The sequence below is a fragment of the Flagellimonas crocea genome (genome assembly GCF_033441595.1).
Lineage (GTDB): Bacteria > Bacteroidota > Bacteroidia > Flavobacteriales > Flavobacteriaceae > Flagellimonas > Flagellimonas crocea.
Genome location: NZ_JAUZVX010000006.1, coordinates 57672 through 173014 on the forward strand (window position 1 = coordinate 57672; position 115343 = coordinate 173014).

104 protein-coding genes, 2 tRNA genes, 1 other RNA gene and 2 pseudogenes (2 of these 109 cut by a window edge) are annotated in these 115343 nt (G+C 41.6%); 66 read left to right on the forward strand and 43 right to left on the reverse strand.

Features of this window, described 5'->3' with window-relative positions; genetic code table 11:
• Window positions 1-163 carry the 3' end of a type II 3-dehydroquinate dehydratase gene (aroQ, locus tag SD449_RS17655; RefSeq protein ID WP_318312471.1) on the forward strand. Its footprint begins 254 nt before the window's first position, so only the last 163 of its 417 coding nucleotides appear in the window; the start codon falls outside the window, past its left edge; the stop codon is at window positions 161-163.
• Here the strand turns inward: aroQ and SD449_RS17660 are convergent.
• From SD449_RS17660 to SD449_RS17685, 6 genes are all read right to left on the reverse strand, one after another.
• Window positions 155-436, reverse strand: coding sequence for a DUF3817 domain-containing protein (locus SD449_RS17660; RefSeq protein WP_318312473.1), 282 nt, complete (start codon window positions 434-436; stop codon window positions 155-157). The genes aroQ and SD449_RS17660 overlap by 9 nt on opposite strands.
• A gap of 3 nt (window positions 437-439) precedes the next feature.
• A complete protein-coding gene (gene lpdA, locus SD449_RS17665) occupies window positions 440-1831 on the reverse strand; it encodes a dihydrolipoyl dehydrogenase (RefSeq protein WP_318312475.1) in 1392 nt (463 codons plus the stop codon).
• Window positions 1832-1951: 120 nt separating this feature from the next.
• On the reverse strand, window positions 1952-2488 hold the full coding sequence (locus SD449_RS17670; protein WP_318312477.1) for a DUF1572 family protein: 537 nt from the start codon (window positions 2486-2488) through the stop codon (window positions 1952-1954).
• The gene (gene msrB / locus SD449_RS17675) at window positions 2489-2893 is read right to left on the reverse strand and encodes a peptide-methionine (R)-S-oxide reductase MsrB (RefSeq protein WP_220114533.1); all 405 of its coding nucleotides are present in this window, start codon (window positions 2891-2893) and stop codon (window positions 2489-2491) included. It abuts the gene before it with no gap.
• A gap of 16 nt (window positions 2894-2909) precedes the next feature.
• Window positions 2910-3401, reverse strand: coding sequence for a peptide-methionine (R)-S-oxide reductase MsrB (msrB, locus tag SD449_RS17680; RefSeq protein WP_318312674.1), 492 nt, complete (start codon window positions 3399-3401; stop codon window positions 2910-2912).
• A 110-nt stretch (window positions 3402-3511) separates the two neighbouring features.
• On the reverse strand, window positions 3512-4090 hold the full coding sequence (locus SD449_RS17685; RefSeq protein WP_318312479.1) for a collagen-like triple helix repeat-containing protein: 579 nt from the start codon (window positions 4088-4090) through the stop codon (window positions 3512-3514).
• Between the two features lie 161 nt (window positions 4091-4251).
• Here SD449_RS17685 and glgB point away from each other — a divergent pair, with 161 nt between their 5' ends.
• The 5 genes from glgB (at window position 4252) to SD449_RS17710 (ending at window position 11852) form a co-directional block, all read left to right on the forward strand.
• Complete coding sequence (gene glgB / locus SD449_RS17690) at window positions 4252-6147, forward strand: 1,4-alpha-glucan branching protein GlgB (protein WP_318312481.1); 1896 nt, start codon at window positions 4252-4254, stop codon at window positions 6145-6147.
• 96 nt (window positions 6148-6243) lie between these two features.
• Entirely contained in the window at window positions 6244-8643 is a 2400-nt protein-coding gene (locus tag SD449_RS17695; protein ID WP_318312483.1) for a glycoside hydrolase family 31 protein, read from the forward strand.
• A gap of 40 nt (window positions 8644-8683) precedes the next feature.
• Window positions 8684-9493 (forward strand): M48 family metallopeptidase, encoded by an 810-nt coding sequence (locus tag SD449_RS17700; RefSeq protein WP_318312484.1) that lies wholly within the window; start codon window positions 8684-8686, stop codon window positions 9491-9493.
• A gap of 111 nt (window positions 9494-9604) precedes the next feature.
• A complete protein-coding gene (locus SD449_RS17705) occupies window positions 9605-10927 on the forward strand; it encodes an MFS transporter (protein ID WP_318312485.1) in 1323 nt (440 codons plus the stop codon).
• 4 nt (window positions 10928-10931) lie between these two features.
• On the forward strand, window positions 10932-11852 hold the full coding sequence (locus tag SD449_RS17710) for a polysaccharide deacetylase family protein (RefSeq protein WP_318312487.1): 921 nt from the start codon (window positions 10932-10934) through the stop codon (window positions 11850-11852).
• A 57-nt stretch (window positions 11853-11909) separates the two neighbouring features.
• Here SD449_RS17710 and SD449_RS17715 read toward each other — a convergent pair whose 3' ends face one another.
• The 4 genes from SD449_RS17715 to SD449_RS17730 are packed head-to-tail and all read right to left on the reverse strand — an operon-like array spanning window position 11910 to window position 14866.
• Window positions 11910-12635, reverse strand: coding sequence for a head GIN domain-containing protein (locus tag SD449_RS17715; RefSeq protein WP_318312488.1), 726 nt, complete (start codon window positions 12633-12635; stop codon window positions 11910-11912).
• 32 nt (window positions 12636-12667) lie between these two features.
• Complete coding sequence (locus SD449_RS17720; RefSeq protein ID WP_318312675.1) at window positions 12668-13765, reverse strand: DUF4097 family beta strand repeat-containing protein; 1098 nt, start codon at window positions 13763-13765, stop codon at window positions 12668-12670.
• Window positions 13746-14306 carry a hypothetical protein gene (locus SD449_RS17725; RefSeq protein WP_318312490.1) on the reverse strand — a complete coding sequence of 187 codons (561 nt, stop codon included), beginning with the start codon at window positions 14304-14306 and terminating at the stop codon, window positions 13746-13748. Before SD449_RS17725 ends, SD449_RS17720 begins: the two co-directional genes overlap by 20 nt.
• A 2-nt stretch (window positions 14307-14308) precedes the next feature.
• Window positions 14309-14866: an RNA polymerase sigma factor gene (locus SD449_RS17730; protein ID WP_318312491.1), complete on the reverse strand. Its 558-nt coding sequence runs from the start codon at window positions 14864-14866 to the stop codon at window positions 14309-14311.
• Window positions 14867-15083: 217 nt separating this feature from the next.
• Here SD449_RS17730 and lon point away from each other — a divergent pair, with 217 nt between their 5' ends.
• Together lon and cmk are read left to right on the forward strand one after the other, a co-directional pair.
• Entirely contained in the window at window positions 15084-17534 is a 2451-nt protein-coding gene (gene lon / locus SD449_RS17735) for an endopeptidase La (RefSeq protein WP_318312493.1), read from the forward strand.
• A gap of 49 nt (window positions 17535-17583) precedes the next feature.
• Window positions 17584-18282: a (d)CMP kinase gene (cmk, locus tag SD449_RS17740; protein ID WP_318312494.1), complete on the forward strand. Its 699-nt coding sequence runs from the start codon at window positions 17584-17586 to the stop codon at window positions 18280-18282.
• Window positions 18283-18443: 161 nt separating this feature from the next.
• Here the strand turns inward: cmk and SD449_RS17745 are convergent, their stop codons facing one another.
• Window positions 18444-19799 (reverse strand): amidohydrolase family protein, encoded by a 1356-nt coding sequence (locus tag SD449_RS17745; protein ID WP_318312496.1) that lies wholly within the window; start codon window positions 19797-19799, stop codon window positions 18444-18446.
• A gap of 156 nt (window positions 19800-19955) precedes the next feature.
• Window positions 19956-20336, reverse strand: a complete 381-nt coding sequence (locus SD449_RS17750; RefSeq protein WP_318312498.1) for a LysM peptidoglycan-binding domain-containing protein — start codon at window positions 20334-20336, stop codon at window positions 19956-19958.
• 260 nt (window positions 20337-20596) lie between these two features.
• Here SD449_RS17750 and rpsA point away from each other — a divergent pair, with 260 nt between their 5' ends.
• The 8 genes from rpsA to ppk1 all read left to right on the forward strand — a co-directional run bounded on the left by rpsA (window position 20597) and on the right by ppk1 (window position 28550).
• Window positions 20597-22435: a 30S ribosomal protein S1 gene (gene rpsA, locus SD449_RS17755; protein ID WP_318312500.1), complete on the forward strand. Its 1839-nt coding sequence runs from the start codon at window positions 20597-20599 to the stop codon at window positions 22433-22435.
• Window positions 22436-22550: 115 nt separating this feature from the next.
• Window positions 22551-23087, forward strand: coding sequence for a bifunctional pyr operon transcriptional regulator/uracil phosphoribosyltransferase PyrR (gene pyrR / locus SD449_RS17760; protein ID WP_318312501.1), 537 nt, complete (start codon window positions 22551-22553; stop codon window positions 23085-23087).
• 6 nt (window positions 23088-23093) lie between these two features.
• Window positions 23094-24020, forward strand: a complete 927-nt coding sequence (locus SD449_RS17765; protein ID WP_127136996.1) for an aspartate carbamoyltransferase catalytic subunit — start codon at window positions 23094-23096, stop codon at window positions 24018-24020.
• Window position 24021: 1 nt separating this feature from the next.
• On the forward strand, window positions 24022-24354 hold the full coding sequence (locus SD449_RS17770; protein WP_318312505.1) for a ribonuclease Z: 333 nt from the start codon (window positions 24022-24024) through the stop codon (window positions 24352-24354).
• The gene (locus tag SD449_RS17775) at window positions 24351-25262 is read left to right on the forward strand and encodes a ribonuclease Z (RefSeq protein ID WP_318312506.1); all 912 of its coding nucleotides are present in this window, start codon (window positions 24351-24353) and stop codon (window positions 25260-25262) included. The genes SD449_RS17770 and SD449_RS17775 overlap by 4 nt, the downstream gene beginning before the upstream one ends.
• A gap of 65 nt (window positions 25263-25327) precedes the next feature.
• Entirely contained in the window at window positions 25328-25975 is a 648-nt protein-coding gene (pdxH, locus tag SD449_RS17780) for a pyridoxamine 5'-phosphate oxidase (protein WP_318312507.1), read from the forward strand.
• Between the two features lie 10 nt (window positions 25976-25985).
• Window positions 25986-26474 (forward strand): SixA phosphatase family protein, encoded by a 489-nt coding sequence (locus SD449_RS17785; protein WP_318312508.1) that lies wholly within the window; start codon window positions 25986-25988, stop codon window positions 26472-26474.
• Window positions 26475-28550: a polyphosphate kinase 1 gene (gene ppk1, locus SD449_RS17790; protein WP_318312510.1), complete on the forward strand. Its 2076-nt coding sequence runs from the start codon at window positions 26475-26477 to the stop codon at window positions 28548-28550.
• Between the two features lie 9 nt (window positions 28551-28559).
• Here ppk1 and miaE read toward each other — a convergent pair whose 3' ends face one another.
• Window positions 28560-29141 (reverse strand): tRNA-(ms[2]io[6]A)-hydroxylase, encoded by a 582-nt coding sequence (miaE, locus tag SD449_RS17795; RefSeq protein ID WP_318312512.1) that lies wholly within the window; start codon window positions 29139-29141, stop codon window positions 28560-28562.
• A 97-nt stretch (window positions 29142-29238) separates the two neighbouring features.
• Here miaE and SD449_RS17800 point away from each other — a divergent pair, with 97 nt between their 5' ends.
• From SD449_RS17800 to SD449_RS17830, 7 genes are read left to right on the forward strand one after another with little or no spacing between them, the layout of a single operon-like run.
• Window positions 29239-30084 (forward strand): EboA domain-containing protein, encoded by an 846-nt coding sequence (locus SD449_RS17800; RefSeq protein WP_318312514.1) that lies wholly within the window; start codon window positions 29239-29241, stop codon window positions 30082-30084.
• Window positions 30085-30088: 4 nt separating this feature from the next.
• Window positions 30089-30997 (forward strand): TatD family hydrolase, encoded by a 909-nt coding sequence (locus SD449_RS17805; protein ID WP_318312516.1) that lies wholly within the window; start codon window positions 30089-30091, stop codon window positions 30995-30997.
• Window positions 30997-31896 carry a UbiA-like protein EboC gene (gene eboC, locus SD449_RS17810; protein WP_318312517.1) on the forward strand — a complete coding sequence of 300 codons (900 nt, stop codon included), beginning with the start codon at window positions 30997-30999 and terminating at the stop codon, window positions 31894-31896. The genes SD449_RS17805 and eboC overlap by 1 nt, the downstream gene beginning before the upstream one ends.
• A 3-nt stretch (window positions 31897-31899) precedes the next feature.
• The gene (locus SD449_RS17815) at window positions 31900-33069 is read left to right on the forward strand and encodes a 3-dehydroquinate synthase (protein WP_318312518.1); all 1170 of its coding nucleotides are present in this window, start codon (window positions 31900-31902) and stop codon (window positions 33067-33069) included.
• Window positions 33066-34256 carry a metabolite traffic protein EboE gene (gene eboE / locus SD449_RS17820; RefSeq protein WP_318312520.1) on the forward strand — a complete coding sequence of 397 codons (1191 nt, stop codon included), beginning with the start codon at window positions 33066-33068 and terminating at the stop codon, window positions 34254-34256. The genes SD449_RS17815 and eboE overlap by 4 nt, the downstream gene beginning before the upstream one ends.
• Entirely contained in the window at window positions 34253-35626 is a 1374-nt protein-coding gene (locus SD449_RS17825; protein WP_318312521.1) for an alkaline phosphatase family protein, read from the forward strand. The genes eboE and SD449_RS17825 overlap by 4 nt, the downstream gene beginning before the upstream one ends.
• Before the next feature lie 2 nt (window positions 35627-35628).
• The gene (locus tag SD449_RS17830; protein ID WP_318312522.1) at window positions 35629-35991 is read left to right on the forward strand and encodes a transmembrane 220 family protein; all 363 of its coding nucleotides are present in this window, start codon (window positions 35629-35631) and stop codon (window positions 35989-35991) included.
• On the opposite strand, the gene SD449_RS17835 is transcribed toward SD449_RS17830, so the two are convergent.
• Complete coding sequence (locus tag SD449_RS17835) at window positions 35980-37749, reverse strand: DNA polymerase III subunit gamma/tau (RefSeq protein ID WP_318312523.1); 1770 nt, start codon at window positions 37747-37749, stop codon at window positions 35980-35982. The genes SD449_RS17830 and SD449_RS17835 overlap by 12 nt on opposite strands.
• Before the next feature lie 106 nt (window positions 37750-37855).
• Here SD449_RS17835 and rnpB point away from each other — a divergent pair.
• Window positions 37856-38191, forward strand: an RNA gene (gene rnpB, locus SD449_RS17840) — RNase P RNA component class A.
• On the opposite strand, the gene SD449_RS17845 is transcribed toward rnpB, so the two are convergent.
• The 3 genes from SD449_RS17845 to SD449_RS17855 are packed head-to-tail and all read right to left on the reverse strand — an operon-like array spanning window position 38187 to window position 40279.
• Window positions 38187-38726, reverse strand: coding sequence for an RsmD family RNA methyltransferase (locus SD449_RS17845; protein WP_318312525.1), 540 nt, complete (start codon window positions 38724-38726; stop codon window positions 38187-38189). The two genes, rnpB and SD449_RS17845, sit on opposite strands and share 5 nt — an antisense overlap.
• Window positions 38727-39539, reverse strand: coding sequence for a DUF3822 family protein (locus SD449_RS17850; protein ID WP_318312677.1), 813 nt, complete (start codon window positions 39537-39539; stop codon window positions 38727-38729).
• 2 nt (window positions 39540-39541) lie between these two features.
• Window positions 39542-40279 carry a hypothetical protein gene (locus SD449_RS17855; RefSeq protein WP_318312527.1) on the reverse strand — a complete coding sequence of 246 codons (738 nt, stop codon included), beginning with the start codon at window positions 40277-40279 and terminating at the stop codon, window positions 39542-39544.
• A gap of 108 nt (window positions 40280-40387) precedes the next feature.
• On the opposite strand from SD449_RS17855, the gene SD449_RS17860 reads away from it, so the two are divergent.
• The 7 genes from SD449_RS17860 to SD449_RS17890 all read left to right on the forward strand — a co-directional run bounded on the left by SD449_RS17860 (window position 40388) and on the right by SD449_RS17890 (window position 46719).
• Window positions 40388-41821: an ATP-dependent DNA helicase gene (locus SD449_RS17860; RefSeq protein WP_318312528.1), complete on the forward strand. Its 1434-nt coding sequence runs from the start codon at window positions 40388-40390 to the stop codon at window positions 41819-41821.
• Between the two features lie 24 nt (window positions 41822-41845).
• Window positions 41846-42418 carry a DUF4126 domain-containing protein gene (locus SD449_RS17865; RefSeq protein ID WP_404828078.1) on the forward strand — a complete coding sequence of 191 codons (573 nt, stop codon included), beginning with the start codon at window positions 41846-41848 and terminating at the stop codon, window positions 42416-42418.
• Between the two features lie 40 nt (window positions 42419-42458).
• Window positions 42459-43172 (forward strand): 3-deoxy-manno-octulosonate cytidylyltransferase, encoded by a 714-nt coding sequence (gene kdsB, locus SD449_RS17870; RefSeq protein ID WP_318312681.1) that lies wholly within the window; start codon window positions 42459-42461, stop codon window positions 43170-43172.
• On the forward strand, window positions 43163-43882 hold the full coding sequence (locus SD449_RS17875; RefSeq protein ID WP_318312529.1) for an HAD family hydrolase: 720 nt from the start codon (window positions 43163-43165) through the stop codon (window positions 43880-43882). The genes kdsB and SD449_RS17875 overlap by 10 nt, the downstream gene beginning before the upstream one ends.
• Window positions 43866-44993 (forward strand): iron-containing alcohol dehydrogenase family protein, encoded by a 1128-nt coding sequence (locus tag SD449_RS17880; protein WP_318312530.1) that lies wholly within the window; start codon window positions 43866-43868, stop codon window positions 44991-44993. Before SD449_RS17875 ends, SD449_RS17880 begins: the two co-directional genes overlap by 17 nt.
• Before the next feature lie 31 nt (window positions 44994-45024).
• Complete coding sequence (locus SD449_RS17885) at window positions 45025-45564, forward strand: 1-acyl-sn-glycerol-3-phosphate acyltransferase (RefSeq protein ID WP_318312532.1); 540 nt, start codon at window positions 45025-45027, stop codon at window positions 45562-45564.
• 150 nt (window positions 45565-45714) lie between these two features.
• On the forward strand, window positions 45715-46719 hold the full coding sequence (locus tag SD449_RS17890; RefSeq protein ID WP_318312534.1) for an amidohydrolase family protein: 1005 nt from the start codon (window positions 45715-45717) through the stop codon (window positions 46717-46719).
• 175 nt (window positions 46720-46894) lie between these two features.
• Here SD449_RS17890 and SD449_RS17895 read toward each other — a convergent pair whose 3' ends face one another.
• The 4 genes from SD449_RS17895 to gcvT form a co-directional block, all read right to left on the reverse strand.
• A complete protein-coding gene (locus SD449_RS17895) occupies window positions 46895-47605 on the reverse strand; it encodes a YebC/PmpR family DNA-binding transcriptional regulator (RefSeq protein WP_318312535.1) in 711 nt (236 codons plus the stop codon).
• Between the two features lie 65 nt (window positions 47606-47670).
• Complete coding sequence (locus tag SD449_RS17900; RefSeq protein ID WP_318312537.1) at window positions 47671-47958, reverse strand: 4a-hydroxytetrahydrobiopterin dehydratase; 288 nt, start codon at window positions 47956-47958, stop codon at window positions 47671-47673.
• A 48-nt stretch (window positions 47959-48006) separates the two neighbouring features.
• Window positions 48007-48825 (reverse strand): sugar nucleotide-binding protein, encoded by an 819-nt coding sequence (locus SD449_RS17905; RefSeq protein WP_318312538.1) that lies wholly within the window; start codon window positions 48823-48825, stop codon window positions 48007-48009.
• A 7-nt stretch (window positions 48826-48832) separates the two neighbouring features.
• On the reverse strand, window positions 48833-49921 hold the full coding sequence (gcvT, locus tag SD449_RS17910) for a glycine cleavage system aminomethyltransferase GcvT (protein ID WP_318312540.1): 1089 nt from the start codon (window positions 49919-49921) through the stop codon (window positions 48833-48835).
• A 141-nt stretch (window positions 49922-50062) separates the two neighbouring features.
• On the opposite strand from gcvT, the gene SD449_RS17915 reads away from it, so the two are divergent.
• Window positions 50063-51679: an aminopeptidase P family protein gene (locus tag SD449_RS17915; RefSeq protein ID WP_318312541.1), complete on the forward strand. Its 1617-nt coding sequence runs from the start codon at window positions 50063-50065 to the stop codon at window positions 51677-51679.
• Here SD449_RS17915 and thrC read toward each other — a convergent pair.
• From thrC to thrA, 3 genes are read right to left on the reverse strand one after another with little or no spacing between them, the layout of a single operon-like run.
• Complete coding sequence (gene thrC, locus SD449_RS17920; protein ID WP_318312543.1) at window positions 51676-52971, reverse strand: threonine synthase; 1296 nt, start codon at window positions 52969-52971, stop codon at window positions 51676-51678. The genes SD449_RS17915 and thrC overlap by 4 nt on opposite strands.
• 4 nt (window positions 52972-52975) lie before the next feature.
• Window positions 52976-53899: a homoserine kinase gene (locus tag SD449_RS17925; RefSeq protein ID WP_318312545.1), complete on the reverse strand. Its 924-nt coding sequence runs from the start codon at window positions 53897-53899 to the stop codon at window positions 52976-52978.
• Window positions 53900-53902: 3 nt separating this feature from the next.
• Window positions 53903-56347, reverse strand: a complete 2445-nt coding sequence (gene thrA / locus SD449_RS17930; RefSeq protein WP_318312547.1) for a bifunctional aspartate kinase/homoserine dehydrogenase I — start codon at window positions 56345-56347, stop codon at window positions 53903-53905.
• A 259-nt stretch (window positions 56348-56606) separates the two neighbouring features.
• Between thrA and SD449_RS17935 the strand changes: the two genes are divergently transcribed.
• The gene (locus SD449_RS17935; protein ID WP_318312548.1) at window positions 56607-58142 is read left to right on the forward strand and encodes an NAD(P)H-hydrate dehydratase; all 1536 of its coding nucleotides are present in this window, start codon (window positions 56607-56609) and stop codon (window positions 58140-58142) included.
• Here SD449_RS17935 and SD449_RS17940 read toward each other — a convergent pair.
• The 3 genes from SD449_RS17940 to SD449_RS17950 form a co-directional block, all read right to left on the reverse strand.
• The gene (locus SD449_RS17940) at window positions 58139-58558 is read right to left on the reverse strand and encodes an STAS/SEC14 domain-containing protein (protein WP_318312549.1); all 420 of its coding nucleotides are present in this window, start codon (window positions 58556-58558) and stop codon (window positions 58139-58141) included. The genes SD449_RS17935 and SD449_RS17940 overlap by 4 nt on opposite strands.
• Window positions 58559-58751: 193 nt before the next feature.
• Window positions 58752-59192, reverse strand: a complete 441-nt coding sequence (locus SD449_RS17945) for a BLUF domain-containing protein (RefSeq protein ID WP_318312550.1) — start codon at window positions 59190-59192, stop codon at window positions 58752-58754.
• A gap of 197 nt (window positions 59193-59389) precedes the next feature.
• Window positions 59390-61945: an ATP-dependent Clp protease ATP-binding subunit gene (locus SD449_RS17950; RefSeq protein ID WP_318312552.1), complete on the reverse strand. Its 2556-nt coding sequence runs from the start codon at window positions 61943-61945 to the stop codon at window positions 59390-59392.
• A gap of 261 nt (window positions 61946-62206) precedes the next feature.
• Between SD449_RS17950 and gyrA the strand changes: the two genes are divergently transcribed.
• Entirely contained in the window at window positions 62207-64735 is a 2529-nt protein-coding gene (gene gyrA, locus SD449_RS17955) for a DNA gyrase subunit A (RefSeq protein WP_318312553.1), read from the forward strand.
• A 50-nt stretch (window positions 64736-64785) separates the two neighbouring features.
• Entirely contained in the window at window positions 64786-66048 is a 1263-nt protein-coding gene (locus SD449_RS17960; RefSeq protein ID WP_318312554.1) for a tetratricopeptide repeat protein, read from the forward strand.
• 50 nt (window positions 66049-66098) lie between these two features.
• Here SD449_RS17960 and SD449_RS17965 read toward each other — a convergent pair whose 3' ends face one another.
• Both SD449_RS17965 and SD449_RS17970 read right to left on the reverse strand, forming a co-directional pair.
• The gene (locus SD449_RS17965; protein ID WP_318312556.1) at window positions 66099-66851 is read right to left on the reverse strand and encodes a C40 family peptidase; all 753 of its coding nucleotides are present in this window, start codon (window positions 66849-66851) and stop codon (window positions 66099-66101) included.
• A gap of 20 nt (window positions 66852-66871) precedes the next feature.
• Window positions 66872-68047: an acetyl-CoA C-acyltransferase gene (locus SD449_RS17970; protein ID WP_318312557.1), complete on the reverse strand. Its 1176-nt coding sequence runs from the start codon at window positions 68045-68047 to the stop codon at window positions 66872-66874.
• A 115-nt stretch (window positions 68048-68162) separates the two neighbouring features.
• Between SD449_RS17970 and SD449_RS17975 the strand changes: the two genes are divergently transcribed.
• The 6 genes from SD449_RS17975 to mobB all read left to right on the forward strand — a co-directional run bounded on the left by SD449_RS17975 (window position 68163) and on the right by mobB (window position 73841).
• Window positions 68163-70199 carry an HD family phosphohydrolase gene (locus tag SD449_RS17975; protein ID WP_318312558.1) on the forward strand — a complete coding sequence of 679 codons (2037 nt, stop codon included), beginning with the start codon at window positions 68163-68165 and terminating at the stop codon, window positions 70197-70199.
• Window positions 70200-70310: 111 nt separating this feature from the next.
• Window positions 70311-70394 (forward strand) — tRNA-Ser (locus SD449_RS17980).
• Window positions 70395-70425: 31 nt separating this feature from the next.
• A tRNA-Pro gene (locus SD449_RS17985) sits at window positions 70426-70500 on the forward strand.
• A gap of 226 nt (window positions 70501-70726) precedes the next feature.
• Entirely contained in the window at window positions 70727-71965 is a 1239-nt protein-coding gene (locus SD449_RS17990; protein WP_318312560.1) for a site-specific integrase, read from the forward strand.
• Between the two features lie 263 nt (window positions 71966-72228).
• Window positions 72229-72813, forward strand: coding sequence for a BfmA/BtgA family mobilization protein (locus SD449_RS17995; RefSeq protein ID WP_318312562.1), 585 nt, complete (start codon window positions 72229-72231; stop codon window positions 72811-72813).
• Window positions 72814-72818: 5 nt separating this feature from the next.
• Window positions 72819-73841, forward strand: a complete 1023-nt coding sequence (mobB, locus tag SD449_RS18000; RefSeq protein WP_318312564.1) for a MobB family relaxase — start codon at window positions 72819-72821, stop codon at window positions 73839-73841.
• A gap of 189 nt (window positions 73842-74030) precedes the next feature.
• Here mobB and SD449_RS18005 read toward each other — a convergent pair whose 3' ends face one another.
• The gene (locus SD449_RS18005; RefSeq protein ID WP_318312566.1) at window positions 74031-74429 is read right to left on the reverse strand and encodes a helix-turn-helix domain-containing protein; all 399 of its coding nucleotides are present in this window, start codon (window positions 74427-74429) and stop codon (window positions 74031-74033) included.
• Window positions 74430-74624: 195 nt separating this feature from the next.
• On the opposite strand from SD449_RS18005, the gene SD449_RS18010 reads away from it, so the two are divergent.
• A complete protein-coding gene (locus SD449_RS18010) occupies window positions 74625-75419 on the forward strand; it encodes an RNA polymerase sigma factor (RefSeq protein ID WP_318312567.1) in 795 nt (264 codons plus the stop codon).
• A 1-nt stretch (window position 75420) separates the two neighbouring features.
• Window positions 75421-76518, forward strand: coding sequence for a hypothetical protein (locus SD449_RS18015; protein ID WP_318312568.1), 1098 nt, complete (start codon window positions 75421-75423; stop codon window positions 76516-76518).
• A gap of 102 nt (window positions 76519-76620) precedes the next feature.
• On the opposite strand, the gene SD449_RS18020 is transcribed toward SD449_RS18015, so the two are convergent.
• From SD449_RS18020 to SD449_RS18035, 4 genes are all read right to left on the reverse strand, one after another.
• Window positions 76621-77637, reverse strand: coding sequence for a restriction endonuclease PLD domain-containing protein (locus tag SD449_RS18020; RefSeq protein WP_318312570.1), 1017 nt, complete (start codon window positions 77635-77637; stop codon window positions 76621-76623).
• Complete coding sequence (locus tag SD449_RS18025; protein WP_318312571.1) at window positions 77627-78694, reverse strand: DNA cytosine methyltransferase; 1068 nt, start codon at window positions 78692-78694, stop codon at window positions 77627-77629. The genes SD449_RS18020 and SD449_RS18025 overlap by 11 nt, the downstream gene beginning before the upstream one ends.
• A gap of 1 nt (window position 78695) precedes the next feature.
• Window positions 78696-79019 carry a helix-turn-helix domain-containing protein gene (locus tag SD449_RS18030; RefSeq protein WP_318312572.1) on the reverse strand — a complete coding sequence of 108 codons (324 nt, stop codon included), beginning with the start codon at window positions 79017-79019 and terminating at the stop codon, window positions 78696-78698.
• A 252-nt stretch (window positions 79020-79271) separates the two neighbouring features.
• Window positions 79272-79823: a hypothetical protein gene (locus SD449_RS18035; protein WP_318312573.1), complete on the reverse strand. Its 552-nt coding sequence runs from the start codon at window positions 79821-79823 to the stop codon at window positions 79272-79274.
• Between the two features lie 156 nt (window positions 79824-79979).
• On the opposite strand from SD449_RS18035, the gene SD449_RS18040 reads away from it, so the two are divergent.
• The 4 genes and pseudogenes from SD449_RS18040 to SD449_RS19210 form a co-directional block, all read left to right on the forward strand.
• Complete coding sequence (locus SD449_RS18040; RefSeq protein ID WP_318312574.1) at window positions 79980-80213, forward strand: hypothetical protein; 234 nt, start codon at window positions 79980-79982, stop codon at window positions 80211-80213.
• Entirely contained in the window at window positions 80206-80949 is a 744-nt protein-coding gene (locus SD449_RS18045) for a hypothetical protein (RefSeq protein WP_318312575.1), read from the forward strand. The genes SD449_RS18040 and SD449_RS18045 overlap by 8 nt, the downstream gene beginning before the upstream one ends.
• A gap of 537 nt (window positions 80950-81486) precedes the next feature.
• Window positions 81487-81849 carry an Arm DNA-binding domain-containing protein gene (locus SD449_RS18050; protein WP_318312577.1) on the forward strand — a complete coding sequence of 121 codons (363 nt, stop codon included), beginning with the start codon at window positions 81487-81489 and terminating at the stop codon, window positions 81847-81849.
• Window positions 81827-81985 (forward strand): annotated as a pseudogene (locus SD449_RS19210) (site-specific integrase); the annotation flags it as partial. The gene SD449_RS18050 and the pseudogene SD449_RS19210, both read left to right, overlap by 23 nt.
• Window positions 81986-82423: 438 nt before the next feature.
• On the opposite strand, the gene SD449_RS18055 reads toward SD449_RS19210, so the two are convergent.
• Window positions 82424-83170 (reverse strand): SDR family oxidoreductase, encoded by a 747-nt coding sequence (locus SD449_RS18055; RefSeq protein ID WP_318312578.1) that lies wholly within the window; start codon window positions 83168-83170, stop codon window positions 82424-82426.
• Between the two features lie 105 nt (window positions 83171-83275).
• On the opposite strand from SD449_RS18055, the gene SD449_RS18060 reads away from it, so the two are divergent.
• The 13 genes and pseudogenes from SD449_RS18060 to SD449_RS18120 form a co-directional block, all read left to right on the forward strand.
• Window positions 83276-83629 (forward strand): winged helix-turn-helix transcriptional regulator, encoded by a 354-nt coding sequence (locus SD449_RS18060; protein WP_318312580.1) that lies wholly within the window; start codon window positions 83276-83278, stop codon window positions 83627-83629.
• 374 nt (window positions 83630-84003) lie between these two features.
• The gene (locus SD449_RS18065) at window positions 84004-86190 is read left to right on the forward strand and encodes a GH92 family glycosyl hydrolase (RefSeq protein ID WP_318312581.1); all 2187 of its coding nucleotides are present in this window, start codon (window positions 84004-84006) and stop codon (window positions 86188-86190) included.
• A gap of 125 nt (window positions 86191-86315) precedes the next feature.
• Window positions 86316-88721 carry a PA14 domain-containing protein gene (locus SD449_RS18070; RefSeq protein WP_318312582.1) on the forward strand — a complete coding sequence of 802 codons (2406 nt, stop codon included), beginning with the start codon at window positions 86316-86318 and terminating at the stop codon, window positions 88719-88721.
• Between the two features lie 115 nt (window positions 88722-88836).
• Complete coding sequence (locus SD449_RS18075; protein ID WP_207032202.1) at window positions 88837-89565, forward strand: GntR family transcriptional regulator; 729 nt, start codon at window positions 88837-88839, stop codon at window positions 89563-89565.
• 144 nt (window positions 89566-89709) lie between these two features.
• A complete protein-coding gene (locus SD449_RS18080; protein WP_318312585.1) occupies window positions 89710-91512 on the forward strand; it encodes a class I mannose-6-phosphate isomerase in 1803 nt (600 codons plus the stop codon).
• 83 nt (window positions 91513-91595) lie between these two features.
• Window positions 91596-94703 carry a SusC/RagA family TonB-linked outer membrane protein gene (locus SD449_RS18085; RefSeq protein ID WP_318312586.1) on the forward strand — a complete coding sequence of 1036 codons (3108 nt, stop codon included), beginning with the start codon at window positions 91596-91598 and terminating at the stop codon, window positions 94701-94703.
• A gap of 10 nt (window positions 94704-94713) precedes the next feature.
• Window positions 94714-96285, forward strand: a complete 1572-nt coding sequence (locus tag SD449_RS18090) for a RagB/SusD family nutrient uptake outer membrane protein (RefSeq protein WP_318312588.1) — start codon at window positions 94714-94716, stop codon at window positions 96283-96285.
• Entirely contained in the window at window positions 96285-97520 is a 1236-nt protein-coding gene (locus SD449_RS18095) for a SusE domain-containing protein (protein WP_318312589.1), read from the forward strand. Before SD449_RS18090 ends, SD449_RS18095 begins: the two co-directional genes overlap by 1 nt.
• Before the next feature lie 9 nt (window positions 97521-97529).
• On the forward strand, window positions 97530-98741 hold the full coding sequence (locus SD449_RS18100; RefSeq protein ID WP_318312590.1) for a glycoside hydrolase family 76 protein: 1212 nt from the start codon (window positions 97530-97532) through the stop codon (window positions 98739-98741).
• Window positions 98742-98792: 51 nt separating this feature from the next.
• The gene (locus SD449_RS18105; protein ID WP_318312591.1) at window positions 98793-99704 is read left to right on the forward strand and encodes an ROK family protein; all 912 of its coding nucleotides are present in this window, start codon (window positions 98793-98795) and stop codon (window positions 99702-99704) included.
• Window positions 99704-100855, forward strand: coding sequence for an MFS transporter (locus SD449_RS18110; RefSeq protein WP_318312592.1), 1152 nt, complete (start codon window positions 99704-99706; stop codon window positions 100853-100855). Before SD449_RS18105 ends, SD449_RS18110 begins: the two co-directional genes overlap by 1 nt.
• Entirely contained in the window at window positions 100856-103213 is a 2358-nt protein-coding gene (locus tag SD449_RS18115) for a GH92 family glycosyl hydrolase (protein WP_318312593.1), read from the forward strand.
• Window positions 103214-103332: 119 nt separating this feature from the next.
• Window positions 103333-103512, forward strand: a pseudogene (locus SD449_RS18120) (helix-turn-helix domain-containing protein); the annotation flags it as partial.
• 503 nt (window positions 103513-104015) lie between these two features.
• On the opposite strand, the gene SD449_RS18125 reads toward SD449_RS18120, so the two are convergent.
• Both SD449_RS18125 and SD449_RS18130 read right to left on the reverse strand, forming a co-directional pair.
• A complete protein-coding gene (locus tag SD449_RS18125) occupies window positions 104016-104255 on the reverse strand; it encodes a DUF7218 family protein (RefSeq protein WP_318312595.1) in 240 nt (79 codons plus the stop codon).
• 195 nt (window positions 104256-104450) lie between these two features.
• Window positions 104451-104642 (reverse strand): hypothetical protein, encoded by a 192-nt coding sequence (locus tag SD449_RS18130; RefSeq protein ID WP_318312597.1) that lies wholly within the window; start codon window positions 104640-104642, stop codon window positions 104451-104453.
• Between the two features lie 315 nt (window positions 104643-104957).
• Between SD449_RS18130 and SD449_RS18135 the strand changes: the two genes are divergently transcribed.
• Both SD449_RS18135 and SD449_RS18140 read left to right on the forward strand, forming a co-directional pair.
• Window positions 104958-105776, forward strand: coding sequence for an SDR family oxidoreductase (locus tag SD449_RS18135; RefSeq protein WP_318312599.1), 819 nt, complete (start codon window positions 104958-104960; stop codon window positions 105774-105776).
• Between the two features lie 245 nt (window positions 105777-106021).
• Window positions 106022-106801, forward strand: coding sequence for a DUF1206 domain-containing protein (locus SD449_RS18140; RefSeq protein WP_318312601.1), 780 nt, complete (start codon window positions 106022-106024; stop codon window positions 106799-106801).
• Between the two features lie 213 nt (window positions 106802-107014).
• On the opposite strand, the gene SD449_RS18145 is transcribed toward SD449_RS18140, so the two are convergent.
• Both SD449_RS18145 and SD449_RS18150 read right to left on the reverse strand, forming a co-directional pair.
• Window positions 107015-107590 carry a hypothetical protein gene (locus SD449_RS18145; RefSeq protein ID WP_318312603.1) on the reverse strand — a complete coding sequence of 192 codons (576 nt, stop codon included), beginning with the start codon at window positions 107588-107590 and terminating at the stop codon, window positions 107015-107017.
• A 20-nt stretch (window positions 107591-107610) separates the two neighbouring features.
• On the reverse strand, window positions 107611-107763 hold the full coding sequence (locus tag SD449_RS18150) for a YqaE/Pmp3 family membrane protein (protein WP_318312604.1): 153 nt from the start codon (window positions 107761-107763) through the stop codon (window positions 107611-107613).
• 280 nt (window positions 107764-108043) lie between these two features.
• Here SD449_RS18150 and sbnA point away from each other — a divergent pair, with 280 nt between their 5' ends.
• From sbnA to SD449_RS18165, 3 genes are read left to right on the forward strand one after another with little or no spacing between them, the layout of a single operon-like run.
• Window positions 108044-109072, forward strand: coding sequence for a 2,3-diaminopropionate biosynthesis protein SbnA (gene sbnA, locus SD449_RS18155; RefSeq protein ID WP_318312606.1), 1029 nt, complete (start codon window positions 108044-108046; stop codon window positions 109070-109072).
• Complete coding sequence (locus tag SD449_RS18160) at window positions 109059-110867, forward strand: FAD/NAD(P)-binding protein (protein WP_318312607.1); 1809 nt, start codon at window positions 109059-109061, stop codon at window positions 110865-110867. The genes sbnA and SD449_RS18160 overlap by 14 nt, the downstream gene beginning before the upstream one ends.
• Before the next feature lie 17 nt (window positions 110868-110884).
• The gene (locus tag SD449_RS18165; protein WP_318312609.1) at window positions 110885-112354 is read left to right on the forward strand and encodes a type III PLP-dependent enzyme domain-containing protein; all 1470 of its coding nucleotides are present in this window, start codon (window positions 110885-110887) and stop codon (window positions 112352-112354) included.
• Between the two features lie 159 nt (window positions 112355-112513).
• Here the strand turns inward: SD449_RS18165 and SD449_RS18170 are convergent, their stop codons facing one another.
• Both SD449_RS18170 and SD449_RS18175 read right to left on the reverse strand, forming a co-directional pair.
• Window positions 112514-113077, reverse strand: coding sequence for a hypothetical protein (locus tag SD449_RS18170; protein WP_318312611.1), 564 nt, complete (start codon window positions 113075-113077; stop codon window positions 112514-112516).
• A gap of 80 nt (window positions 113078-113157) precedes the next feature.
• Entirely contained in the window at window positions 113158-113790 is a 633-nt protein-coding gene (locus tag SD449_RS18175; protein WP_318312612.1) for a hypothetical protein, read from the reverse strand.
• A 236-nt stretch (window positions 113791-114026) separates the two neighbouring features.
• On the opposite strand from SD449_RS18175, the gene SD449_RS18180 reads away from it, so the two are divergent.
• Window positions 114027-114476 carry a ferritin-like domain-containing protein gene (locus SD449_RS18180; protein ID WP_318312614.1) on the forward strand — a complete coding sequence of 150 codons (450 nt, stop codon included), beginning with the start codon at window positions 114027-114029 and terminating at the stop codon, window positions 114474-114476.
• A 123-nt stretch (window positions 114477-114599) separates the two neighbouring features.
• On the opposite strand, the gene SD449_RS18185 is transcribed toward SD449_RS18180, so the two are convergent.
• Together SD449_RS18185 and SD449_RS18190 are read right to left on the reverse strand one after the other, a co-directional pair.
• Window positions 114600-115031 (reverse strand): response regulator, encoded by a 432-nt coding sequence (locus tag SD449_RS18185; RefSeq protein ID WP_318312616.1) that lies wholly within the window; start codon window positions 115029-115031, stop codon window positions 114600-114602.
• Window positions 115032-115091: 60 nt separating this feature from the next.
• Window positions 115092-115343, reverse strand: partial view of a hypothetical protein gene (locus tag SD449_RS18190; RefSeq protein WP_318312617.1) — the 3' portion only. It continues 189 nt past the right edge of the window; only the last 252 of its 441 coding nucleotides appear in the window; its start codon lies off the right edge, out of view; its stop codon occupies window positions 115092-115094.

The window sequence follows — 115343 nt, forward strand, 5'->3', positions numbered from 1 at the left end:
GGTAAAAGCCGTAGAGACTCCAGTAATTGAAGTGCACATCTCCAATACGCACCAGCGAGAGGAATACCGTCATGTTTCCTTTATTTCACCAGGGGCCAAAGGAGTTATTCTTGGATTTGGACTCCAAAGCTACGATTTGGCCATCCAGAGCTTTTTAGGCTAAATCTTTCAAGTATTTTTTATCGGCATAAAAGGTCCCGAAGGGCAGGAGGGATGCGATAAAAAGAATAATGAACCTTTTCAGTTTCCACTTTCTTTCCCAACAAAAAACAACGGCCACCACTACATATAGAATGAACAATATGCCATGAGCCATTCCCACAACTTGGTTTGGTTCAGGAATATCCGCCCAATGCTTTAACGGCATGGTCATTCCAAACAATAGTAGATAGGAAATACCTTCTAAAATAGCAGTGGCCCTAAAGAGTTTCAGCATACCTTATAGGTGGATTACTTCATCATAAGCATCGGCAACGGCTTCCATTACCGCTTCGCTCATCGTTGGGTGAGGATGCACAGCTTTCAGCACTTCGTGACCTGTGGTCTCCAATTTTCTGGCAACCACGGCCTCCGCGATCATATCGGTAACACCGACACCGATCATATGGCAGCCCAACCATTCACCGTATTTGGCATCAAAAATAACTTTTACAAAACCATCAGGTGTTCCGGCAGCCTTGGCCTTACCACTGGCAGAGAATGGGAATTTACCTATTTTAAGGTCATACCCTTTTTCTTTAGCTGCCTTTTCGGTCAATCCAACGGAAGCGATTTCAGGGATGCAATAGGTACATCCAGGAATGTTACCGTAATCCAAGGGCTCAACGTGCATTCCAGCCAATTTCTCAACACAGATTATTCCTTCCGCAGAAGCTACGTGCGCTAATGCTTGCCCTGGAGTTACATCGCCAATGGCAAAATATCCTGGGATATTGGTCTGATAATAATCGTTTACCAATATTTTGTCTCGGTCAGTTGCGATTCCAACATCTTCCAAACCTATATTTTCGATGTTCGTTTTGATTCCCACAGCGGAAAGTACGATATCGGCCTCTAGTACCTCTTCGCCTTTTTGGGTCTTTACGGTAGCTTTTACGCCATCACCCGAAGTGTCAACTTTAGTGACCTCGGCAGAGGTTTTGATCTTGACGCCTGACTTTTTGAAACTACGCTCCAATTGTTTGGAGATATCTTCGTCCTCGACAGGTACAATGTTCGGCATGTATTCAACCACGGTCACTTCGGTACCCATGGAGTGGTAGAAATAGGCGAACTCCATTCCAATGGCGCCACTACCTACCACGATCATTTTCTTGGGTTGCTTTTTCAGCGACATGGCCTCACGGTATCCGATCACCTTTTTTCCATCTTGCGGAAGGCTTGGTAATTCACGGCTGCGAGCTCCGGTTGCAATGATGATATTGTCTGCGGAATACTCGGTAGTTTCACCGTTTTCCGCTTTTACTTCAACTTTTTTGCCCGGTTTTACCTTTCCAAATCCATTGATGACCTCGATTTTGTTCTTTTTCATCAAGAATTGGACACCTTTGCTCATTCCTTCGGCAACACCACGACTTCTTTTAACAACGGCACCAAAATCATGATCTACATCCTTGGCGCTCAAACCGTAATCTTCGGCATGCTTTAAATATTCAAAAACCTGAGCAGATTTAAGAAGGGCCTTGGTAGGGATACAACCCCAGTTAAGACATACACCTCCCAAACTTTCTTTTTCTATAATGGCTGTTTTGAAACCTAATTGTGATGCCCTTATGGCGGTAACATATCCACCTGGACCACTTCCCAAAACAATTATATCGAACTTGCTCATTAGATTTTGATTTTTGTTGTTAGATTGAAAAATATGCCAGCATTCGGCAGGTGCAAAAGTACGGAAATCCATCCCCATTTCCCAAGATGAAAAAACTCAAATGTGGGTTTGTTTGTGAAATTAGGGATTGGTACTGCCGAACATCTTTTTATTGAAGGCTTTGGACCCATCTTTGGGTATGGACAGGGACGTCCAGTCCGAACCTTTGATCATTTTACCGATGAACACAATTTGTCCCACATGGCTGGCGTAGTGTGCCAGTTGGCGATTTATGGCTTCGGGGATAGAGTGCTGTTCTCCACGAATATTGATTTTACTATCGAAATTGGAATAATTTATACTTTTTAAAGCATCAAAAAGACATTGCCATCCTTGTTCCCATTCCGTGATCATTTCTGATTTTGAGGAATAGGGCCTTTCAAATTCCGAATCGCGTTCCCGCCATGTCTTTTCGCCATCTTCGGTCAAAAAATTTGTCCATCGGCTCTTCATGTTTCCGACCATGTGCTTTACAATAATGGCGATGGAATTGTTGGATTCCTCATACTTCCAATGGATGTCCGTATCTGAAATTTGATCAAAGGTTTTGTCGCCCATGGTTTTGTAGCGATGGAATTCAAAGTTTGCGCTGGCAAGATAATTTTCTTGGAAATCCATTTATGCTTCTGGATCAAAATCAATGCTCACCGAGTTGATGCAATACCGTTGCCCTGTGGTTTCTTTGGGCCCGTCGTTAAAAACATGACCCAAATGGCTGCCGCAATTGGCGCAGACCGTCTCGGTACGTATCATACCGTGACTGGTGTCGCGAATATATTCAATGGCACCTTCAACGGCCTGATCAAACGATGGCCACCCGCAACCACTTTCAAATTTATGCTCGCTCTCGAACAACTTGGCGTTGCAGGCCTTGCAATGATAATCACCATTTTCAAAATGAAGATCGAACTTTCCGGTGTAGGGGCGTTCGGTCCCCTTTTGACGTAATACATAGTATTCCTCGGCGGAAAGTTCTTGTTTCCACTCTTCCTCGGATTTGTTCACACTGTATTTTTTGTCCATAAACTTTAGTGTCGATTTATTTGTTGTCGGGAATAAAATCAAGGGCCACACCATTGATGCAGTGTCTTTTTCCTGTAGTGTTGCTCGGCCCGTCGTTAAAAACATGTCCAAGATGCCCTCCACAAACAGCGCAATGCTCCTCGGTACGGGCCACTCCGATTTTATAATCGGTATCAAAGGCTACATTGCCTTCGATTTCCCTATCGAAACTTGGCCATCCCGTTCCAGAATCAAACTTATGCTCGCTTTTGAACAATGGGGTGCCACATCCGGCACAAACATAGGTGCCCTTTTGTTTATTGTCCAATAAATCACTTGAAAAGGCATTCTCGGTAGCTGCTTTGCGGAGCACGTAATACTCCATATCGGTAAGTTCTGCCTTCCATTCGGCATCGGTTTTGTTTACTTTAAAAGTGGTTTCCTTACCGGATTCTTTCTTTTCTTCCTGAGATGTTCCCTTGCATCCGATGAATACAACAAGAACAAGCAATAGCAATTTTTTTCCCATCATCTGTTTTTTTTTAGTTGGACGCATTTGTCCTAATATCCTTTCAAAAATATCAATAAAAAAAGTCCCATTGGTGATCATGGGACTTTAGCTCGCTATTTTTGGGTATATCAGTTGATATCCAATTTTGTGATCTGTTCTTCATCAATATTAAGAGCGGACAGCACATTTTCGATATTGGAAGTATCAAGTTTGGAAGTTTCTGCAAATTCACTTGGAATAAATACAATTCTAAAAATTTGATCGTCCGTGAAATCGGTGCTTAGCGTGGAAAGGTCGAAATTACCATCAATAAACAGTTCTAGATCCACAAACGTGTGTGCAAAGACATATTGTATGGTGCCCTCGTCCAAAAAATAATTTTGGGGAATTTGGCTCCAGGCGTCCGCGGTGGAACCGTCGCTGAGGTCAATAATGCCATCGTGTCGATACACCAATACGGCATCCGATTCAAAAACCTCAAAGTCGGTGACATCGGAAAAAGTGATCAGGGTACTGAAAAGATTGGCTCCTGCATCGTAACCAAAGTTTACGCCTTCGACTTCCACAACTTGTCCTTGGATACCGGGAGCTCCTTGTGGTCCTGGGGCTCCATCAAGTCCGTCAAAGCCAGGAGGGCCTTGGGGACCTTCACATGCTGCGAAGATTAAAATGATAAACGTGCCTAAGATTGTACTAAATTTATTCATGATTTTTGGATTTTGGATTTGTGTTCATTTAATCGTTCCATGCAAGAAAATCAAAAAGCGTTCCATTTTTTAAAAAATGTTGTTTCGCGACTCAAACATGTTGTCAATATCGGATTCTTGCTCAAAGATGTGTATTATTGTATAAGACTAAAACCGATAATATGTCCAAGGTAGTTCCACATAGTTTTTTTACGGAGTTCGATATCAACCTTTTTAAGGGAGGAAAGCATTTTCGGCTTTATCAGAAACTGGGATCGCACCTAACCGAAGTGGATGGCATAAAAGGTACCTACTTTGCCGTTTGGGCACCTTCTGCAAAATCCGTTAGCGTAGTGGGCGACTTTAACTATTGGAACGCAAACGAACATCCATTGAATGTTCGCTGGGACAGCAGCGGTATCTGGGAGGGTTTTATTCCCGGAGTGGACAAGGGGACGAAGTACAAGTACAAGATACATTCCAACAACAACGATATCTGGACCGAAAAAGCAGACCCTTTTGCACGATATTGCGAGCAACCGCCCCACACGGCTTCTTTGGTTTGGGACGATGACCATAATTGGAAGGATCATAGCTGGATGGATACCCGAGAGGACAAGAACGGGTTGGACAAGCCATATTCCGTTTATGAGGTGCATTTGGGCTCTTGGAAGAAAAAGAACGGTTGGGAATCGCTCAGTTATTTGGAGATGGCACAGCAGTTGGCCGATTATGTGGAGGAAATGGGCTTTACGCATGTAGAGTTTATGCCGGTTATGGAATATCCGTACGATCCATCTTGGGGATATCAGATAACCGGCTATTTTGCCCCGACCTCCCGTTTTGGCAAACCAGAGGACTTTAAGGTGCTCGTTGATGCACTGCACCAGCGAGGTATCGGGGTTATATTGGACTGGGTACCCTCGCACTTTCCAGAAGATGCCCATGGGCTTGGTTTTTTTGATGGATCTAATCTGTACGAACATCCTGACCGACGAAGGGGGTACCATCCCGACTGGAAGAGCCTTATATTCAATTACGGCAGGAACGAGGTACGGGCCTTTTTGATCAGCAATGCCATTTTTTGGTTGGATAAATATCACATCGACGGGTTAAGGGTAGATGCCGTGGCCTCCATGCTCTACTTGGATTATTCACGGGAAGAAGGGGAATGGGAACCCAATATTTATGGTAACAACGAAAACTTGGAGGCCATATCCTTTTTGCAGGAAATGAACCAAGAGGTATATGCCAGCTTTAAAGGGGTACAGACCATTGCGGAAGAGTCCACGGCCTTTACCGGAGTCACAAAACCCGTTCACTACGGTGGATTGGGATTTGGTATGAAATGGATGATGGGATGGATGCACGATACCTTGGAGTTCTTCAAAAAAGACCCTATACACCGGTCATACGATCTAAATGCGATAAGCTTTAGCTTGACCTATGCCTTCACGGAAAACTTTGTATTGCCTTTTTCGCATGATGAGGTGGTGTATGGCAAGCAATCCCTACTGTATAGGATGCCGGGGGATGAATGGCAGAAATTTGCAAACCTGAGATTGCTCTTCGGCTATATGTTCACCCATCCGGGCGCCAATCTCGTGTTCATGGGAGGGGAGTTCGGTCAATCTTCGGAATGGAATTTCCAAGAAAGCCTGAACTGGCATTTAACACAGTATGATTTTCATTCCGGGATACAGGAAGCCGTTAAGGACCTGAACAAATTGTACCGCAACAGTCCTGCGCTGTACCAAAATCAATTTAAACCGGAAGGTTTTCAATGGATAGAGTACAACGATCATGAAAACACGGTAATATCCTACGTTAGAAAGGGAAATGACCCAAAAGACGATTTGATCGTTGTTTGTAACTTTACCCCGGTACCGCGGGAAAATTATAGGGTGGGCGTGGCCAAAGCATCAACCTTAAAACTGGTCTTTAACAGTGATGATAAAAAGTACGCGGGAAGCGGTATGGGCAAAAAAACGGTAAAGCCTACCAAAACATCATGGAACGGTCAAGAAAATTCTGTTCTATTGAACCTTCCGCCTTTGGGGGTGGTCGTTTATAGGTAAAAGAACAGCTACAACGATGTAGTTGATTGCTTTTGAAAACATATGTTTTATTATTCAGGCTTTTGTATTTCTTTTGCGAGCCTCAACTGATTAGAGATGATAACCAACACGGAAATAGCAACAAGAGGGAACCAGTTCCCCAACCATATAGTCGATTTTAAAAAAGAAAACGACAAAATATATTTCACCACTCAGAACGGTGTCATACTACAAGTGACCATTTTACGGGACAGTGTTGTCCGCTTCAGATATGCCACGGAGTATGTTTTTGAGCCTGATTTTTCCTATGCCATCAGTGAAGATGTGAACTTGGGTTACAACGAACTCAAGGTAGAGGATGAAATTCCGGAATATGTCATAACCACCGCCAAGCTTAAAATTTATATCAATAAGACCAACCTAAAGGTGCAGATCGTGGATCTGGACGGTTTGATCCTAGCAGAGGACGAACTGGGGTTCCATTGGGAAGAGAACTTTGATTATGGTGGTAATGTGGTTAAAATGAGCAAGGTGAGCCATTCTGGAGAAAGCTACTACGGCATGGGAGACAAGGCATCCCACACCAACCTTAAGGGAAAACGAGTGAACAATTGGGTAACGGATTCCTATGCCTATGGCAAGGATCAAGAACCCTTGTACAAATCCATTCCTTTCTACATTGGGCTAAAAGAAAGCAAAGCTTACGGCATATTCTTCGATAATTCCTTCAGTACCTATTTTGATTTTGCCGCAGAAAAAAGAAACGTCACCAGTTTTTGGGCAGATGGCGGGGAAATGAACTATTACTTTTTTTATGGCCCCAAAATGTACGATGTTGTGGAATCCTACACGGATTTGACGGGCGTTCCTGAACTCCCTCCACTTTGGGCACTTGGTTTTCATCAATCCAAGTGGAGCTATTATCCGGAACAAAAAGTTAGGGACATAGCCTCTACTTTTAGAAAATTGAACATTCCGTGCGATGCTATTTATCTGGATATCGACTACATGGAAGGGTTCCGCTGTTTTACCTGGAACAACCAATACTTTCCAAACCCCAAAAAAATGATCCAGGAGATGGAGGATGATGGTTTTAAGGTCATAACCATGATTGACCCGGGAATTAAGATAGATCGGGATTATTGGGTGTACCAGCAGGCCATGGACAATGGATTTTTCTGTAGAAGGGCGGACGGACCTCATTTTAAAGGGAAAGTTTGGCCCGGAGAATGTAAGTTTCCAGATTTCACCAATCCAGAAGTTCGGGAATGGTGGGCGGACCTTTACAAGGAAATGATTGCGGATATGGGTGTGAGCGGCGTCTGGAACGATATGAACGAACCCGCCATTATGGAAGTGCCCACAAAAACGGCAAACCTGGATGTACGCCATGATTATGATGGGCATCCGTGCAGTCATAGAAAAGCGCACAATGTTTACGGGATGCAAATGGTAAGGGCTACCTATGAAGGTGTCAAAAAATTTATGTTTCCCCGCAGGCCGTTCGTTCTTACCAGAGCGGCATACTCCGGGACACAGCGCTATTGCGCCACATGGACCGGGGACAATGTTGCCACATGGGAACATTTATGGGTGGCCAATGTGCAGATGCAACGTATGTGCATGAGCGGCTATTCCTTTGTGGGTTCCGATATTGGAGGTTTTGCAGAGCAGCCCAACGGAGAACTTTTTGCCCGATGGATGCAACTTGCTGTTTTCCATCCGTTCTGCAGGGTACACTCCAGTGGCGACCATGGCGATCAAGAGCCTTGGTCTTTTGGAGATGAGATCACGAACATTGTCAGGGAGTTTATAGAGTTGCGATACCAATTGCTACCCTATCTCTACACCATGTTCTATAACTACATCAAGGAAGGGTTTCCAATGCTTCAATCCTTGGTGTTCTATGATCAAGAAGATCATCAGACCCACTTTAGGACCGATGAATTCATATTCGGCAAGCAAATGCTGGTATGCCCCGTACAGGAACCCAACGCCCAAGGAAGAAGAATGTATTTCCCAAAGGGAAGTTGGTATAACTATTGGACGGACGAATTGACTGCAGGAGGAGTGGAACGATGGGTCTCTGCCGGAATCCATCGGGTACCTTTGTTCGTCAAGGCAGGAGCCATGATACCAAAATATCCCGTTCAGCAGTACGTGGGCGAAAAAGAGATTGAAAAACTTTCCATAGATGTTTATTTTAAGGCAGGAACCGAAAATTCCGAAGTGTACGAGGACCAACAAGAGGGGTATGACTACAAAAAGGGAAGGTATAGTCTAAGACGGTTCAAATTGACCGGAAAAGAGAATGAATTGATCATTCAACAGTTCAAGGATGGCAACTACATAACCCCGTATGATAATTTTAAAATGACCTTTCATGGGCTCCCTTTCACCATAGAGACCGTGGAGGTGGATAACGAGGAAGTGAACTTGGCGGACATTAAACTTAATGGCAACAATTCCATAGAAGTTGGCAAGGATTTCACGGAGCTACACATTTTCGGAAAATAAAAATTCGTAAATTTCATTAGACAAAAACATGATTTACCATATGAAAAAGCTTATTCTAACTTTTTTGGTATTCTTGGCAGTGGCGGCATGTAAGACCAATCCGTTTACTGGGAAGAGTACCTTGAACGCATTTCCAAACAGCCAAATATTTCCGTCAGCTTTTGCTCAATACAATCAATTCTTGGAAGAAAACAAAGTCATTACCGGTACTGATGATGCACGAATGATTACAAAAGTTGGACAGAGGATTGCATCGGCGGCAGAACGTTGGTTGGATGCCAATGGTTACCCTGGTTACTTAAAGGATTATCAATGGGAGTATAATCTGGTAAAAGATGAAACCGTAAACGCATGGTGTATGCCCGGAGGTAAAATTGTATTCTACACAGGCATCTTACCTATTACAAAAGACGAGACAGGCGTCGCAGTGGTAATGGGGCATGAAGTTGCACATGCACTTGCTGACCATGGGGCTCAACGGATGACTGCAGCATATGGACAGCAGATAGGTGCTCTATTGGGAAATGTTGCTATAAAGGATGAGGAAAAACGAAATATGTTCAACCAAGTGTATGGAATTGGTTCTACTGTTGGAGTAATGTTACCCTTTAGCCGAAATCACGAAACCGAAGCGGACAGGATTGGACTACAGATCATGGCCATTGCGGGATATGATCCCGATGAGGCAGCGGAACTTTGGAAGCGAATGAAAGCGGAGTCTGGCGGACAGGCACCTCCGGAGTTTTTGAGCACGCACCCATCCAACGATACTAGGATCAATAATTTGACCGCATGGGCCCCGGCCGCAAAACAAGAGGCGCGCAAGTTTGGGGTAACATCGTTTGAATAGTTAAAAAAACAAAACGAGAAATGTCACATCGAGCCATAATGATAAATCCCGATAGATACCAAAGGATTTATCCAAAAGCTTTGATGTGACATTTTTTTGTAACACAATCTTATGGCACAGCAACTGGCACTGAAGGGAAGTAAAAAACTATTGAACGCCTGGGCGTTTTATGATTGGGCCAACTCGGTGTACAGTTTGGTCATTTCCTCCGCCATTTTCCCACTTTTTTACGGTCTGTTGTTCCGAACGGCCGGAATAGAACAGGTCACCATTTTTGGGGGTGAAATTGCAAGGGCTCCGTTGATCAGCTACGTTACCTCGCTGGCCTTTGTGTTTATTGCCATCGTGACCCCTCTGGTTTCGGGTGTGGCGGATTATCTGGGGAATAAAAAAGTGTTCCTCAAGTTTTTTTGCTACTTGGGTTCGGCATCCTGTATTGGCTTGTATTGGTTTTCTTTGGAGAACATCTATTTTGGTCTTATCTGTTATTTTTTTGGATTGGTCGGTTTTTGGGTCAGTTTTGCCATCAACAATTCCTATTTGCCGGATATTGCCTATCCCGAACAGCAGGACAGGATCAGCGCCAAGGGTTTTTCCTTGGGGTATGTGGGCAGTGTTATTTTGTTGGTCTTTAATTTGGCCATGGTGATGAACCCTGAATTTTTTGGTATTACCGATGGTGGTGGGGAGATTGCCGAAATCAAGGCCATGAAGTATTCTTTCATATCAGTGGGCATTTGGTGGGCCCTGTTCAGTCAATATACCTTCAAGCATTTGCCCAAGGGCTACAAACGGCAAGGAGAACGGCATCATATTATTCTAAATGGTTTCAAGGAATTGAAATTGGTTTGGCATCAATTGGGCGAAAACAGAACACTAAAACGATACCTGGGTGCATTTTTCACCTACAGTATGGCCGTACAGACCATCATGTTGATCGCCACATATTTTGGAGAGGAAGAAATTGCTTGGGGCTCGGACAATGAACGGACCACAGGATTGATCATAAGTATTTTGTTGATACAGATCGTGGCCATAGCAGGTGCAACAGTTACGGCGCGAGCTTCGAAGTCTTTTGGAAATATCAGGACACTGATCGTAATCAATGTGATTTGGGCGCTACTCTGTATCTATGCCTTTTTTTTACAAACCCCGATGGACTTTTTTATAGCCGCCGGTTTGGTCGGTATTGTTATGGGTGGCATTCAAGCACTGTCCCGCTCCACCTATTCCAAATTTTTACCGGAGACCACCGATACCACCTCCTTCTTTAGTTTTTACGATGTGGCCGAAAAAATAGGCATCATCATAGGAACATTTTTATACGGTGCCGTGACACAACTTACGGGAAGTATGCGCAATAGCACCATCTTCTTGGCAATATTCTTTTTAATAGGTATCTTTTTGCTGACAAGAGTCGATAAAAAGAACTGAACAAATGAAACATTTTTTATGGATTGCCCTCTCTTTATTTTTGATGGGGCAGGGGCTTAGTGCCCAACAGAATCTCCAGGAACGATTGGGATACGCCAAGGATGCCAAACTTTTGATAGTCCATGCAGATGATTTGGGTGTCATCCACGGAGTAAACCAAGCCTCTTTTAAGGCCATGCAGAATGGGTCTGTAAGCAGCGCAAGTATTATGGTGCCCACACCATGGTTGCCAGAGGTGGCCAAATATGCCAAGGCCAATCCCGATCACGACATGGGAATTCACCTAACGCTGACCAGCGAATGGCAATTGTTGCGGTGGGGTCCCGTAGCTCCTCGTTCCCAAGTATCCAGTTTGGTAGATTCAAACGGGTATTTTTATCCGGATTGCAATACATTGTGGGAAAATGCAAAGATTGAAGAGGTGGAAATAGAATTGCGCGCACAAATAGAAAAAGCTATCGCAATGGGCATTAAGCCTACGCATTTGGACAGCCATATGGGTTGTTTGTTTTCCACGGACCCTCGCTACTATCAACTGTATGTACAATTGGCGGACGAATACGGTATTCCAGCTATGGTCAATCATCAAATTGAACAATTGGGCGGAACTGAAACGGCAGAACCACCAGTGGTAATTGATCAAATTTTTGGGGCAGGTACCGAGGATTTTGATAAAGATGCGATGGGAAAATACTACGCTGATGCATTGAGGGCATTGGAGCCTGGCGTGCATGTGATGATCATTCATTGTGGGTACGACAATATGGAAAGTCAGGGTATGTCTTTTGAACATCCCTACTGGGGTGCCAAATGGCGGCAAGATGATTATGATTTTTTTTCCAGTGAGGAATGTGCCAGGATTCTCGAAGAGGAGAACATACATGTGATTACATGGAAGGAAATCGGAAGGCTGTTGAAAAAATAAAAAAAAGCCGCGATCGGTCTGCGGCTTTTTTTGCTTTTTGATTGATGATAAACTCTGTTATCCTCTAGTGATATCTCCAGAGCCTGATGATTTTGAATTGATTTTTTTAGGGTTGCCGCGATAGTGGATGTCACCGGAACCTGATACCCTTGCATCAATGGCTTGGTTTGCGGTCACTTTAATATCGGCGGAACCGGAAACCGTGGCCTTCACAAAGTCAGCTTCGAGTTCATACGCTTTGATATCGCCCGAACCGGAAACCGAGACGGTAAAGTCCGTTACCCTTCCCGAAAGATTGATGTCACCGGAACCGGATAACGCAGCATCCAATTCGTCGGCCTCTACCGTAAGCGTAATATCTCCGGAGCCGGACATAGCGGTACTGAACCTATCGGTTCTAATGGTTGTTTTCCCTACAAGGTCGCCAGAACCTGAAAGGCTGGCCCCATTGATGGATTCCACTGGAACGGTCACATAAATACCACTGTTCCAGTTGGACGGTCTTAGGTTGACTCCCTTTTCAACCTTTATTTCCAATTTACCGTTCTTCACCTCAGTCGTAATGTATTCCAATAAATTGGATTCTCCTTTCAAGGTAATCTCCCCTTCGTTGCCGGATACCAGTTCTACATCAAACCATCCGGACATGGCAACCTGGTCGTAGTCGCCCACGGAACGTTCAATAGTGACTACATCTCCGTTACCCTTGATTTTTTTCCCCCACTGGGCATGGGTTATGGCAACCATTCCCAATGCCAAGGTCAGTGTCATAAGTTTTTTCATGTTCTTGTGTTTAAATTGTTTTTGATTAGATGTTAATTTTGATAAAAGGATATGCCCCCATAGTCACTGGTTATGTTCACCCTGTTTCCTGAGTTGGCCTTTCCATAGTAGCCACTGTAATACTTTTCAGTTGATTTTTCCTTGCTGATATTGATCTCGAAATCGTCCTTGCCACTTACTCCTGCGTATTCGGTGGAGATTTCAAAATCAAAGTAATAACTAGGGTCATATCCTATTTTGATGCCCGTATAATCGGTTCTGATGTCCAAATTTCCGGCATCCGACGCCATGCGGTCTATTTTAATGGAGCCGTAATCGCTGGTGATGGACACATTGCCGTGCACGTCTCCCAATTTTACTCCGATATAGTCCCCATTGCCATCCACGTTCTTTACGTTTTTCACGTCAATGGAACCGTAATCACTGGAATATTGAAGGTTTTCCATTTCTTCCACCACAGCGTTGGTATAATCCGCTTTAATGTTCAGATTACCCGCTTTTTCAATGGTAAAACCAGAGTAATCGGCAAAAATCTCGGCACTGTTCACATAATCAAAAGTAGATCGGGAAGTATAATCGAACCTGAGCTCGTTGTTGCGTCCGCGAAGTTCTCCTATTTCCAGTTTTCCATAGTCACAGCTTATTTTGGCATGGCCATCTATGCGGTCCAACATGATGCTTCCGTAGTCGTTGCTAAGGTTCACGCTGTTCTTTACCGGTAATTTGATGGTATAATTCACCTGTACGCTCACCTTTTTGCGGTTTCCCCAGCTCCATCCCCAGCTATTGTTCTTATTGCCAAATTGGGTGATTGCGGAAACCATACTGGCACTGTTTTCAAAATCCACGTCGATTTCTTTCAATCGTTCCTGCACACGTTCCTCGTCGTTTCCATTGGTTTTGATGTGCACCTCGATCATCACCCGGTTTTCGTTCCAAGAAGTGATGTTAAGGTTGCCATAGCTGTTGTTTACCTTTAAAAGGGCATCGGCATTTACACTGAACTCTTTTTTTATGGTTTTCTCCTTGGTGTACTTTCCGTTCAGTTTGTCGCTGTCCACATGGGCCGTAGCAACAAGGGGAATAAGGGCCAAGGCGAAAAGAATATATTTAAATTGTAAAGCTTTCATCATGTTGTGATTTTAAATTTTTAATACTTTCTATTTGGCTCAAAACTTCTTTTAATAAATCAATGCGTGTTTGGAAATTGGTAATCATGGCACTCAATATAATTTTGCTGTCACCACCGTTCACCAGATCCTGTTGTAGGGCTTCATAGTCTTTGTCCAAACGTTGTAGCTGAGCTAGGGTGTCATCCACCAGTTGTGCATTCTCCGGGGTCTTTTCTTCCTTGAGTTCCTCTACTTGCTCCTCTATAAGGTTGGCAAAATAGAACTCGGTGTTCGAGACTTCCGGGGCAATTTTCACCACCTGTTGTTTTAGCGTGGGCTGGGGTCTTAGCGTTTGATACCCCAAGAGCGCTACAATGGCTATCGATGCTGCAATGGACAGTGGTTTCCACCAAGAGGTCTTCTTTCCGGGCAGGGCAATCGTGCCCTGGTTCAGGTTCAATTTATCCAAAAACCTTTCTTGGTGCCCGTTCTGCGGTTCCTCAACATCAAACTCACCCTGCAGCCTTTCAAACAATCTATCTAAATTATCCTTGCTCATAACTAAACATTTACGGTCAATTTTTTCCTCAGGCTTTCTTTGGCCCTCGAAACCATGGTTCTACAATTAGCATAGCTAATGTTCATTATTTCACTTATTTCTTCGTAGTCGTATCCTTCGATCAAATGTAAGGTCAAAGAAACTCTGTAATTGTCTTTCAAACTTTTCATGGTTTCCATCACTTTTTGAGCCTTCAGTTCTGTGTAACCATTCTGATCTGAAGCAACTCCATCATTATCTTCGACCTTGTACATGACATCATCCAAATCTTCAGCACGTTTTTTCTGCTGTTTTTTGTAATGATAGATACTGTTATTGATCACGATCCGCTTTAACCATGCCCCAAAAGCGACGTCTCCTTTAAAGGTATGCAGTTTGGTAAATGCGCTCAGGAACGATTCCTGCATCACATCCTCGGCCTCGGCAGTGTGCTTTACAATCCTTAAAGCAGTGTTGTACATAGCTTTGTAATAGCGATTGTAAACCTCTAGCTGAGCGCTCTGTTTTCCCTGCATGCACAATTTGAGCAGTGTGTCAATATGTTCATTTTGTTGGCTCAAAAAATGATTGGTTTGTCTTATAGATTACACAATTTACCATTTGTTACACTTTTTTCTTAAAATTTGATTTTTAATGGCACAGGAATTGCCAATTAATGGGTGATAATAAGCCTTTGAATCACTATAAACATTGATTTTGAAGGGTTTGCGAAGGCTTGAGTGTAGAATTATAATGTTGGTCGATTGTCCATTATGACAAAATGACCGAAAAGATGATATGGGAGAGATGAAAATTACCAATTTTGACAATATGGACCTGCAAGGGATTGACGAGGATGCGGAGTTGATACCGTTGCTGACCCCTGAGGACGAAGAATTGATGAACAAGGAGAGCTTGCCGGAAACGCTTCCGGTATTGCCCTTGCGAAATACAGTGTTGTTTCCCGGTGTGGTGATACCTATTACGGCAGGAAGGGACAAGTCCATCAACCTGATCAAGGATGCCAATAACGGCAGCAAGACCATTGGGGTAGTGTCCCAAAAGGACGAGGCGGTCGAAAATCCCGGTCCAGAGGACATCAATACCGTTGGAACCGTGGCACGTATCCTAAGAGTGCTTCAAATGCCCGACGGAAATACCACCGTGATCATTCAGGGAAAAAAAAGGTTCAAGATAGACAGTATCTTGACGGAGAAACCCTATATCACCGCGAAGGTAAGCGAGGCCAACGAAGAACGCCCCGATGAAAAAAGCAGTGAATTTGAGGCTATCATAGACTCCATCAAGGAATTGGCCTTTAAGATTATCAAGGACAACCCGAACATTCCTAGCGAGGCTACATTTGCCATCAAGAACATCCAGAGCAATTCGTTCTTGATCAATTTTGTGTCATCCAACCTTAATTTGGCGGTCAGCGAAAAGCAACAACTTTTGGAAATGCCCAATTTGCAGGAGCGGGCCCTGGCCACTTTGAAGTACATGAACATGGAACTTCAAAAATTGGAACTTCGAAACGACATCCAAAGCAAGGTGCGTAGTGATATGGACCAACAGCAGCGGGAATATTTCCTTCACCAACAAATGAAGACCATTCAGGAAGAGCTGGGCGGGCTGTCATACGAGGAAGAGGTGGACGAAATGGCCGAAAAGGCCAAAAAGAAAAAGTGGGGCAAAAAAGTGCAGGAGCATTTTGAGAAGGAACTTTCCAAAATGCAGCGCATGAACCCACAGGTGGCCGAGTATTCCATCCAAAGAAATTATCTGGACCTGTTGCTGGACCTGCCATGGAACGAATACTCCAAGGACAAGTTTGATTTGAAAAGGGCCGAAAAAATCTTGGACAGGGACCACTATGGCCTGGAAGATGTGAAGCGGCGAATTATTGAATATTTGGCGGTGTTGAAGCTGCGAAACGACATGAAATCGCCCATCCTTTGTCTGTATGGACCTCCGGGAGTGGGTAAAACTTCTCTGGGTAAATCCGTGGCAGAGGCCTTGGGTAGGGAGTATGTACGCATGTCCCTTGGAGGACTTCGAGATGAGGCCGAAATCCGGGGACACCGAAAAACATACATTGGCGCCATGCCGGGCAGAATCATACAAAGTTTGAAGAAAGCGGGAACATCCAACCCTGTATTCATTTTGGACGAAATAGATAAGTTGGCCAGCAGTCATCAAGGTGACCCCTCTTCAGCCATGTTGGAGGTGTTGGACCCCGAACAGAACAGCGAGTTCCATGACAACTTTTTGGAAATGGGCTACGATCTGTCCAAAGTGATGTTCATCGCCACAGCGAACAACTTGTCCACCATTCAACCGGCACTCCGCGATCGTATGGAAATCATCAACGTGACGGGATATACCATCGAGGAAAAGGTGGAGATAGCCAAGCGTCACTTGTTGCCCAAGCAGTTGGAGGAGCACGGACTGTCCAAAAAAGATTTAAAAATCGGCAAACGCCAATTGGAAAAAATCGTAGAGGGCTATACCCGTGAATCCGGTGTAAGGAACTTGGAAAAGCAGATTGCCAAGGTGGTACGCTACGCGGCAAAATCCATTGCCATGGAAGAGGATTACAACGTTACCGTGAACAATGCCGTGGTGGAAAAAATTCTGGGCCCCGCCCGTTTGGAGCGCGACAAATATGAAAACAACGATGTCGCCGGAGTGGTCACAGGATTGGCATGGACCAGTGTTGGGGGCGATATTCTTTTTATCGAGTCCATACTTTCCAAAGGAAAAGGCACATTGAACGTAACGGGGAACTTGGGTAAAGTAATGAAGGAGTCTGCCACCATTGCCATGGAATATATCAAATCCAATGCAGATGCTTATGGTATTGATTCCGATGTTTTTGACAAGTACAACGTGCATATTCACGTTCCTGAAGGAGCTACCCCGAAGGATGGTCCGAGTGCAGGTGTTACTATGCTGACCTCATTGGTATCCCTTTTTACTCAGCGTAAAGTAAAAAAGAGCTTGGCGATGACGGGCGAGATTACCCTTCGTGGCAAGGTGTTGCCGGTTGGTGGAATCAAGGAAAAGATCTTGGCCGCGAAAAGGGCCCGTATCAAGGAAATCATTCTTTGTGCGGACAATAAAAAGGATATTGAGGAAATCAAAGCCGATTATCTTAAGGGTCTTACCTTCCATTATGTTACCGATATGAGCGAGGTAATCGATATTGCCATAACCAAACAGAAGGTAAAGAATGCGAAGACGCTTTAAATGACCATGATCATAACGGCGTAAGGTCTTTTCTGCCTATTTTTGGCGTATGGGAAAAATTACGATAGCAATTGATGGATATTCCTCAACGGGAAAAAGTACCATCGCCAAACGGTTGGCCTCAACTTTGAATTATATTTATGTGGATACTGGCGCCATGTACCGCGCGGTAACCCTTTTTGCACTTCAAGAGGGAGTCATTGATGATAAAGGAGAATTGGATGAAGCCACCTTGGTAGATAAGCTGTCCGAAATACACCTCAAATTTGTGCCCAATACAGAAACAGGCCGTTCCGATATGTTTTTGAACGATGAAAACGTGGAAGGGGAGATCCGTTCCATGCGGGTCTCGGGTTATGTAAGTAGGGTGGCCGCCATTAAAGAGGTCCGCGAAAAGCTGGTGAAGATCCAGCAAGAAATGGGCAAGGATAAAGGCATTGTAATGGATGGTCGGGATATTGGAACCGTTGTTTTTCCCGATGCGGAACTAAAATTGTTTATGACCGCTTCTCCTGAAACCAGGGCGGCACGGCGTTATAAAGAATTGTTGGATAAAGGCGAAGAGGTCAGCTATGCCGAAGTGCTGAGAAATGTGGAGGAACGCGACCGTATCGACTCTACTCGGACCATTTCACCGCTCACCAAGGCCAAGGATGCCATTGAGTTTGATAACAGCGATATGGGGTTGGAGGAGCAGTTTGAGCGTATTCTTAATTTCTCCAATAGAGTAATTGCAAAAGGGGAGTGATAACAGAAAAGTTTTGGGATTGCCACTTATCGGTCTCGGTTATCGCCAGTTGGCGGAGTAAGGGACGCGGAGTTGTCGGTTTAGTATTGGTTTGTTGGTCAAGTTAATTATTTTCTTGCTAAAGCTGCCGCTAATTGGCGATGAACCGTTGTTCTATGCAGTTATAAATCACCAAATTTTCCTTTTAAATCTCGCAGCAGCTTTTCTGGATTGTAACTAGTTCCATTTTTATAAATTGCTTCAACCTTTGTAATTGTATTTTTCTCATTAATTAGATCTCCATCTAAGATCACGAAATCTGCTCTTTTTCCAATTTCTATTGTACCGATATCTGTCATGCCTAATTTAGTAGCTCCGTTCTTGGTCATTATTTTAATTGCTTCAGGAGTAGTAAATCCAGCTTCTTTTAAAAGTAGAAAATTTCTTTGGTCTCCAAATCCTGGTAAAATATGTCGACCTGCATCTACACCTGCTGAAAGTATTCCACCTTTTTTGAAAAATTTATATTCAAAGTCCATTATACGTTTTAAACGCTTCTCTCTGGTTTTGCTATTTTCATTAGTTTCTAATGGAGTATTTAAATCTTTAAAGTTCTCTCGAAATGTTGCAGACATTATTTGAGCACTCTTTTCATCTAAAAAGCTTCTAGATGGAATACTGGCTTCATAAATACTTAGTGTTGAAGTTAAGACTGTTTTGTTTTCTATTAACTTATTCATAAGCATATCAACTTCAATTGACTCTAAATCTAAAGAATCTATATATTCCCTTGATCCTGAGCATTCCCCTACTTTTTTGTTTGTTCTAAAGTCAGAAACACTATTTAATCCGTGCTCAATTGCATCTATTCCCATCTCTGAGGCTTCTTTGAATGTTATAGAGCAAAGATGTCCTGTAACTTTAGTATTGTTGTTGTGAGCTTCATCGATAACTATTTCCAAGAATTCAGGCTCAATATTTCTATAAACTTTAAACCATTTAACACCTTTATTTGCCCAGAATTTGATAGTGTCTCGTAACTGATTTTCATTTTTAGGAATAATCATATTTTGATTTCCACGTTCTCCAGTTATATATGGTCCACTAGGAATGATTGTGGGACCAATTGCTTCTCCAGTTTCAATTTTTTCAGCAAGTGCTAATTCCTTATAAGGAGAAGCTGCTCCGCAAGTTTGAATTGTAGTTACACCCGCAGCTAAATATAATTTAGTAGCAGTTTCACCTAGAAATGGAATTCCCGGAATATGAAGATGATTATGAACTCCAACTAAACCAGGTATAATAGTTTTGTCCGTACCATCAATGATTTGAATATTCTGCAAATTTTGGAAATTGGAGTAAGCATCAATTTTCTTAAATATCCCGTTTTGTACCAAAATGGATATATTTTTCTGAATTGCCCCTCCGGTACCATCAATTAGATTGATATTTTTTATTAGTATAGGTTTAGACTCTGAATTTTGTGCAATAAGCACAGAATTAATAAACAGAATTAGAATAAAAAGTAGTGTTCTCAAATCATCAATTTTATAATTACATAGAACGTTAAAGATATGATTCGTTTCAATGAATGAAATCGACCGATAGATGAAATTAGTATTTTTCTGGTTAGAATCTTCAAAACAAAAAAACGCCCAAAGGGCGCTTTTCTGAATAGTAATTGGTATCAATTCTTATAAATTCGGAATCTTCAACACTTGGTCCGGATGTATAACATCAGGATTTTTTAATTGATCGGTGTTCGATTCAAAAATCTTATTGTATTTCATTGGGTCTCCGTAGTAATGTTTGGAAATCTTGCTTAAAGATTCTCCGCTCTTAACGGTATGGTAGGCATAAACGGACTCATCCTCCACCGTTATATTTGCTTTAATGTCCGAAGGGTTTTCGCCGCCGATTTCTTTGATTTTGTCCCACAATAGGTTTTTTTCATATTGGGTTTTGGCGGTTCCCTTAATTTTTAGGACATCGCCTTCAACATTTACATCGCCGCTTTTTACGCCCAATTTCTCACCTAGGTCCAATACAGGTTGATATTTTGCCTTTACACTCATAATGGTACTTTTTTACAGTTAACAATTAGAAACTTCAAGATAATCAATCTGCCCTAATTTTGCCATTAAATCATTGTAATACTTTTTTTGCTCAAACCTTGTTTTTAGGCTTTGTATATCAATATTTTAATTGTATTTTTGCACCCCTTTTGGCAACGAGGCAAGGGAAAAAGGGAATTTAGAAAATCAATTTAAAACCGCTTCCACGGTAATTGTCCAGCTCTTGTAAAACGTGGAATACAAATTTTAATCAGCAAAGCATGGCTGAAGAACAACAAAACGTTGAGGTAGAAGAAACTGCCGAAACACAATTAGTAAAAGAAGCAAAACAACCCGAACAAGACCCTCAGGAATTCCTTGAAAACTTTGATTGGGAAAAGTACGAAGAAGGAATTGAGCGCGTAGACGATACCAAGCTTAAGGAATTCGAAACACTTGTAGAGGAAAACTTTGTGGACACTGCCGATGAGGAAGTAGTGGAAGGAGAAGTTGTCCACATGACGGACCGTGAGGCCATCATTGACATCAATGCCAAGTCTGAAGGTGTAATTTCCTTGAATGAGTTCCGATACAATCCAGACCTTAAGGTTGGAGATAAAGTTGAGGTACTTATAGATATTCGTGAAGACAAGACCGGCCAATTGGTATTGTCCCACAGAAAAGCAAGAACCATTAAGGCGTGGGAACGTGTTAACAACGCCCACGACAAAGAAGAAATCGTAACTGGATTCGTAAAATGTCGTACCAAAGGTGGTATGATCGTTGACGTATTCGGCATCGAGGCATTCTTGCCAGGTTCTCAAATCGATGTGAAGCCTATCCGTGATTACGATCAGTACGTAGGCAAGACCATGGAGTTCAAAGTAGTGAAGATCAACCACGAGTTCAAGAACGTAGTGGTATCGCACAAAGCTTTGATCGAAGCGGATATCGAAGAACAGAAAAAAGAGATCATCGGCCAATTGGAAAAAGGTCAAGTATTGGAAGGTGTGGTCAAGAACATTACATCGTACGGGGTATTTATCGACCTTGGAGGTGTGGATGGATTGGTACACATTACCGACCTTTCCTGGAGCCGTATCAACCACCCGAACGAGGTTGTGGACCTAGACCAGAAATTGAACGTTGTTATCCTTGATTTTGATGATAACAAGTCAAGAATCCAGTTGGGTCTTAAGCAATTGGAGAAACACCCATGGGATGCCCTTGGTGATGAGATCAAAGTTGGTGACAAAGTAAAAGGTAAGGTAGTTGTGATCGCAGATTACGGTGCATTTATCGAAGTTGCCGATGGTGTTGAAGGTCTGATCCACGTTTCTGAAATGTCTTGGAGCACTCACCTAAGATCTGCCCAGGATTTCGTGAACGTTGGTGACGAAGTTGAAGCCGTTGTATTGACCTTGGATAGGGAAGATCGTAAAATGTCTTTGGGTATCAAGCAATTGACTCCTGACCCATGGACCGATATCACTTCTAAATATCCTGTGGGATCAAGACACAAAGGAATCGTTAGAAACTTTACCAACTTTGGTGTATTCGTAGAGTTGGAAGAAGGTATCGACGGTTTGATCTATATCTCCGACCTTTCTTGGACCAAGAAAATCAAGCACCCATCCGAGTTTGTTACCGTAGGTGATACTTTGGAGGTGGAAGTATTGGAATTGGACGTGGAAGGCCGCAAATTGAGCCTTGGTCACAAACAGACCACAGAGAACCCTTGGGACAAATACTCCGAAGAGTTTGCTGAAGGAACAATTCACAAAGCTGCAATCGCAGAGGTTGTTGACAAAGGAGCTACTATCAACTTTAACGAGGATATCGTTGGGTTTGTTCCACAACGTCACATGGAAAAAGAAGACGGCAAGAAACTTCAAAAAGGAGAAGAGGCCGAATTCAAGATCATCGAGTTCAACAAAGATTTCAAGAGAGTTGTGGCCAGCCACACTGCGATCTTTAGAGAGCAAGAAGATAGAAATGTGAAGGCCGCTGCCAAGAAAAGAGCTGCATCTAGCGATGAAGCTGCTCCGACCCTTGGAGATGCCAACTCACAGTTGCAAGCATTGAAAGACAAGATGGAAGCTGATTCCAAGAAAAAGTAATCAGACTTTTCAATGATACAAAGCCCCGCTGGAAACAGACGGGGCTTTTTTGTGTCCCGAACATTTTAAAGAATTGCTTACTTTTGTAGTCAACCGAGTTGGTCGCACATAGCCTATGAGTCAAAAAGTTCTGCTTACTTCAAAGGAAATCAACATCATACTGCACCGGTTGGCCTGTCAGCTAATGGAAAACCATCTGGATTTTACCGATACCGCATTGATCGGTATTCAGCCCCGAGGCGTTTTTTTGGCAGAACGATTGGTAAAGATTCTCAAAAAGGAATACAAGATCAAGCATATTGATCTTGGTTTCTTGGACATCACTTTTTTTAGGGACGATTTTGGACGAGGGGAAATCCTCAAGGCCAATTCCACACAGATGAATTTTTTGGTGGAGGACAAAAAAGTCGTGTTCATTGATGATGTACTTTACACGGGAAGAAGCATCAGAGCGGCCCTTACGGCCATCCAATCCTTTGGAAGACCGAGCAACATAGAACTCTTGACATTGATTGACAGACGTTTTAGCCGACACTTGCCTATACAGCCGACCTATCGCGGTAGACAGGTGGATGCCATAAACGAGGAAAAGGTCAAGGTAATGTGGGAAGAAAACGACGGTGAAGATAAAGTATATTTAATAAGCAAATAGAAGATAATGAGCGAGTTAAGTGTAAATCACTTGTTGGGAATAAAATATCTGAACAAAAAGGATATATCGCTCATTTTTGAAACGGCAGACCATTTTAAAGAAGTGATCAACCGTTCCATTAAAAAAGTGCCCACGCTACGGGACATAACCATAGCCAATATCTTTTTTGAGAACAGTACCCGTACCAAGCTCTCTTTTGAACTCGCGGAAAAACGGCTTTCTGCCGATGTGGTGAACTTTTCGGCAGGGCAATCCTCCGTGAAGAAGGGAGAGACCCTTATCGATACCGTGAACAATATCCTGTCCATGAAGGTGGATATGGTGGTGATGCGGCATCCCAATCCAGGAGCTGGAATATTCTTGTCCCAACACGTGAAGGCATCTATTGTAAATGCAGGTGATGGTGCGCATGAGCATCCCACACAGGCTTTGTTGGATTCCTTTTCCATACGGGAAAAATTAGGGGATGTAGGTGGAAAAAATGTTGTTATAGTTGGGGATATCCTGCATTCCAGAGTAGCCCTTTCCAATATTTTTGCACTTAAATTGCAAGGAGCCAACGTAAAAGTCTGCGGTCCAAAAACCCTTATTCCCAAGCATATTGAATCCTTGGGCGTCGGAGTGGAAACGAACCTAAGAAAAGCCTTGGAATGGTGCGATGTGGCCAACATGCTCCGTGTGCAGAACGAACGGATGGATATCAGCTATTTTCCGTCCACTCGTGAGTACACCCAGCAATTCGGGGTCAACAAGGAACTGCTGAACAGTCTGGACAAACAAATTGTGATCATGCACCCGGGCCCTATAAACCGAGGTGTTGAAATTACAAGTGATGTGGCCGATTCCGACCAGTCCATCATATTGCATCAAGTGGAAAACGGAGTGGCCGTGCGAATGGCCGTACTTTACCTATTGGCATCAAAAATTAAGTAACATGATTTTCGACAAAGACGGGACAACAACCATTGTTTTTCAGGAAAAAACCACATTATCGGGATTTTTGGAGAACCTCAATAAGGCTTATCCCAAAATAAAGCACGACAACATTGTCATCAACCTTTTTTCATTTAACAAACTAAAGGTCAACGATATCTTGGAATTTTTGGATCTTTCCAACACCCATAAAGCTGGTGGGCAATCCTTTGTTTTGGTGACCGATAAGTTAAGTTATGATGAAGTTCCCGACGAAATCAGCGTGGTACCTACCCTGCAAGAGGCCAAGGACCTTATCGAAATGGAGGAAATTGAACGTGACCTAGGAATATGAAATTGACCGTACTTGGTTGTTATGCCGCTACACCACGAACATTTACCAATCCCACCTCCCAGGTACTCGAAATAAAGAATCATCTTTTTTTGATTGATTGCGGTGAAGGGACCCAAGTGCAACTTAGAAAATATAAGGTCAAATTTTCCAGAATCAACCATATTTTTATTTCCCATCTGCACGGCGATCATTTTTTTGGTTTGCCCGGTCTTATTTCAACTTTTAGATTATTGGGCAGGGACAAGGAGCTTCACATTTATGGTCCCAAAGGAATCAAGCAAGCCATTACCTTATTTTTAAAACTAGGTGATTCCTGGACCAATTATCCTTTAATATTCCATGAACTGGAATCCAAGGAATCCGAACTTGTTTTTGAAGATGAAAAGGTCACCGTGCGAACAGTTCCCTTGATACATAGGGTTTACACGAACGGATATTATTTTGAAGAAAAGGAAGCACCCCGTACATTGGACGTCGATGCAGCGAGAAAATTTGGTGTGGACAAGAGCCAGTTCAACAATATTAAAAAAGGGGTTGACGGCGTCGATGGCTATGGAACAGTAATACCCAATAAAAAACTCACTTTGGACCCTCCCGAACCCAAAAGCTATGCTTTTTGCAGCGATACGGTTTACAACGAAGCTGTTTTGCCTATTATTAAGGATGTTACCGTGCTGTACCATGAATCCACTTTTTTGGATTCCGAAGAACATTTGTGTGAAAAAACCAAGCACTCCACCTCCAAGCAAGCTGCACAAATAGCCAAAAAGGCCAATGCAAAACTGCTGATCTTGGGGCATTACTCCACAAGGTATAAATCCATTCAATTGTTCAAGAAAGAAGCGGAAGAGGTATTCCCTGCGGTGGATTTAGCAGATGATGGCAAAGTGTTTGACTTTGGAAACTGAAAATTTACAAAACTTTTACAAACCCGTTGCTTTGAAGAGATTCTAATTTTGACGAACTTCACGTCATGCAAAAAGACCTGGGCAACTACAGAAAATCTTACGAAAAAAGCGAACTGACCGAAGATTCGATCAAGGAAAATCCCATGGAACTGTTTCAAAAATGGTTCCATGAGACCGAGGCTTCCGATGGAGTTGATGAGCCAAACGCTATGACGGTTTCCACCATAGGCTTGGACGGCTTCCCCAAAAGTAGGGTGGTGTTGATGAAAAAATTCACTTTTGAAGGTTTTATTTTTTACACCAATTACCATAGTGAAAAAGGCAGGGCCATTGAAGCGAACCCAGCAGTTTGCCTGTCATTTTTTTGGCCGAATATGGAACGTCAGGTCATTATAAAGGGCAAGGCCGAAAAAATCGCACCAAACCTTTCGGACGGTTATTTTGAATCCCGTCCCCATGGCAGTCAATTGGGTGCGGTGGTCTCCGACCAGAGTGAAGTAGTCCCCTCCCGTGAATATTTGGAGGTCAAGTTAAAGGAACTCGAGCAAAAATATGATGGTAAGGAAGTACCCAGGCCCGAATATTGGGGCGGTTATTTGGTGCGTCCTGTTTCCATTGAATTTTGGCAGGGACGCCCCAACAGATTGCACGATAGGATACTATATTCCCTACAAGAAGATTTTGACTGGAAAATAGAACGATTGGCACCCTAATCCCGATAAAATGAAACAACTTATATTAATGAGACATGGGAAATCCTCATGGGACTACGATGTCTCTGACATGGACAGACCTTTAAAGGAAAGAGGAATCAATGATGCCCATTTGGTGGCCAAAACATTTGGCCCAAAAGCTCCCACGATCGATCATATCTATTCCAGTCCCGCCAACCGTGCCCTGCACACCAGCATGATTTTTGTGCGGAACATGGAATATGACCTGTCCAAGTTTAGCATAAACAAGGCACTCTACGATTTTTCGGGCAATAGTGTAGAGCAGTTTATCAAGCATTTGGACAATGACTTGCAGACCGTGGCTATTTTTGGCCACAACAATGCCTTTACCTCACTTGCAAATACTTGGGGAGATCAGTATATTGACAACGTTCCTACGGCCGGGCTTGTCCACATTACATTTGGTGCGGAAGATTGGTCCAAAATATCAAGGGGCACCACAAAACAAATGGTCTTTCCAAAACACTTGAAAAAATAAATGGTTAAAACAACAAACGAATATATAAACAGGGAAATCAGCTGGTTACAATTTAATGCAAGAGTATTGCAAGAAAGTAAGGACCACAGGGTTCCACTGATTGACCGATTGCGGTTCCTGGGAATTTTCAGTAATAATCTGGATGAATTTTTCAAAGTGCGGTATGCCACCGTAAAACGAATTGTGGATGCCGGAAAAACGGGCAAAAGCGTACTTGGTGGAGAAAGAGCAAAGGACCTTTTGGAGGAAATCACTAAAATAGTGATCAACCAGCAGGCACGTAGTTTGGAGATTTTTAAGCAAATCGATAAGGAGCTGCGCGAGGAAAATATCTTCATCATCCGGGAAACCGAGGTCAACGAAAGCCAAGCTGAATTTATTCGGGATTATTTCTTTAAAAAGGTCAATCAGGAATTGATGACCATTATCCTGAACGATTTGACCGAATTTCCTTTGCTCAAGGATACCGCGGCCTATTTGGCGGTTAAGGTTGTCATGAAAAATGGTTCTGCAAAAGGCAAGCACAATCGGTATGCCCTCATTGAGATCCCAAAAGGGATTGATCGTTTCGTGGTGTTGCCCAAGGAAGGCGATAAACATTTCGTGATCATATTGGACGATTTGATTCGTTTTTGTCTGGATAGCGTGTTCACCATGTTTGATTTTAAATCGATTTCCGCACACATGATCAAGATCACCCGTGATGCCGAATTGGACATCGACAATGATCTCAGCAAAAGTTTTATCGAGAAGATTTCATCCAGTGTCGAGCATAGAAAGATCAGTGATCCTGTGCGGTTTGTGTACGATAAGAGCATCGATAAGGATACGCTCCAGTTCCTAAAGGAAAAGATGGACATTATGGATACCGATAGTGTGATTCCCGGTGGGCGTTATCACAACAGAAGGGACTACATGGGTTTTCCCAGTTTGGGAAGGCACGACCTGATGTACGAAAAGATTGAGCCACTGCCCGTAAAAGGCCTCAGCATGAAAGGGAGCCTTTTGGACATCATCGCCCATAAGGATTACATGATCTACGCTCCGTACCATACCTTTAGTTATGTGACGAAATTTTTAAGGGAAGCCGCTTTGGACCCTAGGGTAAGGACCATTAAAATTACAATTTACCGGTTGGCAAGCGACAGCCAGATTGCTTCCGCATTGGTGAACGCCGTTAAAAACGGTAAACAGGTTACGGTGCAGATAGAGCTTCAGGCAAGGTTCGATGAGCAGAACAATATCGAATACGCCAACTACCTGCAAGATGAAGGGGTCAAATTGATATTCGGTGTCCCAGGCTTAAAGGTACACAGCAAAATCTGTTTGGTTGAGCGAGAAGAGGAAGAAGGCATCAAAAGGTACGGATTTATCAGTACGGGAAATTTCAACGAATCCACTGCAAAAATTTATACCGATTATACCCTGTTTACGGCCCATCAAGGTATTTTGAAGGATATGAACAAAGTATTCGGATTCTTCGAAACGAACTATAAAATAAACAAATACAAGCACCTGATAGTATCTCCACATTATACCAAGTCAACTTTTACCAAGTTGATAGACAAGGAGATTGCATTTGCCAAAGCAGGTAAAAAGGCCTACATCAAAATAAAGATGAACAGCCTTACTTCTTATAAAATGGTGGACAAGCTCTACGAAGCAAGTAGGGCAGGCGTCAAAATTCAGATGATTGTTCGGGGAATTTGCTGTCTAATCCCCGATGTTCCCGGAATGAGCGAAAATATTGAAGCCATAAGCATTGTGGACAAGTTTCTTGAACATCCAAGATTGTTCATTTTTGGCAATGACGGCGACCCAAAAATTTATATCTCCTCTGCGGATTGGATGACGCGCAACCTTGATTTTAGAGTAGAGGTGGGCTGTCCGATTTACGACCCGGACATTAGGCAGGAACTGCTCGATACCTTTGAAATTTCTTGGAAGGATAACCTAAAGGCAAGGGTATTTTCCGCAAAACAGGACAATGCCTATCGAAAACGTTCCAAATCGGCACCTGAAGTAAGGTCGCAATTTGAAATGTACTATTATTATCAGAAAAAATTGGAATCCTAATTGCTTGGATCAACCGTGCATGGTTTCTTTTTTACCTAGGTTTTTCATGAGCTGCGCCTCATGTTCCAAGAGGTCTTCCCATTTTTGGTTTACCTCTTCCTTATTGCCGTATTTCCGTGCAAATTTCAGGAACATGGTGTAATGGTTGGCTTCGCTCACCATCAGGTTTCTATAGAACTCGGACAGTTCTTCATCATCTATTTCTTCAGAAAGTAACCTGAAACGTTCACAACTGCGGGCTTCGATAAGCGCGGCATACAAAAGTTTGTGGACCAAATGGGTCTCGCGGCTACCTCCTTTTGGAAAGAATTTCATGAGTTCCACAACATATTCGTCCTTGCGTTCGCGGCCCAGCACCCATCCGCGTTGTAAAATTTTATCGTGCACCATGTTAAAGTGTCCCATTTCCTCGCGGGCAAGAGCGGTCATTTCCTTCACCAACTCTGATTTTTCCGGAAAACCAACGATTAAAGAAATGGCCATACTTGCTGCCTTTTGCTCGCAATAGGCATGGTCCGTCAAAATTTCTTCGATGTTCTTTTCTACAATGTCCACCCATCTTGGGTCCGTTGGTAGTTTTAGGCCTAACATGATAATTGTTTTATGGCAAAGATAATCTGATAGGATTAAATAAATTTGTGATACCCTAGTTATATTTGTAAAATCAATAGATTGCAGGCTATACCTTATGACCAAAACCTCGAAAGAATATCTCTCCGACATTTTAAAATCAAACCTGTCAGAATCCGAATACCAGTGGCTGGAGAAGGCCGTGGAAAAAATACTTGGAACCAAGAGCAAGAAGGACCTTTACATGACCTACAGTTTATGTCCTTCAAGGGTCGAGGACCGTCCTATCTTAGATTTTGGCCCAACTGATTACGAATGGAAGGAGTATTTGGAAATTCAAAAAGCTTCCACTTTGGAGATTTCAAGGATTTATGTGCTGTCTACTGTGCTGCAGTCCGACGAGGTTTTTGAAAAACCCGTACAGCAGCTCATTCAAGTTGCCGATAAAACAGAACTTGAAACTTTTTTGAAGTACTTGATATTGTTGCCCGGTTCAGGTAATTTTAAGTTTGTGGGCGTTGAAGCTTTGAGAACCAACATTGCCACGGTCTTTAACGCAATATCACAATATAATCCTTATCCTTCCGAACATTTTACAACGGCCGAATGGAACCAAATGTACCTAAAAGCGGCATTTATGGGTCAGGACCTTAAAAAGATACCGGAAGTAGAGAAAATGGCCAATCAGGATTTGGCACGCATCATATCCGACTATGCCCATGAAAGGTGGGCGGCATCTAGAACTGTGGACCCCATGTTCTGGAGGCCCGTTTCCAATTTTTTGGAAGGCAACCTATTGGATGACGTGGAACGCTTGTTCAAAAGTGAAAATGAAAGGGAACAAATGGCCGCTACTTTGGTTTGCTACCATTCAAAGTCAAGCGCCGCAAAAAAAATGCTCGATACCTATGATACCCATCTACAAAAAGTGGAAAAGGGCAATCTAACTTGGAAAAACTTATAATACCATGGATGATAAATTAATGATTATAGACCCCCACGTTCATATGACTTCTAGAACAACGGATGATTATGAAGCCATGGCTGCAGCTGGGGTCGTTGCGGTAATAGAACCCTCTTTTTGGATGGGACAACCCAGAACACAGGTTGGTTCCTTCCAAGATTATTTTAGCAGTTTGGTCGGCTGGGAGCCTTTTCGGGCATCCCAATTCGGAATAAAACATTATTGCACCATAGGCCTTAACTCCAAAGAGGCAAACAATGTACCCTTGGCCGAAGAGGTAATGGAGTTATTGCCACTATACCTGCATAAGGAAAATGTAGTGGCCATTGGTGAGATAGGATATGATGATCAGACGGATGCTGAGGACCGTTTCTTTAGGGAACAATTGGAGCTGGCGAAGGCTTTTGATATGATGGTCCAAGTACATACACCGCATAGGGATAAAAAAGCGGGTACGATCAAGAGCATGGAAGTCTGTTTGGAGCATGGTTTGGACCCTGGAATGGTGGTAATAGACCATAACAATGAAGAAACGGTGCAGGAAGTTTTGGACCGAGGATTTATAGCAGCTTTCACCATTTATCCCAAAACCAAAATGGGAAATCAAAGAATGGTTGAAGTGGTGAAAAAGTACGGAAGCACCAATATCATTGTGGACAGTTCGGCCGATTGGGGCGTAAGCGACCCATTGGCAGTTCCAAAAACGGCCCAATTGATGTTACAAAATGGGATTTCTAAAGAAGATGTTGTAAAAACTTGCTATCAAAATGCCCTTGACTTCTTTGGCCGATCTGGAAAAATGAAAGAAGCGCACTGGCTGGCACCGGAAGCAATAGATCAGCGTAAGCTTTTTAACGACAACAGTGTTCTCAGAGGTCAGGAACCGAAAGTGGGGGATAACAAAATCGTTTAATGGGACCGCGCTTAAAAGCATATCTTCAATTATGTAGACCTGCCAATTTGCCCACAGCTGCAGCCGATATTATCGCTGGAGTTTCCGTGGCAGGGCTATTTGGTGGTTTGAATGCGTTTGAAATGCCTTTGGTTGGGTCTTTTACCTTTTTGTTGCTAGTGTTGGCTTCCGTTTTCCTTTATGCCGGAGGCGTTGTGCTCAATGATGTCTTTGATATTGAGATCGATAAAGTGGAACGGCCGGAAAGGCCAATCCCAAGTGGAAGGGTAACCCTGCAAAAAGCCAGATTGTTTGGTTATGTTCTATTGCTAATAGGCACAGGTTTTGCTTTTTTGGTAAACACGGATTGTGGCGTAATTTCCATTTTACTGGCACTGGCCATTTTGTCCTATGACAAATTTGCCAAGCACCATGCGTTTTTTGGCCCCTTGAACATGGGCATCTGTAGAGGTTTGAATCTTTTTATGGGAATGTCGCTAATGAATGTGGGAAGTTATTGGCCATATGTTTTCATTCCGGTGATATTTATCTTTGCGGTTACCATGATAAGCCGTGGCGAGGTACATGGGAAAAATAAGGGCAATATCTTGCTTGCTGGTCTGTTGTACTTGGTAGTGATTTTTGAAGTGTTTTATTTGCATCAAGTATATGCAAATGGCGACCTTTGGTATATGTTGTTTTTGGCACTTTTTGCATTTATGGTATTCAATCCTTTGATCAGGGCTTACCATAACAATAAACCTGGCAACATTAAAAAAGCCGTAAAAGCGGGAGTACTGTCCATCATTTTATTGGATGCCGCCATTGCGGTCGCCCATTCCAATATTTTCATTGGGCTTATCATACTTTTATTATTGCCATTAGCCATTTATTTGGCCAAACAATTTGCAGTTACCTAGCCTATGGACAAAATTTCATTACCTACTATCCAAAAAGAATTTCAGGTACGGTACGCATATCAATTGTTTTTTACCCAGCATTTATTTGGAATAAAAAACCCGATGTTCAAAAACGTTTTGGCATCCTATCGTTCCAACGAATCGATAAAATGTCTGTTCGTGGTAGATCAGGGAGTATTGGACAAGCATTTGGACCTAAAGGATAACATTGAAAACTATTGCACTCATCATAAAGATCAAATACAATTCACGGAACTTATTTCCGTGCCTGGCGGAGAACAGAGCAAAAAAGACCAATCCAGTGTTGAAAAATGTTTGGATGCGATAAATAGGAATGCCATTTGTCGGCATTCTTTTGTGGTCGTGATCGGCGGTGGTGCGGTCGTGGACATGGTGGGCTATTCGGCCACCATTGCCCATAGGGGAGTGAAACTTATTCGGATTCCGACCACCGTACTGGCACAAAATGATGCCGCGGTAGGGGTGAAGAACAGTGTCAATGCCTTTGGCAAAAAGAATTTCTTGGGTACATTTTCTATTCCGTATGCCATAATCAACGACTTGGAATTTTTGCAAACATTGGAACAGCGGGATTGGGTAGCCGGAATTGCGGAAGCGATCAAAGTGGCCCTGCTCAAGGATATTGCTTTTTTTGAATATATAGAGTCCAATGCCGAAGCTTTATCTGACAGAAAAATGGAGCCTATGGCCTATTTGATTCACCGTTGTGCAGAACTGCACATGGAACACATAGCCACTGGAGGCGATCCTTTTGAAAATGGTTCGTCCAGGCCCTTGGACTTTGGTCACTGGTCGGCGCACAAGTTGGAGTATATGACCGAATATGCCTTGCGACATGGAGAGGCCGTCGCCATAGGGATGGCCATAGATTTGGTCTACGCCAAATTGATGGGAATTTTGGAAGTGGATTTGAATAGAATCCTGTCCGTCATCAAAAAAGTGGGTTTCAGCTTGGAAGTTCCCGTACAAGGCCCTGCCGAAATCCAAGAACTTTTGACCGGAATAGAAGAATTTCGTGAGCATTTGGGAGGTCAGCTTACCATTACCCTGATATCAGAAATAGGAAAACAAAAGGATGTCCACACGATCGATTATGAATTAATGGAAAAAGCTATACGTAGCTTTATTCCTGAACATCAGAATTCCCTATGAGAATTCTGGATACATATGATCTTACCTACTGCACCAACATTCATGCAGGTGGGGACTGGGAAGAAACCTTCGCCAGCTTGAAGCAGCACCTACCGGAAATCAAACAATCCGTTTCCCCGGACCAGAAGTTCGGAGTAGGGCTTCGGCTAGGCAATACGGCCAGTTTGGAACTGGACAACGGTCAGCTCCAAGATTTTAAAAAATGGCTGGATGAAAATGATTTTTACGTGTTCACCATGAACGGATTTCCCTATGGGAATTTTCATGGGGAGCCGGTCAAGGATCAGGTCCATGTTCCGGATTGGACGACCACCGATAGACTGAATTATACCCTAAGGTTGTTCGAACAATTGCACTTTTTGGCACCCGAAGGACAGGAATGTGGGATTTCAACATCCCCGGTTTCCTATAAACACTGGTTTAACAACCAAACGGAGAAAGAAAGGGCTTTTGCCCTAGGTGCAAAAAATATGGTGGCGGTCGCAAAAACACTCCACGATATTGAAAAGACATCCGGACGATACATGCATTTGGATGTGGAACCCGAACCGGACGGTTTTCTTGAGAATACCCAAGAAGTATTGGATTTTTTCAATGATTATCTAATTCCCGAGGCCATTAAAGTTTTTAAGGAATTCAAATACAGTGATGCCCAAGCAGAGGAAATACTGAAAAGATATATCACCATATGTTATGATGTGTGTCATTTTGCACTGGCATACGAGGAACCCGGGTCAACATTTGAAAGCTTAAAGGGAGCAGGTATAAAAATCGGGAAGATCCAAGTGAGCGCCGCATTGAAGATTGTCCACCAGGCCGATAAAGAAAATCAGCTTTGGGAAACCTTGGCCCAATTCAACGAACCCGTGTATTTGCATCAAGTCACAGAAAAGGTAAACGGAAAAGTCAGGACCTACAATGATCTGCCCGTGGTTTTGGAAAAAAGACCTTCTTTCCAAGAATTGAGAGCACATTTTCATGTTCCCATATTTTTGGAAGATTATGGACTGTTGCAATCTACACAAGACCAAATTATTAAGGTGTTGCAGTATTTGAAAACGAATTCCGTCAGCAGCCATATAGAAGTGGAAACCTATACTTGGGATGTTCTGCCCGAACCGTTAAAGATTCCTATCACCGAATCCATATCCAGGGAATTGGCTTGGATGAAAACCAAATTGCAATGAAAAAGACCGTAGTGATAAATATTGTGGGGCTCACCCAACAGTTGATCGGCGAACACACCCCATTTATACGATCGTTTCAGGAAAAAGGAAAAGCTAGTGTGATAAAACCGGTGTTGCCCGCAGTGACCTGTTCTGCCCAAAGCACCTATCTTACAGGTAAATGGCCCACATCGCACGGAATCGTTGGCAACGGTTGGTTTTTTAAAGAGGAATTGGAAGTGAAGTTCTGGAGACAAGGGAATCCCTTGGTCCAGTCCAACAAAATTTGGGACGAACTCAAAACTTTGGATCCAGGGTTTACTTGCGCCAATATGTTCTGGTGGTACAATATGTATAGTGGCGTGGATTTTAGTGCCACACCACGCCCCAATTACTTGGCCGATGGCCGAAAGATTCCAGACATCTATACCTATCCGGCATCATTACGGGATAAATTACAGGAGATATTGGGAACATTCCCGTTGTTCAAATTTTGGGGGCCAAAGACTTCCATAGCATCAAGTAGATGGATTGCCGATGCGACGATGGAAATGGACAAAGAGAACAATCCCACACTTACTCTGGTGTATTTGCCCCATTTGGACTATAACACTCAACGTCATGGATTGAATTTCGATATACTTCAGAAGGATTTAAGGGAGATTGACGCCGTAGTCCAAGATTTGGTGGAATATTATGAAAAACAATCGGCCCATATCGTCCTGTTGTCCGAATATGGTATCACCAATGTGTCCAATCCTGTTCACATCAACAGGTACCTGAGAAAAGAGGGATACTTGGGCATCAGAGTGGAAAGGGGGCTTGAACTTCTGGATGCCGGTGCAAGCGATGTTTTTGCGGTGGCCGACCATCAAATTGCCCATGTGTACGCAAAGGAATCGGTTGATTTGGATAAGTTGTATGCCTATTTAAAAACAATTCCGGGGGTGGAAAAAGTAATCACCAAAAAAGAACGGGAAGCCTATCATTTGGAGCACGATCGTGCAGGGGATTTTATACTTGTGGCGGACAAGGACAGTTGGTTCACCTATTATTTTTGGGAGGATGATGCCGTTGCCCCGGATTATGCGCGAATGGTGGATATCCATAAAAAACCGGGTTATGACCCCGTGGAAATGTTTACCGACCCAGCGGACAAACTTGTGGTGCCCAAAGTAATGTGGAAGCTTTTGAAAAAGAAGTTGGGCTTTAGGACCGTGATGGATGTAATTCCTTTGAAGGCAGAATTGGTGAAGGGCTCGCACGGAAGAATTCCCGAAGAAAAAGAAGATTGGCCCATTCTTATTACGAACAAAGCCGACGGCCTTGATAGCCCCGAGTTGCTGTCAACAGAAGTTTACGGAGTATTAAAACATCATGTAATCGAATAGGTATGGAACTATTTTTTAAAATTTTCGCCACTGTTTTTACAGTTTTGTTTGGCTATGCCATGGTGGTACAGTTCAATGACCCCGATGCACTTAACTGGATCTTGATCTATCTACTGGCAGCGGTGGCCTCTGTCCTTTTTTTGTTCAAAAAATTGAAGTATATCATTTACTTCTTGTTGATGGTCTTCTTTTTAGCACTGTTCGTTTTATATTGGCCGGAAACCTATGAAGGCGTGCAATTGGACCACGGTATGAAAACCGTCAATATTGAGGAGGGTAGGGAGTCCTTGGGCTCTTTGATTGCCGCCTTGGTGATGATGGTCTATGGTTTACGAACACGTTATGTGTCCAAATCAAAAGTCTAGGTCAAATTCTTTGCGCAGCAGGTCCAAATTTGGATTTTTCTCCCGGAGTTTCTCATATTTCTCCTCTGGGGTAAACGCAAATTTTTTGGCAACCTCTTCATTTACGGTAATGTGGAGAGAAATGGAATAGTTGTTCAGTTTTTGCTTAAGGTAATCCAGCATCAAACTTTGTTCCCGTTCAATTTCCTTTTTCATGGTACCGTTGGGAAGCTCTATCCAAATGGTATTCTCATTTTTTAATTTCGGAATATCGGTTTGGAGATTACTCGCCAATATTTTTTTTCCTTCTTTTTCCAGTTGATGCACAAAGTCGTCCCAATGCTGTTGCATTTCCTGTTCTTCAAAAGAATCTTTGGGCAGGTCTTCTTCGGCAATATGGGGCGACCGGGTGTTCTCGTGCGCCTTTTTTACCTTAATACTCGATAAGGAGAGTCCTGACACCCGCTTTGCGGGTTTATTTATTTCGATTTTTTTGGGGCGGTATTCCTCTTTTGGCTCATTGACCAATTCCTTTTCCATCATTTCCTTTGGAGCGGCTGCTTTTGTCTCCTCCTTAGGTTCGGGTTGCTTTAGAGCCTCTTGATTTACAGGAGTCGGGACATTATGCTCTCCGTTTTGTTTGGGAGGTGCGCCATTTTTCTTAATGGTTCTTGCAGTGAAAAAGGATGCTGGAATTATGTAACTAGCGTTTTTTTTTTCTCCATCAAAAGTGATGGAGGCCAGTTTCATGAGCGTAAGCTCGACCAGCAGTCGCTGGTTTTTGCTGGTCTTGTACTGTAGATCACAAGTATTGGCCAGCTCCAGTGCCTTCAAAAGAAATTCTTTCGATGCTTTTTTTGCCTGATCTTGATATTGTTGCTTTACATCTTCACCAACTTCGAGAAGTGTCAAGGTTTCCGGGTGTTGGCAAACCATCAGATCCCTAAAATGGGAAGCAATACCCGTAATAAAATGATGACCATCAAAACCTAGGGCCAAGGTATTGTTGAAAAGTACCAATAGCTCTGGAATATTGTTGTCCAGAATCAAATCTGTCGCCGAGAAATATATGTCGTAATCAAGAACGTTGAGGTTTTCCGTTACGGCCTTTCTTGTCAATTCTTTGCCCGAGAAACTCACTACACGGTCAAAAATGGACAAGGCATCCCTCATGGCACCGTCCGCTTTTTGTGCAATGATATGCAGGGCGCTTTCTTCTGCTTCTATACCTTGTTGCTCGGCTATGTACTTTAAATATTCCGAGGCATCCTTCACGGTAATTCGTTTAAAATCAAATATTTGACAACGTGATAGGATGGTTGGGATTATTTTGTGCTTTTCCGTGGTGGCCAAAATGAATATGGCGTGTTTTGGAGGTTCTTCCAGCGTCTTCAAAAATGCATTGAAGGCCGATTGCGATAACATATGGACCTCATCAATGATGTAAACCTTGTACTTCCCTGTTTGGGGAGGAATACGTACTTGGTCTATTAAGCTTCGAATATCGTCCACCGAGTTATTGGATGCGGCATCGAGCTCAAAAATATTGAAGGCAAAATCCTCATCTTCCCTTTCGGTACCATCTTGATTGATTTTTTTGGCCAAAATACGCGCACAAGTGGTTTTGCCCACACCTCTAGGACCACAGAACAATAGTGCTTGTGCCAAATGATTGTTTTCGATGGCATTTAGCAAGGTATTGGTAATAGAGGACTGTCCCACGACATCCTTGAACGTCTGGGGCCTATACTTTCTTGCCGATACTATAAAAGGTTCCAATACTGAGAAAATAGAATTACTACAAATATAAAAATAGGTTTGTGTAAAGTTGCTCAATAGGGAAGAGTTCCCCCGTTTTTTATTAACAATTGGATTACCTTTGCGCACAGCAGGCCACCTTATCGCTGCAAGCATGGGCAACCGTGCTTGAAGAGGAAAGTCCGGACACCAAAGTGCGGCATAGCGGGTAACGCCCGTCCGCCGTGAGGCGAGGACCAGTGCAACAGAAAGCAAGTACAGTTCGGCTGTAGTGAAATCAGGTAAACTCTACGCGGTGAAACGTCATGTAAACCAACGTCCCGGTTACCGGGAGAGGGCTGCACGCCCCAGTTGGAGGGTAGGCGGTTCGAACCAATGGGCAACCATTGGTCTAGATAAATGATAAGGACTCCCGAAACTATTTCGTGGATGTACAGAATCCGGCTTATGGCCTGCTTTTATTCTATTTCAAAAAAACTGAAAACACTACCGCCATATTTTCTTTGTTCCGAAAAATGGGGGTGGACGGAGAGGTCTGTCTGGTCGGAATGTTCAATGATCAAAACACCATCTTCCAATAAGATCTCTTTCTCAAAAACCAGATTGGCTATGTTCAAAAACTGTTCGGTGCTTAAATCGTAGGGCGGGTCGGCGAAAATAAGGTCGAACTTTTCAGGGATTCCCTGCAAGAACTTGAAGACATCGGATTTAATTGTTTGGATTGAAAAATCCAGTTCTCGTGCTGTTTTGGAGATATATCGAACGCACCCTTGAAAACCATCTACCGCCGTTATTTTTTCCGTTCCCCGGGAAGCGAACTCATAACTGATATTTCCTGTTCCCGAGAATAAATCGAGAACTTTGAGCTCGTCAAAATGGAACCTGTTGTTCAAAATATTGAACAGGGCTTCTTTCGCCATATCGGTAGTGGGCCGTACGGGCAGTTTTTTAGGGGCAATCAATCTTCTGCCTTTATATTTTCCTGAGATAATCCGCATTTAAAGAGCGCTTAGAATAGAAAAGTCGATGCTTTCATTTTCCAATTGTTCCAAAGGAAAGGAAGGATTGCTGGGCACAAAGACCGCAACATTTTTAATATACTTGTAACAAAGTTCGTAAATGGCGTCACCTTCTTCGATGGTCCCAAAAAGCCTAAGCTGAATTTTTTCCACATCCATTTGCAACTGCTCCAAACTGAACAATAGGTAGTATAGAAAATCCTCTTTGTTCTTATATTCGAACTGGTTGTAGAAGAGCAATTTTTTATCAGATATGACCATCATCTCCATTTCCCTCTCGGAGACTTGAATGTAGCAGACGGGGTCTATGGTGGTCCTGTTTTGCTTTAAAAGTGTGTTGATGAGCACGGTGCCGCTATGTTTGAACTCAAACTCACCAAAAAGTTCAAAGATGTAGTTGTTTACATTCGTGTAGGGAACGTAAACGTTGATTATGTCCTGATTTGGGATCTCATCGTGTGCAATAAGATCATTGGGCATGATCTTGGCATTGAATTTCAAATAGTTCGGCAACTCTTCTTCATTGAAAAGAGGTTTGGGTACCAATCCGAACATATTGTTTTTGTGGATAACGAGCACTTCTGAAAAGTTTCTTCCAACGTCTCCCTCTTTGTTGAGTTTTTCCTTGAGCTCTTTGAGCATGAGGTAGGGGGTGAGCTGCGATTTGAAATTTACTTTTTCAAACGCAAGAATCTTATGTGTAATGGTGTCCAATACACAAAAAGAAAGTCCATTCAAGCCAGCTTGAATGGACAGTTTTCTATTATTGCTATTTGAATCTTGCTGTTCTATAGCTAATTCCTTTTTTTCCTATCATATTTAGGCGGCCAGTTACCGTTTGTACTTACATCGGTAAGGGAACCAACCTTAATTTCTGTACCGTTGACCTCTTCCACACTTTGATAGGAGTTTTCTTTCTCTACCAAATCTTCAGGCTGGTCATAAAGCACAACATTTTTCTTCACTTTGGCCTCAAAAACGGGAGCCTTGTATCCACTTTTGTCGATAATATCCGCCTTCATTTCAAATTTCTCATCATTTTGGGCGAAAGGAACGTTCATCATTGTTTTGTAACGGTCGTCGGCGCCAAAAAGAGAGTCTTTGACCTTAACTGTTCCCAAAGTATCCACGATTACGGTATCTTGTTGCATTTCAATCTGATATACTTTGTCGTATCTCATGAAAGAAGAGTCACGCTGTGTGGTGATGGTGTAATTGCCGGTGTCGATAAATTTTATCAAGCTTTCAAAATTCCCTGCATACTTTCCATTTACGGTTTTGTAAGCTTCTTGGGAATCCCGGATGTCTTTTAAGTTGTTGATAACTGCCGTAAATCTTTCGTTTCTTACTTTATTGAATTTGATAGGGGCATTGATGGAATCATAAATTTTATACCCTAAGAAAATACTCAATAGTCCGAATAAAATTATAAGGACCGGCTTTACTTTTTGAGGTAAAAATCTATCGATCACGAAAACAAGCCCTACGGTCACAAGGCATATTAATACAACAATAAGAATTAAGTTTAACATATCTGATACTGTCTTTCAAAAGTTAATTTAGTGGTTACTGACAAATCTACAATATTTTTTTTATTGGAAAACTTTTTGCTTTAAAAAAGACCGCTATATTTAGCGCTCATGAAGGATTTTGACGCAACTGGATTTTTAAAGATTTTAAACGAAAAATTCCCCCACGTACCTACCGAAAAACAAGGCTTGGCACTTAAAATGCTGGCTAACTTTATCTTAGAGGGAAGAAAGGATGATGTGTTCCTTTTAAAAGGGTTTGCCGGAACGGGAAAAACCACTTTGGTGGCGACTCTGGTAAGCAGCCTTTGGAAAGTTAAAATGAGCGCCGTTTTAATGGCACCCACCGGTAGGGCAGCCAAAGTAATGTCCGTTTATTCCGGCAACAAGGCCTTCACCATTCACAAAAAAATCTATTTCCCAAAAAAACAGAGCGGGGGAGGGATTCAATTTGTACTGGCCCCGAACAAGCATCGGAACACTGTATTTATTGTGGATGAAGCCTCCATGATTCCCGATACGCCGGCCGATTCCAAACTTTTTGAGAATGGTTCCTTATTGGACGACCTTATGTTATATGTGCATTCGGGGCACAACTGTAAGCTGATATTGATAGGGGATACCGCCCAGTTGCCTCCCGTGAAATTGGAGTTGAGCCCGGCCTTGGATGAAAAACGGTTGTCCTTAAACTATGATAAGGAAGTGGAGTGTTTGGAGCTGGATGAAGTGATGCGTCAATCGGACGGGTCCGGCATACTCCATAACGCAACCAATCTCCGGGAGCAGTTGCAATCGGAATATTTTGAAGATTTTAAATTTGAACTGGGCCATTATAAGGATATCGTCCGTTTGATCGATGGAACGGAAATCCAAGAGGCCATTGATTCTTCATACAGTCAAAATGGAAAAGAGGATACGGCCATAATCGTACGTTCGAACAAAAGAGCCAACCTGTACAACCAAAATATTAGGGAGCGTATCCTATTTTTGGACAACGAGATTTCTGTTGGGGATTTTATGATGGTCGTAAAGAACAACTACTTCTGGCTAAAGCCGAATTCCGAAGCCGGATTTATTGCCAATGGTGACATTATAGAGGTTTTGGAACTTTTTGCCATCAAAGAACTCTATGGATTCAAGTTTGCCGAAGTGAAGGTGAAAATGGTGGACTACCCGAATCAAAAGCCATTTGAGACCGTTCTTCTGTTGGATACCATTGCGGCGGAGACGCCATCCTTGTCCTATGAGGATGGCAACAAGCTATATCAAGAGGTAATGAAGGATTATGCCCACGAAAAATCCAAGTACAAAAAGTTTTTGGGCGTAAAGAACAACAGGTTCTTTAATGCACTACAGGTCAAATTTTCCTACGCCATTACCTGCCACAAATCCCAAGGAGGCCAATGGGACACGGTTTTTGTGGAGCAGCCCTACCTGCCCAATGGGGTGGACAAGGATTATCTAAGATGGCTGTATACCGCTGTGACAAGGGCGCAACGTCAACTCTTCCTTATAGGTTTCAAGGATGATTTTTTTCTTGAGTAGGAATACCCTATTTTAGACATCGACATGAATATTGAACCAGATACCATAATAAGTTTGTTCCTCGGGATCGGGTTGGCTGCTTCCGTTGGTTTTCGTGTTTTCTTGCCCCTTTTTGCTCTTAGTTTTGCGGCATACATGGGAGTTTGGGACCTCAATGAAAACTGGGAATGGATCGGTAGTCTAACCGCGCTGATCACTCTGGGCGTGGCCACAATGGTGGAGATTTTCGCCTATTTTATCCCTTGGGTGGACAATGTGCTCGACAGTATCGCCATTCCACTTGCTGGGATTGCGGGTACTGCAGTTGTAGTTTCTACCGCTGCAGATTTGGATCCAGTGGTTACTTTGTCCTTGGCCATAATTGCAGGAGGGGGCACGGCAACGATGATCAAAGGGGCGAACGCTGCGGGAAGGTTGGCTTCCACGGGCACCACCGGAGGATTGGCCAATCCTTTGGTTTCCACTCTGGAGACTGGGACTGCAGTGGCCGTCAGTACGGCATCCATTATTGTACCGCCCATTGCCGCGATTCTGGTCATTATTATACTGTTGATAATTTTCAGGATATACAGAAAGATAAGACCAAAAAGGAGATAACGCTTATATAACAATTCAATTTAAAGTGAATATAATTTCCATGATTCCCGCCCGCTATCAAGCCTCACGGTTTCCCGCTAAACTGATGCAGGACCTTGGCGGAAAACCCGTGATTGTCCGAACATATGAGGCGGCTGTGAACACCGCACTTTTTAATGAAGTTTATGTGGTGACGGATAGTGAGGTGATTTCCGATGTGATCACGCAGGCCGGGGGCAAGGTGATCATGAGCAAAAAAACACATGAAAGCGGCAGTGATAGAATCGCAGAGGCCGTTGAGGACATGGATGTGGATATTGTGATCAATGTTCAGGGAGATGAGCCATTTATCGATACCGAAAGCTTGGCAAAGATCATCAAGGTGTTCAAAAACGATACTGCAAAGGAAATCGATTTGGCATCATTGATGACCCCGATTACGGATTGGGAAGAAATATCCAACCCCAATACCGTAAAGGTCATTGTGGACAATCAGGATTTTGCCCTGTATTTTTCCAGGTCACCGATACCATATCCAAGAGATAAGGAAGTTGAGGCAACATATTATAAGCACAAAGGAGTGTACGCTTTTCGAAAACGCGCACTGATGGACTTCCAGCAATTGCCCATGCTACCTTTGGAAGCAAAAGAGAAGATAGAGGCCATACGATTTTTGGAATATTGCAAAAAAATAAAGATGGTGGAAACCCACGTTACCGGCATCGAAATTGACACCCCGGAAGATTTGGAACGAGCAAGAAAGGTATGGAAGTAGATTTTTCCCATATTAAGGTAATCGGTTTTGACGCGGATGATACCCTTTGGGTAAACGAGACCTATTTCCGTGACACGGAAGAAAAGTTTGCGGAGCTGCTGGAGAAGTATGAGACCAAAAACAAGATAGACCAGGAGCTTTTTAAAATGGAAATGGCGAACTTGGATACTTATGGATACGGTATCAAGGGATTTATGCTGTCCATGATCGAATCCGCCCTGGACCTTTCGAACAATCAAGTTTCGCAGGACACCATTGGAAAGATTTTAGATCTTGGAAAAAAAATGATATCGCATCCTGTAGAGCTTCTTGACGGCGTGGAAGAAGTACTATCCACATTGATGGGGAAATATAGGCTGATAGTCCTGACAAAAGGCGACCTATTGGACCAAGAAAGAAAATTGGAGCGATCTGGGCTTTCCAAATATTTTCATCATGTAGAAGTATTGAGCGATAAAAAAGAAAACAATTACAGTAATTTGTTGGAACATTTGAATATAGATGTCAACGAATTTTTAATGATCGGCAATTCCCTTAAGTCGGATGTATTGCCTATATTGAATATTGGGGCCAAGGCGGTACATGTTCCATTCCATACCACTTGGGCCCATGAATTGGTATCCGAGGATGAAATGGTGAACGACCATCTAAAATTGAATAGCCTCAAGGATATTTTGAAGTATTTGGAAACTGATGAAGACAGAAAATAATTTGAAAAAAGAAGAAGCACCCTCAACCCATAAAACAATGTACAAGAACTTTCCCATGGTGCCCAGGGTTATATTTGGGTCGGGATGTTTTTCGCAATTGGGCGATATTTTGTTGCCACAGCGTAAAAGCTCGGAAGCTCCATTTATTTTTTTGGTGGATGATTTTTTTGAGAGTAAAGAGTTCTTGTCAAAAATCCCCGTCATTTTCAATGACGAAGTAATCTTTATTTCGGCGGACGAGGAACCGAAAACGGCCCAAGTGGATGCACTTGTGGCCCAGATTCGTGAAAAGTACAGTGAACTGCCTTCCGGAATTATCGGAATCGGCGGTGGGACCCTTTTGGATTTGGCCAAGGCAGTCTCCATTTTGTTGAGTAACAAAGGATTGGCAAAGGATTACCAAGGTTGGGATTTGGTAAACAAACCTGCCTTGTATCATGTTGGGATTCCTACCATTAGCGGAACAGGGGCCGAAGTATCTCGAACAACGGTACTTCTGGGTCCAGAAAAAAAATTGGGCATCAATTCGGACTTCACCCCATTTGATCAGGTGCTGTTAGACCCCGATTTTAGCAAAACAGTGCCAAAAGAACAATGGTTCTACACGGGAATGGACTGTTTTATACATTGTGTAGAGTCGTTGACAGGTACTTATTTGAATGCCTTTAGCCAAAGTTATGGTGAGACGGCCATGGAACTTTGTAAAGAAGTTTTTCTGGGAGATATTCCGGCAGAGGAATCAAGGGACAAGCTCATGATGGCCTCTTGGCATGGCGGAATGAGCATAGCATATTCCCAAGTAGGAGTGGCGCACGCCATGAGCTATGGTCTATCTTACCTTTTAGGGGTAAAGCACGGCATCGGGAACTGTTTGGTTTTTCAACATTTAGAGGAGTTTTATCCGGAAGGCGTTGCCCTGTTCAATAAAATGTTGGATAAGCATAAAATTAGCTTGCCGAAAGGGATATGTGCAGACCTTACACAGAACGATTTTGATGTCATGGTCAATATTTCCATGGGCTTGGAACCACTTTGGGAAAATGCCTTGGGAAATGATTGGAAGACCGTTATGACACCAGAACGTCTTCAATCCCTATACGAAAAAATATAACAATCGGACTCGATAAATCGGGTTGAAAAGAATGCAGTCGCTCGCAAAATTTGTGTATTTCAGACTATTGGGATGGAAACTCAACGGTAATTTCCCCGATTTGGATAAGTGCGTAGTTATCGTAGTGCCACACACCCATTGGATAGACTTCTTTTTGGGACTTTTGATTCGTAAAGTCATCAATAAAGAAATCAACTACATCGGGAAAAAGAGCCTATTTAAACCACCTTTTGGATGGTTTTTCAGGTGGACGGGAGGTGCGCCGGTTGATCGGTCCAAAAGCTCCAATACGGTGGACAACATTGTCCGGATTTTCGATAGTAGAAAAATTTTTCGGTTGGCCTTGGCTCCCGAGGGTACCCGGAAAAAGGTCACAGAGCTTAGATCGGGGTTCTACCATATTGCCAAAAAAGCCAACGTCCCCATTGTTATGGTAGCTTTTGATTTTGGAAAAAAGGAGATTAAAATAGGACCCACTTTCTTTCCTTCGGACAATCAGACCAAAGATTTTCAGGTAATCCGTGACTTCTATACCGGTGTTCTTGGAAAAGTCCCCGAATATAGTTTTTAGCCACGGCTTCGTACTTCTTTAAAAGGCTAGCTTCAAATATCACAAAATAGCTCCTTTTTATGGGCATCTTCACCGAATTGTATTCCATCTTAAGGTATTCTTTTTGATTAAAATACTAACTTGAAAGCCTTATTAACTAACAAACTATTTATGAGATTTTCAACCTTACAATTTAACGGAAAAGCAGCACTCGGGTGCTTGCTGTTTTTTTTCTTTGTTTCATCCTCAAGTGCCCAGGATTCAAAAAAAAGATTGCCCATTATTGATGTGCATGTGCATGCTATGGGCGGCAACCCCAATGCCTCTCCTTTATGCCCTTGGTTTTTAAAGGATATGCCTGGAAGCGGTCCAAACCAAGAACCGCCCTCTTTTATGAACAGCGGTTGTATTTCGCCCTTGCAGCCGGCCAAGACAGATGCCGAAATGGATGCTGCCATACTCAGGGCAAATAAAGAATTGAACATTACCATGGTGGTCAGTGGGGATGCTAAAACAATCCACAGATGGCATAAAGCGGCCCCGGATCATATCATTCCATCATTGGGAATCAGCAATGCGAACCAGATGACGGTCGAAGCTTTCAGGGATTCACTGTCCACCGGATTTTATAAGGTCATGGGTGAAGTAGCCCCGCAATATCAAGGAATGTCTCCCAGCGATATGTCGTTGGACGAATACTTTGGCGTTGCCGAAGAATTGGGAATCCCTGTAGGAATACATATGGGAACTGGCGGCAATGGTATGGCCAACCTTAGCCGCCCTCAGTACAGAGCCTCATTGGGACAGCCATTTTTGTTGGAAGATATGTTGGCAAGGCATCCAAAATTAAAAATTTGGGTAATGCATGCGGGTTACCCCATGGTCGACCAAATGATTGCGCTTATGGGTGCGAATGCTTATGTATATGTGGATTTAGCAGGGTTTATTTGGTCATATCCGCTGGAAGAAATCCATGCTTACCTCAAACGATTGGTACAGGCAGGTTTTGCCAAAAGAATTATGTACGGAACAGATTTAATGATCTGGCCAGAGCTTTTGGAAACCTCAATCCAGGTAATTGAAAGTGCCAACTATCTTTCTGAAGAACAAAAACGCGATATCTTTTTCAACAATGCGGTACGGTTCTTTAATTTGGATGCCTCCAAGTTTGAATAATATGGTGATTGCCTAAATAAAAAAGAGGTGTCTAAAAAGTAATACGATGTCATATTGAGCTTGTCGAAATATTTTCAACTTACTGATAATCAATGTCGGTTTCGACAGGCTCAACCTGACAAATCAAGTTATGAACACTTTTTAGACACCTCTTTTTTATATTCTTAGGAAAGCATTATTCTTTCATGCTGTGGAAAACGTTCTGTACATCGTCGTCTTCCTCTATTTTTTCTAGCAGTTTTTCAACATCTGCCGCCTCTTCTTCATTCAGTTCTTTGGTCACTTGGGGAATTCTATCAAAGCCAGATGAAATAATTTCAATTTCCCTTGATTCCAATTCTTTTTGAATGGCGCCGAAATTCTCAAAAGGGGCATAAATGTGGATACCATCTTCATCCACAAAGACCTCTTCGGCACCAAAATCGATAAGTTCAAGCTCCAATTCCTCGGAATCTAGCCCTTCGCCATTAATCGTGAAACTGCAGGTATGGTCGAACATGAATTCCACAGAACCCGAAGTACCCAAACTACCGTTACATTTATTAAAATAACTGCGGATATTGGCCACCGTTCTGGTATTGTTGTCCGTAGCGGTCTCTATCAAAATGGCGATTCCGTGGGGTGCATAACCTTCAAAAAGCACTTCTTTGTAATCCCCTTGGTTTTTGTCCGATGCCCTTTTTATGGCTCGTTCAATGTTGTCCTTGGGCATATTCACCGCCTTCGCATTCTGAATCACGGCGCGCAGTTTTGCATTGGCATCAGGGTCAGGTCCACCTTCCTTGACCGCCATTACAATATCTTTTCCAATTCTGGTGAAGGCTTTGGACATAGCTGCCCAACGCTTCATTTTCCGTGCTTTTCTAAATTCGAACGCTCTTCCCATAAATTCTTAAATTCTGGATGGAGGCAAATTTAGTAAAAAATGAACCTTTGTCAAGATGTATATTTTCAATGTTGACCTACAATTTTTTCAATGGATTTGGCAAGGTCGATGTCCTTTTGTGTTACGCCGTTTGCATCGTGCGTGCTCAATTTAACCGTAAGATTGTTGTATACATTTTCCCAGTTGGGATGGTGTTGTTGGTTTTCACATTCAAATGCGATGTGCGTCATCATGGAGAAGGCCTCTTTAAAATCTTTAAAGGTGAAGGACTTCTCGATTATTTCATCTTTTAGTTCCCAGCCTGTTAGGTTTTTGAGGGCTGCTTCTATTTCATTGGTGTTCATCTTCTTCATGTTTCTATGTTTTCCTAGAAGATAAGCAATTAAATAGGGAAAAGAAAACTATACGGGGAGATGATGGTCGATAATTTCTTGGCAACTGATCCGCAAGTTTTTGGGTAGAAGGTTGTCTTTGGGTAAAGCCGCTAAGTAGCGATCCTCGTTGGTGGTGTAGACCCGCTTGTACACGGGATGGTAATTTCCCAAGTGTTCTATTACCTCTTTGATGAATTCCTCATGCTGGATAAGGTCACTGCTTCCCAAATGGTAAATACCCGTTTTGTTCCTGTTGATGAGGTAGTGTATTTGTTGGGTCAGCCGATCATCATTGGTTACGTTAATGATCAAATTAGGAAAAACTTCAATAGGTTCGTTGTTCGCTATATTTTCCTTGATTTCCTTGATTCTCGGAGACGAGTTGCCAAATACCATAGGTACCCTCAAAATGGCCGTCTTCTCCTTGGGCAAACGCATCATCATGTTCTCGATCTTGATTTTTAACCTTCCATAGACACTTAACGACAAGGTTTTGTCATGTTCATAGGATGGAAACTTGCTGTAGGCATCAAAAACATTGGCGGAGGAGATAAAATATAATTTGGCCTTGGATTTTATCAAATACTCCATCAAGTGCTGATGAGCCTGTATCTGTGCTGGAAAATTTCCGCGGAGCGATGAAATAATCACATCGGGTTTTACTTGATTGAGCACTTGGAAAATATCATCCTCCTCCAAATCGTACCGAATAAATTGTTTGTTCGTTGCAAAGGAACGGTTGGAGAAGTAGGTGCCGTAGGTATCAAAATAGGAGCAGAGTTCTTTGTATATGGCATTGCCCACAAATCCACTCGCTCCCAATATCAATATCTTTTTTTTATCCAAAGGCTAACTAGGTATTTTTATAAAATGGCAGTTTTACGACCGTTGCAGGAACTTTGTTGATTCTTATTTGAATGAAAATAGGTGTGTCCAACTTAGAGTGTTCCGTGGTCACATAGCCCAAACCAATCCCCTTGGAAAGGGATGGTGACATGGTGCCCGATGTTACCTTTCCGATTACGTTGCCATCGGCATCCAAAATAGGGTATCCCGCTCTTGGAATGCCGCGCTCCTCCATTTGGAAAGCAACCAGCTTTCGTTTAGAACCAGCTTCTTTTTCTTTTGCAAAATTGGGACTGTTGACGAAATCTTTGGTAAACTTTGTAATCCAACCAAGACCCGCCTCCAAAGGAGAGGTGGTGTCATCAATATCGTTGCCATAAAGGCAATACCCCATTTCCAAACGTAAAGTGTCGCGAGCGGCCAAACCAATGGGCTTTATGCCAAACTCTGCACCAGCTTCCAATACTTTATCCCACACTTGTTGTACTTCTGAATTCTTGCAGTAGATTTCGAAACCACCTGAGCCTGTATATCCCGTTGCCGAAATGATGACATGATCAATGCCAGCAAAATCGCCAACGACAAAGTTGTAGAACTTGATGGAGGACAAATCCACGGAAGTCAAAGATTGCATCGCTTCGACCGCTTTTGGTCCTTGGATCGCCAACAGCGAATAGTCATCGGATAAGTTGCGCATGTCCGCGCCAATACTTTTATTGTATTTGGAGATGTGCTCCCAGTCCTTGTCAATGTTGGATGCATTCACCACCAAAAGATAGGTTTCGTCTTTGATTCTATAAATAATAAGGTCGTCCACAATGCCCCCCGTTTCGTTGGGCATACAACTATACTGCGCCTTACCAACGGTCAATTTGGAAGCATCGTTGGTGCTCACTTTTTGTATAAGCTCCAAAGCGCTTGGCCCTTCGATCAAAAACTCCCCCATATGGGAAACGTCGAACACTCCGACAGCCTTTCGGACAGTTTCGTGCTCAATATTAACGCCTTCATAAGAAACGGGCATCCTGTAACCTGCAAACGGTACCATTTTGGCCCCCAAAGCTTCATGTGTTTTTGTAAGTGCAGTATTTTTCATCCACTTTATTTTTAAGATGGGCAAATTTATAGAATTAATTAAGGATACCCTCACTTTAGGGTATTATGATTTTGCTAAAACTGAATCATTTCAGTCGTTGCAGTACGTTCGAAATTCGTATTTTGACAAAAAATTTGAAGCATGTTAAAATTGACCGCAAGCCTTTTATCGGCTTTGTTTTTTGCCACCATGGCAATTTCACAGGATTTGCCGACCGACTATTTACCTGCCGATTTCCATAAAGATAGAAGGGAGGCTGTTCGGGAGAAGTTGCCCCCCAATACCGCAGTGGTTCTTTTTGCCAACGCAGAGCGTAATCGCGCCAATGATGTCGATTACGTATATCATCAAGATCCCAATTTTTACTATTTAACGGGGTACAAGGAACCAAATGCCGTATTGATTATTTTTTCCGAAGAGCAGACCGATGCCTCAGGAAATACCTTTGATGAGATTTTTTATGTACAGGAAAGGGATGCAAGAGCCGAGCAATGGACAGGAAAACGCTTGGGCGTAGAAGGAGTGAAGGAACAATTGGGATTCAATATGGTATACAATGGAAGCGAATTTGAAAATTTCCCCTTGGATTTTACCTCCTTTGACAATGTTTCATTTGTTGATTTCCAGAATGATTACCGTGATAAATCTGGAAAAGCAGATTTATTTGATCTCATCAAAACCTTTAAAATAAAGGCGAATTATCCATCGGATTATAATCCCACACGAAACAGTCTATATAAAACAATAGCCACCGCCAATCCCGAAAACAACAACGATGTGGCCGAAACTATTGAACGCTACATGGAGCGTTACCCGGAATTGCAAGAGGATGATATCTTAAACGATTTTCTAGAGGCCAATAATGATGAGATCCGTGATGAAATCAAGAACAAAGTGCTGGTGATTCAACGTTCCACTAATTTGGATTCCAGTATTTTACCAAAGGTAATGGCAGAATTACGCCAAGATAAGACCCCAGAGGAAATGAAGCTGTTGAAAAAGGCCATTGAAATTTCTGCGGTTGGCCAGATTGAGGTGATGAAGGCCATGCACCCCAATATGTCAGAAACCGAGATACAAGGAGTGCACGAATACGTGTATAAAAGATATGGTGCCGAATACGAAGGCTACCCATCCATTGTAGGTGGCGGACATAATGGCTGTATTCTCCACTATATTGAAAACAACAAGACCAAGGTCGGCGATGATTTGGTGCTGATGGATTTGGGGGCGGAATATCATGGCTATACCGCCGATGTAACCCGAACCATACCTGCCAACGGGAAATTTTCACCAGAGCAAAAAGCCATTTACGATATTGTGTACAACGCCCAAGAAGCAGGGATTGCCGCAAGTGTGGTCGGCGCTTCCTTTCGTGAGCCGCACAATGCTGCCTTGGAAGTAGTGACCAAGGGATTGATGGATTTGGGCATTATCAAGGACGCCAAAGAGGCCAGGACCTATTTTCCGCACGGTACATCCCATTATTTGGGATTGGATGTTCACGATGCAGGAACCTATCAAGCGTTTAAACCCAATCAAGTGATTACCGTGGAACCAGGAATTTATATCCCAGAAAACAGTGATTGCGATGAAAAATGGTGGGGCATTGCCGTTAGGATCGAAGATGATATCCTGATTACCGAGAATGGACCCGTAAATCTTTCTGGGATGGCACCACGAAAGGCTGAGGAAATCGAAAAAATAATGAAACAACCCAGTCCCTTGGACAGTTTTAAACTGCCCAAGTTGGATTAATCATCAAGAAGAAATTGTTTTAACTCTTCGTAAGATGATATTTTATAGGATTTTTTTTCTTTGTCCATCACTTTCATGATCTGGGGAGGAATCTTTGGGCTGATTTCCAAGGTGTCCTCCACAACATCCAAAAATTTGACAGGATGGGCGGTTTCCAAGAAAATACCAAAGGTATTCGGGTCGGATTTCTGATATTCCTTTAGTCCAAGATAACCGACGGCACCATGGGGATCCATCACATAGCCAGTTTTGGAATACACCTCTTTCATGATTGCTTTGGTGTTTTCATCGGTAAAGGAGTGGGAGGAAAGACTTTTTTTCAGCGTTTCCAAATCATCTTGATACAAATGCCTGATGCGGACGAAATTACTGGGGTCTCCCACGTCCATGGCATTGGAAATGGTTGCCACGGACGGCATGGGTTCGTAGACCCCACTTTCCATAAACTTTGGTACCACATCGTTCACATTGGTGGAGGCCACGAAGTGTTTGACGGGCATCCCTAATTTTTGGGCTACCATCCCCGCACAAATGTTTCCAAAATTTCCCGATGGTACGGAAAAGACAATTTCCCTTCCTTTTGATTTCGCTTGTTTGTAAGCGAATAAAAAGTAGAACAACTGTGGCAACCACCTGGCCACATTGATGCTGTTGGCCGAGGTCAGTTTTTTGTGGTCGGTAATTTCGGTGTCCAGAAAAGCTGTCTTCACCATGCGTTGGCAATCATCAAAAACGCCATCAACTTCCATGGCTTCAATATTTTGTCCAAGCGTGGTCAACTGTTTTTCTTGGATCTCGCTTACCTTTCCGCTAGGGTAGAGAATGACCACTTTTACGCCATCAACCCCTAAAAAGCCATTGGCAACGGCACCACCAGTATCCCCAGATGTGGCAACAAGTACGGTAACATCCTGTTTTTCTCCTTGTGAAAAGTAGCCCAGACAGTTTGCCATAAATCGTGCACCAACATCTTTAAAAGCCATCGTAGGGCCATGGAAAAGTTCCAATGTTCCCACATTTTCTTCAATATCGACCACGGGAAAATCAAAATCCAGAGTGTTGGCGATGATTTCTTTCAAAGCTTCATCTGGAATGTCCTCGCTCACAAATTGATGAATGGCCTGGAAAGCGATTTCGTGATCGGACAGCTGTTCGATCTGTTCAAAAAAATCAACAGATAGCGGAGTGATGCGCTCTGGAAAATAGAGTCCCTTGTCGGGAGCGATTCCTGCTATCACGGCATCTTTGAACGAAACTTTTATGTTTTGGTTGTTTAGACTGTAGAATTTCATGGATTCAAGCAATTTTCTTTACGCCTTGGCTATTTACTTTTGAAATATGGATATCGAAATCCACTCCAATATTTTGATAGGTATTTTTCATGGATTCGGCCACCTGTTTAGCGATTTCCTCGCCCTTGCTCAAAGCAAAAATAGAGGGGCCCGAGCCAGAAATTCCACTTCCCAGAGCCCCTGCTTCCAGTGCATTCGCCTTAATATCATCAAAAGCGGGAATCAAAATGGAACGGATGGGCTCTACGATATGGTCGTGCAGTGAGCGTCCGATAAGATCATAATCATTTTGGAAAAGCCCTGCAATCAACCCTCCCAAATTGCCCCATTGCTGGATGCCCTGTTGCATGGAAATAGTGGTCTTCAATATTTTTCGGGAGTCCGATGTCTTGATCTCGATTTGTGGATGGATCACCGTCGCAAACAATTCTGGAGGCGTAGGTATGGGAACGATGTCGAGCGGTTCGTAACTGCGAACCAAAGTGAAGCCTCCATAAATGGCTGGCGCCACATTATCGGCATGGGCCACATCACTGGCCAATTTTTCCCCTTGCATGGCAAATTGTACCAGTTCCAGTTTGGAAAACGGTCTGCCCAACAATTCGTTCATCGCCCAAACAGCGCCCGTGGAACTTGCGGCACTGCTGCCAATTCCACTTCCTGGTTTGATGCGTTTATCGATTTCGATTTCAAAACCACCATCATAATCGCTTTTTGCCAATAGGGCCAGACCAGCTACTCCTGCCACGTTTTTCTCGGCTTCCAAAGGAAGGTCTTGCCCCAATATTTTTGTAATGTGGATGCCTTTTTTAGCAATTTTTCGAACCGTCATTTCGTCGCCCACGGAGTCGAGTGCCAAACCGAGCACGTCAAATCCGCAAGAGACATTGGCTATGGTTGCCGGGCAAAATACCTTAATTTCTTCCATCCCTTAAAAATTTCCGATTCGAACTATATCCGCAAAGATACCCGATGCGGTGACATCGGCGCCTGCCCCGGCACCTTTTATGATCAAGGGTTGCTTTACATAGCGGTCGGTGAAGAACAGCACTATATTGTCGCTACCCTCCAAGTTGTAAAAATCGTGTCCCTTAGGTATTTGCTGTAAGCCTACCTTGGCCTTTCCATCTTCGAACTGGGCGACATATTTTAGTTTGCTATCGGCATTACTGGCCTCTTTGTACAATTTTTGAAAGTCGGTTTCATATTTCTTCAAGCTTTCAAAAAATGCTTCGTTGGATTTGGTCTCCAAGCTTTCCTTGGGCAGAAAGGATTCGTTTTCGATATCCTCTATATCCAATTGATGACCGCTCTCCCTAGCCAAAATCAGAATCTTTCGCATAACGTCCACTCCACTGAGGTCAATGGTTGGATCTGGTTCGGTGTAACCTTCCTGTTGGGCCTGTTTAACCACATCATGAAAGGTAGTGGAATCGTCGAATGTGTTGAAGACAAAATTCAAACTGCCTGATAATACTGCTTGAATCTTTCTGATTTTATCCCCGGAAGCAATTAGGTGTTTCAGAGTGTCAAGAATAGGTAGTCCCGCGCCAACGTTCGTTTCAAACAAATATGGTGCATTATATTGCTTCGCCAACTGCTTCAGTTCCTTATAATACTCGTAATTCGATGAAGATGCAATTTTATTGCAAGTAACCACGGATATACTGTTTTTGAGGTAACTAGAATAACTTTTGGAAACTTCGGCACTGGCCGTATTGTCCACAAAAATGCTATTGCGATAGTTCAACGTATTGATGCGGTCAAAAAACGCTTCCCTGTCCGCTGGTTCCCCTTGATCTAGGATGTTTTCCCATTCCTTGAGCGAAATACCGCTCTCATCAAAGGCCATTTTTCTGGAGTTGCTGATGCCGATAACACGAACATTTAGCTTTAGTTCTTCCTTTAAATATTTTTTCTGTTGACGGATCTGTTGCAGGAATTTGGAACCCACATTGCCGACGCCCATTACAAATAGGTTGAGCTGTTTGATGTTTTCCTCAAAAAAGGTTTCGTGCAGGGAATTTAGTGCTTTTTTTACATCGTCTTTTTTGATTACGGCCGAAATGTTACGCTCCGATGCTCCTTGGGCGATAGCTCTTATGTTGACATTGTTTTTGCCCAACGTACTGAACATTTTTCCGCTCAGACCTTGGTGGCTTTTCATGTTATCACCGACCAGGGCGATAATGGTCAAATCCTTTTCAACGATGACGGGTTTGATTTTTTTGGTCGAAATCTCGAATTCAAAGGTTTCGTTGACCGCTTCTGCTGCCAAATCCACATCCTCATCGGCGATGCCTACACAAATGGAGTGTTCCGAGGATGCTTGGGTAATCAGTACGATACTGATGTTTTTTACTGAAAGTGTCTCGAAAAAACGTTTGGATATGCCTGGGATTCCTATCATTCCCGGACCTTCAAGGGAAAGCAGGCTAATGTTGCCCACATGACTGATACCTCGAACCGTTTTTCCGTTTCCATTATTGTTTTTGGCAATCAATGTTCCTGGTTCTTCCGGGGCAAAGGTATTTTTAATGGCAATGGGGATGGCTTTGCCCAATACGGGCTGAATGGTGGGGGGATACAGTACTTTGGCGCCAAAATGGGAAAGTTCCATGGCTTCTTCATAACTGATATTGGCAACGCATTTGGCCTGTTTTACCAGTTTTGGGTTTGCAGTGTACATACCGCTGACATCGGTCCATATTTCCAAAATCTCCGCATCTATGGCAGCAGCGATAATGGCTGCGGTATAGTCGGAACCGCCCCTGCCCAAAGTTGTAAGGTCATCGCTTTTACTGGATGCGACGAAACCGGGCAGGATGGTTATTTGGTGATTGTTGGAAGCAAAAAACGTTTCACAATTCGCATTTGTGATCTTGAAATCAACATTGGCCTTGCCAAAATGGCTGTCGGTCTTGATAAGCTCCCTACTATCCTTAAAGGTGACGTCCAATCCTTCCGACTTCAGAAATTCGCTGATAATGAAGGATGATAGCAGTTCCCCGTAGCTTACGATTTTATCGGATAGTTTTGGGGTGAGTTCACCAATTAAGAAAGCACCTTCCAGCAGTGTCTCCAAAATATTGAGTTCACTTTTTACCTTGCTCAGGGCGGCACTTTGGGATTTTACGGGGATCAGTTTCCGAATAGCGGCAATATGTCGGTCCTCGATTTCTTTTAGACTGTTCTTGTAGTTTTCATTTTGTTCGGATGCCAAACGGGAAGCGTTGATAAGAAGGTCCGTAACGCCGCCAAATGCCGACACTACCACTGCAAGCTGGTCATTTTTCTGATTGCCTAGGATATTTTTGACCTTATTGATATTTTCTGGGCTGGCAACGGAAGTGCCCCCAAATTTTAAAACTTTCATAATGAAATGTTGTTGAAATAAAATTCTAAATAGATTAAAAAACGGACGGAATTATATATAGCAGACTTACCCCAAAGGGGTGGTGGTAGTGAAGGTGAAAATAGATGAAAAGGATTCCATCAAATTTTGGTTATTATCCGTTTGTTTTAAGTCCATTGCTCTGTAATGCGGTGATAAATGTAGTACTTTTGTGTACTTCATCAAATCATTGATGCTGTTTTTTGCGAAATCTTTATCAATAACCAATTTTTTTTGCTGAATGAAAATATTTTCTGCCGAACAAATCTACGAAGCTGATAAATCTACAATTCAAAAGGAGAACATAAAAAGCGACGAACTTATGGAACGGGCCGCGACCCAACTGTTTGAATGGATGCATTCCCGTTTGCGGGGCACCCAGGTAAATATTCAGTTGTTTTGTGGTATTGGCAACAATGGTGGAGATGGAATGGTACTGGCCAGAAAATTGCAGGAACATGGGTACTCCATTAAGGTACACGTAGTAAATTATAGCGATAAGCGCTCCGAAGATTTTTTATTGAATTTGGAACGCTTAAAGGACAGTAAGGTTTGGCCGGACTTTATCAATGAGGAAAGTGAGCTGCCAGAAATATCAAGCAACGATATTATAGTGGATGCAATTTTTGGTATAGGCCTCAACCGGGCCCCCGATGCATGGGTGGGCCGTTTGATACAGCACATCAATGCGTCCCAAGCTTTTACGCTTTCCGTGGACATACCTTCCGGATTACCGGTGGATAGAAGTCCGTGGGAGCCTTCCTATGTTGTCCGAGCCAATTATGTGCTGAGTTTTCAGGTGCCTAAATTGGTTTTCTTTTTGCCGGAAACCGGGATTTATGTCAATCAATGGGAAATTCTTGATATTGGGTTGGACCAAGAGTATATGGCCAAGACGGAAACTGATTTTGAACTTATTGGTAGGCCGGAAGTATTGCCATTGTACCGTCCCAGGCTCAAATTTACCCATAAGGGAACGTATGGCCATGCCTTGATCGTAGGCGGCAGTTATGGTAAAATAGGAGCGGTGCAATTGGCAAGCAATGCTTGTTTGACCGTTGGGAGCGGACTTGTTACGGCTTTTGTGCCCAAATGCGGATATACTTCCCTCCAAACAGCGATCCCCGAAGTTATGGTGCTTACAGGGTCACGGGAAAAGAGCATCTCCGAGATTGAAGTGCCTTTTAGGGCATCGGTCGTGGGCATTGGGATGGGGATAGGCATGGAGGATGATACGGTTGCCGCGTTCGGTTCTTTTTTGAAGAAAAGCAAATCACCCATGGTCATTGATGCGGATGGGTTAAATATTTTATCGCAAAATCCGGAAATGCTGAAGGATGTTCCCGAGCTTTCTGTGCTGACACCGCATTCGAAGGAGTTGGAGCGGTTGATCGGATATTGGGATTCTGATTTTGAAAAATTGGAAAAAGCCAAGGCTTTTGCTTCTGAACATAATGTTGTTGTGGTGATCAAAGGTGCCCACACCATTACCATATTCAACGATAAAGGCTATGTGAATACCACGGGCAATCCGGGAATGGCAACCGCTGGAAGCGGGGATGTGCTTACGGGCATGATAACCGGATTGTTGGCGCAGGGCTACGCTCCGGTGGAGGCCGCAATGTTTGGAGTGTACCTGCACGGTTTGGCAGGTGACCTCGGTGCATCTACGGGCGGTTATGAGGCTTTGAAGGCTTCGGGTATCGTGGATAATATCGGAAATGCTTATTCTGAATTATTTCGTCAACCCGAAGTGGAACAGCGGGAGAATAGCTAGGTGTTTTTTCTTCCTTTTTTGCTGCTAATTTTTTTCTTGACCCACGCCAAAGCATTATCGAACTCTATAAAAAATTCCATAGGTTTTTTATAGAACATTTTCTCAATGTTGAAATTGTGCATGTCTATTTCCTTTTTGGAAACGATGGCAAATGCCTTGAGGTTGGTCAAGCCCCGCAAATAATTATAGACGGTGGGATCTATGGCATAGGAATTCTTTCTTAGGCTGATATACCCAAAATCCCTGTCCCTAAAGTGTATTTCCGAAATACCAATGATTTGATAGGTCCTCTCCAATGTTATCGTGGCACCTTCATCAAAAGAAGCAACCATGTAGTCATCAAAAACCTGAACGGTTCCAACCTCCAGCTGATACTCGCGTACCACTACTGTCTTCTTTGTAGAAGTTATTTTCATCCCCAAGTGTAATTATAGTGTCTCAAGCATAAAATTATAGGGGAAGGCAGGTGTGGGGAAAAATAATAGATTAAACGCTAAAATATCTTATGTACGGTAATTTGCGGGCATAAATAAAGGTCTAGGGTGTCTTTGGCTGTTTTAAAATGATGCTACCGTTTCCCTGATTTTTACATTTGGACATGATACCGATCTAAAGATCTTTGGGCGGATTGGTAATCAAAAACTTTGTCCTGTCCCAGAATAATTTTGCGGTAAGATGTTTTGGTTCGGTGAAATCGGCTAAAAGCAACAAATTCCTCTTGAACTGTTCAAACTCACTTTTGTTCGTAGTGTTGGCATCAATAGGGTAATAAGCCATGCCCCAATTGGGGAAACTCCTTTCCACATTGTCATCTTCAGAGAACATGTGTACATTCTTGTGGCGTTTGTCCAACTTAATCTTTTCATAAAGGTCAAGGACTTTTGTTTTTTCCCCTTCCAGAACCTGAATAAATCCACCCATATAGTAAATAAGGCAACCTGTTATATTGTCGCGTATGTTGTTGTTTCGGGATTGTTCTAATAAGAGGCCCATTTCGTGGCTGTTCATTGGTTCTACGATTACCGACTCGTAGGTTAGCGTGTAGGTCATTGATTACGGTTAAATAAATTCCAAACTTAATTTTTTAGAGGGCAATGGACAAGCAGTTTGATTAAATTGTGATTTTTTTTGCTAAGTGGTCGGTCTTTTATGTTTGAATCCATATCAAATCAAAAGCTTAGAAGTTTTTGGAACAAAAAAAAAGCTGACTCTCATCAGCTTTTTTCTATTGTTATAAATTATTGAAATTACTTTTCGGTTTCCGGTGATTTCTCGGCTTTTTTGATTTTTATGGTGAGTTCTTCTTTTTTCTCGTCCAAATCCATAAAAATGCTATCGCCTTCTTCCAACTTGGAGTTCACGATCTCTTCGGCCAACGTGTCCTCGATATATTTTTGAATTGCTCTTTTGAGGGGCCTGGCGCCATACTGTTTGTCAAAACCTTTGTCCGCGATATAGTCTTTTGCTTTATCGGTAAGGTTTAAGTTGTAACCAATATCCTTTATCCTCGAATATAGCTTGTTCAGTTCAATATCAATGATTTTGTGGATGTCTTCCCTTTCCAATGGATTGAAAACCACAACGTCGTCTATCCTGTTCAAAAATTCTGGGGCGAAAGCCTTTTTAAGCGCGTTTTCGATCACACTTTTTTGGTGGGTGTCCGCCTGTGCTTTTTTTGCTGCGGTACCAAAACCAACACCTTGTCCAAAATCCTTCAACTGTCGCGCTCCAATGTTGGATGTCATGATAATGATAGTGTTCCTAAAATCGATTTTCCGTCCAAGGCTATCTGTAAGGAAACCATCATCCAATACTTGCAACAGCATGTTGAATACGTCTGGGTGTGCTTTTTCCACCTCGTCCAATAGTACCACGGAATAAGGTTTGCGACGTACTTTTTCTGTCAGCTGTCCACCTTCTTCATAGCCTACGTATCCGGGAGGTGCACCTACCAATCGGGATATGGCGAATTTTTCCATGTACTCGCTCATATCGATTCGTATCAACGCGTCTTCGGAATCAAATAGTTCTTTGGCCAAAATCTTGGCCAACTGGGTTTTGCCCACACCTGTCTGACCCAAGAAAATGAACGAACCTATAGGTTTGTTGGGATCCTTAAGACCTGCCCTGTTCCGTTGAATGGCCCTGGCCACTTTGGTCACTGCCTCATCTTGACCGATAACAAAACCTTTGATAAGGTTGGGCAGTTCGGCCAATTTGTTGCTTTCTGTCTGTGCTATTCTGTTCACGGGGATGCCGCTCATCATGGAAACAACATCGGCAACATTGTCCTCGGTTACGGTTTCCCTGTGTAATTTGCTTTCTTCTTCCCAGCTTTCTTGTGCGGTCGCCAGTTCTTTTTCTAGACGTTTTTCGTCGTCCCTAAGTTTGGCGGCCTCTTCGTACTTCTGTTTTTTTACAACACTGTTCTTTAGTTCACGAACATCTTCAAGCTGGCTTTCCAGTTCCAATATTTGTTTTGGAACATCCATATTGACTATGTGTACCCTTGATCCTGCTTCGTCCAGGGCATCGATGGCCTTATCCGGAAGAAAACGGTCCGTCATGTAGCGGTTGGTCAATTTTACACAGGCCAAAATTGCTTCGTCCGTGTAGTTGACATTATGGTGGTCTTCGTACTTGCCCTTGATGTTCTTCAAAATTTCGATGGTTTCTTCCACCGTGGTGGGCTCTACCATGACTTTTTGGAAACGGCGTTCCAATGCACCATCTTTTTCGATGTACTGTCGGTATTCATCAAGGGTGGTCGCTCCGATACATTGAATTTCGCCCCTGGCCAATGCAGGTTTGAACATGTTGGATGCATCCAAACTTCCTGTGGCACCACCGGCCCCTACAATGGTATGTATCTCGTCGATGAACAAAATAATGTCATCATTCTTTTCCAGTTCGTTCATCACGGCCTTCATCCGTTCCTCAAATTGCCCTCGGTACTTTGTACCGGCGACCAAAGAAGCAAGATCCAACGTGACTACCCGTTTGTTGTAGAGAATACGGGATACTTTCTTATTGATGATGCGCAATGCAAGTCCTTCCGCAATGGCACTTTTACCAACACCAGGTTCTCCAATTAGAAGCGGGTTGTTCTTTTTACGTCTGCTCAGTATTTGGGAAACTCTCTCGATTTCCTTTTCTCTTCCCACAACGGGGTCCAATTTGTTCTCCTCGGCCAATCGTGTTAGGTCGCGACCAAAATTGTCCAGAACCGGGGTCTTGGATTTTTTGTTTCCTTTTTGAGAGGCGCTTGAGCCAAAGGAACTTTCTTTACTGTCTCCCATATCATCTGTGTCCCCGGGGAAAGATTCCGCCTGGGGGGTATCTATATAATCGTCGTCACTGGTGATCATGGATTTGAACTGTTCTTTGACGTTGTCATAATCCACTTTCAGTTTGTGCAACAACTTGGTTGTCGGGTCATTCTCGTTTCTAAGGATACAGAGTAGCAAGTGCGCCGTATTGATGGAGGAACTTTGGAAAAGCTTTGCTTCCAAAAAAGTCGTCTTCAAAGCCCGTTCTGCTTGGCGGGTCAAATGAAGGTTCTTTTTATCCTTCTGCATTGTTCCTGAATTAGGATTTGCCGGACTTAGGATTTCCACCTTTCTTCTAAGGTGGTCCAAATCCACATCCAGTGCGTCCAATATATTTATGGCTTTGCCATTTCCGTCTCTTAAAAGACCTAGCATAAGGTGTTCCGTTCCGATAAAATCGTGTCCCAATCGCAGGGCTTCTTCCTTGCTGTATGCTATAACGTCTTTTACTCGGGGGGAAAAATTGTCGTCCATACGTTTCTTTTTCAGCAATTAAAATTAATAAAAGTATTGTTACGGTGGTCAAATACTGTACCCTTATTCGATAAAGTAGTGGTAAATGTCGGAATAATTCAGGTTTTTTAAGGTTTTAACAAAGCTTTATTATTACATAGTTGTCAATACCGGCAATGTTGATAATTTTTTTAATAAAGTATTCGCAAAGGGCTATAAAGGCTGCTATTTTCCGTATATTGCCATGATAATTTAACCACAAAAAATCAATAATAAATAAGCATGGCGGAAGGAGAAAAGTTAATTCCTATAAACATTGAGGATGAGATGAAATCTGCCTACATTGATTATTCAATGTCGGTCATTGTGTCACGTGCCCTGCCAGATGTTCGTGATGGTTTAAAGCCAGTTCACCGAAGAGTGCTCTACGGAATGCACGATTTAGGGGTAAGGTCCAACAGTTCGCATAAAAAATCGGCCCGTATCGTCGGGGAAGTATTGGGGAAGTATCACCCGCATGGGGATTCTTCCGTTTATGACACGATGGTGCGTATGGCCCAGGAATGGAGTCTCAGGTATATGCTTGTTGACGGTCAAGGTAACTTTGGTTCCGTGGATGGGGACAGCCCAGCGGCCATGCGTTATACAGAGGCCAAAATGCGCAAGATCGCGGAGGAGATGTTGGCCGATATCGATAAGGACACGGTGGACCATCAACTCAATTTTGATGATACCATAGAGGAACCTACCGTTTTGCCGACCCGTATACCCAATTTATTGGTGAACGGTGCTTCGGGAATTGCCGTGGGTATGGCTACCAATATGCCGCCGCACAACCTTTCCGAGGTAGTGGACGGTACCATAGCATTTATCAACAATCCAGATATTGAAATCGATGAGCTCATTACGCATATCAAAGCACCAGATTTCCCAACGGGAGGTCTCATTTATGGCTATGATGGTGTAAAGGAGGCTTTTCATACCGGTCGCGGACGTGTTGTAATGCGCGCCAAGGCCACTATTGAAGAGGTACAGGGCAAGGAGAGTATCGTGGTGACGGAAATCCCATATCAGGTCAACAAGGCGGATATGATAAAGAAGACCGCCGACCTGGTCAACGAAAAGAAAATTGAGGGCATATCCAATATTAGGGATGAGTCCGATAGAAATGGTATGCGTATCGTGTACATTTTAAAGCGTGATGCCATTCCTAACATAGTATTGAACATGCTGTACAAGTATACAGCGCTTCAATCGTCCTTTAGTGTGAACAATATTGCACTGGTCAAAGGTAGACCAGAGCTGTTGAACCTAAAGGAAATCATTCACCACTTTGTGGAGCACAGGCACGAAGTTGTGGTTCGCAGAACCAAATTCGAGCTCAAAAAAGCAGAAGACCGGGCACACATCTTGGAAGGATTGATCATTGCTTCCGATAACATTGATGAGGTAATCGCCATTATCAGGGGGTCTTCGAATGTTGAGGATGCCCGAAACAACTTGATCGAGCGGTTCAAGCTCACCGAGGTTCAGGCCAAGGCAATCGTGGAAATGCGTTTGCGCCAGCTTACTGGGTTGGAACAGGATAAACTTCGAGAGGAGCATGCTGAGCTGTTGAAGACCATCGAAGACCTTAAGGATATCTTGGAGAAGAAAGAGCGTAGGATGCAGATCATCAAAGATGAGCTTCTTGAAGTTAAGGAGAAGTATGGAGATGAGAGAAGATCGGAGATCAACTACGCCGGTGGCGATTTGAGCATTGAGGACATGATTCCGGATGAGCAGGTCGTGATCACCATATCGCATGCAGGTTATATCAAAAGAACGCCTTTGTCCGAATACAAAACCCAAAATAGGGGAGGTGTCGGTCAAAAAGCATCCTCTACCCGAAATGAGGATTTCTTGGAGCATTTGTTTGTTGGGACCAACCATCAATACATGCTGTTCTTTACCCAAAACGGTAAATGTTTCTGGATGCGGGTATTTGAAATTCCAGAAGGCAGTAGGACTTCCAAAGGTAGAGCGATTCAAAATTTGATCAATATAGAACAGAATGATAAAGTGAAGGCCTTTATCTGTACACAAGACCTAAAAGATGAGGACTATGTGAACAGTCATTTTGTGATCATGGCCACCAAAAAAGGTACTGTTAAAAAAACTTCCTTGGAGCAATATTCAAGGCCTCGTCAAAATGGTATCAACGCAATCACAGTAAGGGATGGTGATGAACTGCTCGAAGCTAAACTAACAACGGGTACCAGTCAGATATTCCTCGGCCTCAAATCAGGGAAAGCCATTCGTTTTGAAGAATCCAAGACCAGGCCCATGGGTAGAAATGCCTCTGGTGTTCGTGGTATAACCTTGGCCAGCAAGAACGATGAAGTTATTGGAATGGTATCCGTGCATAACTTTGAGGACAATATTTTGGTCGTTTCCGAAAACGGTTATGGAAAACGTTCCAATATTGAGGATTACAGAATCACCAATAGGGGTGGTAAGGGTGTCAAAACCATATCCATTACCGATAAAACAGGAGGTCTTGTCGCCATAAAGAACGTGACCGATACGGATGACCTTATGATCATCAACAAGTCCGGGATAGCCATCCGAATGGGTGTTGAGGACCTAAGAGTAATGGGAAGGGCCACGCAGGGTGTCCGTTTGATCAACCTTAGGGACAACGATTCCATTGCGGCGGTAGCCAAAGTGATGAAAGAAGATGATCCCGTGGATGAGGTTGATATCAGGGATATCGAGGTCAAAGGGGAAGATGGCACGGCTATTGATGATAACACCGACGAAAAAGAGTAAATATAAATCAAGTAATAATCGATAAACACTAAATAATTACAATTTTTAACATGAGAACAAGAATATTAATACTATTAGCCATAGGAATTTCCACAATGGGTTTTGCCCAGAAGGATGAGATGAAGGCAGCGGAAAAGGCTTTAAAGGATGGTGATGCCGCAGCGGCAAAAGCTGCCTTGACCAGTGCCGCTTCCACAATTGAATCAGCCAAGGAGAAAGATCAGGCTGAGTACTATGCTCTTTTAGGAAATGCAAACTACGAATTGGCCAAAAAAGGCGATGCGTCGGCATTTCAATCTGCTTTGGATGCCTATAACAAAGTTATAGCCGTGGAAGAAGCCAGCGGTAAGGAAAAATATACCTCCGTGGCCAAGGAAAAAATGGGTCAAATGACCGCAGATTTGGTCAATGCCGCAGTTGAGGACAATAACAACAAAAAATTTAGCGAAGCCGCTGAAAAACTTTATTTGAGCTATACCCTTAGCCCAAAAGATACTGTTTATCTGTACTACGCAGCCAGTAGCGCAGTAAACGGACAGGATTATGAGGAAGCTTTGAAATACTACAAAGAACTCAAAGATCTTAACTACAATGGCGAGTCGGTTACCTATACCGCGGTGAACGTGGAAACAGGAGAAACCGAAAGCATGGACAAGGCTACTCGTGACCTTTATGTGAAAGCAGGAACCCACAAAGATCCAATGGAAGAAGTAAGTCCATCCAAAAAGCCGGAAATCGTAAAAAATATCGCGTTGATCTACCAACAAATGGGAGAGAACGAAAAAGCGATTGAAGCTTATGCCGATGCTCGTGCGGAAAATCCCGAAGATGTAAACTTGGTACTTGGTGAAGCCAATCTATATTACTCCATGGGAGATAAGGAAAAGTTCAAGGAATTGATGGGAAAAGCTTCTGCAATGGCTCCTGATAATGCCGATTTGCTTTACAACATTGGTGTAATCAACATGGAACAAGGAAACTTGGAAGATGCAAGGGATGCCTATAAAAAAGCACTTGCCATCGATCCAGGATACATCAATGCACTATTGAACCTTTCCACAACCTACGTGAACGAAGGTAACGGATTGATCGATGAGATGAACCAGCTTGGAACTTCCAAAGCAGATATCGCAAAGTATGATGCGCTTAAGGACAAAAAAGACAGCCTTTTCAGGGAAGGTGCAACAGTGTTGGAAGACGCTCTTCAGTCTAACCCGGACAACGAAAGCATCTTGACCCAGTTGAAAAATATCTATGGAGCTCTGGGAGACAATGAAAACTTCATGAGAATCAAAAAGTTATTGGGAGAATAATCATCCTATTACCCTTTCAAAAAAAAGCCCCGATACGTATCGGGGCTTTTTTATATCACTTTTTTAATTACCCGGAGTTGATGGGTATACAGTTTTTCATCCGAATTAAAGATTCCCGTGTGGTCGATTCTATCGATACGGACATGACCGTTTACATGGATAATGTAGTTGTCCCTCAAAATAATGCCCACATGGTCAATGATTCCTTCCTGATTATCAAAAAAGGCGAGATCGCCCGGTTCGCTCTCCTCAATAAAACTTAAGGCCTCACCTTGTTTGGATTGTTCCTCCGCGGTACGTTCCAAGGAATATCCATTGATTTTATAGACCATTTGGGTGAACCCGGAACAGTCGACCCCGAAAGGCGTTTTGCCCCCGGCCAAGAAAGGGGCCTTCAGGTACATGATGGCTGTATCCACAAGACTGTCTTTGGGATTTTTCCCTGAATGTACACTTCCTTCGAACGTGTGGTTCAATAATTCGGGGGAATTGACCATGGAACCCATAAGAATGGGCAATAGCATATTGTCTGAGGTACAAATATGGGATATAACATCGGAGCATATTTTCTGGGCCTCCAACGCTTCGATTTCGTTATAGGTCTCTTCGGAAACAAATGTAAATTGGTTATTCGATATCCACCCCTCGAAACTGTCGTAAGCTGTTCTTACCCTGCTCCATTTTTTTCTGCTCTCCAGAACTTTGAAATGCTCCCCATATAGCAATTGGGACGACATTTCGGCACAATGGTCCGGATTTGTTCTAATGGGAACAATACTTAGAGGACAAATTCCATATTGCATTTAAGGTACAGATTGAATCACTAATTTCTTTCCAAAACAATGGAAGAAGCTCCACCACCACCATTACAAATGGCTGCAGCGCCCAATTTGGCATTGTTCTGTTTTAATATATTCAATAATGTGATGGTGATTCGTGCTCCCGAACAACCCAAAGGATGTCCCAAAGAAACGGCGCCACCGTTCACATTGACATTGGAGTCGTTGAGACCAAGAATTTTCATATTGGCCAGGCCAACCACGGAAAACGCTTCGTTGAACTCAAAAAAATCAATGTCTTCGATGGAGACTCCGGCGCGGTCCAACGCTTTTGGAAGAGCCTTTGCAGGGGCCGTGGTAAACCATTCAGGTTCGTGGGCCGCATCTGCATAGCCTTTAATGGTGGCCAATGGTTCAAGTCCCAACTCTTTGGCTTTTTCCTCGCTCATGAGCACCACGGCTGCGGCACCATCGTTAATTGTCGATGCGTTGGCGGCTGTTACCGTACCATCTTTTGAAAATGCAGGTCTTAGCGCAGGTACTTTCTCCAACATGATATTTTTGTATTCCTCGTCCTCGCTTACCACAATAGGTTCCCCTCTTCTTTGTGGAACTTCTACCGGTACCACCTCATTATCAAACTTCCCGGCCTTCCATGCTTCTGCGGAGCGTTTGTATGACTGGATGGCGTAGGCATCCTGATCTTCCCTACTGAATTTGTATTCCGTGGCACAGGCGTCTGCACAGACTCCCATAGCATTTTGGTCATAGGCATCCACCAGTCCATCCTTCTGCATTCCATCAACCAAAGTGGCCGGCCCAAATTTGGTGGCACTTCTCATATAGGCATAATGGGGAATCAGGCTCATATTCTCCATTCCTCCCGCAACTACGATCGAGTTCTCGCCCAAGGCAATGGATTGGGCTCCCTGCATAATGGTTTTCATACCGGAAGAACACACTTTATTGACCGTGGTACAAGGAACGGTATTGGGAATACCTGCATATATAGCGGCTTGTCTAGCTGGTGCCTGACCTGTACCGGCCTGGACCACATTGCCCATCAAAACTTCTTCAACAAGCTCTGGCTTTAGATTTATTTTATCCAGGGCCCCCTTAATGGCGACCGCTCCCAATCGTGGTGCCGGAACAGTGGATAATGCTCCCATAAAACTCCCAATGGGTGTTCTGGCTGCCGAAACAATCACTACTTTTTTCATATGTGCATTTTTACTCCTGCGAAAATACTAAATTTAAATGCAAACCTATTAGCAATCATGGCAACGGACTTGTGATATATATTTTCTATTTTTGGAGCTAACACAGTATTAGGGAATGGGAAAAACTTTGGATAATGTTTACAAACACCAATCGCTTGTTTACAAGTATTTCCTATATGTTGTATCCGTAGGGCTCATTGTGTTTTTTTTCCCCAAGGGCGGGAAGTTCAAATACGAGTTTCAAAGAGGTAAACCTTGGCAATATGAGAACCTTTATGCCCCAATGGACTTCTCCATTCAAAAGACCAAGGAAGAAATAGAAGAGGAGCAGTCCTCCATCCGAATAAATAAGACCGAATACTATACGTACAATGTTTCCTTGCTTTCCGGAATAAAGACCGAGGTGGAACAGGAACTTAATGAACGTTTTCGGTCGGAAAACTACTCATCACAGCAAAAAAGAGCGCTTCGGAAACTAGCGGACGACATTATTGATGAAATCTACGCCAACGGTGTTTTTCAGAACCTTCCCGAATCGGAATCCGTCGTTGTCGTCAAGAACAACGAGGCCACTCCCATTTCTCCCGATGATTATTTGAGTATTGAACAGGCCAAAAGGGAAGTGTCCAAAATACTTTCAGAAAGAAATTTGGACGGGTCCCAACTATTGCAAGGCATTTTAAGGAACGGTCTCAAGGCAAATCTGTTTTACGATGAATCCTTAACGCAAAGTGCGTTGAACGATGAACTGTCCAAAATATCCTTTACCAGGGGAGAGGTGAATCAAGGCATGTTGATCATTGCCAAAGGGGAAATCGTGGAGTCGGAGGATTTCAAAATATTGAGTTCCCTCAAAGATGAATATGAATCGGAGCTGTGGATGGGGAGCAATTACTATTTTATCCTTTTGGGCTATACCATTTTGGTGGCCCTGGTCCTGGTGATGCTATTTCTTTTTCTGAAAAGGTATCGAAATGAAATTTTCAAGAACAATAACAAGGTAACCTTTATATTTTTCAATATACTGTTGATGGTTTTGGCCACGACATTAATGGTGAAGCACTACGAAAATTACATATATGTAGTGCCGCTGTGTATTTTGCCGTTGGTGCTGAAAAACTTTTTTGATGCCCGTTTGGGGCTCTTTGTACATGTATTGACTGTTCTGATTTTGGGCTTTGTGGTCCCGAACAGCTTTGAGTATATCTTTCTGCAGATCATTGCCGGTATAGTGACCATTTTAACGGCTTCCGAGCTTTATAAAAGAGCAAACCTGTTTATATCCGTAGGTCAGATTACCTTGATCTATATTGTAGGCTATTTTGCGTTCCATGCCATTCATGAAGGGAACCTTCAAAATATAGAGTGGGTCTTATTCGGCGTTTTTGTGCTGAATGGATTGCTGACCCTTTTTGCGCAGCCTTTGATCTACATGTTCGAAAAAATATTCGGATTGATTTCCGATGTTTCCCTTTTGGAGCTATCCGACACCAACTCCAAATTGCTCAAAGAACTTTCCGATAAGGCGCCGGGAACATTCCACCACTCCCTTCAAGTTGCCAACCTTGCCGAGGCAGCAGCGAACGAGATAGGAGCCAATGCCATGCTGGTAAGGGTTGGGGCACTTTATCACGATATTGGAAAAATGGAACGTCCTACTTACTTCACTGAAAACCAAATTACCAGTGTCAATCCTCATGATGACCTCCCTCCAAAAGAAAGTGCAAAAATTATTATCGACCATGTGATCAATGGCATTGAAATAGCGAGAAAGAACAATATTCCCGATCGTATCATTGATTTTATAAGGACACATCACGGGACTACCTTGGTGTATTATTTCTTTAAAAAACAGCAGGAGATGGATCCTGAAGTGGATGCGGATGACTTTAGATATCCTGGGCCTATTCCATTTTCCAAGGAAACCGCCATTTTGATGATGTCCGATGCCGTGGAGGCCGCCTCCAAGAGTTTGAAAAATCCCACCTTCATAATAATTGATGAGTTTGTGGAGAAAATAGTGAAGGGACAGATGCAGGCGAACCAGTATTTAAATGCGAACATTACCCTGAAGGAGATAGAAATGGTAAAGAAAGTATTGAAGCAAAAGCTCACCAATATCTATCATTTACGGGTCGAATATCCTGAATAGCAAGGGAGTTATAAAACTTCCAATAAAAAAATGACAAAATAGTTGCGATCTTACTTCTGAAAAGGTACATTTGCATCCGCATTTTTGAATGCACGTTCATATTAAAAAACAGGAGAGGTGCCGGAGTGGTAACGGAGCAGATTGCTAATCTGTCAGCGCGTAAGTGCTGCCTGGGTTCGAGTCCCAGTCTCTCCGCTTTTTCCTTAGTAATAATAGAATTAATTTTCGGGGTGTAGCGTAGCCCGGTTATCGCGCCTGCTTTGGGAGCAGGAGGTCGCAGGTTCGAATCCTGCCACCCCGACTTAACTTATTTAAGTAAAATCAAAACACTGTTAATCTTATGATTTTCAGTGTTTTGTGTTTTTAAGCATATCGTTTGAATTCATTTAATACCATCTAAAATCATATCAAGCGTGTTCCCATCGGGAGCAAACACTTACAGTTCTTGTTGTAACTTTAAATGACTTTTGGAACCATTTTTATTGTGTTTTGGCTTTCACAGTATTAACAGTTCAAAACGTTACGACATGCAGAAAAACAATCGTTTATCAATCAATTTCTTTACAAGAAAGCACAAGGTTCAATCCGAGAACCGAATTGTGTATTGCAGAATCACCATTGATGGTGAGCGCACCGATTTTAGCATAAATCGGGAAATAAAAGCCAAGTTATGGGACAATAACCGAAAGAGGGGCAAAGGATATTCCAATTACGTTATCTCACTTAACAAATACCTAGACCAAATCTATACGGGTTTGCATGAGGCCCATAGGCTATTGATGGCAGAAGATAAGGTAATCACTCCATTGGCCATAAAGGCAAGGTTCTTTGGGGAAGATGAGGGGGGCAAGACATTGAAGCAATTGATTGCCTACCACAATGGAACCATGCACACCTCATTGCGCCCCGGAACCAGAAAGAACTACCATATTACCGAACGGTGCATAAGCCTCTTTTTAAAAGAGGAATATGGGATTGAGGACATAAAGCTCAAAAAGTTGAACTACCGTTTTCTATCCGACTTTGAGCAGTACCTAAGAAAGTACAGACCATCCACACGAACCAAATGCACCAACAACGGGGCCATGAAGCACATGGAACGCCTTAAGAAAATGTCAAGGTTGGCAGTCAGGTTGGAATGGGTCTCAAAGGATCCCTTTGAGAACTATAAACTGCATTTTGTCAAAGCCCAAAGGGAACATTTGACGAAAAGGGAACTTGGACTCATTGAAGAAACCAGTTTTACAAAGCCAGGCGTTGAAAAGACAAAGGATGTTTTCCTCTTTTCCTGTTATACCGGCCTGTCCTACATTGACGTAAAAGCACTTTCTCCCGACAATGTTATGAAGGGAATAGATGGAAATGATTGGTTGTTCACCAAGAGGTTGAAGACCGATGAAAGGCTCAAAATACCATTGCTACCTAAGGCAAGGGAAATCATCAAGAAATATGAAGGATCTTCTGAGAGGAAAATCAAAAATGTCCTTTTACCCGTTTTCAGCAATCAGAAGGTAAATTTCTATCTGAAGGAGATCAGTAAAGCCTGTAGAATCCATAAAAGGGTCACATTCCATACTGCAAGGCACACTTTTGCAACAACTGTAACGCTATCCAATGGAGTCCCGATAGAAACAGTCTCTAAACTGCTGGGCCATACCAAACTGTCCACTACCCAGATCTATGCAAAGGTACTGGAACACAAGATAGGGGAGGACATGCAAAACCTAATAGATCATATGCAAACTAGCCGATCAGCCGAAGGATGATAAGGTAGTATTCATTAGGTCCCGCTTGCGGGACGTAGGGAATAGCAAGAGGGTGATGCGCAAATTGCGCCATCACGGTTGTTTTCGGGTCTCCAACAAGTTGAAAACCAGTCAATTGAATAGGTTTTGAAATACTTTGCAAAATCAGGGGCTACAGTAGACTTTTTTGAAATCTACAGTAAACCCTTTGGGAAGCCCTGTAAACACTGAAAATTTTTGACGCAAAAATTGACGCAATTTGATGCAAAAAAAAAATCACACCTATGGAAAAGCAATCAACAAATGACAGAACAAAGAAAGGAACCAGTGGTTATTCAAACATCACCATAAGGAAAGAAACGGCCACACGCTTTCGCAGCTATTCCAAAAAGTTCGGCAAATCCCATAGTGAGGTGTTGGATGGAATGATACAATACTTCAAGGAGAACAACCTTGATCCTTTTGGGGAGGGAACAAAGATCATCCTTGACAGCATCAAAAAATTAGAGCGTCAGATGATGAAAAAATTCGATAGGCTCATTGCCATAATCAAGAACATGGAAAAGACCAGTATCAGGCCCACCTACGAAATGATGCTCATTCTTTACGAAGCCTATGTAAAGGATGGGAGGAAACCTAAACGTGAACCCATCAAGGTACAGGAAGAGCGAATGGATTTTTTGGAGCCAAGGAATACCGTTCCGAAAACAGAACATGACAGGATACTGCAAGAATTCAAAGAATATAAAAAACACTGCAATGAAATCCTCCATAATGTTGAGAAGGTGGAGCCAATGATGGGGAAGCCATATCTCAAGATCAATATAGGCATCGAGGATTTTGAAAATTTAAAGTACCAATTAAAATAACGTCCATGTACCTTACCATCTCAGCACAGAAAATGGGCAGCACCTACAACTCCAGTGTAGGGAACTATGTGGATTATCTTGAAAAGGAAAACGAGGATAGGTTACCCGAACTCAGGGAGGAATTCTTTGACCAAGAAAATGATAGCGTAAGCCCTCAGACGGTCATCGATGAAATAGATGCCAATACGGCCAAGTTGAGGCAGAAAGATCCGAAATTCTATTCCATAGTGGTCAGTCCCAATCAAAGGGAACTGAAGGCCATCGGAAATGACCCAAATATGTTAAGGGAATATACAAGGAAACTCATGGAGGACTATGCCAAGAGTTTCCATCGCAATCAAGAGGTCAAGGCCGAGAACCTGAAATATTACGCCAAGATTGAACATGAACGCACCTATAGGGGCTTTGACAAACAGGTTCAGGAGAATGCGCCCTATCGAGGTGAAATAGCAAGGCTCAGGAACGAGATACGGAAGGTGGAACGGGGCGAGTCCATTGGAAATGTCAATGAGCTTGAAAAAAGAATCAAAGAGCAAGAAAGATTGGCCCCACACAAACAGAACGGGCAATTGGTGGCAGCCGGAATGCAAAAAGAGGGGCCACAGACCCATATCCATATCATCGTCAGCAGAAGGGACGTGACGAACACCTATACGCTTTCACCCATGGCAAAGCACAAGGCATCCGAAGTGGAACTGAACGGAAAGACGGTCAAGAGAGGTTTTGATAGGGACAGCTTTTACCAAGCTGCCGAAAAGACTTTTGATAAAACAACGGGCTTCAAAAGGAACTATGTGGAATCCTATGTTGGGAGAAAGGCCTATGCCAAGGAGCCGGGGAAGTTCTTTGCGAAGGTCATGGGACTGCCCACGAAGGAAAAGGACATGGCCTTTAAACTGCTTAAGAAGATGGGGGTCAAAGCTCCTAGTATACCCTCCAATAAAGTACAAATGGCGGCCAAGATCATCAAAGCACTTGGAAAGGGCATTGATAAGGCTAGGGGCACAGGTGAGGATATGGGCTACTGAAATCCAAAAAGTAGGTTGCGCCCTATCGTGTTTTTGCTTTACGCTTATCCTTCCGAACACTACAAAAACCCGATAGGATCCATGCGCAAAAGTTGGGGTAAGGATTTGGGACGCTTGCAGCACTTCACTGCGTTCCGTTCGCTTTTTTGAATGAAACTTCTATAAGAAGGTTTGGTTCAAAGTATAGGGCTATTTCTTGTCCAATAGCTTTTCTAAATAAGCGACCTTATCTTTTTCAGCTTGAACAAGACGTTCGTAGAGTTCAACTACTTTCTCCAAAGGATTGAAGGTAGGGTATGGCCCTTGATTAAAACTATTGCCATGCGGTGCACTGTTTTCATAAAAATTGTTGAAGTAATTAAAAACAGCTTCTTCTGAAAAATTCTCAATTCCCTCCTTGGTTACTCCCAAAGCCTTTGCAACTTCTTCAAGTTTTTTATCCTCAATGGTTTCACTTTTTTCCAAGGTTGAGACACTCTGCTGACTAATTCCCAGTTCTTCCGCAAGGGTTTCTTGCTTCATTCCCCGGAGTTCTCTGATTCGAGCAATCTTCCGTCCTATATGATTGGTTTTTGTTTCTGTCGGCATAACTTAAAGATATTGATAATATTCTGTTGTCCCCTCTTTTTGGTAAAATACAAGCTACTTCGTGTAATTTACAATCAATTATGGTGGGTTACACTAATCTACACGACTAATTTAAACGAAAATTTCAGCTTGGAAAAATTCCAAACCAAAGAATGAGGAGTTGACCAACACCAAGGAATACCAAAGAACAAACGCATGGAAAACCACCATACTCTAGAAGAATGCTATGAATGCCTAAAAAAGGGTTGTTCCAACTCTTTTACGGAAATCTACACCAAATATCACAGACAGATTTTCTGGTTAGGAAAGAGCTTTCTCAATGATGGTTTTGTTGTGGAAACGTTGGTGCAAGATGTATTCTTAAAGTTGTGGGTGAATAGGGACAGTTTGGAATCCCCCAAACACATTTATTTTTTCTTGCGGTTTGTGATGAAAAGGGAGTGCATTACATACTATACACGCCCTAAGAACAGGTTTTTCAGGAAAGTCCACTCGTTGGAAAGTTATGAGAATTACCAAGACTATATGGTCGGGTATGACCCTGCTGAAGACAATAATAATTTTAAATTACAGGAAGGGGAACAAGAGAAATTCGAAAGTATCATACGCGTCCTACCTTTATTAGATGACAGCAAAAGGCATGTAATCAATCTGTGTTTGAAATACGGCTTTCAGTATAAGGCCATTTCCAAAGCAATGGGAAAAGGTATCAATGAAACCTGTAGAGAAATAAAGGAAGCCATTGAAGTTATTAAAACCATCCTTCATCATGGAAATAAGCTTGATTCCAGTAGCAACAAGACAGATGAGATAAAGTTTACTGGTGAGATGACCGAAGAGCAAGCAAGGGTGCTTAAAATGCGTTGCGAGCTAAGTTATTCCTTTTCCGAAATAGCCAACGAACTTAATCTCTCCCAAAAGGAGGTGCATCAAGAATTCATGATAGCCTATAGGCTAATGGAAGCAAAACATCAATTGCAATCAGCCTAACATGGAAAAGTCAACGCTAAAACTCACTCGAAAGATCCAACTACTGATAGACCTCCCTACCAAAGAAGAAAAAAAAGAGGCTTTGGACAAACTGTACCAGTGGCAAAATAGATGCTTTAGGGCAGCTAACCTTATAGTTACCCATCTGTATGTTCAGGAAATGATAAGGGAATTCTTTTACCTATCGGATGGCATAAAATATAAATTGGCAGATGAAAAGAAGGATGAACAAGGAATCCTTAACCGTTCTAGGACCAACACCACCTATCGCGTTGTATCTAATCGTTTTAAAGGAGAAATCCCCACAAACATATTATCCAATCTGAACCAAGCTTTGATTTCATCTTTCAAGAAGAACAGACCAGAGTATTGGAACGGTGAACGTTCTTTGAAAAACTTCAGGAGAGATATGGCCTTCCCTTTTGACTTGGAGGGTATGAGTGGATTACACTATAACGAAGAGAAAAAAGCTTTCTGTTTCCGTTTGTTTCAGATTCCATTTAAGACCTATTTGGGAAAGGATTTTACAGATAAACGGACATTGTTGGAGCGGTTAGTTCAGGGCAAGACTAAGCTGTGCACATCACACATAAAGCTAAAGGATGGCAAGATTTTCTTTTTGGCAGTATTTGCAATTGAAAAGGAAAGGAACGACCTAAGACCGGAGATTATTGCAGAGGCTTCTTTGTCGCTTGAATATCCTATTGTTGTAAAGATTGGTAAGGCAAGGCTTACCATTGGCACAAAGGAAGAATTCTTATACAGAAGACTGGCGATACAATCGGCACACAGACGGGCAAAGATCGGGGCAACCTATTCCAAATCGGGTAAAGGCATCAAAAGAAAACTAAAGGCAGTTGACAGACTTGGTCAAACTGAACTTAACTATGTCCATAACCGTTTGCATGTATTTAGTCGGAGGTTGATTGATTTTTGTGTTAAACATAGAGCCGGAACTCTCATACTCTTGAATCAAGAGGAAAAAACTGAGATTGCTAAGGAGGAGGGATTTGTATTAAGAAATTGGGGTTATTATGATTTGATGACCAAGATAAAATATAAAGCAAAGAAAGCTGGTCTAGAACTTATTATTGATTGAATAGAATGGTTGAGGGTGCTTGTACACCCGTAAGGTGAGGTCAATGGCACTCACTAAATGCTAAAGGCATATACAACGCGTGGGCTCTCTTATTCTTTACATCTAAAACTGCATATAATATTTCCCTTCCTCAAATTTATAAAAAGTTAATTTGTCATTCCCATATTCTTCAAGGGTTTCCTGTGTCACTGGTTCATATTTTTTCAAAACACCACTTCTTTCTAATTTTCCTTTCAACCAAATTCCGAAAATTTGCAAGCTGTCTTTTGAACGAATGTTTTTGTAATAATCACCTTGTGTTCTCATCGGGATTATTAAGCCATCATCTGTATAAGCTAGGAAATCACCTTTTGGATAAAATGTCTGAGAATTAAGATCATTACTAGCTATTAATTCAATCTCGTACCAAGGCCTAGGTTTGATTTTACCTGTTGTGCGACTCCATCTACCTTTACCAAAATAAACATTTAAGTTAGATTTTTCCTTTTCGGCTACCCTCTCCAAAGGGAAAATAAATTTTGGAAGTCCTTTCACATTAATACTGGTTGGATCGTATTTTTTTAGATTTGCCCAAAGTCTCTCAACTTTATCTAAAACAATTTTCTTTTTCCCTGGAACTGTTATCTCAGCTTCATCTATTGATATAGAATATGAGGGAGAATAAAGATCATTTAAGAATGCAACTAAATCTACTTTTTGATCTTCATTCAGGATGGGCATCGTACACTCTATATTACCTTTAGTGCCACTGGAAGAGAAGTTGGATGAACCAACATAAATGTTAGAGACATCTTTTTTATCAAATAGATATACCTTTCCATGATATCTTCTTCCATTGGTAACGAAAACACCTGAATCATTACCAAAAACCTTTAAGGCAGTATTTAATTTTGTAACTGCATCTAGTTTTTTTTGACTTAACCCTTCGTAAAATGCCATTCCCAATAGTAGGCGGGAAGTACCTCCATTTTTTGCAATTTCTACAAAGGGTTTTTCAAACGCATTAATTACATCTAATGAAGCATAACCTGAGGCTATGGTTACATTCTTGGAAGTGGTAAATTCTCTGTCCAATATTCTTCGAAAATCCCCTCCATGTTTTTGAACATTAGTGTACATTGGCTTTTATACTTTCTAAAAACGTTTTAATATGCTGTGCAAAGGGTAGAATGCCAGAGGGCGGGACTGAATTACCAATTTGCTTTCTTACCTCTGAAATTGTACCCTCAAATACAAAATCATCAGGATAACCAAATAATCTAGCTCTTTCACGATTTGTTAATGGTCTAGGTTCATCAAAATGGTAACCCCAAGTACCTCCACCACCTGCTGCAATAATAGTTGTTGATGGTTTATTGGGATGAAGTCTTCTGTAAACATGAGAAATCATGCCTTTAACATAGTGAGGAGAACTTTTTGGAATATCAGTGAAATTACCACCGGGAGGGATTAATTTTAATTTTTCTATTGTATTTGGTTGAATATTCTGATGTTCATTATTGTATTTTACTTTATTAACTCCTTTTAGGGCTTCTTTTGAGGATAAGTAATTATTGGAATCTCTTGTTGGTGCCGGAATATCAAAAAACGCATCCAAATCCTTTCTTACTCCGATAATAAGAACACGCTCTCTAAGCTGCGCAACACCATAATCCGCAAAATTTATCAAATGTGCGGTGGTACTATAACCATAATCGCCAGTTTCGGAAAAATCTTTGATTATTTGTTGTATGGCTTTTTTCTTATTCGCCGTTAGAATTCCTTTTACATTTTCTGCAACAAACATTAATGGTTGCTTTTGGGAAACTATTTCAACAAAATTTTGATAGAGATTTCCTCTATCCGTTGTAATTCCACCTCGTTTCCATATCATGGAAAAATCTTGACAAGGAAAACCACCTAAAATTAAATCGGCATCTGGTATTTGAGAGTAGTCCATCTGTGTAATATCTCCACAAACAATATGGTTTCCAATATTTTTAGCATAGGTTTCACAGGCCCTTTGCTCAATATCGTTTGCCCATTTTATATTAAAACCTGCCTGATGGAATCCTAAATCCATTCCACCACAACCTGAAAAAAGTGAAATAACATCCAAATTTTCCTTATGATTCGAGACTTTTATATTGTTGTTGGTTGGCGAGTAAATTCGCAATTGAGGTTCTTTAATTTCCATATTAAAACTTGAATTCACCTTGTTTTGATTTTTTTATTTTCAAATAATTTGATGTTTCTTCTGCAACAGAGAAAATTGTTTCCGAACACCTATATTTATTAGCCTCTCTTGCGAATTTGTCAGCGAAATATAGGTCTATGATTTTTTGTTTATCAATGTCAAAAATATTTGCTAAAAGTTCCAGCTTGTTTTTGCTAAAAGTTTGTGCGCCGTTCTCAATTCGGCTCACTGCACTTGAATTAACTCCAATTTTAGCTCCGAAATCAGTTTGTGTCCAATCTCTTAATTCTCTTTCTTTTTTAATGAAATTACCAAAACTTGTCATTATTTATTTCCGTTTGATACCTTATTAGCAAATATAAAAATGTTATGCGATTTTACTGTCAACCCACATAAATTTTCAATTGAAAAATAATTATGCAGTTTTTATTAAATTATTTGGTTGAATTTTTAATAGGTTATTGTAAATTACTGTTGTATTAACTAATTATACGTAATATGTTAGAAGATAAAAATGAAAATTCAAACTCTAATCATGAGGGGAGTAACTCTGATTCGGAACAACAAAATCCACCTCTTAGGGACACAAACACATATCTTGAAAAAGGAGAAAAATCTGGTATAACACGAAAAGAATAATTAATGAAATAAGGCTCAAAAGGAGAATTTTATTTGTGCCACTATACCTTTGGTAGCGTATAGTATGTGATTTTAAAGAATACTCAATTGCTTTTTGTAAATTATAAATTCTATTTATTAGAATGTTTCTTTCATCTATTTTATGGTTGCCTGAGATCATATCAGATTGAAGAAGTTGATTAGGTTCGCATCCCTCCATCGCTGATTTAATGGGCAGAACATTTTTATGCAACCTAAATATTACCACTCCTAAGGTTATTAAAAAACAAACGGTAATATAGAAAAGGGTATTGTAATTTCCGCTGGTATAAGAATTGATACAAAATCCACTTAAAATAATAAAAATGGGGAGTAGAATTTGCATCAATGTATTCGATTTGTTTGTTATTACGTCTTCAGCATTTTGAATACTCTTCAAATTTTTTTCAGCTTCATTTTTAATTAATGTAAGTGTTTCAGATTTTGCCTTAAAGAGTATTTTTTTATCCATAGTTGCCTTTCATCAAAGTATTTATTCTGCAATCAACTGATATTTAATAACTTGATTTTAAAAATAAAACTCTTTTCGTTAGATTTATTGTATTTTATGATAATATTCCACGATTGGAATCAAATTTGTAGTAATTTTAAATGAAAAAAGTTAACAATGGGTCTTGTAGAAATAATTTTAGGTCATTCTGAAAGAAAGAAAAATACCGATTTTGCAAAAATTAAAGTTACTGCAAACGGTGGTTTTTATATGAAAAGTGAAGACATATTTGATAACAAGGATGAAAGCTTAAAATTGATAGAGAGTTTGCGCAAGTCTGTTAAGAAATATAAAGTAAAGCAGGTTGCTGCTACAAACAAAGGTCAAATTAGGAAAGAACATAATGCCTAAATTTGATTTACTTTTACTTCCTCTGGTCGGAGGTTATCTTTTTTTAATAACATTTACATTAACTAAGTTTTATCATCAAAGAATTGAAAGGCAAAGACTAATATTCAATTCAATAATTGCAGGTTTTTTTATTTCTATACTAGGCTTTGCAATTGATGGACTTATACTTAAATCTTCTTGTATTATTACTTTTCGTAAATGGTTGGCGGATTTGAATCCAATTGGTTATTCAGGTTTGAACTACAGTATTTTAATATTTTTAATTTCATATCCTTGTGCGAAGCTATTTAATCGGATTGTTCCAAAAAAAACGGCATTAACATTTGTTGTCGAAAGATGGGGCAATCAAATGGAATGGCTATTTTGGAAATCATTAAATCATAAAGATGATGCTGAGAAGTTGTTAATGTTAACCACCAAGTCGAATAAAGTATATGTTGCTTATGTGAATAAAATTTCAGAACCAATCGGAGATCCATTTGTGACACTAATTCCAAACTTCAGTGGATATAGAAATAAGGAAACTCACGAATTTATTATTACTACTGATTATTTGGACGTTTTAGAAAAATTTGTTGAGGATGATAAGACGGCTGAAATCGATACTAATCTTGGAATTACGATCCCAATTTCTGAAATTTTGATGGTTTCAAAGTTTAACATGTCTGTATTTAGTGATTTCAATGGAGAAGAAAATTCTGAAGATGATGGAAAGGAGGAAATGGAATTTATTTAATAAACAGCTATCCGGAATGTATAAACGTCTATCCGAAGGACTCTTTATTTTTTTCATTACCACCACATGTTTGAATAAACTTGATTATGTAATTTTTACTTGATTGGCCTATTCTCTGAACTCTGTTTTTTATAATACCAAGTAAAGTCTAAAAAAATTAAATTTTAATCACTAAATTTAGTTTTGTTAAACACATAAAATATGTGTTCAAAAGTTGATTTTTGCTTTCCGTGTTCTTAACGGGAATGCCCTTAAGATTAAGGTGTCAAAACATTGATTTTTAAATATATACAAATTGGTGGTGGCTTCTGCCACCCCGACGAACCACTAAATAGGTGGTGTTAAAGCACTGTTAATCGACTGATTGACAGTGCTTTTTGTTTTTTATGTATTCATCTGATATCAAATAAAACCATATAAAAGGTGTAGAGTTCGGTGAATGGTTCGGTACGTTTCTTGTGCATAATTTAGCTTCAGTTTGACGCTGTTTATGGGTGTTTTACAAACCAGTTTTGTTAAACCCAAAAATTATGTATTATGCGCAATTCCAACACTTTAAAGGTCTTAATCTTCACTAGGGACATTTCCAACAACCCTGAAAAATTGACCATTTATGCCCGTATCACCGTCAATGGAAAACGTGCCGAGATAAGTTTGAAACGCTATGTTTCGGTGAATGAATGGGATGAAAATAAGGGTAGACTTTATGGTCTTAGCCACAAGGCCCGTTTGTTGAACAGCTATTTGGACGAGGTCTATGGTGCAATAATGGATACCCATAAACAGTTGTTGTGTGAGGACAAGCTCATCACGGCTCAGGCAATAAAGACCCGTTATCTAGGACAAGATGAAGAGCATAAGACCCTTATGGAGCTAATCAAATACCATTACCCTCTTTAACGGTGTTCTAATTGAAACTGTTTCCAAAATGTTGGGTCATACCTAACTGACCACCACTCAAATTTACGCAAGGGTATTGGAACGAAAAGTAGGAGAAGATATGCGAAAATTAGTGGAGAGGGTGGAAGGTAAATGAATTGACTTGTCTTTAACTCAGATCTTTGTTGGTTGTGGTTATTTTGTTAATATATCTCTTAATACGACTTCAAGTTCTTTTCCGTACATAGTCCTCTCTATCCCAATCAATTTTTTATATTCATTACCATAATTATGTCCTTGCACATCTAGAAAACGGAACAACCCTTTTGTGAAAAACCTAATGTGCTCCTCATCGTCATCATATTTTAAGTCTTCATTTTCTTCAATAGAACGAACCCCATTTGTTTTGTATGTAAAACGATTTTCTGTTATGATTCTCTGTAGATACTCTGATCTTTATTAAAGTAGATTTTAATAGCAAAGCATAAATTAGTGATGGATCATAATAAAAATTTCTAATTCATTACAAACTACCTAAGCCTTAAAACCGCACAGGCATCAAATGCATATATTTTTGCCTGTGCAGATTAAGAAATTATTTTCGTGCATACGTGGTATAGCCACCGTCCACTATTAATTCAGTTCCCATAATAAAACTTGCCTCATCAGAAGCCAGGAACAACACTGTATTTGCAACTTCATCAGGATTTCCTATTCTTTTTAATGCTGTTACCGAAGCCAAATAATCTTTTGCCTCTTCACCAGGCATTGCGCTGTCAAGGCCTTCGGTTTGGATAGGCCCTGGACTCACAATATTGACCCTAATTTTTCTTTCTGCCAACTCGTTTGATGCAATCTGGGCAATTTTATTAAGTGCCCCTTTGGTAGCCGAATATACCGTTGATCCCAGTAGTGCGGCTGTTGCAACTGTTGACGAGGTAAATATTACAGAGCCCCCATTCGTAATGTTGGGTAGCAATTTTTGCAACGTGAAAAAACTTCCTTTTACATTGGTATTGAATTGTGCGTCAAAATCGGCTTCCGTTACCTGGTCGATTGAGCTGAAAACGGCTGTTCCTGCATTTAAATAAAGCACATCAATTTTGATTTTATGATCCTTAATGGTTTTTTGTAATACTTCAATCCCTGCTAAATTTGAGGTGTCTGAAACTACTGTTGTTAGTTTTGAACTATTAATAGTAGAAGAAGCTTTTTGAAGATTATCAGCATTTCTTCCGGTAATCCATACATTGGCACCGTTTTTAATAAATGCTTTTGCAGTGGCGAATCCTATACCGGTACTTCCGCCCGTGATCACTACATTTTTGTTTTCGAAATTCATTTTTAATTTATTTTAAATTGATCTCAAATGTAAACCGGTTTTATTTATTTTAGTTACTTTGTAACAAAAAGTAACAGTAACCTTTAAGTAACAAAGTAACCTATAATGGAGTGTAAAGAACGTATGCAAGAGGAGTACAAGAAGGAAATGATGGCGGTGCAGGACACCTTGGATGTACTAAAAGGAAAATGGAAAATAATTATTCTATCATCCATATGCTTTTACAATCAAAGACGATTTTCAGATATTTTAAATGACATAAATGGGATTTCCAACAAAATGTTGAGCAAGGAATTAAAAGAGCTTGAAATAAATCAGTTAATTAAAAGAACAGTTATAGATACGCATCCTGTAACCATTCATTACCAGCTTACCGAGCATGGGAAAACACTAAGAACAATAATAGACAACATGACCGATTGGGGAATTAGACATCGAAAAAAGATTATAGGGGATTAAATTTATTTCGATACTTATTTCTTTACAACCAAGTTTTTCCAACTATTCCAAATTTTATGCTCACCGAATACGTAACTTTCTTTTTAGGGAACTGATTTCTTGGAAACCTTTTATGAGCAAAGCTCTTTTTCTTTGGATACACCTTGTAGTACTGTAATGTTTTCTGTGTAAATAGGATCAACAAGGTTATATAATCTTTTTGTTTAGGTTTAATAGCATGGCGCCCTTGTCATTTCCGCTAAAAATTGATGAAAAAGTCAAATTTAATTAATATGTTCGTACATTATAACAATAAAAATCACCTTGATTTGTTTAGATGAAACAATTGCTGATCATTCAACAAGCGGGTGTTTCATCTCTTTTTAACCAATGCCATGAAAATTAAACAACCTATACTGTTTCTATGTATATCCGTGATATTAAGTTCGTGTAAAACGGATAAGACCAAGTCAGCTGGTGAACCTGCAGATCTTGATAAGACACCTTACGAATATGTTAATACATTTATGGGAACGGCTCCCTTGTTGGACGAGGCTATCATTGGATATACACCGCCCGAAGGTTGGAGGGTTTGGGCAGGTTTGACTTACCCAGGGTCATCATTGCCAAACGCTATGGTACAGCTAAGTCCAATCACGGAATATGGTACAGGAGCAGGTTACGAGTATGAGGATACTGAAATTTTGGGATTTGCCCATACCAACAAGGGACACTGGAATTTATGCAATCTACCAGTTCTGCCTATTTCTTCCCAAGCAAGAGCTCCCTACAAAGGAACATTTTCACATGATAATGAATCGGCTTCCCCCGATTTCTATCAGGTTCATTTACAGAATTATGATATCAATGTGAGATTGACTTCAACACTTAGGGCCGCCATACATGAATATCAATATGGGAAGGCTGATGGAAAAAGAATATTGTTTGATTTGGGAACTGCCAACAACCATGTTTCCCATTGGGAGATTTCCAAAGTATCATCCAACGAAATCAGTGGTTTTCAGAAGGTGGGAAGGGATAAAATTCATTTTTTTGCCCGAATCGATGGTGCTATTGATAGCATTGCATCGACCAGCCTTGGAAAACCCAAAGGATATGCTATTGTACATTTAAAGGACAATAGTAAGGAAAAAGTTACCATGAAGATGGGATTGTCCTATGTGAACGTTGCTAATGCAAAACTGAATTTGGAAGAAGAGGTTGGGGCCAAATCTTTTGATGAAGTGTTTGGAGAGGGGAAAAAAATATGGTCGGATTTCCTAAATCAAATTGAGGTTGCGGGCGGATCCGAAAAGGAAAAGGAAATCTTCTACACCTCCCTTTATAAATCTTTTTTATGGCCAGCATTAAGAAGTGACAGCAATGGAGACTTTGTGGATGCTTCGGGAAATATTCAGAATAAGGATTTTCAGTATTATACCATACCTTCATTATGGGATACCTATAGAAATAAAGTAGTGTTGATGGAGATTTTGAGGCCGGAAGTAACATCGGATGTTATCGAATCGCTTATCGACAGGGGAAAGGTTACCGGATTTATCCCTACATTCTTCCACGGAGATCATGCAGCATCTTTTATAACAGGGTCTTATTTGCGTGGCATAAAAGATTTTGATGTGGAAAAAGCATATGAACTTCTACTAAACAATGCTTATAAAGAAGGAGGAATTCGTCCGTATATAAAAGAATATATGGAACTCGGGTATATTTCGGACCCCAAAATAGAGGAGCCCAACACCGAATCCAAAGGAAAGGCAGGGGTGTCCAAAACCTTGGAATTTGCCTATGATGATTACTCCCTTTCGTTATTGGCCAAGGAAATGGGTGATTCGGAACACCAAAATGATTTATTTGACAGATCTAACAACTATAAGAACGTATTTGATAAAAAAACCAATTTTATGCGGGGTAGATTGGCAAATGGAGATTGGATCACTCCCTTCAATCCAGAATACCCTTATTACGAGTATATGTACAGAGAAGCAAATGCCTGGCAGGTTTCTTTTTTTGTACCCCATGATATGCATGGCCTTATCGACCAATATGGAAGCAGTGAAAAGTTTGAGGAAAAACTGGACTCGCTCTTTTCCTATAAATGGAACCCCAACCATATTGCACGAAATGTTTCAGGGTTTATGGGGCAATATAGCCAAGGAAACCAACCAGGGCATGAGGCTCCTTTCTCCTATTATTTTATTGAAAAGCCAGAGAAATCCCAAGCGGTCATCGATAAATTATTGTCCGACTATTATGGAATTGGTAAAGAAGGCCTGGCACTTTCCGGTATGGATGATGCCGGGGAAATGTCTTCCTGGTACGTATTCAATGCATTGGGTCTATATCCGTTTTCCCCTACGGACCCTGAATACCTGGTTACTGTTCCCATTTTTGACACGGTAACCTGGCATTTGAAGGACGGTAAGAATGTGAAAATCATAAGGGAAGGAAACACGAGAGCACTCAAAGACATACATGTCGATGGAACAAAAATAGATGGCTACTTTATTGATCATTCTATATTTGAAAAGGGAGGAGAGGTTTTAATTCGAACAAAGAATTAATAGCAACGCTCATTGCCATAAAACAAATACCTTAGATAGAACAACCGAAACGCATTTAATAGATTATGAAATCATATTTTTTACACACAGGACTGTTATTCCTTATTTTGTTGACTAGCTGTAAAATGGAGGAAAAAAAAGATGGGTCGAACATGGGTTCCGAAGCCATTTTAAAAACCAGATGGACCGATCAGGTAGACCCAAACCATGTTTTGCCCGAATATCCCCGTCCTATCCAACAACGTAAGGAATGGATGAATCTAAACGGGTATTGGCAAGTTGATACTTCTCCAACGCAAGACATTCCTTTTGGTACGGCACTTTCTGATACTATTTTAGTTCCATTCGCGGTGGAATCCTATCTCTCCGGAGTCCAAGAAAAAACGGATGACCTTCTCTATCGCAAAACATTTACGGTACCGGAGGATTGGGATGATCAAGTCATATTGAATTTCGAGGGAGTGGATTATCATGCCACAATTTATGTCAACACACAAAAAGTTGGAGAGCATAAGGGCGCCTTCGACCACTTTTCATTTAATATCACCAAGTATCTAACTAAAGGTGAGCAAGAATTGATGGTCAAGGTTCATGATGCTTCCAATGATGGTTTACAGCCCGTAGGAAAACAGGTCAAAAAACCTGAAGGAATTTTTTATACTTCCACGACCGGTATTTGGCAAACGGTATGGGTCGAACCAGTTTCGACCAACCACATCCAGTCCTTCAAAGTGGAATCGGATATAGATAAAGGGCAAATTGATTTTTTTGCTGAAGCCACAGAAGGGAATGGAACCATCAAGCTGGTCCTAAAAGATGGAGATCATTTGGTTGCCGAAACAGAAGGCTCCCCAGGAGAGCATATTATACTTCAGGTCCCAGAGCCAAAATTATGGAGCCCAGAGCAGCCTTTTCTGTATGATTTGGAAGTACAATTGGTCAATGATGATTCCATTACCGATAAGTTTTCCAGTTACGTGGCCATGCGTAAAATCAGTTTGGGAAAAGATAAAAACAATGATACCAAGATACTATTGAACAACGAACCTTATTTTCAAGTCGGCGTGCTGGATCAAGGGTACTGGCCCGATGGTTTGATGACACCGCCTACAGAAGAAGCTTATATATGGGATATTGAAACCTTTAAAAAGATGGGCTTTAACTTGTTGCGCAAACATGCAAAAACCGAAAGCCAACGTTGGTATTACCTATGCGATAAATTGGGAATGCTGGTTTGGCAAGATATGCCGCAAGTTTACCCACACGAAGATTTTGAAGAAAGGCTTACCCCGAAAGACAAACAGCAGTTTGAAAGCGAACTCAAAGCCATGGTGGATGATCTTTATAACTACCCGAGCATTGTGATGTGGGTCGTTTTCAATGAAGGATGGGGACAGTACGACACAGAAAGGCTCACCCATTGGGTAGAAGATATGGATGAAACAAGATTAGTGAGCAATGCCAGCGGATGGACAGATCATAACGTTGGGGACATTATTGACATGCACAGCTATCCCGGCCCCGATATTTATCCGGTGGAAGAAAAGCGGGCGACCGTATTGGGAGAATTTGGAGGCCTTGGATTGGCAGTTCCAGAACACCTATGGCAGTCGAACAATTGGGGCTACCGTGAAATGACGGATACGTTGGAGTTTAAAAACTCATATCAAGAACTGTGGGACAATGTATGGCAAATGAAACAGGGCAATGCTGCAAGCGCAGTAGTGTATACGCAGCTATCCGATGTGGAAGGGGAAGTAAATGGTCTGGTAACCTATGATCGTGAAATCATAAAATTGCCCGTGGAATTCCTTTATAATGTTCATAACGATAATATGGTTTCCCCGGTAGTCATTTCTTCCGATCACTCGTTGTTTTTGGAGCATGAGAAAGTCGCATTGGCAAATCGAAAAGGAGAGACCATATACTACACGCTAGACGGCTCAGATCCAACAGAAAGTTCAAATAAATATACCGAACCCATATGGGTCAATGCAACATCATTGCTGAAGGCAAGGTCTATAGACGGTAATGAAAAGAGTAAAGTAACGCAGAAGCAGTTTGAAAAAGTAGACTCCTTGAATCCACCACAGTTTCAACTGGGTGACAATTTTCAGGAGGGCTTGAAATATTCTTATTACCAAGGGCAATGGGATTATCTACCAGATTTTAGTCAACTCGAATCATTGAAATCGGGTATTGCAGACGGCATTGATTTGGACAAAGCAACTCGGGAGAGCGATTTTGGCTTGACATTCGATGGGTACGTTCGCCTTATGGAGGATGGTATTTATACCTTTCATTTGACATCGGACGATGGTTCCATGCTATGGATCAATGATAAGAAGGTCATTGAACATGATGGGCACCACGCCATGGATACCAAAACGATAGATCTACCGCTTCAAAAAGGATATCATAAACTTTCACTCCATTATTTCCAAGCTAAGGGAGGATTGGGATTAGATGTAAAAATCATAGGACCGGATGGCAGGAATTTGTCAAAGGACAACTATGTACATAACAAATAGAGTATTCCCAGGTTTCTTTTAAATGTTGATGCATATAAATGAAAAACGCTGATATAGTGTTATTTTTGATTGTATGTGCAAACATTAAAAAGCAGTATTATAATTTAGACGCCAAATGAAATTTGAAATAGACCACAAAAGTCCAGTTCCCTTGCACGCCCAAGTTGAGCAATTGCTCCGTGAATTAATAGCACAGGAGGAATACCAAAAAGGAAAGACGCTTCCCAGCGAAGTTGAATTGAGCAAACGACTAGCAATCTCCAGGTCTACCGTGAGGCAAGCAGTCAAAAAGCTTGTATTTGAGGGGCTGTTGGTCAGGAAGAAAAAGGCAGGTACTCGAGTTGCACCGCAACCTGTAAGTTCGCGTTCCAATAATTGGTTGAGCTTTTCGCAGGAAATGAAAGTAAGGGGGATTCCGATACGGAATTTTGAACTGCATTTAAGTTGGGTAAAGCCCCCCTCCAATGTTGTTGACTTTTTTAATATCCCTGAAGACAAAAAAGTTCTTAAGATGGAACGGGTAAGAGGAAAGCCCGACGAGCCTTTCGTTTATTTTGTATCCTACTTTCATCCCCGAATTGGGCTAACAGGTGAAGAAGATTTTAAAATGCCCCTGTATGAGATGCTTGAACAAGAGCATTCAACAATAGCGTCACTATCCAAAGAAGAAATCAGCGCAACAGCATCCAATGAGTTGGTGTCCCAAAAACTTGAAATTGAAATAGGAACTCCTGTGTTGTTCAGAAAACGATTTGTTTTTGATCAAGGGGAACGCCCCATTGAGTTCAATTTTGGCTATTATAAATCCGATAGTTTTATTTATTCGGTTGAAAGTAGTCGATAGGGGATTGTTAAATTCCTAATATTATCCTCGATAATCAAGCACTTTCCAAATTACAAAAGCAACTTTTTATTAAAACAGCATGATTTAAATAAAATAAATTATTATGTTTGTACATAAGTACATTATAATTTATTTGTTGATTTAATGATTCAGAACGAAGAAAAAAGCAAAAGCACATTGGGAATAAAGCGTAAGACCGACCAATATATATTACCCCCTACTCAAGTTTCAAGCCTTCATCAAGATGGCCAATATGATATTTATCCGCGTCATCATATGGGAAGCGGAAAAGTTTTCGAAGGTTATGAAGGGCTTGCAGATTTTATTATCAAACACAAAACAGTTTGCCTTGATGGGTTTTCAGGGGTGGCATGGGAGATTGTGGCCCATAAAATATGTGATGCTATAAAAAGCAAGGGTTTTACAGTCAATGCCATCGCAATTGAGGAATGTTTAAAGGATGAAAATGAAATTATATCCATGGTCGCTCCCTTTTTAGGGGATGAGGAATCGGTATGGGGAAAAAAATGTGATTTTTCCCTCGTGGATTACTTTGATAGGGAAAAGCTTAAGACCGTCCAGCCCAATTATCAAAATATGATCAATATAGTATACGGGAGTGGGGCCAGTTTAGTGGATTGGGATTGCCCGTTGGTTTATTTTGATTTACCAAAAAATGAATTGCAGTACCGAATGAGGGCTGGTTCAGTAACCAATTTGGGTATTTCAACTTCCAATGTGGATTTTAAAATGTACAAACATTACTACTTTATTGACTGGGTAGTTTTGAACCAAGAGAAAGAGAGATTGGCCTCCAAAATAGATGTCATTGTGGATGCGCAGTTCAGCGGTACGATTACATGGTCGCACATGAACGATATCAAGGAAGCTCTTAAAGTAATGGCCACTTCTGTATTCAGGGTAAGGCCTTGGTTTGAGCCAGGAGCATGGGGAGGTGAATGGATGAAGGAGCACATATCTGGTTTGAACAAAGATGTCGTCAATTATGCTTGGGCATTTTCTTTGATCGTTCCCGAAAATGGACTGCTTTTTGAAAGTGATGGTAACCTTCTCGAGATTTCTTTTGATTTTCTGATGAACCAAGAATCCAAAAATGTGTTGGGCAAGCATGAACCAACCTTTGGAACCGAGTTTCCCATTCGCTTCAATTTTTTGGATACCTATGAAGGAGGGAATCTATCCATTCAATGTCACCCCAGTCTTACTTATATTCAAGAAGAATTTGGGGAGAACATAACACAGGATGAATGCTATTATATTTTGGACTGTAAGGAAGATGCCAGTGTTTATCTGGGATTTCAAAACGACATAAATCCAGAAGCATTCAAGGCAGATCTTATACGTAGTCAGGATGAGAATGTTGAATTGGACATTGTCGACTATGTGCAAAAGCACCCATCCAAAAAGCATGAGCTTTACCTTATTCCCAACGGAACCGTACACAGTGCAGGTTCTGGTAATATGGTGCTGGAAATCAGTGCTACCCCATATATTTTCACCTTCAAAATGTACGATTGGTTGCGATTGGACCTCAATGGAAAACCACGTCCTATCAATATTGAGCATGCCTTTAAGAACCTGAATTTTGATAGAAAAGGAGAAAATGTACCCAAGGAGCTTTTCTCTAAAACTTATGTGGCCGAAGAGACTTCGGATCATTCCATTACCAATTACCCAACCCATCCCGATCATTTCTATGACGTCAGAAGACTTGAATTCGATGCAATTATTGAAAGAAGCACCGAAAACTCATGTCAGGTAATGATGTTGGTCGAAGGGGACCGGATTCAATTGGAAACTGAAAACGGTCATGTGGAAACACTTGCTTATGCCGAAACTTTTGTTGTTCCAGCTGCTGCTAAAAGCTTCAAGTTGAAAAATTTGGGTCAAGGTAGGGCCAAAGTCATAAACGCATTTCTAAAATAAACACCATGAAAAACAAACGAAAACGCACTCAGTAGTACAACTAAACGCACACAAAAAACTAAAAATTAGCTTAAAACAAACGTATGAAATCAATAACTAACTTTTTAAGGAATGGATGCCATTTTTGGAGATTCTTTTCGGGGATTCCTTCAAATGAGCTGACAGTTGCTCCAGCAATGGTGGACTGCAAGAGGGGCTTTGTTATAAAAAGGTCTTATGCTACCGTGATTTTGCTGGCACTTTTCACATATTGTGGATTCGCACAGGAAATTAACGTTACCGGTAAGGTGACCGATGAACTGGGTCCCATATTTGGGGCCAATGTCCTTGTCAAGGGAACTACTAACGGAACCAGTACGGGTATGGAAGGCCAATTTTCCCTTACCGCAAATGAAGGCGATGTACTTCTTGTATCTTATATTGGATATAAACCGCAAGAAATCATTGTTGAAGGCGATACGCCATTAACGATAACACTTGAATCGGATACCTCAAATTTGGACGAGGTTGTCGTAGTAGGGTATGGTACGGAAAAACGGGCAGATCTTACTGGGGCCATCAGTACCATCGATGAGACTGCCATTCAAGGGAAACCTGTGAGCAATTCCTATCAGGCGTTACAAGGAGAATCGCCAGGATTGATCATTCAAAATACAACCTCCCGGCCCGGTTCTGTCCCCCAGATAAACATTAGGGGTGTAAGTACCATCAATGGAAACACTCCCTTGATTGTGGTCGATGGTGTAATCGGTTCTCTAAATAATGTGAACCCCAACAATATTGAGAGCATAAGCGTTCTTAAAGACGCCGCCTCATCCGCCATTTATGGTTCTCGTGCGGCCAACGGTGTGATATTGGTGACCACTAAAAAAGGGAAGTCAGGAAAGCCTGTATTTCAATACCAAGGATCTTATGGAGTGCAGACGCCTACCAATTTTCCTGAATTTGCCTCTTCTTGGGAATACGCCACATTACGTAACGAGGCTTTGGTGAACTCAGGGTTTCAACCTGCGTTTACACCGGAACAAATCTTGGATTACAAGGAGAATGGTCCCAATGTATACTGGAACCGTGAGATTTACAAGGATATGGCACTGCAAAGTAGCCACAATCTGTCTATGAGCGGTGCAGAAAATGGTCTTAACTATTTGGTATCGCTCGGCTATGTGGACCAAGAAAGCATGTTCAAAGGTCCTGATTATGGCTACCAACGATATAATGCCAGAATAAATTTGGAAAAGCAGGTCAATGATAAATTGAAGTTGGGCGGGCGTATGTCATTTGCCCGAAATGATATCAAGGACAATGCATATTTTGAACAGTGGATCATTGAGCCCACCATGCGTATACCTCCCATTTATGACATTGTGGACGAAAATGGTGATTACACGCTTGTAAGTGGAAGTAATAGCAACCCTTTGGCCCAACTTGAGGTAGGGGGGACCACCAAATATCAGAATGATGAGTTTCTGGGGAATTTTAGCATTGAATATGAACCGGTCGAAAATTTAATATTAAAAGGTGTTTTGGGCGGTAACTTGACCAGCAATAAAACGCATCAATTTAGAAAAGCAATAGACTTTGCATACCCAGGTGGGGGAAACAATGAAAATTCGGTAACCGATAACTACAATAGGTCCTTGTATTTAAATCCTTTCTTGACGGCTAGTTACAGCAAGGATTTTAATGAAAAGCATAGTTTCAACATGATGCTGGGAGCTTCGTCCGAAAGTTTCAAAAGTGAGTTTTTTGGTGTCACGGGAATCGATATTCCTGGAAATGAGTTTGGAGTAATCAGCAATGCCAGTGATATCCAGAGTGCCAATGGTTCTGGAAATGAATGGTCTATCCAATCCTTCTTTGGTAAAATTGGATATTCCTATGATAGTCGTTACCAAATCAATGGTAATATTAGGTACGATGGGTCGTCCAGATTTTCATCGAAGAACCGTTGGGGTGTTTTTCCTTCGGTTTCCGCCGGATGGACCATAAGCAATGAAGCTTTTATGGAATCCGTTGATTTTATCTCTTTTGCCAAAGTTAGAGCTTCTTGGGGCCAGTTGGGCAATCAGGATATCAACGATCTATATGGCTATCAAAGTTTGGTAAATATTAATAGTAATGTTTACAGTTTTGGTGGCGTGCCTGTTTCCGGATCTTATTATTCCGTAAGCAACAGTAATAGGACATGGGAGACATCAACCATGAAAAACTTGGGTATAGATCTTTCATTGTTCAATAGAAGTTTTGACCTGACCGTTGAGTTATTTGATAATCTCACAGAGGATATATTGCTCCAATTACCAGTTCCAGGGACTTATGGTTTAGGACAGCCTTTCCAAAATGCAGGATCGGTACGAAATAGAGGTTGGGAGTTGAGTTTGGGTTATAGGTTCCAAACAGGGGAAGTTGACCATTCATTAAATATTAATGTTGCTGATAACAAGAATGAGGTCGAAGATCTCCGAGGTCGCGAATTTATAAATGGTTTTGATGTCAATACCATTTTACGGGAAGGATATTCCATCAATTCCTACTACGCATTGAAGAGTGATGGTTTCTTCAACACAGATGAGGAAATCGCCAATAGCCCTACTCCGATTTTTGTTAATGATGTAGATCCCGGGGATATCAAATATGTTGACCGCAATGGAGATGGACAAATCGATTACGACAACGACCGTTTTATCCTTGGCAATGAATTTCCTCGGTATACTTATGGTGCAACTTATGCCGCGAATTGGAACGGGTTTGACTTTTCAATCTTCGTTCAAGGTGTGGGACAGCGAAAGCAATGGCTGCGGGGAGAAGTGATCGAGGCATTCCATAACAGTAACGAAGGACCTGTGTTCAATCGCCATCTTGATCGTTGGACCCCACAAAACATGGATGCTTCATATCCAAGACTTACAGTCGGTGCAGAATCGGTGAACAATGCGGCAAAATCTGATTTCTACATTTTTGATGCCCACTATCTTCGAATCAAGAACATTCAATTGGGGTATACCATACCTGATCTAGCGGTTGAGAAGATGGGACTGAGCAAAATCAGATTGTATCTCACCGGCTTGAACATAGCCACATTCAGTCCGTTGAACGCTATTGGCGTAGACCCAGAAAATACAGGGGCAAGTGGAAGAGTATACCCAGTGTCCAGAATCTTCTCTTTGGGACTAGACATTAATTTCTAAAAAAAACATCATGAAAAAAATATTTTTATTTCTAAGTGTCATATGGATATTTTCCGCATGTTCTTCAGATTTGGATCTATCCCCAATGGATTCGCAGAGCGAATTGAATTATTGGGATACCGAGGAGGATGCGCAAATATTCCTGAACTCGATTTATGCTGATTTAATGTCGGCACAAGACTACCTATACTTCAACGCACTTTCGGACGACGCCTATACCAAGGCCATGGAAGATTACCGTAATATTGCCAGCGGAAGTTACGGCACCGCAAATGGCGTAGTGGCAGGTGTGTGGTCCGGGAGATATGAAGCTATACGTAGAACCAATATATTTCTCAACAACATTGATGAAGTTGCTGAAATCACCGAAGACCAACGAACAGCCCTTACCGCTCAAGCGAGATTTGTTAGAGCTTGGCACTATTTCAACCTTATAGAACTGTATGGCGATGTCCCTCTTGTTACGGATGAAATTAGTATAGAAGAGTCGCTTACCCTTGAACGGGACGATAGCGAAATGATTTTAGACTTCATTTATGGTGAACTTGCTACGGCAATCAATGGTCTTCCGAATAGTTATCCGGCCGATCAAAGTGGTAGGATAACAAAAGATGCGGCAATAGCATTTAAGTCCAGGGTCCACCTGTACAATGAAGACTATGGGATGGCGGCAACGTTGGCAGAAGGACTGTTGGGCGATTATTCGTTGTTTCCCAGCTATGCTAACCTTTTTAAAACGGAAAATGAATCAGCCAACGAAATTTTATTGAGCCTTCAGTACATCCCTACATTTAGGGAGCACAACAATCAATATTCATTGATACCACCGAGTTTGGGAGGGTATGCCAATTTTTCTCCTTTGCAAGAACTGGTGGATGCCTATCCAACCATAAATGGATACGGTATTGATGAGCCAGAAGCAAATTATGATGAGAACAACCCATATCAAAATCGTGACCCAAGATTGTCCGCGACAATTATTTATGATGAATACACTATGAAAGATTTTGAAGGCAATGATATAGTCATCGGAACTTCCCCAGGCGATGAACCGGATGGACTGAACTATTCATCTAATAGTACGCCGACTGGATATTATGTGCACAAATTCTACGATCCCATGGCTCGGAACCAAGTAAATTCAGGTCTTAACCTAATTTTGATTCGGTATGCCGAAGTACTCTTGAATTTAGCTGAAGCAAAAATAGAGTTGGGAACATTCAGTCAGGCTGATTGGGATGCTACCATTGGGGCCATAAGGGCAAGGGCCGGACTTCAAGGGGATGCACTTGCGTTTCCCGGAAATCACCAAAACCTGTTAAGGGAAATTGTAAGGAACGAAAGAAGAATAGAACTGGCATTTGAAGCCGGACATCGATTTTTCGATATCAGAAGATGGGAAATTGCCGAAGAGGTGCTCAACGGTTGGGCCCACGGTATTAAAACGGACGACAGCATTGTGGACGATGGATACATTAGAGTGGATGAGAGAAACTTTGACCCCGCAAAACACTATTTGTGGCCCATTCCTCTTAGTGAGAGAGATATAAATGACAATCTAACCCAAAACCCTAATTGGTAATGAAAACAATACTAAAGTCACTTTTGACATTGATGGTTTTATCCATGACATTGATTTCATGTGATAATGACGATTACACTTTAGATCCAGAAATTGCACTAACGGGTTCCTTGGAAAGCCCAGGCAATAATGAGACTATAGAGATAGACCTTGAGAACGGTGATAATATCATCTTTTCATGGACCCCGGCACAGGCCAATGATGGTGGTACCATATTGTATACCATAAAGTTTGATAGACCGGGCGGCGATTTTAGCGACCCATTGTATACATCGCCGTCAGATAATGGCGGTGGCGCCACTACTTTTACCATGAGCACCTCACGGATGAATATCATAGCGGCAGAAGCTGGTATTCAACAATTGGAAACAGGTGATGTGGCATGGACGGTCGAAGCCTCGAGCAGCTATTTCAGGGAGAATTTCGCCGAGCCTTCTACACTTAGTTTGACTCGACCTGAAGGGCTGGCGATATTTCCGGAATACATGTACGTATACGGTTCTGCTACCGAAGCATCCGATATTCCAAATGCAGTGGCATTCAAGCAGATTTCCAATCAATTGCCCAATGATAATTTTCAACCTGGCGTTTTTGAATCGGTAACCCGACTTTCCCCAGGGGAATTTTATATCGTCAATGGAAACAATGCTTCAGCTGAAGACTTGACCCATTATTACATCAATTCGGAAGGAAAAATCAGGTCAGGGGATGATCCTACCACTTTTGATATGGAAGAGGGTGTGTACAGGGTACGTATGGATTTGGCCAAGGCCACTATTTCCTTTGTCGAAATTTCTAACATTCAATTGTATATTTTGGCCAATCAAGCGGTTAAGGCAGACCTTGAATACGTCGGAAATCATACTTTTGAAGCTACCAACGCCTATTTTGAATTCTTGACGCCAGAATCCCCTGATGCACCGGATTGGTTAGGTTGGGAGGAAGAACGCTATCGATATCAATTTCAACTGGGAGATGGACAGGTTTCCTATCTGGGAAGTATGCACAACGAAGCAATGAACGGCTCTTTGGTTCCCGGGCTTGAAGGATACAATGGACGACCCAACGGAGGCGAACCGGAATATTACAATAATGTGTATTTCTTGGGACCAGAGGCCGCCTATTGGCAAGGAGCCTGGAAATTTCCAGATGCCTTGAACGGTGCAAATTTTACCGTCAGGGTAGTGTTTGATCCCAAGGCTGAAAATTATTACCAAGAATTAATACAAGAATAATTACAGAATATGATAAGTTCAAAAATCACATTTTTTTGTTCCTTGTTGTTTTTATGGGGGGTCAGTTGTAGCAGCGACCCCTCCATTGAGGATCAGTTGGAAGAAGGAAACGAAGAAACGGAGAACCCGGTTCCCGAAGAAGAGGAATCCTTGAGCCATAAAGAAAAGGCCAAGGCCGTTTATGACATGATCCAATCCCTTTATAAAAAAGAGGATTTATATAAAGAAAATTTTCCATCACAATCAGGAGATCCTTCTTATAGCTACTTATGGCCCTATGTGGGAATGCTCACGGCTGGCAATGTGCTTTATGAGCTAGGGTACGACAGGTCTATTTTGGATAAGGAGTTTTCCGGCCTTGAGGCCTATTATGATGACAGAAGTGTTCTGCCCACTTACCAAGCAGCTCCGGTGACCGAGGGACAGACCGATCATTATTATGATGATAGTGCCATTGTGGCCATGGAGCTCATCAAAGCTTACGAGCTTACGGGGGATGCCTTTTATTTGAACAGGGCCAAGACCGTTACAGAATTTATTATGTCCGGTGAAGACTCCCGAATGGGCGGCGGATTGTACTGGTTTGAGGGGGAATCCACAAATTGTACAGATGGACCCAATTGTATGAAAGCGGCCAATACAAGCGCATATGCGGCCTATGTAACCAGCAAAATGTATCAATTGACCAACGAGTCACAGTACAGAACTTTTGCGGAACGGGTGTACGAGTGGAACCATAAGACCTTAAGAGATCCCGGCGATAACCTATATTGGAACGATATCAATATAGGAACAGAGCAAATAAATACTACAAAGTGGACTTACAATGCAGCCTTGATGATTATGGCAGGGGTCAACCTCTATGAAATATCCGATGATCAGGAATACTTGAACGAAGCCATTGCCACGGCACGATCTGCCTACTCCAAATTTACAAGCGTCGTCAATGGGCAAATATTTTATCAAACCCACGACTCTTGGTTCAATGTAGAGCTATTGTCCGCTTTTGTACAATTATCGGCATACGATTCCAAAACGGATGAATACATAGACGTTTTCATTAAAAACATGGATTATGCTTGGGATAATGCAAGAAATGCCGAAGGACAGTTTTTTGAAGACTGGTCAGGTAATAGCGAAGGCCGTTACTATTGGCTACTTCATCAAGCAGCTTTGATAGAAGCTTACGGCGTGGTGGCCTTATATGAAAATGAGTCATAAATGGATTTTGATCGGAAATACTGTTTTTCCAGTAATTGAATAAAAGAGTAGATGTTCAGTATAGGAGTTGATATAGGAGGAAGCCATATTTCATCTTGTGCGTATAGCCATGAGGACAAAACCTTATGTAGGGAAACGTTTTCTTATAAGAAGATAAACTCCCAAGGCACAAAAGAAGAAATATTGACCGGATGGGTAGATGCATTGCAGACCACCATTCAAGGTCTGGGCAAACCAATAAGTGGCATAGGAGTGGCCATGCCCGGTCCGTTTGATTATTATAATGGAATTAGCAAAATCACCGATGTTGAAAAACTTCAGTCCCTGTACGATGTCAATCTCCGTTTGGAGTTGGCCGATAGGCTTAAGATTCAGCCCTCCCAGATTAGATTTATAAATGATGCAACCGCATTCTCCGTTGCCGAGGCATTGATAGGTAAAGCATCAAAATATAAAAAAGCAATTGCGATAACATTGGGCACGGGATTGGGATCTAGTTTTTTGTTGAACGGTAAGCCCATCATAAAGGATAAACAAGTTCCCGAAGGAGGTTTCCTTTACAACCAATATTATCAAAATGTGTTCGCAGACGATCTTTTCTCCACAAGGGGCATTATCAATGCTTTTGAAGAAGAGACGGGTAAGAGACTAAAAAATGTAAAGGAACTTTGCGAATTGGTCGATGTAGACCCCAATGCCCGTAAAGTCTTTAACGATTTTGGAATCCGACTGGCCGATTTTATCAACCCTTATATTGAGGAATTTGAAGCCGATGTCTTGGTCTTTGGAGGTAACATTTCCAAAGCGTTTGAATTCTTTGGCCCTGCATTAAAAGATGCGTTGAAAGGGGTTGATGAGATTTATGTGTCAGAATTTGGAGAGGAAGCTGCGATTATGGGAAGTGCCCTTTTGTTGGATGAACATTATTATGCTGGGATATCGGAAACCTTAAAATTGATGTAATGGATACAAAAAAGATGAATTTTAAGGTAGTGTTTCCTGTACTCTTGTGCTACATCGTTATGGGGTTTGTGGACATTGTTGGGGTGTCCACTGGTTTTGCACGACGTGATTTTAATCTTTCACCGGAAATGGCACAGTTGATTCCCTCTATGGTATTCGTATGGTTTTTTTTCCTATCCATACCCGTAGGTGTGCTGCAACATAATTTAGGCAAGCGCAAAGTATTGCTCTTTGGTATACTTTTTACTACTGTGGGCATGTTTTTGCCCTTTGTCTATTATTCTTATGCTATACTATTGGTCTGCTTTGTATTGTTGGGAATAGGGAACACCATTATTCAAGTTTCTTCAAACCCATTGCTACAGGATGTTGTGGCCAAGAACCGTTTTTCCAGTTTCATGAGCCTGTCCCAATTCATAAAGGCCATTAGTTCACTTGTTGGCCCGTTGATCGTGACCTTTGCCGTATCTCGGTATGGCGATTGGAAACTTGTGTTTTTAGTATACGGCATTACTTCTTCAATTGCAGGGCTTTGGTTGATGCTGACCCCTGTTGAAGAATCATTTTCGGAAGAGAGGGCTACCTTTGGTTCGGCACTCAAATTATTGAAGAATCCATTTATTGCCGCCATGGTACTCGCCATTTTCTTGATTGTAGGGCTTGATGTAGGCATGAACACCAACATTCAAAATCTTCTTACGTCCCAGTTTGGGATAAGCTTGGAACAGGCATCCATAGGTATAAGCATCTATTTTACGGCATTGATGATAACCCGGTTTTTAGGTGCACTCCTATTGTCTAAAATTGATAATCTTAAGTTTTTGTACTGGTCGTCCCTACTGACCATTCTGCTACTTGTAGTCCTGGTTTTTTCAACATCAAGCCTGATGGCTCAAGTAGTTATTTTTCTGATTGGTCTGACCTCAGGGAACCTCTTTCCATTGATTTTTTCACTTACGGTAAACAAGATGCCAGAACGTGCCAACGAAATCTCCGGATTGATGATCATGGCAGTTGTGGGAGGAGCGGTTATACCACCGATCATGGGATTGATCAATAAATCCTTTGGTGTTCAATTGAGTTTTGTAGTGCTCGTATTGTCTGCACTATATGTTTTTGTTACATATTATATTATTAAAAAAAGAGGTTAAATGATTTATAGATTTTTGATTGCCTGTGCCGTTTTGTTCGTGTCTTGCGAAACTTCAAAAAAAGCAGATGGAGTAAAGAAAGATACTGCGGAGAATTCACTTCTTGGTTATGTGGACCCTAATATCGGTACCGCCCATAGTCGATGGTTTTTCTATACACCTGCTTCCATGCCCTTTGGTATGGCGAAACTGGGACCTTCAACTAATGGAAGCTTAGGAAATGAGCAGGGTTGGGAAGCTACTGGCTATGATTCAAGGGATAATACCATCGAGGGATTTGCCAACCTGCATGAATTTCAAATTGGTGGTTTTTTGTTCACTGCCATGACAGGAGATCTAAAAACAACCCCGGGTGACATGGAAAACCCCGAAACAGGCTATCGTTCCAGTTTTGATAGAAAAGATGAAATTGCCCGCCCCGGTTATTACAAAGTAAAACTTAAAGATTATGATGTAACGGCCGAACTTACGGCTACAAAACGCGTGGGGTTCCATAAATACACGTTCCCAAAATCTGACAGTGCCTATGTTATTTTGGACATCGGTAACGAGTTGGGGGAAAGTGGCGACGTAAAAGATGCCGAAGTAACTTATAATCCCGAAGACCGTAAATTCACGGGATGGGTGATCACGTATCCCAAATATGTGCAAAAGTATCAGCAAGGTGCTGAGGTGAAAATGTTCGTGGCAGGCGAGATAAACAAAAAAGCAGAAGAGGCAGGAACATTCATTAACGATAAACAATTCAAGGATGTGCTTCATCAAAAAGGAGAAGGTGCTGGAATCTATCTTCGATTTAAAACGGAAGAGAATGAAGCTATTGAAATCAAAGCAGGGTTTTCCTATACTTCAGCAGCGAATGCATTGGCAAACCTCAATGCAGAAGCAGAGAATTTGACATTTGATGAAGCTCTTTCAACGGCGACTAAGACGTGGGAAGACGAACTCTCAAAAATTATGGTCACTGATACTTCAACGGTCAACAAGACCAAATTTTACACTGGTTTGTTCCATGCCTTATTAGGTAGGGGATTGGCAAACGATGTAAACGGGCAGTTTCCAGAAAATGATGGAAGTATAGGTCAGATTCCATTGGATGCAAACGGAAATCCGGAATTTAACTTTTACAATACCGACGCTATATGGGGAGCCTTTTGGAACCTTACCCAATTATGGACACTTGCATGGCCTGAATATTATAACGATCTGGTTCAGACCCACCTTGCCGTATACAAAAACTCCGGTTGGATGGGAGATGGCCTAGCGAATTCCCGTTTTGTATCCGGTGTTGGTACCAACTTTGTGAGTTTGATGATAGCATCCGCTTATCAGGCAGGTATTCGGGATTACGATGTGGAACTGGCGTTTAAGGCCGCCTATGAAAATGAGGTCCGTTATAAAAATAGGATAGAAGGAGCCGGCAAAACCGATTTAAAAGGTTTTGTGGAAAATGGGTATATCAATTATATCCCGGGAATGGAAACTACACCGGAAGGGTCGGGATTTTCTGTATCACATACCCTCGAATATTGTTTCAGTTCCTATGCCGTGGCCCAGTTTGCCAAAGCCTTGGGGAAACAAAAGGAATACGAAGAATTGATGAGACTTTCCGAGAATTGGAAAAATCTTTACGATGAACAAACCGATTTTATAAGACCAAAGGATAGCTCAGGTAATTTTCTAGATGACTTTGACCCTTTTGCCCCTTGGATCGGTTACCAAGAAGGAAATGCTTGGCAATACACCTTTTATGTCCCACATCAACCCAAGGAACTTGTGGAGAAGATGGGAGAGGAAAAGTTTGTAAAACGATTGGATTCCATTTTTACGGTATCCGAAAAAACGAAGTTTGGAGGTGAACAAATCGATGCCTTTGCTGGATTGAACTATTTGTACAACCAAGGGAACCAGCCCAATCTTCATATTGCTTACCTCTTCAATTTTACGGACAAACCATGGCTTACCCAAAAATGGGTACGTGAGATTTGCGATGGTTTTTATGGTGTGGAACCCATTCATGGATATGGGTACGGTCAAGACGAGGACCAGGGGCAGTTGGGAGCCTGGTATAATATGGCTGCCATAGGCCTATTTGACGTGAAAGGACTGGTGGAAATCGACCCAGTCTTTCAATTGACAAGCCCAATCTTTGATAAAATAGAAATCAAATCAGGTTGGGGCAGCTCCATAACCATAGAAACTAAGGACAACCTTCCTGAAAATCACTACATACAATCCCTAAAGGTGAATGGTACGCAACGCCGTACTAACCAGATACCGCTCAGTTTGCTTAAGAAGGGAGCTGAATTGGAATATAGATTGGGTTCTGAACCAAACGAAAATTGGTTTGAAGAATGAATAGTTTGAGTTAGTTTAGTTAATTCGGGCATGGGCAATTTTGCCTGTGCCTTTCCTATTTAAAAGGCAGGAGTGGTTATCTTGGTGCTTTAGTCTGGTGATGTAGTTTGAACATGTACACTTGGCAACATATTCACGAAAAAATAATCGAGATAGCTAAGGAGAAGCTTTCTACCACAAATCTATCAGTAAGTGAAGTTGCATTTGCCTTGGGCTTTGAACACGTACAATCATTCAATAAGCTTTTTAAGACCAAAACCAAGCTATCGCCTTTAGAGTTTAGGGCAAGGTTTAACTAAGTTCAGCTACATTTTTGGCTTCTGCTGGAAAATGATTAAAAGCGGCTCAGGTTTTCCTATATCGAGTGCAATAGGCAAGAGAGCCGCTATGAAGTTCTATGTCCAATTTTCAATTCGAAGATATAAACTGCCTAATGTCCTTTATAGCTTCCACTGATGCTTCAGAATCAATATGGGAAAACAGCCAAACATGGGTTTGATCAGGAAATACTTTTAGTTTCGCTTTGGACTGAATAGGCTTGATGTAAGAGTAGAAGTTTTTGGAATCATCGTTCAATACTTCGTTAGTTCCAACCAATAAAAAAACAGGAGGGAATTTTTTGAATTTCAATTCACTCGGATCTGCAGCTTTAATTTTATTTGAAGTATACATCAAGACATGATTATGCAGAAAATCCTTGTTTAAAATCGAATCCAGTTCTTGTTTGGTATCATAGGAATCATTGGCACCAAAAAAGCGACGTATGGTTCCCCTGCTACTTTTTTGGCACGTGGTAGATTCTTTAATTGTTTCTCAAGGCATGGATAAGTTCTTTTTTGCTCATTTTTGAGCGACCTTCAATACCTACGTTTTTGGCTTGATCATAGAGTTCTTCTTTTGTCCACTCCTCGTAGGGATTTGCTTTTCCACCCTTCTTTCCTGCATCTGGTGTATTGGCAATCCTAGCGGCTTTTTCTTTGCTGTATCCCTTGTCGCGCAGCGTCTCATATTGTTCCTCGTTTTTTATTCTCGAATTTGGCATGATCAAAAATTTGATTAATACTTTATATACTTTGACTAAATTTTGTTGGTAACATTGGTTAACCTTGCTTCATTTGATATTTTATTATCTCTAAAGACCTCTTAATGTTGGTCTGACCGCATCCTACAATTGAGGTGCTAAGAGCAATTATTATTCCCCATAAATGGAAAGAGTAGGATTGGTAAGGTCAAGTTTCTAGCTTCCCATAAGCATCGTTATCGTTACGATAAAAATCAATATTAACACAGCTATGATGGTAAGCCAAGGAAATCTATTTTTAGTGGAATGTGTTGTTTGGTTTTCAACACCAATATCGTTTTTCTGTTTTGTTTCCATAGGAGCACTGTCCTTGGCTTTCCAATTTTCCTTATCACCTTTCTTTTCCATTTTACTATTCTTTTAATTGATTTTCAAATTACTCTTCCAATGTTTTCAGAAAAGTATTTTAAAAAATCATTTTTTCTCCTTTTAATGTATAAAATACCCAATTGTGATTTTAACTGAATTGAATTAAATATTGACCTTAAAAAACATCATTGGGATAAATAATAATTGGTGTTGAAAGAATTCAAATACGCATAAAAAATTATAGTTGCAAACTGCTTTATCCACTATTGATTATTGGTTTGCACACCTATTTGATGCGATTGCGTTACAAAAACCGTAGGAACGCAGGTATCTTTAGTCTGAAACTCGAAGAAAATGCAAAAACCAAACGAAAGACTCATAAATCAGACCTGTATAGTAACTGGGGCAAGTTCCGGAATTGGAAGGGCCGTGGCCAAATCCATGGGATTGGAAGGAGCCAACGTTGTTGTGAATTACCACACCGGAAAAGAAGAGGCAGAAGAAGTGGCAAATTGGATAAACAAGGAGTCGCGTTGTGGGGATGCGATTGTTGTTCAATGTGATGTAAGTAATGAAGAAGATGTAGAAGCAATGTTCAAGAAAACGATATCCCATTTCGGTACTGTAGATGTCTGCGTGGCAAATTCGGGAATCCAAATAGATCATCCCTTACACCAGATGCCATTGGATGCTTGGCAAAAAGTAATCGATGTAAATCTGACAGGACAATTTTTATGCGCCCGGGAGGCCATAAAGGAGTTCTTGAAGAGGCGCATGCGCAAAGATGTCTCGAAATCCCTTGGGAAAATAATCCACATGAGTTCCGTTCATGAAGAAATCCCTTGGGCCGGACATGCAAATTATGCCGCCTCCAAAGGAGCCCTGGTTATGCTGATGGAAAGTATCTGTCAAGAATATGCCTCCAAGAAAATTAGATGCAATAGCATTGCACCGGGAGCCATCAAAACAGATATCAATAAAGACGTATGGAGTGATGAGGAGCGGAGGGAGGAGATGCTCAAACTTATTCCCTATAAAAGAATCGGAGTTCCAGAGGACATTGGAAGCGTGGCGAGCTGGCTGGCATCGGACGAATCTGAGTACATCAATGGCACCACTATTTTCGTTGATGGCGGTATGACCTGCTACCCGGGTTTTACCACAAACGGGTAAACTAAGAACAATACTTTTGAACTACAGAAAAAACTATGGTTCTGACCCTGAAATTCAACATTGGTCGGAATGGAACACTTCACGATCAATCCACATCGGATAACTTTTAAAAGCTACTCCATGAGTACTTTTCAAACTCTTTGTATCCCAGATAGTTGCATTCATGGTTTTGAGTCATCATAATATGTTTATTGGTCAATGTTTATGGATGAAATCGATTACATTTTCAGCATAAACTAAGTAACATGGACACAAAGATCAAACAAATGGCCCGAATGGGCTATGCCGCTAAAGGTGCAGTATATTCGTTAACGGGAGGATTGGCCGCGGGAGCCGCCATAGGTTTTGCAAAAAGTTCTGAAGGAAAACTCGGCGTTATTAAATTTTTACAGGAACAACCCTTTGGTAATGTATTATTGGGAATTTTGGCCGTAGGACTTTTATGCTATGCGCTATGGAGATTTTTTGAATGCATCAAAGATCCAGAAAATATTGGGACCGGCCTCAAGGCAATTGTGAAGCGTGTGGGCTTTTTCCTTAGCGGACTAATTTATTTGGGTTTGAGTGTTTATTCAGTCTATCAAATTTTACAACCTACAGCTTCCCAAGAATCTTCAGGCAGTGCATTGTTGCCAACGGAATATTTGGAGTTGATATTTTACGTTATTGCCATCGGCATGGCAATTAAAGCAATCTTTCACATTGTAAAAGCTTATAAAGGTACGTTCTTGGAGAAATTTCATCTTCAAACGCTATACGACCTAAAAACTAGAAAAACTCTTAAATGGATGGCTTATGCAGGGTTGATTTCAAGAGCGATCGTTGCGGGAATCGTTGCTTACTTTTTCTTCACCGCTGCCGATACCGCGAATAGCGCTAACATCAAGGGAACTTCGGAAGCCTTTTCCTTTTTGCGTGAAAATTCAGAAGGATCTTGGCTTATGTTTGCGGTTGCATTGGGACTGATCTGTTACGGAGTCTATATGTTCATACTGGCAAAGTATCGAAAATTCAAAGATGGATAAAGGAATGCTGTGCAAATCATTTGCCGTTGATCATTGCCGGCTTGAATCCATACTTCAACTTCTCCATCGATAGAGCCATTTAGAAAAAGTGTCCAAATTTTAAACTTGTTCAATACCTTACCTAAGAGGAATGCAAATTGAAAAAGGCTAAACTTTGAATAAGTTTAGCCTTTTGTCATGCTAGTTCCTATCAACTATTTAAAACAAATAATATTACGAACCTGAGTAAATAACTTGCGCATTTTTTACTTCATCCTTCATATCGGACATAGAATCAACATAGGTATACTGGTTGTTCAATATATTGTCCGCTTTTTCACCAACAATTATATGCTTAACATCCAAATCCGGTGCATTTAGTTCAACCTGATCCTGAATTCTCATTTTCTTATCACCAATATCGGTGTCCAATTTTTCGAGGGTAGAAATTACGTATAGTCGATTCTGTGATGCTCTGATTTCTTTGATGTCCAACTCATGATCATTCCCAGAGATTTCGGCTTCGACCATTATGGTACGCTCTTCGTTATCCTCGTTCGGCATATTAAAATCTATTACCGGAACTTCGACCTCTTCCTCTTCCATTACTATAATGGGTTTGGGAACTTTTACTGTTTTTGTCGTTGTGCTGACATCAACCTCGGCCCAATCCACATCATATTCGGGCAATTCTCCTGCCTCAGTGGTCACATCCACATCAACTTCGGGCATTTCTCCTTTTTCTTCTTTTTTAATATCGCAGCTACTTGCTATTGCAAGTGCTATAAATGGTATTACTAATTTTCTCATTTTTTTTGATTTTCAGATTATTATTGATTTACAATAAAAGCATGGATAACTCCGGGCAACCAAGCCAACAAGGTCAATAGAATGCTTATGAGCAAGGCCGACCCGACCCCATGCTTTAAAAATACCGCTAACGGCGGCAATAGAATATTTAGAATAATGGTTAATAATGACATTTTTTTCTTTTTGATTCACTTCAAAATTCGCAAATCACATTAACAAAAGATGACGCTAAGACACAGAAAATGAACTCATTCGCTCATGTGAAAATAGATTTCATCCAAAAAATGAACGGAGCCCTTTAATCCCTGGACTTGGGTTTGTCCCCGTTATTTTTTTTTGCATTAATAATTATTGTTTTACCGCTAATACCACCTTTGGCATTGGATTATCTTTTTATGCTATTACCATGATTGTTTTTATGGGCAATCATATTGAACGCTATAAAAAAATTAAATGAAAAAAGATATATACAATAATATTTTGGACACGGTAGGTAATACGCCACTGGTCCAAATAAATAGAAAAAATAACGATGGGCGTGCAGTGTTCATTAAAATGGAAGGGTTGAATCCGGGAGGTAGTATGAAGGACCGTACTTCGAACCTTATTATTTCCGAAATGCTACGAAAGAAAGAAATAAGCCCAGGAGGAACAATAATTGAGAGCAGTTCCGGAAACATGGCAATAGGCCTGGCCCAAGCATGCCTTTTCCATGGACTTGATCTAATTGTGGTGGTGGATATTAATCTAAATCCGCATACCCGAAAGTTGCTCCGTGCCTATGGAGCTGAAGTAGTAACAATTTATGAGCCTCATCCTGAAGGCGGATTTTTAGCCGCAAGGTTGAAAAAAGTGAACGAGTTGTTGGACCAAGTGCCCAACAGTGTTTGGTCCAATCAGTACCAAAACCCCAACAATCCGGGGGCATACCAAACCACCATGAAAGAGATTATGCAGGTCTTGGATAATGATCTTGATTATTTGTTCGTAGCCACAAGCACTTGCGGTAGTCTTATGGGGTGTATGGATTATGTGAAAGCCAAGGGGCTAAAAACCAAAATAATTGCCGTGGATGCTGTGGGCAGTGTGTTGTTCGGAGATAAAGCCGGGAAACGTAAAATTCCCGGACATGGGGCAGGAGTGGCTTCTCATTTTTTGAACAGGGATAACGTATTTGATGTAATCCATGTAAGTGATTTGGAATGCGTGCAGGGATGCCGAAAACTTCTGGCGCAGGAAGCCATTTTGCCCGGAGGATCGTCGGGAGGTATTTTCTACGCCTATGAAAAATATAAGCACAGGTTACCACAAAACTCGCGGTCGGTACTTTTGTTTGCAGATAGGGGAGAGCGCTATCTTGATACAGTTTACAGTCCAGAATGGGTAAAGGAAAATATTGAAATGGACCAAGTATTCAAAAATCCATCCCAAGAAAAAAAGACAACTAACACCAAAAGACATTACGAGCATGTCAGCATTTAAAATCGCCATCGTGGGATTGGGTCCCAAAGGATTGTTTGCCTTTGAAAGACTGTTGTCCAATTTATATAATTCGGATCTAGCCCAAGAAGCGGAGATACATCTTTTTGAAAAAACCGGGGATTTTGGGGCAGGTAGTATTTACGACCCCCACCAACCGGGATATCTTTTGATGAACTACCCAAACCGTAACATCAATGTTTGGGACAAAGAACATCCTGCCGAATTGCCAGTTGATGCGTTATCCTTTTCGGAATGGCTGTCAAAAAGAAACGATTGCTCCGTTCAGGACGTAGGGGATGGATTTGCACCACGAGCATTGGTGGGCGCCTATTTATTGGAATGTTTTGAAAAGCTTTACGATCTGGGCAGTAGCTTTTGTAAAATTATAAAACACAAAGCCATTGTATTTGATGTATTGTCCATGGAGGAAAGCACCTGTTTACTTTACCGGAATCCTAAATCGGGAAATCATTTTCGCTTACATGTGGATGAACTTTTGATCACTACAGGTCATTGCAGTTGGAAAGGAAAACTGGAAAGGAATAGGGAGAGTAACGAACATACTGAAGATAAAGCTACGCGAATACCATTTGTTTACCCCTTAACAAATACAATGGAAGCTGTTTCAGAAAAAGATATTGTTGGAATTAAGGGCATGGGCCTAACTTTTATAGATACTGTGCTGGCTTTGACAGAGGGACGTGGCGGATATTTTTCAACCGGGGATAATGGTGCTTTGATGTACCATCCGTCCAAAAAAGAGCCAAAACAAATCGTGGCATTTTCTAGAAGCGGACTTCCCATGATTCCCAGATTGTCCTACGAGGGCAAACAGGAATATAAGCCCGTATATTTTACTAGCGATAATGTTCTTTGCCATCCAAATGGCAATGGCAAACCCAGTTTTGAAGAGGATATATTGCCATTGTTTAAACTGGAGACAACCTACAGATATTACAAGGTGCAATTTGAAAAATATGGCTTGACCCTACCTCCAGAAAAAGCTACGGAATCGCTTCAAAAACAAATAGAAATTTTCCATAACAGTTTTCCAGAGGAACCCCGGTTCCATTTTGAAAACCTTTTCAGTCCCGTAGACTTTGGAGACCCAAGTACAAAACTTGATTCTTTGGCATATTTTAAATATGTGCTGGGCCAAGCGGAACTAGGTTCGGAAAAAAGTCCGTTTATGGCTGCTGCTATGACTTGGGGCCAGATAGCAGAAACATTCAACAGTATCTATGGCTTTGGTGGAATGACACCTGATTCACACTTGCAATTTGATCAAGAATACCGCTCCATACTCAACCGTATCTCTTATGGACCACCTTTGGAAAACATGAGAAAATTAATTGCCCTCATTGATTCGGGTATTTTAAATGTAAGTTATTCGGCAAACCCTGAAATTAATACCGTTGAGAACGGTTGGACATTAAGGGTGCCAAAAATGCCATTGATAACGGTAAACACCATGATTGATGCCCGAATTCCTTCGAACAATTCCTGTAAGGACTGGTCTGAATTATTGGTTAGAATGCGACAAAGAGGAGAGTTGCGCGAGTTTTTGATTGAAAATAAGAGTACCATATATCGGACAGCGTGTCCAGAGATCAACAGAAATGGAAATGTAGTTAAGCAGCATGGGGAAATCAATCCTAGAATAACGTTATATGGAACTTTAACGGAAGGTATTACCTACGATAACGATTCGCTTTCCCGTAGCCGGAACAATATGGCATCGGCTTGGGCCAGAAGAATTGTGGAGCGTCATAACAAATTGGAAGTGAAAGCATAACCATCAAACACAAAAAAATGTATAAACAATCGGAAGGATCATATCCTTTGACCCCAATAACCAGTTCGTGGATGCACGACATTATGGACAATCAAGAGCAAGTAACCAAGTTGATCGCAGACCATGGTTCTCCCATCAATCTGCACCACATACCGTCTTTTCTAAAAAATATCAAGGATTTTCAGCACGTATTCCAAAAACATAAAATAGACGGACAAATCTATTTTGCACGGAAGGCCAACAAATCCAGAAGCCTTGTCAAAGCAGCTTTGGAACATGGTGTTGGAGTGGATACCGCAAGTTACAACGAGCTACAGCAGGCCTTGGCCTTGGGCGGCAACACGGAAAATTTGGTGCTAACCGCAGCTATCAAAACACGGTCGTTGATGGAATTGGCCATTGACAACAACATTCCCATAATAATAGATAATTATGATGAGCTGAAATTAGCCCAGAACGTAGCTGAGAGTTTGGATAAGAAGGCGAATATTGGAATTCGCTTAAGCGGATTTACGGTAAATGGCCAAAAATTATATAGCAGGTTCGGTTTTGATATTGATACTAAAAAGAGCAACCTACTGAAATGGCTAGGCCGGGATTCGGGTTTTCATAGCGTCATACTGACCGGTGTTCACTTTCATTTGGACGGATATTCCATAGAGCAACGGGCCGAGGCAATCTTACAGACCTTGGCATTTACCGAAGAATTTGACAGTGCTGGCATTAAAATAGCCTACATGGATATTGGCGGAGGTATATTGATCAACTATTTGGAATCAAAAGTGGAATGGGAAAAATTTCAAGAGCGTTTGCAACAGGCAGTACTCGGAAATCACGTACCGATTACCTTTAACAACAACGGTCTCGGGTTTGAAAAGAATCAGCAGGGCGATGGTATTACCGGCAAATTGAAGACCTATCCCTATTTCAATGAAGTTAACAGCGCCAAGTTTTTGGAAAGCATTCTTGTCTATGCACGTGAAGGAGACAAGCCGGTGGTGCAGCAACTAAGGGATAAAAACATTCAGTTGCGGATAGAGCCGGGGCGTTCCTTATTGAACCAAGTCGGCCTTACCATTGCCAAGGTGGTGCACCGAAAAAAGGATTCCAAAAATAATTGGTTGGTAGGATTGGATATGAATATGAGCCAGCTTAAAAGCTCCAGTGCCGACTTTCTTCTAGACCCGTTCATTATGTACAAAAGTCCAGTAGATGAATCCAAAACTACGGAACTATTTTTCACGGGAGCCTATTGTTTGGAGCAAGATGTAATACTAAAAAGGAAACTGACCTTCCCTGCGCTGCCCGAAATTGGAGACTTTGTAGTTTTTGTGAATACTGGTGGATATATGATGCATTTTTATGAAACGGAAGCACACCTGTTCGAGTTATCAAAGAACCTATTTATTCCTGATGACAACGAAGCCATTCTGCTGGATGATTCCCTACCTGAATATGCAACAGCAGATGATTGGATCAAAAATTAGGAGAAAAAAATCCTCTTTCACAAGAGGATGCTTTTAAAATCTGAAAAACCATAAGTTGATGAGGTTGCGTCCAAGGCTATGGAGTAAATGGCCCTGAGTTTGGAACTTTTGGGGATATTTCCAAGCTCTTGTATATCCCAACAGTATTTCTGTGGATATTCAATTTTTTTCACTGCTTTTTTCTTCTCCCGTTTTTTCGTCCTCACTGGCCGTGAGATAATGGTCGGTTATTCCCAGGCCCACTATTTTAATAATGTTCACCACGGTGTTATAAAGCATCAAAACAACTACTATCAATGCTGCGCTCAATAGGCTCGAGATGCCCAAACTAGCGTAGTAGATTACATTGAACCAATTGTTGGGTACATTGTCAGATTCGGTAATGGGCAGATTAAAAAGCAGGAAGGACATCAATGCGGCTATAAAAACAATGGTGTCGAACTTTGCAATCTGGAGTACATGACGATAATGGTCATCCTTTAATTTGGATTTGGTCCCGGAACTAAGCCCCAGAAGAGTCAATAATAATGTAAGGGTCGTAGCAGAGGCCAGCACAATAGTATTGCACAGCATATTAAGACCTGAGAGGGAGTTTTTAATGAGCACTTTGGCTTCGTACCCACTAAGTTCACCCATTAGAAAAGAGCCAGTCAAAATAACTATCAAGGATATAATGCCACCTGTCATGGCCCTTTTTGTATATAAGCTCAGCTTTATTTTCATTATACTATAATATTTTGGTTACTGGTTTAATTTTGAGTTTTGGTGATCATGTGGGTCCCTTAATCGCACTGTTCGACCGGTTATTGATGAAAACCTTCCTTGGCGGGATAATCATTTGATTTATTGTGATATTGTTTCGACAAGAAATTGGCATACCCAAAAGATTCGTTGATATTTAGTTTAATGGAATCCTCCATTTTTGAAACAATGGTTCCGTCCAATTTCAAATAATTATCCCCGAACCATTCTAAGGCCAAGGTCTGCCACTCATCATCATAAATTTTAATGGTGGAATACTCTATTTGACATCCGTTAAGCAAATCTTCCGCAATGGATTTGGTCCTTATAGAACCATTTTCTTCAGTAAGCTGCACCAGTTTCTGTTCCTTTGTGACTGGAATCCACTGGCAATATTGGTAATCGGTTATTTTGGACAGCACCGAATCTTGCTCTTGTACATTAAAGCTCCATTTGATGTATTCATCAAAACAGCCCCAGATATTGTCACTTAAACAACCATATGCCCTTGTCCCGACACGATGCTTTACTTCTATCTTGCCTTCCCGAAGCTTTATGCCAATATCCTCATTGTTGATATTGAGATAAAAATCGGTTCGAATATGGGTCGATGTGCCATCGAGCTGTTGGAACCAATTTGACAATTGCTCTTTTTCTTCTTTAAAAAACCATCTTATTTCCTTAGTTCTGTACATAATGTTTATTCATTTTAGGTAATAGGTCAATAGGAAAACTAATAAAACATCAGTGGGGCTTATGACTTCAAAACTTTAAAATTTGACTGTAATCGATAAACAACGGGAGCGGAAGCACTGCAAAACGTATTGAGTCCGGAAGATTATTTTTTGCATCAAACAATTAGCAACCCTATAGTTACTTTTAATGTAGATGCTAAACGGTAGGCATATTCGTTACCGTAAATTTTAAAAATATGAACAACGATATAAAAGAGATCGAGGACAGTATAAATGACATTATCCAAAAAAATGAAGATGCCATTAAAGGTTATGAGAAGGCAGCCGAAAATGCCAAAGAAATTGGGTTGAAAAACTATTTTCGTACCAAATGCAAGGAAAGAAAGAACTTTCTTGTTGGTTTAAAAGCATCAGTACCTGCTTTGGATACCAGGGACGATGTAGATGGAAGCGCCAAAGGAGCGATGCACCGAGCTTGGATGGATGTAAAGGCTTTCTTTTCGGCAGACAATGACGAATCCATGCTGGAAGAGGCGATTCGCGGTGACAAGGCTGCTGTGGAGGAGTACAATGAGGTACTTGCCAATACGGATCTACCTATTGAAACCGCCGAGATTATTAGAGAACAGCGGGATTGGATCGTCAAGAACCTTGAAAAAATCAAAAGAATGGAAGATGTTATGTAAGCTTTTGTTTTAAGTTCAATTCTAAAAAAGAAAGAGTCGGCATTTGGCCGACTTTTTTATTTGTAAAACTTTAAAAAACAGATGTGGCAAGAATATCGCTGCAAAACACCGTTTACGGATTCATCAATCAAAAATGATGAAATCCCTCGCGTTGTTTTTAATGGTCGTTTGCCAATCCTCGACATTTTTAAGACACTTGTAGACCACGGTTTTTAATTGATTGTACGAAGATGGTTTTTTAAGATATCCCGATGCCCCCATTTTGTACAGCCGTTCCACTTCTTCCTTATGGAACGATGTGGAATAAATGATCACTGGTATATTTTTGAACTTGTCTTCATTCCGGATATCGGACAAGCATTCGAAGCCGTTCATCATGGGCATGTACAGATCCAAAAAAATCACATCGGGAAGTTTTTCATCGGAATATAGGTTCCCCATTAAGCCTACGCCATTTTCAAATTCTGAAATTTCTATGGTCAAGGGTATTTCCTTTAATGCCTCGGCAAAAAACAAACGGTCATCTTCGTCGTCATCAGCTAAAAAGATATTCATATGCAAGTGGAGTTTTTAAGATTCAATTCAAGTTTTAATATTGGGTCAGGTACTTTCTTCCTAATCCAACTCATTAAGGATAGCTTGAAAGTCCGTTATGTTGGATTCGGTTTTTTTTAGATGAGTTTTAAGGTTGTTCTTTGTCTCCCTATCTATATCATTATGGGTCAGTAAATATTTGTAATCATCCTCCTTATTGCGTTCAGCTTCAATAATACTGTTCCATACAGAAACCAGGTCGCCAGCGTCCGGTAAAGGCCGCGACATCCAATAAATGGATTCTTGGTCCGACAGCCTTTCACTGCTTTCCAC

Excerpts from the sequence above, each read along its gene's own strand:
- SD449_RS17830 (WP_318312522.1), top strand. The coding sequence starts at position 35,629 with ATGGAACTATTTTTTAAAATTTTCGCCACTGTTTTTACAGTTTTGTTT.
- SD449_RS17900 (WP_318312537.1), bottom strand. The coding sequence starts at position 47,958 with ATGAAGAAGATGAACACCAATGAAATAGAAGCAGCCCTCAAAAACCTA.
- SD449_RS18115 (WP_318312593.1), top strand. The coding sequence starts at position 100,856 with ATGATTTATAGATTTTTGATTGCCTGTGCCGTTTTGTTCGTGTCTTGC.
- SD449_RS17935 (WP_318312548.1), top strand. The coding sequence starts at position 56,607 with ATGAAAATATTTTCTGCCGAACAAATCTACGAAGCTGATAAATCTACA.
- SD449_RS17815 (WP_318312518.1), top strand. The coding sequence starts at position 31,900 with ATGGACAAAATTTCATTACCTACTATCCAAAAAGAATTTCAGGTACGG.
- SD449_RS18065 (WP_318312581.1), top strand. The coding sequence starts at position 84,004 with ATGAAAATTAAACAACCTATACTGTTTCTATGTATATCCGTGATATTA.
- SD449_RS18165 (WP_318312609.1), top strand. The coding sequence starts at position 110,885 with ATGTATAAACAATCGGAAGGATCATATCCTTTGACCCCAATAACCAGT.
- glgB (WP_318312481.1), top strand. The coding sequence starts at position 4,252 with ATGTCCAAGGTAGTTCCACATAGTTTTTTTACGGAGTTCGATATCAAC.
- SD449_RS17945 (WP_318312550.1), bottom strand. The coding sequence starts at position 59,192 with ATGACCTACACGCTAACCTACGAGTCGGTAATCGTAGAACCAATGAAC.
- SD449_RS17770 (WP_318312505.1), top strand. The coding sequence starts at position 24,022 with ATGATTTTCGACAAAGACGGGACAACAACCATTGTTTTTCAGGAAAAA.
- SD449_RS18070 (WP_318312582.1), top strand. The coding sequence starts at position 86,316 with ATGGAGGAAAAAAAAGATGGGTCGAACATGGGTTCCGAAGCCATTTTA.
- SD449_RS18090 (WP_318312588.1), top strand. The coding sequence starts at position 94,714 with ATGAAAAAAATATTTTTATTTCTAAGTGTCATATGGATATTTTCCGCA.
- SD449_RS17940 (WP_318312549.1), bottom strand. The coding sequence starts at position 58,558 with ATGAAAATAACTTCTACAAAGAAGACAGTAGTGGTACGCGAGTATCAG.
- SD449_RS18035 (WP_318312573.1), bottom strand. The coding sequence starts at position 79,823 with ATGGATAAAAAAATACTCTTTAAGGCAAAATCTGAAACACTTACATTA.
- SD449_RS17995 (WP_318312562.1), top strand. The coding sequence starts at position 72,229 with ATGGAAAAGCAATCAACAAATGACAGAACAAAGAAAGGAACCAGTGGT.
- SD449_RS17695 (WP_318312483.1), top strand. The coding sequence starts at position 6,244 with ATGATAACCAACACGGAAATAGCAACAAGAGGGAACCAGTTCCCCAAC.
- SD449_RS18040 (WP_318312574.1), top strand. The coding sequence starts at position 79,980 with ATGGGTCTTGTAGAAATAATTTTAGGTCATTCTGAAAGAAAGAAAAAT.
- SD449_RS17825 (WP_318312521.1), top strand. The coding sequence starts at position 34,253 with ATGAAAAAGACCGTAGTGATAAATATTGTGGGGCTCACCCAACAGTTG.
- miaE (WP_318312512.1), bottom strand. The coding sequence starts at position 29,141 with ATGTTAGGCCTAAAACTACCAACGGACCCAAGATGGGTGGACATTGTA.
- SD449_RS18080 (WP_318312585.1), top strand. The coding sequence starts at position 89,710 with ATGATTCAGAACGAAGAAAAAAGCAAAAGCACATTGGGAATAAAGCGT.
- SD449_RS17750 (WP_318312498.1), bottom strand. The coding sequence starts at position 20,336 with ATGAGTGTAAAGGCAAAATATCAACCTGTATTGGACCTAGGTGAGAAA.
- thrC (WP_318312543.1), bottom strand. The coding sequence starts at position 52,971 with ATGAAATTCTACAGTCTAAACAACCAAAACATAAAAGTTTCGTTCAAA.
- SD449_RS17970 (WP_318312557.1), bottom strand. The coding sequence starts at position 68,047 with ATGAAAAAAGTAGTGATTGTTTCGGCAGCCAGAACACCCATTGGGAGT.
- SD449_RS17775 (WP_318312506.1), top strand. The coding sequence starts at position 24,351 with ATGAAATTGACCGTACTTGGTTGTTATGCCGCTACACCACGAACATTT.
- SD449_RS17965 (WP_318312556.1), bottom strand. The coding sequence starts at position 66,851 with ATGCAATATGGAATTTGTCCTCTAAGTATTGTTCCCATTAGAACAAAT.
- SD449_RS17895 (WP_318312535.1), bottom strand. The coding sequence starts at position 47,605 with ATGGGAAGAGCGTTCGAATTTAGAAAAGCACGGAAAATGAAGCGTTGG.
- SD449_RS17990 (WP_318312560.1), top strand. The coding sequence starts at position 70,727 with ATGCAGAAAAACAATCGTTTATCAATCAATTTCTTTACAAGAAAGCAC.
- SD449_RS17950 (WP_318312552.1), bottom strand. The coding sequence starts at position 61,945 with ATGGACGACAATTTTTCCCCCCGAGTAAAAGACGTTATAGCATACAGC.
- SD449_RS17915 (WP_318312541.1), top strand. The coding sequence starts at position 50,063 with ATGTTAAAATTGACCGCAAGCCTTTTATCGGCTTTGTTTTTTGCCACC.
- SD449_RS17805 (WP_318312516.1), top strand. The coding sequence starts at position 30,089 with ATGGATGATAAATTAATGATTATAGACCCCCACGTTCATATGACTTCT.
- SD449_RS18140 (WP_318312601.1), top strand. The coding sequence starts at position 106,022 with ATGGACACAAAGATCAAACAAATGGCCCGAATGGGCTATGCCGCTAAA.
- SD449_RS18085 (WP_318312586.1), top strand. The coding sequence starts at position 91,596 with ATGAAATCAATAACTAACTTTTTAAGGAATGGATGCCATTTTTGGAGA.
- SD449_RS18170 (WP_318312611.1), bottom strand. The coding sequence starts at position 113,077 with ATGAAAATAAAGCTGAGCTTATATACAAAAAGGGCCATGACAGGTGGC.
- SD449_RS18150 (WP_318312604.1), bottom strand. The coding sequence starts at position 107,763 with ATGTCATTATTAACCATTATTCTAAATATTCTATTGCCGCCGTTAGCG.
- SD449_RS17700 (WP_318312484.1), top strand. The coding sequence starts at position 8,684 with ATGAAAAAGCTTATTCTAACTTTTTTGGTATTCTTGGCAGTGGCGGCA.
- SD449_RS17865 (WP_404828078.1), top strand. The coding sequence starts at position 41,846 with ATGAATATTGAACCAGATACCATAATAAGTTTGTTCCTCGGGATCGGG.
- SD449_RS17860 (WP_318312528.1), top strand. The coding sequence starts at position 40,388 with ATGAAGGATTTTGACGCAACTGGATTTTTAAAGATTTTAAACGAAAAA.
- SD449_RS18135 (WP_318312599.1), top strand. The coding sequence starts at position 104,958 with ATGCAAAAACCAAACGAAAGACTCATAAATCAGACCTGTATAGTAACT.
- ppk1 (WP_318312510.1), top strand. The coding sequence starts at position 26,475 with ATGGTTAAAACAACAAACGAATATATAAACAGGGAAATCAGCTGGTTA.
- SD449_RS17705 (WP_318312485.1), top strand. The coding sequence starts at position 9,605 with ATGGCACAGCAACTGGCACTGAAGGGAAGTAAAAAACTATTGAACGCC.
- SD449_RS18175 (WP_318312612.1), bottom strand. The coding sequence starts at position 113,790 with ATGTACAGAACTAAGGAAATAAGATGGTTTTTTAAAGAAGAAAAAGAG.
- SD449_RS18145 (WP_318312603.1), bottom strand. The coding sequence starts at position 107,590 with ATGAGAAAATTAGTAATACCATTTATAGCACTTGCAATAGCAAGTAGC.
- SD449_RS18045 (WP_318312575.1), top strand. The coding sequence starts at position 80,206 with ATGCCTAAATTTGATTTACTTTTACTTCCTCTGGTCGGAGGTTATCTT.
- SD449_RS18095 (WP_318312589.1), top strand. The coding sequence starts at position 96,285 with ATGAAAACAATACTAAAGTCACTTTTGACATTGATGGTTTTATCCATG.
- sbnA (WP_318312606.1), top strand. The coding sequence starts at position 108,044 with ATGAAAAAAGATATATACAATAATATTTTGGACACGGTAGGTAATACG.
- SD449_RS17710 (WP_318312487.1), top strand. The coding sequence starts at position 10,932 with ATGAAACATTTTTTATGGATTGCCCTCTCTTTATTTTTGATGGGGCAG.
- thrA (WP_318312547.1), bottom strand. The coding sequence starts at position 56,347 with ATGAAAGTTTTAAAATTTGGGGGCACTTCCGTTGCCAGCCCAGAAAAT.
- lon (WP_318312493.1), top strand. The coding sequence starts at position 15,084 with ATGGGAGAGATGAAAATTACCAATTTTGACAATATGGACCTGCAAGGG.
- pyrR (WP_318312501.1), top strand. The coding sequence starts at position 22,551 with ATGAGTCAAAAAGTTCTGCTTACTTCAAAGGAAATCAACATCATACTG.
- SD449_RS17765 (WP_127136996.1), top strand. The coding sequence starts at position 23,094 with ATGAGCGAGTTAAGTGTAAATCACTTGTTGGGAATAAAATATCTGAAC.
- SD449_RS17875 (WP_318312529.1), top strand. The coding sequence starts at position 43,163 with ATGGAAGTAGATTTTTCCCATATTAAGGTAATCGGTTTTGACGCGGAT.
- rpsA (WP_318312500.1), top strand. The coding sequence starts at position 20,597 with ATGGCTGAAGAACAACAAAACGTTGAGGTAGAAGAAACTGCCGAAACA.
- SD449_RS17890 (WP_318312534.1), top strand. The coding sequence starts at position 45,715 with ATGAGATTTTCAACCTTACAATTTAACGGAAAAGCAGCACTCGGGTGC.
- SD449_RS17885 (WP_318312532.1), top strand. The coding sequence starts at position 45,025 with ATGCAGTCGCTCGCAAAATTTGTGTATTTCAGACTATTGGGATGGAAA.
- SD449_RS18025 (WP_318312571.1), bottom strand. The coding sequence starts at position 78,694 with ATGGAAATTAAAGAACCTCAATTGCGAATTTACTCGCCAACCAACAAC.
- kdsB (WP_318312681.1), top strand. The coding sequence starts at position 42,459 with ATGATTCCCGCCCGCTATCAAGCCTCACGGTTTCCCGCTAAACTGATG.
- SD449_RS18125 (WP_318312595.1), bottom strand. The coding sequence starts at position 104,255 with ATGCCAAATTCGAGAATAAAAAACGAGGAACAATATGAGACGCTGCGC.
- gcvT (WP_318312540.1), bottom strand. The coding sequence starts at position 49,921 with ATGAAAAATACTGCACTTACAAAAACACATGAAGCTTTGGGGGCCAAA.
- SD449_RS17785 (WP_318312508.1), top strand. The coding sequence starts at position 25,986 with ATGAAACAACTTATATTAATGAGACATGGGAAATCCTCATGGGACTAC.
- SD449_RS17960 (WP_318312554.1), top strand. The coding sequence starts at position 64,786 with ATGAGAACAAGAATATTAATACTATTAGCCATAGGAATTTCCACAATG.
- SD449_RS17715 (WP_318312488.1), bottom strand. The coding sequence starts at position 12,635 with ATGAAAAAACTTATGACACTGACCTTGGCATTGGGAATGGTTGCCATA.
- SD449_RS17800 (WP_318312514.1), top strand. The coding sequence starts at position 29,239 with ATGACCAAAACCTCGAAAGAATATCTCTCCGACATTTTAAAATCAAAC.
- SD449_RS18020 (WP_318312570.1), bottom strand. The coding sequence starts at position 77,637 with ATGTACACTAATGTTCAAAAACATGGAGGGGATTTTCGAAGAATATTG.
- SD449_RS17685 (WP_318312479.1), bottom strand. The coding sequence starts at position 4,090 with ATGAATAAATTTAGTACAATCTTAGGCACGTTTATCATTTTAATCTTC.
- SD449_RS18160 (WP_318312607.1), top strand. The coding sequence starts at position 109,059 with ATGTCAGCATTTAAAATCGCCATCGTGGGATTGGGTCCCAAAGGATTG.
- SD449_RS18130 (WP_318312597.1), bottom strand. The coding sequence starts at position 104,642 with ATGGAAAAGAAAGGTGATAAGGAAAATTGGAAAGCCAAGGACAGTGCT.
- SD449_RS17725 (WP_318312490.1), bottom strand. The coding sequence starts at position 14,306 with ATGAGCAAGGATAATTTAGATAGATTGTTTGAAAGGCTGCAGGGTGAG.
- SD449_RS17660 (WP_318312473.1), bottom strand. The coding sequence starts at position 436 with ATGCTGAAACTCTTTAGGGCCACTGCTATTTTAGAAGGTATTTCCTAT.
- SD449_RS17925 (WP_318312545.1), bottom strand. The coding sequence starts at position 53,899 with ATGGAAGAAATTAAGGTATTTTGCCCGGCAACCATAGCCAATGTCTCT.
- eboE (WP_318312520.1), top strand. The coding sequence starts at position 33,066 with ATGAGAATTCTGGATACATATGATCTTACCTACTGCACCAACATTCAT.
- SD449_RS18110 (WP_318312592.1), top strand. The coding sequence starts at position 99,704 with ATGGATACAAAAAAGATGAATTTTAAGGTAGTGTTTCCTGTACTCTTG.
- lpdA (WP_318312475.1), bottom strand. The coding sequence starts at position 1,831 with ATGAGCAAGTTCGATATAATTGTTTTGGGAAGTGGTCCAGGTGGATAT.
- gyrA (WP_318312553.1), top strand. The coding sequence starts at position 62,207 with ATGGCGGAAGGAGAAAAGTTAATTCCTATAAACATTGAGGATGAGATG.
- SD449_RS18005 (WP_318312566.1), bottom strand. The coding sequence starts at position 74,429 with ATGCCGACAGAAACAAAAACCAATCATATAGGACGGAAGATTGCTCGA.
- SD449_RS18180 (WP_318312614.1), top strand. The coding sequence starts at position 114,027 with ATGAACAACGATATAAAAGAGATCGAGGACAGTATAAATGACATTATC.
- SD449_RS17880 (WP_318312530.1), top strand. The coding sequence starts at position 43,866 with ATGAAGACAGAAAATAATTTGAAAAAAGAAGAAGCACCCTCAACCCAT.
- SD449_RS18075 (WP_207032202.1), top strand. The coding sequence starts at position 88,837 with ATGAAATTTGAAATAGACCACAAAAGTCCAGTTCCCTTGCACGCCCAA.
- SD449_RS18030 (WP_318312572.1), bottom strand. The coding sequence starts at position 79,019 with ATGACAAGTTTTGGTAATTTCATTAAAAAAGAAAGAGAATTAAGAGAT.
- SD449_RS18010 (WP_318312567.1), top strand. The coding sequence starts at position 74,625 with ATGGAAAACCACCATACTCTAGAAGAATGCTATGAATGCCTAAAAAAG.
- SD449_RS18060 (WP_318312580.1), top strand. The coding sequence starts at position 83,276 with ATGGAGTGTAAAGAACGTATGCAAGAGGAGTACAAGAAGGAAATGATG.
- msrB (WP_318312674.1), bottom strand. The coding sequence starts at position 3,401 with ATGGGAAAAAAATTGCTATTGCTTGTTCTTGTTGTATTCATCGGATGC.
- eboC (WP_318312517.1), top strand. The coding sequence starts at position 30,997 with ATGGGACCGCGCTTAAAAGCATATCTTCAATTATGTAGACCTGCCAAT.
- SD449_RS18105 (WP_318312591.1), top strand. The coding sequence starts at position 98,793 with ATGTTCAGTATAGGAGTTGATATAGGAGGAAGCCATATTTCATCTTGT.
- SD449_RS18185 (WP_318312616.1), bottom strand. The coding sequence starts at position 115,031 with ATGAATATCTTTTTAGCTGATGACGACGAAGATGACCGTTTGTTTTTT.
- SD449_RS18050 (WP_318312577.1), top strand. The coding sequence starts at position 81,487 with ATGCGCAATTCCAACACTTTAAAGGTCTTAATCTTCACTAGGGACATT.
- SD449_RS18055 (WP_318312578.1), bottom strand. The coding sequence starts at position 83,170 with ATGAATTTCGAAAACAAAAATGTAGTGATCACGGGCGGAAGTACCGGT.
- msrB (WP_220114533.1), bottom strand. The coding sequence starts at position 2,893 with ATGGACAAAAAATACAGTGTGAACAAATCCGAGGAAGAGTGGAAACAA.
- SD449_RS17720 (WP_318312675.1), bottom strand. The coding sequence starts at position 13,765 with ATGAAAGCTTTACAATTTAAATATATTCTTTTCGCCTTGGCCCTTATT.
- pdxH (WP_318312507.1), top strand. The coding sequence starts at position 25,328 with ATGCAAAAAGACCTGGGCAACTACAGAAAATCTTACGAAAAAAGCGAA.
- SD449_RS18100 (WP_318312590.1), top strand. The coding sequence starts at position 97,530 with ATGATAAGTTCAAAAATCACATTTTTTTGTTCCTTGTTGTTTTTATGG.
- SD449_RS17670 (WP_318312477.1), bottom strand. The coding sequence starts at position 2,488 with ATGGATTTCCAAGAAAATTATCTTGCCAGCGCAAACTTTGAATTCCAT.
- SD449_RS17845 (WP_318312525.1), bottom strand. The coding sequence starts at position 38,726 with ATGCGGATTATCTCAGGAAAATATAAAGGCAGAAGATTGATTGCCCCT.
- mobB (WP_318312564.1), top strand. The coding sequence starts at position 72,819 with ATGTACCTTACCATCTCAGCACAGAAAATGGGCAGCACCTACAACTCC.
- cmk (WP_318312494.1), top strand. The coding sequence starts at position 17,584 with ATGGGAAAAATTACGATAGCAATTGATGGATATTCCTCAACGGGAAAA.
- SD449_RS17975 (WP_318312558.1), top strand. The coding sequence starts at position 68,163 with ATGGGAAAAACTTTGGATAATGTTTACAAACACCAATCGCTTGTTTAC.
- SD449_RS17855 (WP_318312527.1), bottom strand. The coding sequence starts at position 40,279 with ATGTTAAACTTAATTCTTATTGTTGTATTAATATGCCTTGTGACCGTA.
- SD449_RS18015 (WP_318312568.1), top strand. The coding sequence starts at position 75,421 with ATGGAAAAGTCAACGCTAAAACTCACTCGAAAGATCCAACTACTGATA.